The sequence below is a fragment of the Streptomyces sp. CB02980 genome (assembly GCF_014451325.2).
Lineage (GTDB): Bacteria > Actinomycetota > Actinomycetes > Streptomycetales > Streptomycetaceae > Streptomyces.
In genome coordinates this window covers 1-100,896 of sequence record NZ_JACSCH020000027.1, presented here as the reverse complement: position 1 = coordinate 100,896, position 100,896 = coordinate 1, and the positions used below count along the sequence as shown (strand labels likewise).

General features: G+C 72.7%; 89 protein-coding genes and 2 pseudogenes. 55 read left to right on the top strand and 36 right to left on the bottom strand.

Going from position 1 to position 100,896, the window contains the following annotated elements; genetic code table 11:
* Positions 1-397 precede the first annotated feature (397 nt).
* Complete coding sequence (locus tag E0F75_RS37145) at positions 398-1,327, top strand: hypothetical protein (protein WP_229315385.1); 930 nt, start codon at positions 398-400, stop codon at positions 1,325-1,327.
* A 14-nt stretch (positions 1,328-1,341) separates the two neighbouring features.
* Here the strand turns inward: E0F75_RS37145 and E0F75_RS37140 are convergent, their stop codons facing one another.
* Complete coding sequence (locus tag E0F75_RS37140; protein WP_229315384.1) at positions 1,342-3,750, bottom strand: cation-translocating P-type ATPase; 2,409 nt, start codon at positions 3,748-3,750, stop codon at positions 1,342-1,344.
* A 136-nt stretch (positions 3,751-3,886) separates the two neighbouring features.
* On the bottom strand, positions 3,887-4,234 hold the full coding sequence (locus E0F75_RS37135) for a DUF2530 domain-containing protein (protein WP_229315383.1): 348 nt from the start codon (positions 4,232-4,234) through the stop codon (positions 3,887-3,889).
* Between the two features lie 147 nt (positions 4,235-4,381).
* On the opposite strand from E0F75_RS37135, the gene E0F75_RS37130 reads away from it, so the two are divergent.
* On the top strand, positions 4,382-5,833 hold the full coding sequence (locus E0F75_RS37130) for an NCS2 family permease (protein ID WP_229315382.1): 1,452 nt from the start codon (positions 4,382-4,384) through the stop codon (positions 5,831-5,833).
* On the opposite strand, the gene E0F75_RS37125 is transcribed toward E0F75_RS37130, so the two are convergent.
* Positions 5,803-6,057 (bottom strand): BrnA antitoxin family protein, encoded by a 255-nt coding sequence (locus tag E0F75_RS37125; protein ID WP_229315381.1) that lies wholly within the window; start codon positions 6,055-6,057, stop codon positions 5,803-5,805. The genes E0F75_RS37130 and E0F75_RS37125 overlap by 31 nt on opposite strands.
* A gap of 210 nt (positions 6,058-6,267) precedes the next feature.
* On the opposite strand from E0F75_RS37125, the gene E0F75_RS37120 reads away from it, so the two are divergent.
* The 3 genes from E0F75_RS37120 to E0F75_RS37110 all read left to right on the top strand — a co-directional run bounded on the left by E0F75_RS37120 (position 6,268) and on the right by E0F75_RS37110 (position 10,660).
* On the top strand, positions 6,268-6,711 hold the full coding sequence (locus tag E0F75_RS37120; protein WP_055600160.1) for a MarR family winged helix-turn-helix transcriptional regulator: 444 nt from the start codon (positions 6,268-6,270) through the stop codon (positions 6,709-6,711).
* Between the two features lie 26 nt (positions 6,712-6,737).
* A complete protein-coding gene (locus E0F75_RS37115; protein ID WP_229315380.1) occupies positions 6,738-8,075 on the top strand; it encodes an MFS transporter in 1,338 nt (445 codons plus the stop codon).
* A 314-nt stretch (positions 8,076-8,389) separates the two neighbouring features.
* Positions 8,390-10,660, top strand: a complete 2,271-nt coding sequence (locus tag E0F75_RS37110) for a VCBS repeat-containing protein (protein ID WP_229315379.1) — start codon at positions 8,390-8,392, stop codon at positions 10,658-10,660.
* A 118-nt stretch (positions 10,661-10,778) separates the two neighbouring features.
* On the opposite strand, the gene E0F75_RS37105 is transcribed toward E0F75_RS37110, so the two are convergent.
* Complete coding sequence (locus E0F75_RS37105; RefSeq protein WP_229315378.1) at positions 10,779-11,285, bottom strand: GNAT family N-acetyltransferase; 507 nt, start codon at positions 11,283-11,285, stop codon at positions 10,779-10,781.
* Between the two features lie 81 nt (positions 11,286-11,366).
* Between E0F75_RS37105 and E0F75_RS37100 the strand changes: the two genes are divergently transcribed.
* From E0F75_RS37100 to E0F75_RS37090, 3 genes are all read left to right on the top strand, one after another.
* Positions 11,367-13,661, top strand: a complete 2,295-nt coding sequence (locus E0F75_RS37100; RefSeq protein ID WP_229315377.1) for a VCBS repeat-containing protein — start codon at positions 11,367-11,369, stop codon at positions 13,659-13,661.
* A 108-nt stretch (positions 13,662-13,769) separates the two neighbouring features.
* A complete protein-coding gene (thpR, locus tag E0F75_RS37095) occupies positions 13,770-14,342 on the top strand; it encodes an RNA 2',3'-cyclic phosphodiesterase (RefSeq protein ID WP_229315376.1) in 573 nt (190 codons plus the stop codon).
* Positions 14,343-14,579: 237 nt separating this feature from the next.
* Positions 14,580-15,569, top strand: a complete 990-nt coding sequence (locus tag E0F75_RS37090) for an aldo/keto reductase (RefSeq protein ID WP_229315375.1) — start codon at positions 14,580-14,582, stop codon at positions 15,567-15,569.
* Positions 15,570-15,632: 63 nt separating this feature from the next.
* Here the strand turns inward: E0F75_RS37090 and E0F75_RS37085 are convergent, their stop codons facing one another.
* Complete coding sequence (locus E0F75_RS37085; protein WP_229315374.1) at positions 15,633-16,172, bottom strand: MarR family winged helix-turn-helix transcriptional regulator; 540 nt, start codon at positions 16,170-16,172, stop codon at positions 15,633-15,635.
* A gap of 56 nt (positions 16,173-16,228) precedes the next feature.
* On the opposite strand from E0F75_RS37085, the gene E0F75_RS37080 reads away from it, so the two are divergent.
* A complete protein-coding gene (locus E0F75_RS37080) occupies positions 16,229-16,630 on the top strand; it encodes a carboxymuconolactone decarboxylase family protein (protein WP_229315393.1) in 402 nt (133 codons plus the stop codon).
* A gap of 10 nt (positions 16,631-16,640) precedes the next feature.
* Here the strand turns inward: E0F75_RS37080 and E0F75_RS37075 are convergent, their stop codons facing one another.
* Both E0F75_RS37075 and E0F75_RS37070 read right to left on the bottom strand, forming a co-directional pair.
* The gene (locus tag E0F75_RS37075; RefSeq protein WP_229315373.1) at positions 16,641-17,321 is read right to left on the bottom strand and encodes a GDSL-type esterase/lipase family protein; all 681 of its coding nucleotides are present in this window, start codon (positions 17,319-17,321) and stop codon (positions 16,641-16,643) included.
* A gap of 139 nt (positions 17,322-17,460) precedes the next feature.
* Entirely contained in the window at positions 17,461-18,309 is an 849-nt protein-coding gene (locus E0F75_RS37070; RefSeq protein WP_229315372.1) for an alpha/beta fold hydrolase, read from the bottom strand.
* Positions 18,310-18,449: 140 nt separating this feature from the next.
* Between E0F75_RS37070 and E0F75_RS37065 the strand changes: the two genes are divergently transcribed.
* Positions 18,450-19,445, top strand: a complete 996-nt coding sequence (locus E0F75_RS37065; RefSeq protein WP_229315371.1) for a WD40 repeat domain-containing protein — start codon at positions 18,450-18,452, stop codon at positions 19,443-19,445.
* A gap of 94 nt (positions 19,446-19,539) precedes the next feature.
* Here E0F75_RS37065 and serC read toward each other — a convergent pair whose 3' ends face one another.
* Positions 19,540-20,658 (bottom strand): phosphoserine transaminase, encoded by a 1,119-nt coding sequence (gene serC, locus E0F75_RS37060; protein WP_229315370.1) that lies wholly within the window; start codon positions 20,656-20,658, stop codon positions 19,540-19,542.
* Positions 20,659-20,709: 51 nt separating this feature from the next.
* On the opposite strand from serC, the gene E0F75_RS37055 reads away from it, so the two are divergent.
* The 3 genes from E0F75_RS37055 (at position 20,710) to E0F75_RS37045 (ending at position 25,702) form a co-directional block, all read left to right on the top strand.
* Positions 20,710-23,538, top strand: coding sequence for an FAD-binding and (Fe-S)-binding domain-containing protein (locus E0F75_RS37055; protein ID WP_229315369.1), 2,829 nt, complete (start codon positions 20,710-20,712; stop codon positions 23,536-23,538).
* Between the two features lie 1,080 nt (positions 23,539-24,618).
* Positions 24,619-25,467 (top strand): helix-turn-helix transcriptional regulator, encoded by an 849-nt coding sequence (locus tag E0F75_RS37050; RefSeq protein WP_229315368.1) that lies wholly within the window; start codon positions 24,619-24,621, stop codon positions 25,465-25,467.
* Complete coding sequence (locus tag E0F75_RS37045; RefSeq protein ID WP_229315367.1) at positions 25,445-25,702, top strand: DUF397 domain-containing protein; 258 nt, start codon at positions 25,445-25,447, stop codon at positions 25,700-25,702. Before E0F75_RS37050 ends, E0F75_RS37045 begins: the two co-directional genes overlap by 23 nt.
* Positions 25,703-25,751: 49 nt before the next feature.
* Here E0F75_RS37045 and E0F75_RS37040 read toward each other — a convergent pair whose 3' ends face one another.
* The gene (locus E0F75_RS37040) at positions 25,752-26,609 is read right to left on the bottom strand and encodes a LysR family transcriptional regulator (RefSeq protein ID WP_229315366.1); all 858 of its coding nucleotides are present in this window, start codon (positions 26,607-26,609) and stop codon (positions 25,752-25,754) included.
* 180 nt (positions 26,610-26,789) lie between these two features.
* On the opposite strand from E0F75_RS37040, the gene E0F75_RS37035 reads away from it, so the two are divergent.
* Positions 26,790-27,752, top strand: a complete 963-nt coding sequence (locus E0F75_RS37035) for a DMT family transporter (RefSeq protein ID WP_374115504.1) — start codon at positions 26,790-26,792, stop codon at positions 27,750-27,752.
* Positions 27,753-27,824: 72 nt separating this feature from the next.
* Here the strand turns inward: E0F75_RS37035 and E0F75_RS37030 are convergent, their stop codons facing one another.
* Both E0F75_RS37030 and E0F75_RS37025 read right to left on the bottom strand, forming a co-directional pair.
* Complete coding sequence (locus E0F75_RS37030; RefSeq protein ID WP_229315364.1) at positions 27,825-28,706, bottom strand: hypothetical protein; 882 nt, start codon at positions 28,704-28,706, stop codon at positions 27,825-27,827.
* An 89-nt stretch (positions 28,707-28,795) separates the two neighbouring features.
* Positions 28,796-29,194 (bottom strand): hypothetical protein, encoded by a 399-nt coding sequence (locus E0F75_RS37025; RefSeq protein WP_229315363.1) that lies wholly within the window; start codon positions 29,192-29,194, stop codon positions 28,796-28,798.
* A gap of 213 nt (positions 29,195-29,407) precedes the next feature.
* On the opposite strand from E0F75_RS37025, the gene E0F75_RS37020 reads away from it, so the two are divergent.
* The 7 genes from E0F75_RS37020 to E0F75_RS36990 all read left to right on the top strand — a co-directional run bounded on the left by E0F75_RS37020 (position 29,408) and on the right by E0F75_RS36990 (position 37,431).
* The gene (locus tag E0F75_RS37020) at positions 29,408-29,785 is read left to right on the top strand and encodes a VOC family protein (protein WP_229315362.1); all 378 of its coding nucleotides are present in this window, start codon (positions 29,408-29,410) and stop codon (positions 29,783-29,785) included.
* Between the two features lie 137 nt (positions 29,786-29,922).
* Entirely contained in the window at positions 29,923-30,105 is a 183-nt protein-coding gene (locus tag E0F75_RS37015) for a DUF1272 domain-containing protein (RefSeq protein ID WP_229315361.1), read from the top strand.
* Between the two features lie 154 nt (positions 30,106-30,259).
* Complete coding sequence (locus tag E0F75_RS37010; RefSeq protein WP_229315360.1) at positions 30,260-31,051, top strand: TIGR03084 family metal-binding protein; 792 nt, start codon at positions 30,260-30,262, stop codon at positions 31,049-31,051.
* Positions 31,051-32,742 (top strand): acyclic terpene utilization AtuA family protein, encoded by a 1,692-nt coding sequence (locus E0F75_RS37005; protein WP_229315359.1) that lies wholly within the window; start codon positions 31,051-31,053, stop codon positions 32,740-32,742. The genes E0F75_RS37010 and E0F75_RS37005 overlap by 1 nt, the downstream gene beginning before the upstream one ends.
* Positions 32,739-34,337, top strand: a complete 1,599-nt coding sequence (locus E0F75_RS37000; RefSeq protein ID WP_229315358.1) for a carboxyl transferase domain-containing protein — start codon at positions 32,739-32,741, stop codon at positions 34,335-34,337. Before E0F75_RS37005 ends, E0F75_RS37000 begins: the two co-directional genes overlap by 4 nt.
* A gap of 26 nt (positions 34,338-34,363) precedes the next feature.
* On the top strand, positions 34,364-36,301 hold the full coding sequence (locus E0F75_RS36995; protein WP_229315392.1) for a biotin carboxylase N-terminal domain-containing protein: 1,938 nt from the start codon (positions 34,364-34,366) through the stop codon (positions 36,299-36,301).
* A complete protein-coding gene (locus tag E0F75_RS36990) occupies positions 36,298-37,431 on the top strand; it encodes an acyl-CoA dehydrogenase family protein (protein ID WP_229315357.1) in 1,134 nt (377 codons plus the stop codon). The genes E0F75_RS36995 and E0F75_RS36990 overlap by 4 nt, the downstream gene beginning before the upstream one ends.
* Positions 37,432-37,489: 58 nt before the next feature.
* On the opposite strand, the gene E0F75_RS36985 is transcribed toward E0F75_RS36990, so the two are convergent.
* Positions 37,490-38,293: a sporulation protein gene (locus tag E0F75_RS36985; RefSeq protein WP_229315356.1), complete on the bottom strand. Its 804-nt coding sequence runs from the start codon at positions 38,291-38,293 to the stop codon at positions 37,490-37,492.
* A gap of 186 nt (positions 38,294-38,479) precedes the next feature.
* Here E0F75_RS36985 and E0F75_RS40830 point away from each other — a divergent pair, with 186 nt between their 5' ends.
* The 5 genes from E0F75_RS40830 to E0F75_RS36960 all read left to right on the top strand — a co-directional run bounded on the left by E0F75_RS40830 (position 38,480) and on the right by E0F75_RS36960 (position 43,769).
* Positions 38,480-39,298, top strand: a complete 819-nt coding sequence (locus E0F75_RS40830; protein WP_374115503.1) for an excalibur calcium-binding domain-containing protein — start codon at positions 38,480-38,482, stop codon at positions 39,296-39,298.
* A gap of 132 nt (positions 39,299-39,430) precedes the next feature.
* Positions 39,431-41,071 (top strand): AMP-binding protein, encoded by a 1,641-nt coding sequence (locus E0F75_RS36975; RefSeq protein WP_229315355.1) that lies wholly within the window; start codon positions 39,431-39,433, stop codon positions 41,069-41,071.
* Positions 41,068-41,796 carry an enoyl-CoA hydratase family protein gene (locus E0F75_RS36970; protein WP_229315354.1) on the top strand — a complete coding sequence of 243 codons (729 nt, stop codon included), beginning with the start codon at positions 41,068-41,070 and terminating at the stop codon, positions 41,794-41,796. The genes E0F75_RS36975 and E0F75_RS36970 overlap by 4 nt, the downstream gene beginning before the upstream one ends.
* Complete coding sequence (locus E0F75_RS36965; protein WP_229315353.1) at positions 41,784-42,362, top strand: TetR/AcrR family transcriptional regulator; 579 nt, start codon at positions 41,784-41,786, stop codon at positions 42,360-42,362. The genes E0F75_RS36970 and E0F75_RS36965 overlap by 13 nt, the downstream gene beginning before the upstream one ends.
* Before the next feature lie 363 nt (positions 42,363-42,725).
* Complete coding sequence (locus tag E0F75_RS36960; protein WP_229315352.1) at positions 42,726-43,769, top strand: isopenicillin N synthase family oxygenase; 1,044 nt, start codon at positions 42,726-42,728, stop codon at positions 43,767-43,769.
* Positions 43,770-43,875: 106 nt separating this feature from the next.
* On the opposite strand, the gene E0F75_RS36955 is transcribed toward E0F75_RS36960, so the two are convergent.
* The gene (locus E0F75_RS36955) at positions 43,876-44,976 is read right to left on the bottom strand and encodes a citrate synthase 2 (RefSeq protein WP_229315351.1); all 1,101 of its coding nucleotides are present in this window, start codon (positions 44,974-44,976) and stop codon (positions 43,876-43,878) included.
* Between the two features lie 236 nt (positions 44,977-45,212).
* Here E0F75_RS36955 and pdxH point away from each other — a divergent pair, with 236 nt between their 5' ends.
* The 3 genes from pdxH to E0F75_RS36940 all read left to right on the top strand — a co-directional run bounded on the left by pdxH (position 45,213) and on the right by E0F75_RS36940 (position 48,337).
* Positions 45,213-45,896 (top strand): pyridoxamine 5'-phosphate oxidase, encoded by a 684-nt coding sequence (gene pdxH / locus E0F75_RS36950; RefSeq protein ID WP_229315391.1) that lies wholly within the window; start codon positions 45,213-45,215, stop codon positions 45,894-45,896.
* A 147-nt stretch (positions 45,897-46,043) separates the two neighbouring features.
* Positions 46,044-47,378: a PAS domain-containing protein gene (locus tag E0F75_RS36945; protein WP_229315350.1), complete on the top strand. Its 1,335-nt coding sequence runs from the start codon at positions 46,044-46,046 to the stop codon at positions 47,376-47,378.
* A gap of 38 nt (positions 47,379-47,416) precedes the next feature.
* A complete protein-coding gene (locus tag E0F75_RS36940) occupies positions 47,417-48,337 on the top strand; it encodes an isocitrate lyase/phosphoenolpyruvate mutase family protein (protein ID WP_229315349.1) in 921 nt (306 codons plus the stop codon).
* A 67-nt stretch (positions 48,338-48,404) separates the two neighbouring features.
* Here the strand turns inward: E0F75_RS36940 and E0F75_RS36935 are convergent, their stop codons facing one another.
* The gene (locus E0F75_RS36935) at positions 48,405-49,172 is read right to left on the bottom strand and encodes an SIS domain-containing protein (protein ID WP_055602727.1); all 768 of its coding nucleotides are present in this window, start codon (positions 49,170-49,172) and stop codon (positions 48,405-48,407) included.
* Between the two features lie 196 nt (positions 49,173-49,368).
* Between E0F75_RS36935 and E0F75_RS36930 the strand changes: the two genes are divergently transcribed.
* A complete protein-coding gene (locus E0F75_RS36930) occupies positions 49,369-50,058 on the top strand; it encodes a metal-dependent transcriptional regulator (protein WP_229315348.1) in 690 nt (229 codons plus the stop codon).
* A gap of 687 nt (positions 50,059-50,745) precedes the next feature.
* Positions 50,746-51,636 carry an alpha/beta fold hydrolase gene (locus E0F75_RS36925; RefSeq protein WP_229315347.1) on the top strand — a complete coding sequence of 297 codons (891 nt, stop codon included), beginning with the start codon at positions 50,746-50,748 and terminating at the stop codon, positions 51,634-51,636.
* Between the two features lie 155 nt (positions 51,637-51,791).
* On the opposite strand, the gene E0F75_RS36920 is transcribed toward E0F75_RS36925, so the two are convergent.
* The gene (locus E0F75_RS36920; RefSeq protein WP_229315346.1) at positions 51,792-52,322 is read right to left on the bottom strand and encodes a carboxymuconolactone decarboxylase family protein; all 531 of its coding nucleotides are present in this window, start codon (positions 52,320-52,322) and stop codon (positions 51,792-51,794) included.
* Between the two features lie 115 nt (positions 52,323-52,437).
* On the opposite strand from E0F75_RS36920, the pseudogene E0F75_RS36915 reads away from it, so the two are divergent.
* Positions 52,438-52,917, top strand: a pseudogene (locus tag E0F75_RS36915) (class I SAM-dependent methyltransferase); the annotation flags it as partial.
* 11 nt (positions 52,918-52,928) lie between these two features.
* Here the strand turns inward: E0F75_RS36915 and E0F75_RS36910 are convergent.
* Positions 52,929-53,351 (bottom strand): MarR family winged helix-turn-helix transcriptional regulator, encoded by a 423-nt coding sequence (locus tag E0F75_RS36910; RefSeq protein WP_229315345.1) that lies wholly within the window; start codon positions 53,349-53,351, stop codon positions 52,929-52,931.
* Positions 53,352-53,533: 182 nt separating this feature from the next.
* Between E0F75_RS36910 and eno the strand changes: the two genes are divergently transcribed.
* Both eno and E0F75_RS36900 read left to right on the top strand, forming a co-directional pair.
* Positions 53,534-54,835, top strand: a complete 1,302-nt coding sequence (gene eno, locus E0F75_RS36905) for a phosphopyruvate hydratase (protein WP_229315344.1) — start codon at positions 53,534-53,536, stop codon at positions 54,833-54,835.
* Between the two features lie 144 nt (positions 54,836-54,979).
* Complete coding sequence (locus E0F75_RS36900) at positions 54,980-55,525, top strand: GNAT family N-acetyltransferase (RefSeq protein ID WP_229315343.1); 546 nt, start codon at positions 54,980-54,982, stop codon at positions 55,523-55,525.
* A 94-nt stretch (positions 55,526-55,619) separates the two neighbouring features.
* On the opposite strand, the gene E0F75_RS36895 is transcribed toward E0F75_RS36900, so the two are convergent.
* Positions 55,620-56,087: a GNAT family N-acetyltransferase gene (locus tag E0F75_RS36895; protein WP_229315342.1), complete on the bottom strand. Its 468-nt coding sequence runs from the start codon at positions 56,085-56,087 to the stop codon at positions 55,620-55,622.
* Between the two features lie 73 nt (positions 56,088-56,160).
* Positions 56,161-56,607 carry an Lrp/AsnC family transcriptional regulator gene (locus tag E0F75_RS36890; protein ID WP_229315341.1) on the bottom strand — a complete coding sequence of 149 codons (447 nt, stop codon included), beginning with the start codon at positions 56,605-56,607 and terminating at the stop codon, positions 56,161-56,163.
* 93 nt (positions 56,608-56,700) lie between these two features.
* Between E0F75_RS36890 and E0F75_RS36885 the strand changes: the two genes are divergently transcribed.
* Together E0F75_RS36885 and E0F75_RS36880 are read left to right on the top strand one after the other, a co-directional pair.
* Positions 56,701-57,540 (top strand): TIGR03619 family F420-dependent LLM class oxidoreductase, encoded by an 840-nt coding sequence (locus E0F75_RS36885; protein WP_229315340.1) that lies wholly within the window; start codon positions 56,701-56,703, stop codon positions 57,538-57,540.
* Positions 57,537-57,971: a nucleoside deaminase gene (locus E0F75_RS36880; protein ID WP_229315339.1), complete on the top strand. Its 435-nt coding sequence runs from the start codon at positions 57,537-57,539 to the stop codon at positions 57,969-57,971. The genes E0F75_RS36885 and E0F75_RS36880 overlap by 4 nt, the downstream gene beginning before the upstream one ends.
* Before the next feature lie 18 nt (positions 57,972-57,989).
* Here E0F75_RS36880 and E0F75_RS36875 read toward each other — a convergent pair whose 3' ends face one another.
* Entirely contained in the window at positions 57,990-58,865 is an 876-nt protein-coding gene (locus E0F75_RS36875; RefSeq protein WP_229315390.1) for an NAD(P)-dependent oxidoreductase, read from the bottom strand.
* A 110-nt stretch (positions 58,866-58,975) separates the two neighbouring features.
* On the opposite strand from E0F75_RS36875, the gene E0F75_RS36870 reads away from it, so the two are divergent.
* Both E0F75_RS36870 and E0F75_RS36865 read left to right on the top strand, forming a co-directional pair.
* Positions 58,976-59,572: a TetR/AcrR family transcriptional regulator gene (locus E0F75_RS36870; protein WP_229315338.1), complete on the top strand. Its 597-nt coding sequence runs from the start codon at positions 58,976-58,978 to the stop codon at positions 59,570-59,572.
* 69 nt (positions 59,573-59,641) lie between these two features.
* Positions 59,642-59,914: pseudogene (locus E0F75_RS36865) on the top strand (carboxymuconolactone decarboxylase family protein); the annotation flags it as partial.
* A 174-nt stretch (positions 59,915-60,088) separates the two neighbouring features.
* Here E0F75_RS36865 and E0F75_RS36860 read toward each other — a convergent pair.
* The 3 genes from E0F75_RS36860 to E0F75_RS36850 form a co-directional block, all read right to left on the bottom strand.
* Positions 60,089-61,741, bottom strand: a complete 1,653-nt coding sequence (locus tag E0F75_RS36860) for a transporter (RefSeq protein WP_229315337.1) — start codon at positions 61,739-61,741, stop codon at positions 60,089-60,091.
* A complete protein-coding gene (locus E0F75_RS36855; RefSeq protein ID WP_229315336.1) occupies positions 61,738-62,682 on the bottom strand; it encodes an ABC transporter ATP-binding protein in 945 nt (314 codons plus the stop codon). Before E0F75_RS36855 ends, E0F75_RS36860 begins: the two co-directional genes overlap by 4 nt.
* Positions 62,683-62,758: 76 nt before the next feature.
* Positions 62,759-63,445, bottom strand: coding sequence for a bifunctional DNA primase/polymerase (locus E0F75_RS36850; protein WP_229315335.1), 687 nt, complete (start codon positions 63,443-63,445; stop codon positions 62,759-62,761).
* Between the two features lie 258 nt (positions 63,446-63,703).
* Between E0F75_RS36850 and E0F75_RS36845 the strand changes: the two genes are divergently transcribed.
* Complete coding sequence (locus E0F75_RS36845; RefSeq protein WP_229315334.1) at positions 63,704-65,086, top strand: transcriptional regulator; 1,383 nt, start codon at positions 63,704-63,706, stop codon at positions 65,084-65,086.
* 123 nt (positions 65,087-65,209) lie between these two features.
* Positions 65,210-66,751, top strand: coding sequence for a hypothetical protein (locus tag E0F75_RS36840; RefSeq protein ID WP_229315333.1), 1,542 nt, complete (start codon positions 65,210-65,212; stop codon positions 66,749-66,751).
* 142 nt (positions 66,752-66,893) lie between these two features.
* Here E0F75_RS36840 and E0F75_RS36835 read toward each other — a convergent pair whose 3' ends face one another.
* Complete coding sequence (locus E0F75_RS36835; protein ID WP_374115502.1) at positions 66,894-68,240, bottom strand: ABC transporter substrate-binding protein; 1,347 nt, start codon at positions 68,238-68,240, stop codon at positions 66,894-66,896.
* 192 nt (positions 68,241-68,432) lie between these two features.
* Here E0F75_RS36835 and E0F75_RS36830 point away from each other — a divergent pair, with 192 nt between their 5' ends.
* Together E0F75_RS36830 and purU are read left to right on the top strand one after the other, a co-directional pair.
* Positions 68,433-68,879 (top strand): hypothetical protein, encoded by a 447-nt coding sequence (locus E0F75_RS36830; protein ID WP_229315389.1) that lies wholly within the window; start codon positions 68,433-68,435, stop codon positions 68,877-68,879.
* 46 nt (positions 68,880-68,925) lie between these two features.
* The gene (gene purU, locus E0F75_RS36825; RefSeq protein WP_229315331.1) at positions 68,926-69,777 is read left to right on the top strand and encodes a formyltetrahydrofolate deformylase; all 852 of its coding nucleotides are present in this window, start codon (positions 68,926-68,928) and stop codon (positions 69,775-69,777) included.
* Between the two features lie 180 nt (positions 69,778-69,957).
* On the opposite strand, the gene E0F75_RS36820 is transcribed toward purU, so the two are convergent.
* Together E0F75_RS36820 and E0F75_RS36815 are read right to left on the bottom strand one after the other, a co-directional pair.
* Positions 69,958-71,220, bottom strand: coding sequence for a maleylpyruvate isomerase N-terminal domain-containing protein (locus E0F75_RS36820; RefSeq protein WP_229315330.1), 1,263 nt, complete (start codon positions 71,218-71,220; stop codon positions 69,958-69,960).
* Positions 71,217-71,798, bottom strand: a complete 582-nt coding sequence (locus E0F75_RS36815) for a sigma-70 family RNA polymerase sigma factor (RefSeq protein ID WP_030322256.1) — start codon at positions 71,796-71,798, stop codon at positions 71,217-71,219. Before E0F75_RS36815 ends, E0F75_RS36820 begins: the two co-directional genes overlap by 4 nt.
* A gap of 179 nt (positions 71,799-71,977) precedes the next feature.
* On the opposite strand from E0F75_RS36815, the gene E0F75_RS36810 reads away from it, so the two are divergent.
* Positions 71,978-72,385, top strand: a complete 408-nt coding sequence (locus E0F75_RS36810) for an STAS domain-containing protein (RefSeq protein ID WP_229315329.1) — start codon at positions 71,978-71,980, stop codon at positions 72,383-72,385.
* Here E0F75_RS36810 and E0F75_RS36805 read toward each other — a convergent pair.
* A complete protein-coding gene (locus E0F75_RS36805) occupies positions 72,363-73,871 on the bottom strand; it encodes a class I adenylate-forming enzyme family protein (protein WP_229315328.1) in 1,509 nt (502 codons plus the stop codon). The two genes, E0F75_RS36810 and E0F75_RS36805, sit on opposite strands and share 23 nt — an antisense overlap.
* Before the next feature lie 133 nt (positions 73,872-74,004).
* Here E0F75_RS36805 and E0F75_RS36800 point away from each other — a divergent pair, with 133 nt between their 5' ends.
* The 4 genes from E0F75_RS36800 (at position 74,005) to E0F75_RS36785 (ending at position 78,197) form a co-directional block, all read left to right on the top strand.
* Positions 74,005-75,243 carry an amidohydrolase family protein gene (locus E0F75_RS36800; RefSeq protein WP_229315327.1) on the top strand — a complete coding sequence of 413 codons (1,239 nt, stop codon included), beginning with the start codon at positions 74,005-74,007 and terminating at the stop codon, positions 75,241-75,243.
* The gene (locus tag E0F75_RS36795) at positions 75,243-76,394 is read left to right on the top strand and encodes an acyl-CoA dehydrogenase family protein (protein WP_229315326.1); all 1,152 of its coding nucleotides are present in this window, start codon (positions 75,243-75,245) and stop codon (positions 76,392-76,394) included. The genes E0F75_RS36800 and E0F75_RS36795 overlap by 1 nt, the downstream gene beginning before the upstream one ends.
* Before the next feature lie 8 nt (positions 76,395-76,402).
* Complete coding sequence (locus E0F75_RS36790) at positions 76,403-77,278, top strand: acyl-CoA dehydrogenase family protein (protein ID WP_229315325.1); 876 nt, start codon at positions 76,403-76,405, stop codon at positions 77,276-77,278.
* Positions 77,279-77,690: 412 nt separating this feature from the next.
* The gene (locus E0F75_RS36785) at positions 77,691-78,197 is read left to right on the top strand and encodes an ATP-binding protein (RefSeq protein ID WP_229315324.1); all 507 of its coding nucleotides are present in this window, start codon (positions 77,691-77,693) and stop codon (positions 78,195-78,197) included.
* A gap of 95 nt (positions 78,198-78,292) precedes the next feature.
* On the opposite strand, the gene E0F75_RS36780 is transcribed toward E0F75_RS36785, so the two are convergent.
* Positions 78,293-79,219: a cyclase family protein gene (locus E0F75_RS36780; RefSeq protein WP_229315323.1), complete on the bottom strand. Its 927-nt coding sequence runs from the start codon at positions 79,217-79,219 to the stop codon at positions 78,293-78,295.
* Between the two features lie 100 nt (positions 79,220-79,319).
* Here E0F75_RS36780 and E0F75_RS36775 point away from each other — a divergent pair, with 100 nt between their 5' ends.
* Together E0F75_RS36775 and E0F75_RS36770 are read left to right on the top strand one after the other, a co-directional pair.
* A complete protein-coding gene (locus tag E0F75_RS36775; RefSeq protein WP_229315322.1) occupies positions 79,320-80,354 on the top strand; it encodes an SDR family NAD(P)-dependent oxidoreductase in 1,035 nt (344 codons plus the stop codon).
* Positions 80,351-81,400 (top strand): Zn-dependent alcohol dehydrogenase, encoded by a 1,050-nt coding sequence (locus E0F75_RS36770; RefSeq protein WP_229315321.1) that lies wholly within the window; start codon positions 80,351-80,353, stop codon positions 81,398-81,400. The genes E0F75_RS36775 and E0F75_RS36770 overlap by 4 nt, the downstream gene beginning before the upstream one ends.
* Here E0F75_RS36770 and E0F75_RS36765 read toward each other — a convergent pair.
* Together E0F75_RS36765 and E0F75_RS36760 are read right to left on the bottom strand one after the other, a co-directional pair.
* Positions 81,390-82,349: an NAD-dependent epimerase/dehydratase family protein gene (locus tag E0F75_RS36765; RefSeq protein WP_229315320.1), complete on the bottom strand. Its 960-nt coding sequence runs from the start codon at positions 82,347-82,349 to the stop codon at positions 81,390-81,392. The two genes, E0F75_RS36770 and E0F75_RS36765, sit on opposite strands and share 11 nt — an antisense overlap.
* Positions 82,346-82,519 carry a hypothetical protein gene (locus E0F75_RS36760; protein ID WP_229315319.1) on the bottom strand — a complete coding sequence of 58 codons (174 nt, stop codon included), beginning with the start codon at positions 82,517-82,519 and terminating at the stop codon, positions 82,346-82,348. Before E0F75_RS36760 ends, E0F75_RS36765 begins: the two co-directional genes overlap by 4 nt.
* Here E0F75_RS36760 and E0F75_RS36755 point away from each other — a divergent pair.
* Positions 82,518-83,774: an MFS transporter gene (locus tag E0F75_RS36755; RefSeq protein ID WP_229315318.1), complete on the top strand. Its 1,257-nt coding sequence runs from the start codon at positions 82,518-82,520 to the stop codon at positions 83,772-83,774. The genes E0F75_RS36760 and E0F75_RS36755 overlap by 2 nt on opposite strands.
* On the opposite strand, the gene E0F75_RS36750 is transcribed toward E0F75_RS36755, so the two are convergent.
* Positions 83,711-84,730: a GlxA family transcriptional regulator gene (locus E0F75_RS36750; RefSeq protein ID WP_229315317.1), complete on the bottom strand. Its 1,020-nt coding sequence runs from the start codon at positions 84,728-84,730 to the stop codon at positions 83,711-83,713. The genes E0F75_RS36755 and E0F75_RS36750 overlap by 64 nt on opposite strands.
* Positions 84,731-84,804: 74 nt before the next feature.
* On the opposite strand from E0F75_RS36750, the gene E0F75_RS36745 reads away from it, so the two are divergent.
* From E0F75_RS36745 to E0F75_RS36735, 3 genes are all read left to right on the top strand, one after another.
* Positions 84,805-86,052, top strand: a complete 1,248-nt coding sequence (locus E0F75_RS36745; RefSeq protein WP_374115500.1) for an MFS transporter — start codon at positions 84,805-84,807, stop codon at positions 86,050-86,052.
* 180 nt (positions 86,053-86,232) lie between these two features.
* On the top strand, positions 86,233-87,582 hold the full coding sequence (locus tag E0F75_RS36740; RefSeq protein WP_229315316.1) for an MFS transporter: 1,350 nt from the start codon (positions 86,233-86,235) through the stop codon (positions 87,580-87,582).
* A 23-nt stretch (positions 87,583-87,605) separates the two neighbouring features.
* The gene (locus tag E0F75_RS36735; protein ID WP_229315315.1) at positions 87,606-88,127 is read left to right on the top strand and encodes a hypothetical protein; all 522 of its coding nucleotides are present in this window, start codon (positions 87,606-87,608) and stop codon (positions 88,125-88,127) included.
* Between the two features lie 93 nt (positions 88,128-88,220).
* Here E0F75_RS36735 and E0F75_RS36730 read toward each other — a convergent pair whose 3' ends face one another.
* The 5 genes from E0F75_RS36730 to E0F75_RS36710 form a co-directional block, all read right to left on the bottom strand.
* Positions 88,221-88,829, bottom strand: coding sequence for a flavin reductase family protein (locus tag E0F75_RS36730; protein ID WP_229315314.1), 609 nt, complete (start codon positions 88,827-88,829; stop codon positions 88,221-88,223).
* Positions 88,830-88,960: 131 nt separating this feature from the next.
* Positions 88,961-92,260 carry a hypothetical protein gene (locus tag E0F75_RS36725; protein ID WP_229315313.1) on the bottom strand — a complete coding sequence of 1,100 codons (3,300 nt, stop codon included), beginning with the start codon at positions 92,258-92,260 and terminating at the stop codon, positions 88,961-88,963.
* Between the two features lie 158 nt (positions 92,261-92,418).
* Complete coding sequence (locus E0F75_RS36720) at positions 92,419-93,243, bottom strand: enoyl-CoA hydratase/isomerase family protein (RefSeq protein WP_374115499.1); 825 nt, start codon at positions 93,241-93,243, stop codon at positions 92,419-92,421.
* 22 nt (positions 93,244-93,265) lie between these two features.
* Positions 93,266-95,488 (bottom strand): acetate--CoA ligase family protein, encoded by a 2,223-nt coding sequence (locus tag E0F75_RS36715; protein ID WP_229315312.1) that lies wholly within the window; start codon positions 95,486-95,488, stop codon positions 93,266-93,268.
* A gap of 242 nt (positions 95,489-95,730) precedes the next feature.
* Positions 95,731-96,882 carry an NAD(P)/FAD-dependent oxidoreductase gene (locus tag E0F75_RS36710; protein ID WP_229315311.1) on the bottom strand — a complete coding sequence of 384 codons (1,152 nt, stop codon included), beginning with the start codon at positions 96,880-96,882 and terminating at the stop codon, positions 95,731-95,733.
* Between the two features lie 193 nt (positions 96,883-97,075).
* Between E0F75_RS36710 and E0F75_RS36705 the strand changes: the two genes are divergently transcribed.
* Together E0F75_RS36705 and E0F75_RS36700 are read left to right on the top strand one after the other, a co-directional pair.
* Positions 97,076-97,525 carry a DoxX family membrane protein gene (locus E0F75_RS36705; protein ID WP_229315310.1) on the top strand — a complete coding sequence of 150 codons (450 nt, stop codon included), beginning with the start codon at positions 97,076-97,078 and terminating at the stop codon, positions 97,523-97,525.
* On the top strand, positions 97,525-97,941 hold the full coding sequence (locus E0F75_RS36700; RefSeq protein ID WP_229315309.1) for a Zn-ribbon domain-containing OB-fold protein: 417 nt from the start codon (positions 97,525-97,527) through the stop codon (positions 97,939-97,941). The genes E0F75_RS36705 and E0F75_RS36700 overlap by 1 nt, the downstream gene beginning before the upstream one ends.
* A 74-nt stretch (positions 97,942-98,015) precedes the next feature.
* Here the strand turns inward: E0F75_RS36700 and E0F75_RS40205 are convergent, their stop codons facing one another.
* The gene (locus tag E0F75_RS40205) at positions 98,016-100,022 is read right to left on the bottom strand and encodes a protein kinase (RefSeq protein ID WP_267499990.1); all 2,007 of its coding nucleotides are present in this window, start codon (positions 100,020-100,022) and stop codon (positions 98,016-98,018) included.
* Between the last annotated feature and the right edge of the window lie 874 nt (positions 100,023-100,896).

Below are 100,896 nucleotides of genomic sequence, written 5' to 3'. Positions count from 1 at the left end.
CCCTTGACGCACCACCGGAAGGAGCGACTCTCGGAAAGAGGGCGGTCCCACCCGACACTCACGCACCCGGCCCACCCTGAGGGCCTGGTCCTTGAAGTCGCAGGCCGTCTCGTTCCCTTGCCGCCTCCCGGCCGGCGGGCGCTCTGGCCGGGGCGTGGCACGCCGCGTCCCGGTTCTGCTCGACCCCCTGTAATTAACGGGAGAGAACTCACCAACCCACCCCTCCCGCTCCCCAACTCCCCAGGCCACACGATCGGGTGAAGGTCCGTCCGGAACGCGGACAGGTGGGGTTGGGGGTGCGGTACGGTCAGCGCCAATAGCGGCATATGACAAGTCGGCCCCCGTCAGAACTCAGAATCCTGACGAGGGCCTAGTAACCAGGAAGTAGCGCTTCCCAATGACTTACCCGCAGTCTAACGCGGCCCTGTCCGCGCGCCCCGTTCCGTTCGAGATCCCCCTTGACGCGCCTCGCTCCGGGGTCATCCACGTACGGCACTGGCACACCGACCGGTTCACCGTCGTCGGCAACCACCTCGCCCAGCACCCGTGCCTCTCGGCCGCAGCGATCGGGCTCGGTGTCTACATCCAGTCGCTGGCCGACGGCACCGACGTCACGGTCAAGACGCTCACCCTGCGGTTCCGGGAGGGCGAGATCACCATCCGACGCGCGCTCAACGAGCTTGTCGTGGCGGGGTACGTGGAGCGGCGGCGCGTTGCGCTCGGCGGGGGCCGGTTCGCCACGCGGACGCTGTCCTACGACAAGCCCGGGTGCGGGGCAGGCAGTCGGCGGGACACAGCCGTCCCCGAGGCCGCCGCCGCACAGGCCGAGGCGGTCGAGGCGGTCGAGGCGGTCGACTCGGGCGAGTCGGACGCGGGCCCCGTGCCGGTCGGCGCGCCCGAGGCCGAGTGCCTCCCCGTACCGGAGCCCGAGGCCCGTCCCGTACCGCCGCAGGCGTCCGTCCTCCACGGGCCCGCCGCCGACATCCTCGCTCGGCTTCGGACCGTCGACTCCCGGTTGTTGCTCTCCTGGCGGGACGTCCTCCGGCTCGCCCCCGGTGTCGAGGAGTGGCTGGCCAGGGCGGCGAGCCCCGCGCAGGTGCTCCGTACGCTCACGGCCGCCCTTCCGCCCGCGCACGTACCCATCCACCACCCCGGCTGCTTCGTCGAGTTCCGGCTCTCCGCGCTCCTGCCGCCTCCGCTGGCCGCCGTACCGCCGCCGTCGGTGACCGACGGGCCCCCGCCGCTCGTGAACTGCGACGGGTGCGACCGTGCCTTCCGCAGTCACGACCCGGACGCCGGCTGTGCCGACTGTCGCGTCGCCGCCTGACCGGGGCGGCAGGGTTACGCCGGGAACCTTCGGTCCACCCAGCGCCATGCGACCTCAAGGAGCAGGCCGCCCGCCGCTGCGATCGCCACCGCTGCCCATGGCAGCGTCGTGCCCACCAGCTTCAGGGCGAAGAAGTCCTGGAGCCAGGGGACGACGAGAACCAGGAGGAACGCGCCTCCCATCGTGGCGACCAGGGTGAGGCGCCACCAGGTGTACGGGCGGGCGATGATCGCCAGGACCCACATCGAGACCAGGAAGAGGGTCAGGGTGGCCGCGCTCGTCTCCGCCTCCAGGGCGCCTTCGCCGCTGTAGTGGTGGCGGGCCAGGAGGTACGTCGTGAACGTGGCCGCCGCCGCGATGACGCCGCCCGGGATCGCGTACCGCATCACCCGGCGTACGAAGTTCGGCTTCGCCCGTTCCTTGTTGGGGGCGAGCGCCAGGAAGAAGGCCGGGACGCCGATCGTCAGGGTGGAGAGCAGGGTCAGGTGGCGGGGGAGGAAGGGGTACTCCACCTGCGAGCACACCACCAGGACCGCCAGGAGGACCGAGTAGACCGTCTTCGTCAGGAAGAGGGTGGCCACTCGGGTGATGTTGCCGATGACCCTCCGGCCCTCCGCCACCACCGACGGGAGTGTCGCGAAGCTGTTGTTCAGGAGCACGATCTGGGCCACCGCTCGCGTCGCCTCCGAGCCCGAGCCCATCGAGACGCCGATGTCCGCGTCCTTCAGGGCCAGGACGTCGTTCACGCCGTCGCCCGTCATCGCGACCGTGTGTCCGTGGGACTGCAGCGCCGCCACCATGTCCCGCTTCTGCTGCGGTGTGACCCGGCCGAAGACGGCGTTCTCGTCGAGGGCCTTCGCCATCTCCTCCCGGTCGGTGGGGAGGGTGCGGGCGTCCACCGTGTTCGCCGCGCCCGGCATGTCGAGCTTTCCGGCCACCGCGCCCACCGAGACCGCGTTGTCGCCGGAGATGATCTTCGTGGCGACGTTCTGGTCGGCGAAGTACGCGAGCGTGTCCCCGGCGTCCGGCCGCAGTCGCTGTTCCAGGACGACCAGGGCCGTCGGGTGCGCGCCGGTCGCGACCTCGGGGGAGTCGAGTTCGTTCGCCGTCCGCGCGAGGAGCAGGACCCGCAGGCCCTGTTCGTTGAGGTGGTCGATCTCCGTGAGCGTCGGGTCCCCGGCGGGCAGGAGGACGTCCGGGGCGCCCAGCAGCCATGTCGAGTTCTCGCCGTTGCCCTCGCTGAACGCCGCCCCGCTGTACTTCCGCGCCGACGAGAACGGCAGCGCCTCCGTGCACCGCCACTCCACCGTGTCCGGGTAGGCGTCGATGATGGCCTGGAGGGAGGCGTTGGGGCGGGGGTCCGACTCGCCGAGTGCGCCGAGGACCTTTCGTACGTATGCCTCGTCCGCGCCGTCGAGGGGACGGAGCATCGAGACGTCCATGCCGCCCTCGGTCAGCGTGCCCGTCTTGTCCAGGCACACGACGTCCACGCGCGCGAGGCCCTCGATCGCCGGCAGTTCCTGGACGAGACACTGCTTGCGCCCGAGTCGTACGACTCCGATCGCGAAGGCGACCGAGGTGAGCAGGACGAGTCCCTCGGGGATCATCGGGACGATGCCGCCGACCGTACGGGCGACCGCGTCCTTGAAGTTGTTGTCCTTGACGACGAGCTGGCTGATGACGAGCCCGATCGCGGTCGGGACCATCATCCAGGTCACGTACTTGAGGATCGTGGAGATGCCCGTACGCAGTTCGGAGTGGACGAGCGTGAAGCGGGAGGCCTCTTCGGCGAGCTGCGCCGCGTAGGCCTCGCGGCCGACCTTGGTGGCGGTGAACGCGCCGCCGCCGGCGACGACGAACGAGCCCGACATCATCCGGTCGCCGGGCTTCTTGACGACCGGGTCGGCCTCGCCGGTGAGCAGGGATTCGTCGATCTCCAGGCTGTCGGCCTCCGCGACCTCGCCGTCGACGACGACCTTGTCCCCGGGGCCGAGTTCGATGAGGTCGCCGAGGACGATCTCGGAGGTGGAGAGTTCGGCGGCGACGCCGTCGCGCCGGACGGTGGGTTTCGCCTCGCCGATCACGGCGAGTCCGTCGAGGGTCTTCTTGGCGCGGAGTTCCTGGATGATGCCGATGCCGGTGTTCGCGATGATCACGAAGCCGAAGAGGCTGTCCTGGATCGGCGCCACGAAGAACATGATCACCCAGAGCACGCCGATGATCGCGTTGAAGCGGGTGAAGACGTTGGCGCGGACGATGTCCGTGGTCGAGCGGGAGCTCCGTACGGGGACGTCGTTGACCTCGCCGCGGGCGACGCGTTCGGCGACCTCGGCGGAGGTGAGTCCGGCGGGACGGTGGACAACGGGCGGCCCCACCGCCTCGGCCTCGCTGCCGCCCGTGTCGATCTTCGCCCGCTGAGTCATGTTTTCGACGGTACGACCGGAATCGACCGTTCACATGCCGAGAAGGGCGAATCTCAGACCGGGGGAGGAGGGGAATAGTTCTCCGGTGCTACGGCGACGGCTACAGGTGCGGCGACGGCGACGGCTGCGGCGACGGCTACGGCTGCGGGTGCGACTCGGGACCCTCGGGCGACTCCGTCCCGTCAGGGTTCCCGGCAGAGGTTCCGGCAGAGGCCCCGGCTTCGGCCTCCGCCGCGCGCGCCGCCTCGTGCCGCTTGATCGCCGCGTCCCGCTTCCGTACGTACCAGATGCCGATCAGGCCGAGTCCCGCGCCGGCGAGGCAGGTCCACACCCACCAGGTCAGGTCCCGGTCGTCGAACCAGCCGTAGAACGGGACCTGGACGAGGAAGAGGACGAACCACAGGATCGTTCCGCCGGTGATGGTGGCGACGACGGGCCCTTCGAGGGGCTCGGGTGCCTCGTGCTTCGGTGTCCACTTCGCCATGAGGGTCAGTCTAGGTGGCGGGAAATCGTATCTACGCGCGGAGATAGACGCTCGCTCGTTCATGTGTTCATACTGAAACGGTTTGCCTCTGGCGGGTTTCCTTCGTATGAACCGCCAAACGGACGTCTCCCGAAGAGGAACCCCCCCATGAGCACCACGGCCACCGCCAAGGCCATGCCCCCCGAGCCCTCCGCTCCCCAGGAGCCGGCCTCGGGTATCGACCGCTACTTCAAGATCTCGGAGCGCGGCTCGACCGTCGCGCGTGAGATCCGTGGCGGTTTCGCCACCTTCTTCGCGATGGCCTACATCATCGTGCTGAACCCGATCATCCTCGGCAGCGCCAAGGACATGTACGGGCACCAGCTCGACAGCGGCCAGCTCGTCACCGCCACCGTCCTCACGGCGGCGTTCTCGACGCTCCTCATGGGCGTCATCGGCAACGTCCCGATCGCCCTCGCCGCCGGCCTCGGCGTCAACACGGTCGTGGCGCTCCAGCTCGCGCCGAAGATGTCCTGGCCGGACGCCATGGGCATGGTCGTCCTCGCCGGTGTCGTCGTGATGCTGCTCGTCGCGACCGGTCTGCGCGAGCGCGTGATGAACGCGGTCCCGGTCGGCCTGCGCAAGGGCATCGCGATCGGTATCGGCCTCTTCATCATGCTGATCGGCCTCGTCGACTCGGGCTTCGTCTCCCGCATCCCCGACGCCGCGCACACCACCGTCCCGCTCCAGCTCGGTGGCGACGGTCACCTCACCGGCTGGCCGGTGCTCGTCTTCATCCTGGGCACGCTCCTCACCCTCGCGCTGATCATCCGCAAGGTGCCGGGCGCGATCCTCATCTCGATCGTCGTCATGACGATCGTGGCGATGGTGGTCAACGCGGTCGCGACCGTCCCGTCCTGGGGTCTGACCACTCCGGAGTGGCCGGGCAACCCGGTCGCCTCGCCCGACTTCGGTCTGGTCGGTGAGGTCAGCCTCTTCGGCGGCTTCGAGAAGGTCGGCTACCTGACCGGCGTCCTCTTCGTCTTCACGGTGCTGCTGTCCTGCTTCTTCGACGCCATGGGCACGATCCTCGGTGTCGGCGACGAGGCCAAGCTGATCGACAAGGACGGCAACTTCCCCGGCATCAACAAGGTCCTGCTGGTGGACGGCCTGGCCGTCGCCTCCGGCGGTGCGACCTCCTCCTCGGCCACCACCTGCTTCGTGGAGTCCACGGCGGGCGTCGGCGAGGGCGCGCGCACGGGTCTCGCCTCGGTGGTGACCGGCGGTCTGTTCTCGGTGGCGCTGTTCCTCACGCCGCTGGCCACGATGGTCCCGTCCCAGGCGGCCACGCCCGCGCTGCTCGCGGTCGGCTTCCTGATCCTGGCCGGTTCGGTCAAGGACATCGACTGGAGCGACTACACCATCGCGGTGCCGGCGTTCCTGGCCATGGTGATGATGCCGTTCACGTACTCGATCACGAACGGCATCGGCATCGGCTTCATCGCGTTCAGCGTGCTGCGGCTCGCGGCCGGCCGGGGCCGTGAGGTCCCGGTGGCCATGTACATCGTGTCGGCGGTCTTCGTCTTCTACTACGCGATGCCGGCGCTCGGCCTCACGTGATCGCGGGGGGTGTCGGTCGCCGTGTCGGCCGCCGACTCCCCGTCCGCCTCCCCGTAGAACTTCTCCGTCTCGTCGACGGCGGTCTTGAACCGCTCGTCGAAATCCTCGCGAATGAGCGTCCGGACGACATAGTCCTGGACGCTCATTCCTCTTTTCGCGGCGTGACTCCTGAGCCGGTCGAGCAGCTCACCGTCGATGCGCAGGCTGAGCACTGTCGATCCCATGTCGTTCAGGGTCGGGGCAGCCGGGGCTCCTTTGCGTCACTTTCTGGATCCGACTCACTCGTTTGGGTGATACATGGATGCGGAAGCGTGATCTGCGTGCGTGCGGTTCACGCGTGGGTGCAGGCGTGCGGGTGTCGACGGGTGTGATCCGTGCGACGTGAGCGTGTCCCCGTTGGTATTTAGGAAGAGTAATGAGTTAGGCTAACAAACATGCCTGACCTGTCCCACGGCACAGCCGACGACGCCGCGGCCGTGAACGCGCTCCGCTCCTCCGTCATGCGACTGGGCCGACGCCTCAAGCACCAGCGCGTCGACGAGTCGCTGAGCCCCACCGAGATGTCGGTGCTCGGCACCCTCGCGCTCTGCGGCTCCGCCACACCCGGCGAGCTGGCCCGCAAGGAGCACGTCCAGCCGCCGTCGATGACCCGCATCGTCGCGCTGCTCGAAGCCAAGGGACTGGTCCGGCTGGAGCCGCACCCCGACGACCGCCGGCAGAAGGTGGTCAGCCAGACCGAGCAGGCCGAAGCCATGCTCGAAGAGTCCCGCCGCAAGCGGAACGCCTGGCTGGCCTCCCTCGCCGAGGGCCTGGACGAGGACGAGTGGGCCAAGCTGCGCGCGGCCGCTCCCGTCCTGGAGAAGCTCGCCCACCTGTAGTCCACGCGCCAAGGAGGCGACGCACTTTGAGTACGGGACCCGGAGCAGACTCCGCACCCGTCCACAAACCCACCCTCGACACCCGCGGGCGGGGGGAAACCTTCTCCTCGCTCAGGATCCGTAACTACCGGCTGTTCTTCACCGGCGCGATCGTCTCCAACACCGGTACCTGGATGGCCCGCATCACCCAGGACTGGCTGGTCCTGAGCCTCACCGGCTCGGCCGCCGCCGTCGGCATCACCACGGCCCTGCAGTTCCTGCCGATGCTGCTCTTCGGCCTCTACGGCGGAGTCATCGCCGACCGCTACCCGAAGCGGCGCCTGCTGCTCGTCAGCCAGGCAGCCCTCGGCCTCTGCGGCATCGCGCTCGCCGTCCTCACGCTCTCCGGCAACATCCAGGTCTGGCACGTCTACCTGATCGCCTTCCTCCTCGGCATGGTGACCGTCGTCGACAACCCGGCCCGGCAGGCCTTCGTCTCCGAGATGGTCGGCCCCGACCAGCTGCGCAACGCCGTCTCCCTGAACTCGGCGAACTTCCAGTCCGCGCGGCTCGTCGGCCCCGCCGTCGCCGGTGTCCTCATCGCCGGAGTCGGCAGCGGCTGGGCCTTCCTCCTCAACGGCCTGTTCTTCCTCGCGCCCCTCACGAGCCTCCTGCTCATGCGGACGAGCGAGCTCCACAAGGTGGAGCGCGCCCCGCGCGGCAAGGGCCAGCTGCGGGAGGGCCTGCGCTACGTGGCCGCGCGACCGGACCTGATCTGGCCGATCGTCCTCGTCGGCTTCATCGGCACCTTCGGATTCAACTTCCCGATCTGGCTCATCGCCTTCTCCGGCGACGTCTTCCATGTCGGCGCAGGCGCGTACGGCTTCCTCAACACCCTCATGGCGGCCGGCTCGCTCGTGGGCGCCCTCGCGGCGGCCCGGCGCGGCTCGACCCGGCTGCGGATGCTGGTGATCGCGGCGGCGGTCTTCGGCGTACTGGAGATCGCGGCGGCCCTGTCGCCGACGTTCTGGCTGTTCGCGCTGCTGCTCGTCCCGATCGGCATGATCGGCCTCACGGTCAACATCACCGCGAACTCCGCCGTCCAGATGGCGACGGACCCGGCCATGCGGGGCCGGGTGATGAGCCTCTACATGATGGTCTTCGCCGGTGGTACGCCGATCGGCGCGCCGCTCCTCGGCTGGGTCACCGACACGTACGGCGCCCGCGTCGGCTTCGCGACGGGCGGCGTGATCTCCCTGACGGCGGCGGTCGTCGTGGGCCTGGTCCTGGCCCGGGTGGGCGGCCTCAAGGTCGCCTGGGCCTGGCGCCACGGGCACCCACAGGTGCGGTTCGTGGCGCGGGAACGGCTGGCGACGGCTGCGTGACGGCCAGGGCCTGTCCGACCCTGATCCGCTGGACAGGCCCTAGGGGAGCGCGATACCGCCAGGTCCGAGTTCCGCCGTACCTGCAGATCACGTACAACCCTCGCCGTCCCTCGAAAGTCTGAACGGTTGTCGCGTGCGCCGACGTGCGCGTGACGACCGGTCCACCGGGGGGGACGGCGCGGTGCACTCCGCGCGCCCCCCGCCGACATCGTCGGCGGGGGCGCCGTCGGTCGCACGCGAGGCCTTCCGGCCGTGCTCGGGGCCCCCGTCTCCCCTTCCGACTGCAGAAACGGACAGCAGTGCACTCTTCCCGCATGACAGGTCGCCGGCTGGCCGCCGCGACCCTCGTCCTGGCCACCGTCACCGGCACTCTGGCCGCCGCCCCGGCGTTCGCGGCTCCGGCGACGGGCGCCCTCTCCTCGGGCACCCTCGCCACGGAGACCGGGACGCAGCAGCAGGACCCCTTCGACCTGCCCGACGACTCCTCCTTCCGCGGCAGCGGCCCGTCGGGGTTCCTCACGTCTCATTGGGCCTCCGGCGTGGCCGTGTACCGCTGGACGCGGTACGAGGACGGCTCCGTGACCGCGCTGCCCGCGGGCACCGACACGAGCAGGACGTACTACGAGGCCGGCGCCCGGTCGGACGTGGTCGTCGGAATCAGCTCCACGCCCACCGGGCGCGTCTACAGCTTGTACGACATGGGTTCCGGGGGCACCGACCCCGTCGTGATCGACGCGAGCCACCTGGGCGACACCAGCAGTTTCAGCCTCCTGGCCGGCTCCACCGTCGTCGTGACCGCCCGGGAGTCCGACGGCGGCACCGCCGTCCACCTCCTCAGCAGCAAGGACGGCCAGACCGTCGACAGGACGGTGCAGGGGCTGCCCGGCACCATCGGAGCCGTCCACATGAGCACGCCCGACACCGTGGTGGTCCAGTACTCGCCGACCACGGACACGACCGTCCGGCGCGCCGCCCTGGTGGACGTCGCCACGGCCACCGTCGTGGAGGACCGGCCCCTGGCCGGAGCGGGCTCCGACACACAGGACGTCGCCGCGTCCGCCACCCACCTCGCCTGGGCCGAGACCACCGCCACCGGTGACGCGGTCCTGCGGGTGGCGCGGCGCGGGCAGGACGCCTCGGAGCGCATCCCGCTCGGGAAGGGCAAGCGGCTCGGCGCCGAGTTCCTGGGCGACTGGGTCGCGTACGGCCTCACCGGTAGCTTCTACGCCCCGACGGTCAACCCGCTGAACGCCCTCACGGCCCGCTCGCTCAAGGACGGCCGGACGGTCAAGCTCCTCGACCTGGTGAGCGGCATGGTCAGCGACGGCGACGACGGGATCCTCGTGGACGGCGCGACCGTCAAGCACGGCCGAGGTCTCTTCCGCATCACCGCAGGCCCCGAGGGCGACCCGGTCGTCACGCCGGTGGCGCTGACCGGTCAGCCGATCGTCCTGCAGCTGACCGGCCAGTCCGTCCCCACCACCGCCGACTTCAGCAAGGGCATCTTCGATCCGACCTGGCAGTTCGCCGCGTACGTCAGTACGGCCACGGTGCGGGTCGAGGTGAAGCACACGGCCTCGGGGAGGCAGTGGACCCAGGACACGTATCAGGACCTGGACGGGCGCGCCCAGGCGAGGTGGTACGGCAGGTTCGACAACGGCAGAGCCGTCCCGCACGGCTCCTACACGTGGCGGATGACGGCCCGGACCCGAAACGGCATCGGCCCCGTCTACGAGCGGAGCGGCACCTTCACCGTGGGCGGCCGGCTCGCCCCGCACGGCTTCACCAACAGCAGCCGGCCCGACCTGCTCTTCAAGGGGGGCAACTCCCTGGCCGCCTTCGACGTCGGCGAGATCTACGCCACCCATCTCCCCGAGCCACCCATGGACTGGCCGTCCGCGGAGTGGAGCACCGCCGGATGGGGCGTGTACGACCACCTCGTCACACCCGGCGACATCGGTGGCGCGGCGCACGCGGACGTGCTGGGCCGTGACCGGTACGGCGTGCTGTGGCAGCACCTGGGCACCGGCGATGTCAGGAAGCCGTTCGCCCCCCGCACCCGCGTCGGCACCGGCTGGCAGGCGTACCGGCTGCTCACCGGAGGCTCCGACCTGACCGGTGACGGCCGCCCGGATCTGGTGGGCGTCGACAACGCCGGTGTCCAGTGGCTGCACAAGGGAACCGGCAACTGGAGCAAGCCCTTCGCCGGCCGCGTGAAGGTGGGCGGGGGCTGGGGTGTCTACAACCTCGTCACCGCCACCGGCAACCTCGCCGGCGGCCCCGCCGGTGACCACGTCGCCCGCGACAAGGACGGCGTCCTCTGGCTCCACCTCGGCAAGGGCGACGGGACGTTCGCGCCGCGCACCCGCATCGGCGGGGGCTGGAACCGGTACGCCACGATCACCGCTGTGGGCGACATCGACGGTGACGGCCGGCCGGACCTCTTCGCGGCGGGCGGCGCGGGCGCCGAGGACGACGCGCTTGCCGTCTACCAGGGCACAGGTCGATGGGCGACGCCGTTCGCGGACCCCAGGAAGATCTACAACGTGCACTACCTCTGGGGGGCGACGACGGACCTGTACTGACGCCGGGTGTCCGGAGCCCTCGCGAGGGCTCCGGACAGGGAGAGCGAACGGGCCCCGGTCCCGGGCTCCGGGTCCTGTGCCGTCACCCGCCCCGGTCTCGGTCCGCGCCCCGGTGCCGTCACACCCGCCGCTCCAGCACCTGCCCCTCCCAGTCGCCCACCAGGAACGTCTCGGTGCGTGTGAAGCCCTGCCCCTCGTAGTACGCGACCAGCCGGCCCTCGCTGCCCGCGAAGCAGTCCACCCGTAGCAGCGACACCCCCTGCCGCCGGGTCTCCTCCACCGCGTGGGCGAGGAGCGCCGCCCCGACCCCGTGCCCGTGGAAGCGCGCGTCGGTCGCGAGGAGACGGACGTACACCTCCGGCTCGTCCGCCCGCGGCACGTGCTTGCCCGGGTGCGGGGTCAGCGTCATCGTGCCCGCCGGTACGCCGCCGATCTCGACGATCCACGGATCGCCCTCGGCCATCGTGTCCTCGACCTGCTTCACCGCCTTGGGCCGCCCGGAGAACGACTCGGTGCCCCACTGCGCGGTGATGCCCTTGCCGTTGAGCCACACCACGGCGCTGTCCAACACCGCGAGTATCGCGGGGAGGTCCTCCGCCGCGCCCTTCCTGATGCCGATCTTCATTCGACGGAGCCTAGCCGTACAACCATTCGACGGGCTGGGGGGTCGTGAAGGTCGTATCCATCAAATTGGGGAGGATTACACGTGCGTTTCACCCTGGGGCGCCGGCGTCTGGCGATCTCCGTCGGCGTCGTGCTCACCGCCGTGACGGCCGCATCGCTGACCGTCCCGGCCGCGTCCGCCGCCGCCACGCTCGCCCCGGCCGGGCCGGCGTCCGCCTCCCCGGCCGCCGCGCCGGTCCCGGTGCCGTTCCTGGCCTCGGGCGGCAAGCTGCTCGGCGCCGGGAAGACCGGCTTCCTCTCGCAGGACCACGCGGGCACGGCGCGCTGGACCCGCTACGCGGACGGGGTGTCGAAGGTCGTCGCGAAGAGCGAGAGCGAGTACGTCGTCGGCTCCGGCGCGGGCTCGGACCTCGTCGTGGTCGCGCACGAGGTGGCGCATGCGGGGGCCGAGGAGATCTACACCTCGACCGTGAAGGTGTACGACATGGCGACGGGTGCCGCGCCCGTCACCCTCGACCTGTCGGCGAGCCCGGAGACGCACGGGTTCCTCGACCGCGCCGTGGGCTCGACCCTCCTGGTGAGCGACCGTCGGCAGCAGAAGCTGAAGCTGATCGACATCAGCGGCGTGAAGCCGACCGTCCGCACGGTGCCCGGCACGTACTTCGAGCCCGAGTGGATGTCCGACACCCTGCCCGACGCGGCGGTCGCGCGGAACTACCGTGAGGACCTGGTCGTCGACCTGAAGACCGGGCAGGAGGTCGGCAGGTACCAGCTGGCCGCGGAGCCCGGCTGGCCGAAGCCGTACATCGCGCCGTCCTCCTTCCTCTCGCCGACCCACGTGGCCTGGACGGAGCGGACCGACGACAAGCTGGTCCTCGCCACGGCCGTACGGGGACAGAGCGAGGTCGTGCGTACCCCGCTCGGCCCCGACGACTCGACGGAGATCACCGGCAGTCTGCTGGGCGACTGGTTCCTGTGGGGAGCCACCGACGGGAACGCCACCCCGTGGCACGCGTTCTCGGCCCGCTCGCTGACGGACGGGTCGACGGTCAAGCTCCTCGACCACGCCACGCACGCCGCCAAGGGCCCCGACGGCACCCTCCTCGTCCTCGGCGTCACCGCCAAGGACGGCACGGGGGTCTACCGGGTGTCGGCCGGCGCGGACGGGCGGCCGGCGGCCGAGCTGATCGCCTCCACCGGCGAACCGAACGACGGCGCCACCCCCCTGGCGTACGTCGGAGGTGCCCCGGCCACCGTCAACCTGGACGGCGTCGCCAGGGCCCGGCTGTCCTGGAAGTTCTCCACGACGCGGGCGGACCTCACCGTCGAGCTGAAGAGCAAGGTGACGGGGCAGAAGTTCCGGACGGTCGTCCGACCCGCCTCCGGCACCGGGGCGTACCCGGACGGATCCCTCGGGTTGGCCTGGGCCGGCGAGGTGGCGGACTCCCCCTGGGAGCCGAAGTCCGCCCCCAACGGCGCGTACGAGTGGACGGTGACGGCCAGGCCGTGGAACGGCATGCCGTCGGCCACGACCACCGGCACCCTCACCGTGGTCCGCACCCCCAGGGCGCACGACTACGACCACAACGGGGCGCCGGACCTGATCGCACGGGACAAGGGCGGCTACCTCCATCAGCTCAGCACGCGCTGGGACGACGCGACGGGGCGGCTCGTCAGCCTGCGGAGCGGCTTCTCCGGTATGTCCGGCTGGAACGTCTACGACCGGATCGAGTCCGTCGGCGACGTCGCCGGCGCGAACTCCGCCGACCTGGTCGCCCGCGACCGGACCGGCGTCCTCTGGCTCCACCGCGGTCGCCCCGCCGACAGCCCGTACATCAGCGGCTTCGAGCCCCGGGTGCGGATCGGCGGCGGGTGGAACACGTACGCGCAGCTGACCGGTGGCAGTGACCTGACCGGTGACGGGCGGGCCGACCTGGTCGGCCTCGACAAGGCGGGGGACCTCTACCTCCACAAGGCGACCGGCTCCCCCGACGTTCCCTTCGCCGCGCGCAAGAAGATCGGCTACGGCTGGGGGATCTACAACCAGATCACCGCCACGGGCGACATCGGCGGCGCCGCGACCGGAGACCTCGTCGCCCGCGACAAGGACGGCGTCCTCTGGACGTACCTCGGCAAGGGCGACGGCACGTTCGCCGCGCGGACGAGGATCGGGGGCGGCTGGAACGCGTACGCCGACATCGTCGGCATCGGCGACGGCAACAAGGACGGCCGCCCCGACGTGTACGCGCGGACGCCGGCGGGCACCGCGTTCTTCCACCCCGGTACGGGGAACTACAAGGTCCCGTTCGCGCCGCGCTCGTCGACCCAGGTCGGCACCGGGCAGAGCGCGGGGCAGCCGTACGACCAGGTCTCCTGACCCGGGGCCACTCCGGCCCGGGGCGAGGCCCGCCCGGGTCGGAGCAGCGGCGGTGAGACCCGGCCCCGGGTCTCACCGACCGGGCCGGGGGCCTGCCAGACTCTCCCCATGAGGCTTTTCGCCGCCGTCCTGCCGCCGCCCGAGCAGCTGGACGAGCTCGGGCACGTCGCCGACCGTCTGCACCGGCTGCCCGGGGCCGACGGGCTCCGCTGGACCTCACGGCCCGGCTGGCACCTCACGCTCGCCTTCATGGGGGAGGTCGACGAAGAGCTGCTGCCCGAGCTGAGGGTCCGGCTCGCCCGGGCCGCGCACCGCACACCGCCGTTCCCGCTGCGGCTCCACGGCGGCGGGCACTTCGGGCGGCGCGCGCTGTGGGCCGGGATCGCCGGGGACCTGGACGAGCTGCGGCTGCTCGCCGAGCGCGCCGACGCCGCCGCGCGCAGGGCCGGGGTCGCCATGGACGAGCACCGCCGCTATCAGGCGCATCTGACGGTGGCCCGCGCGCGGGGCGACGAGGTGGACCTGCATCCCTTCCTCGACGGGCTCGGCGGCTTCGAGGGGACTCGCTGGGAGGTGGGTGAGCTGGCCCTGGTGCGTTCGAACCTGCCGGTGAGCGGGGTGCGGGGCGAGCAGCCGCGGTACGAGAAGGTCGACGGCTGGCCCCTTGAGGGCTCGGGGTGAGGGAGCCGGCTCAGGGAGCCGGGGTGAAGGTCGTGGTGAACGGCCGGGTAACCTCGAAGGGTGGATCCCAAGACCCGTAACCGCATCATGGCCGGCGTACTCGTACTGATGTTCGCGATCATCGCGGTGGCGTCGGTGACCGGCCTGTAGCCCGTATCCCCCTCGCGGGAGACCCCTTACCCATCCCATGGGAACCCCCTTGCTTCGAGCGCACTCGAAGCAGTTGGCTTGGCGCCCATGGAGTACACGCAGCTCGGACGCACCGGACTCAAGGTCAGCCGACTCGTCCTCGGGACGATGAACTTCGGACCCCAGACGGACGAAGCCACCAGCCACGCCATCATGGACACGGCGCTGGACACGGGGCTCAACTTCTTCGACACCGCCAACGTGTACGGCTGGGGCGAGAACAAGGGCCGGACCGAGGAGATCCTCGGTTCCTGGTTCGCGAAGGGCGACGGCCGCCGCGACCGTACGGTTCTCGCCACCAAGGTGTACGGGAACATGGGCGCCGACGGCGAGGCCTGGCCCAACCACGACAAGCTCTCGGCGGTGAACATCCGCCGCGCGGTCGAGGGCAGCCTCAAGCGCCTCGGCACGGACTACATCGACCTCTACCAGTTCCACCACATCGACCGCTCGACCCCCTTCGAGGAGATCTGGCAGGCGGTCGACGTCCTCATCCAGCAGGGCAAGATCCTCTACGCCGGCTCCTCCAACTTCCCCGGCTACAAGATCGCCCAGGCCAACGAGACCGCCGCCCGGCGCGGCTCGGTCGGCCTCGTCAGCGAGCAGTGCCTCTACAACCTCTTCGAGCGGCGCGCGGAGATGGAGGTCATCCCGGCGGCGCAGGAGTACGGCCTCGGGGTCATCCCCTGGTCGCCGCTGCACGGCGGTCTGCTCGGCGGCGTCCTGAAGAAGGAGGCCGAGGGCAAGCGGCGTACGGAGGGCCGCGCGGCGGCCACCCTCGCCGACCCGGCGTCCCGTGCGCAGCTCCAGGCCTACGAGGACCTGCTCGACAAGCACGGCCTGGAGCCGGGCGAGACGGCCCTGGCGTGGCTGCTCACCCGGCCGGGCGTGACGGGCCCGATCGTCGGCCCGCGGACGCCCGAGCAGCTGGCGAGCGCGCTGCGCGCCCTGGAGCTCAAGCTCGGCGAGGAGGTCCTGGCGGGCCTCGACGAGATCTTCCCGGGCCCGGGCCCGTCGCCGGAGGCCTTCGCCTGGTAGGCCGGCCGCCCCGGCGTCCGGGGTTCTTCGTCCGGTGATCTCCCTGACCGGTGGTCGTGCCGGTCAGGGAGCGCCCAGCCAGCTGGTGGCGTCCAGGCGGAACGCCGTCTCCGCGGGGACGACGTTCCGCAGGGCCGCCTCCAGGTCCCGGACGCGGTCCGCGCCGAGGGTCGCCGCCCACTCCGCCCGCAGTTCGTCGAAGATCGCGGCGGAGCGGGCGAGGGCCGCGTACCCCCGTGGGGTGAGGTGGACGAGTTTGCGGCGGGCGTCGGTGGGGTCGTCGGCGCGTTCGGCGTAGCCGAGGGCGAGGAGGCGGTCGACGGTCTTGCCGGCGGCCTGCTTGGAGACGCCGAGGCGGCGTCCGATCTCGCTGGCGGTGGCGCCCCGCGCGCCGATGGCCTGCATGGCGAAGCCGTGGGCGGGGCGCAGGTCGGGGTGGCCCTCGGTGGCGAGGCGGGCGTGGAGGCGGTCGATGAGGGTGCGGAAGCCGCCGAAGAGGAGCAGAGGGAGTTCGTAGCCCCTGCCGCCACCCTCGGGTCCGCTTTCCCCCTTGCCGTTATCGACAACCTGGTTTACGTTTTCCTTCGCCGCATGGTCAACCATGTTGTCGATTCTACTCGTTCTGCCCGCCCGAGCCTGGAGACGCCTTGTCCGTGGACATGTCCGCCCGTACCGCCAACGCCGTCGCCCTCCTCAAGGAGTCGCCCGAGACCCTCGACGGCTTCCTGAAGCTCAGTCAGACCTTCGAGTCCACCACCCTCGACCCGCACTCCCGCGAGACGGTCATCCTGACTGTCGCCGAACGCAACCAGTGCCACCTCTGCGTCGACATGCACGAGACCAAGATGGCAGCCCTCGGACCCGCGCCCGACGCCGAACGCCTCGCCGCCGTCCGCCTGTTCACCCTCCGGGTCCTCGCCTCCGCGGGTGCGGTGAGCGACGAGGAACTGGCCGCGTTCGAAGCCGCCGGATACACCCGCCGCAACGCCCTGGAAGTCGTCCTCGGCATCGGCGCGTACACGCTCTCGACCTTCGCGAACCGTCTCACCCGGGCCGCTTGAGCCCCGGCCGCTACCCGGCGTACGGGCCGCCCAGGCCCCACGCCTGGTGCATCGCGTCCGCGAAGGCGGCCGCCAGCTTGTGCTCGCCCGAGGGGCCCGGGTGGGTGCCGTCGTAGGTGTCCGCGTCGAGGTCGTACGACTCCGACACCGACGCCAGGAGGAGGGGCGAGGCCGCTGTGTCCAGGTCGGCGACCGCCTTCGCGAGCAGCTCGTTGAAGCGGGCGCACTCGACGGCGAAGGGTGCGTCGTACCCGGCGCGCACGTTGGGGATGACCGGCAGGAGGACGGCCCGGACGTGCGGGTTGGCGGCGCGTGCCGCGGCGACGAACGCCCGGACGTTCTCCTCGGTCTGCTCGCTGTTGGTGTAGAAGCCGAGGTCGATCAGGCCGAGCGAGATCAGCAGCACGTCGGCTTCGGTCGCCGCGACCGTGTCGCCGATCACGGGCGCCATGTGCAGCCAGCCCTCGCCCCAGCCGGCCAGATGGCGCCGGGCGGGGGCGGGGAAGGCCGGGTCGGCATACGTCTCGGAGGCCGGGGCGTCGGCGGCGGGGTCGTACAGCGCGGTGCGGGGGCCGACGATCTCGTACCCGCCGGGCAGCGTGGACTCCAGATGCCGCCACATGCGGTACCGCCAGGTCCAGTCGCCGGCGCGTCCGATGGTCATGCTGTCGCCGACGAACAGAAAACGCATGGTCATATCATCGCGGACGGCGTCCCGGACCTGCGACGTGATCCGGGACACGGGCCCCCGGGGTGAGCCGCCCACCGCAGGAAGCCGGCTACGGCAGGAACCGGAACGCCTACCGCAGGAACGCCTACCGCAGGAACGCCTACCGCAGGAAGTCGCCGACCGCCCCCGTGAACCGCTCCGCGTCGTCGTGCCACGGGAAGTGCCCCGCCCCGTCCAGGACGACGAAGTCCGCCTTCGGGAACAGCTCCGCGTACGCGGCCGCCGTCGGGACCGGGGTGTTCACGTCCCCCTCGCCGGCCACCACGAGCACCGGCCGCGCGAACTCCGCGAACACCGCACGCGTCGCCTCCGGGTCGAAGGCCCCCTCGCTCGCGAAGACACCCGCGCCCTCACGGTTCCGCTGCCCCTCCCCGGCTGCGTGCCGCTCCCGCGCGGCCTCGTCCCAGGTCCCGTGGAAGAACGGCGTCACCGCCTGGAAGCTCTCGCCCGTCCCGCGCCCCGCCGTGACCTCCTCAAGGGCCGCGTACGCCGGACCGAACCACGGCTCGTCCCGCCGCAGCCGCGCCGCCGCGAGCCGCTCCTCCGGCGCCGTGTCGAGCCCGACGGCCGCCGTGCCCGGGGTGACGAGCACGAGCCGGCCGACCCGCTCGGCGTACCGGGTCACGTACAGGGCGGCGAGGTTCGCGCCCGCCGAGTGCCCGAGGACGTCGACGGTGTCGAGCCCGAGGTGCGCGCGCAGCGCCTCCACGTCCTCGACGAGCCGGTCGCAGCGGTACGAGGAGGCGTCGTCCGGCACGGCCGACGCACCCGTCCCCCGGAGGTCGAGCCGGATCAGCTGCCGGTGCGCGGTCAGTCCTCCGAGGTCGCCGAGATAGGCGGAGTCCTGGAGCGGACCGCCGGGGAGACAGAGGAGCGGGGCGCCGGTGCCGGACACATGGAAGGCGAGTGTCGTGCCGTCGGGCGCGGAGAAGGTCTGCGGGGTGGGCATGAGCGCGACCCTGACAGCGGCCGGGATACCGGTCAAGCGGGTTTCGCCCCGGGGCGGGCGGGGGCCTCCGGGCGACGGCGGATGCGGCGGACGATCTTCCCGTCCGGTGTCGGCGGCCGCGTCGTGGCAGGCTGGGGGACATGCGATCTGCTCTGTGCGCCCTCGGCGCGGCGGCGGCCCTGGTGCTGCTCCCGGCTGGTCATGCCCGTGCCGAAGGCCAGGAGCCGGACCGGGACTTCACCATCGAGGACTCCCGTGTCACCGAGTCCAGCGGCCTCGCCGCGAGCCGGGCCCACCCCGGGATCTACTGGACGCACAACGACCAGGACGCCCCCCTGATCTACGGCGTCGACTCCCGCACGGGCAAGACGGTCGCGACCCTGACCATGCAGGGCGTCGGCACCCCCCGTGACATGGAGGCGATCGCGGTCGGCCCGGACGGCGACATCTACGTCGGCGACATCGGCGACAACCTCGACGGCTCCTGGGACCACGTCTGGGTCTACCGCTTCCCCGAGCCGAAGGTCCTCAAGGACCAGAAGGTGGCGGCGAAGCAGTACGTCGTGAAGTACGCCGACGGCGCGCGCAACGCCGAGGCGCTGATGGTCCACCCGAAGACCGGCCGGGTGTACATCGCGAGCAAGAACGAGGACGGCGGCGGCCTGTACGCGGGCCCCGAGCGGCTCTCGTCGTCCGGGACGAACGTCTTCCGGCGCATCGGCGAGGTCCCGTGGGTCACCGACGGCGCCTTCTCGCCGGACGGTGACCGGCTGGTCCTGCGCGGCTATCTCATGGCGCGCGAGTACGCGTGGAAGGACGGCCGGCTCGGCGACGAGGGCACGTCGATCGGAGCCCCGTTCCAGGGCCAGGCGGAGTCGGTGACGTACACGACGGACGGCTCGGCGTTCATGCTCGGCTCCGAGGGGCAGAAGAGCCGGGTGGTGCGGCTGGAGCGGCAGGACGCCGGACGCTCCCCGGAGAAGCCGGGCGGCAGCCCGGACGCCCCGGGCGCACCGCAGGCGCCGCAGTCCCCGGCGGCCGACGGCGAGAAGGGGAACGTCACGGTCGGCTTCCTGGTCCTCGCGGGCGCGTTCGTCGTCGTCTTCGGCATCAAGCGACTGCTGCGGCGGGGCTGAACGCCGGACATGCCGAAGGGCCCGGCGCCGGATGTCTCCGGTGCCGGGCCCTTCGTCCGTACGCCTCGCACGTACAGAGGTCACACGGTGAACGTCAGAGCTTCTCGATGACGTAGTCGATGCAGGCCGTCAGGGCGCGCACGTCCGCCGGGTCGATCGCCGGGAACATCGCGACCCGCAGCTGGTTGCGGCCCAGCTTGCGGTACGGCTCCGTGTCGACGATGCCGTTGGCGCGCAGCGCCTTCGCGACCGCCGCCGCGTCGATGTCGTCCGCGAAGTCGATCGTGCCGATGACCTGCGAGCGCTTCGCCGCGTCCGCGACGAACGGCGTCGCGTACTTGGACTCCTCGGCCCAGCCGTACAGCGCCTCCGAGGACTCCTTCGTCCGGGCCACGGCCCAGTCCAGACCGCCCTGGCCGTTGATCCACTTCAGCTGCTCGTTGAGCAGGAAGAGGGTCGAGAGCGCCGGGGTGTTGTACGTCTGGTTCTTCAGCGAGTTGTCGATCGCCGTCGTCAGCGAGAAGAACTCCGGGATGTGCCGGCCGGAGTCGTGGATCGCCTGCGCCCGCTCCAGGGCGGCCGGGGAGAAGGCCGCCAGCCACAGGCCGCCCTCGGCGGCGAAGGACTTCTGCGGGGCGAAGTAGTAGACGTCCGTCTCGGTGATGTCGACCGGGAGACCGCCCGCGCCGGAGGTCGCGTCCACGAGGACGAGCGCGCCCGGGTCGGCACCGGCGACACGCTTGATCGGGGCGGCGACACCGGTGGAGGTCTCGTTGTGCGTGTACGCGTAGACGTCCACGCCCGCCTCCGCCACCGGCTCCGGGTGGGTGCCCGGGTCGGAGGAGATCACGGTCGGCTCGGCCAGCCACGGGGCCAGCTTGGCGGCCTTCGCGAACTTGGAGGAGAACTCGCCGAAGGTGAGGTGCTGCGACTTGCGCTCGATCAGACCGTGGGTCGCGACGTCCCAGAAGGCGGTGGAGCCGCCGTTGCCCAGGATCACCTCGTAGCCCTCGGGGAGCGAGAAGAGGTCACGGATGCCGGTACGTACCTCGCCGACCAGGTTCTTGACCGGAGCCTGGCGGTGGGACGTGCCGAGGAGAGAGGTGCCGGTGGCGGCCAGGGCGTCCAGCGCCTCCGTACGCACCTTGGAGGGGCCCGCGCCGAAACGGCCGTCGGCGGGCTTGATGTCAGCGGGAATCTGGATATCAGCCACGAGGCGGAGAGTATCGGGTCGGGAAGGGGCCGGTCGCCGGATGTCCGCCCGATGAGACGAGCTCTGAGACATCCTGGGCTTGTGGGAACACACGAGGAACACGCGTCCGGGCTGGCCTCCGACCTGCGCGCCGCGGTCGCGGGAGAGGTCGACTTCTCCGTCACCGCCAGGGCACTGGCGACCATGGACGCCTCCAACTACCGCCGGATTCCGGCGGGTACGGTCGCGCCGCGCGACGCCGACGACCTGGCGGCCGTCCTGGAGGTGTGCCGGGCGCACGGCACCACGCCGGTCGTCGCGCGGGGCGCCGGGACCTCGATCGGCGGCCAGGCGACCGGCACGGGCGTCGTGCTCGACCTCACACGGCACATGGGCGGGATCGTCTCCCTGGACCCGGAGGCGCGGACGGCCGTGGTCCGGCCGGGGCTCGTCCTCGACCGGCTGCGGGAGGCGGCACGCCCGTACGGTCTGACCTTCGGCCCCGATCCGTCCACGCACAGCCGCTGCACCCTCGGCGGCATGATCGGCAACAACGCGTGCGGGGCGCACTCGGTCGCCTGGGGGACCACGGCGGACAACGTGCGCTCGCTGGACGTGATGACGTACGGAGGCGCGGCGTTGACGCTGGGGCGGGGTGGGCAGGGCGCCCCCGCCGGACTCCTCGACCTCGTCGACCGTCATCTCGCCGTCCTGCGGACCGGCTACCCGGCCGGTCTGCCGCGCCGGATCTCCGGGTACGCGCTGGACGCGCTGCTCCCGGAGCGGGGCGTGGACGTGGCCCGCTCGTTCTGCGGCAGCGAGGGGACGCTGGGCGTGGTGACGGAGGCGACGGTGGCGCTCGTCCCGCTGCCGACCGAGCCGGTGCTGGTGGTGCTCGGGTACGCGGACGAGAGCGCGGCGGCGGAGGCGGCGGCGGGGCTCCTGCCGTTCGGGCCGCTGACCGTGGAGGGGATGGCGGCGGATCTCGTACGGGGCGCCGCCGGGCTCCCTCGGGGTGGGGCGTGGCTGTTCTGCGAGATGGACGGGGAGGGGGAGGCGCGGCGGCTCGTGCGGGCGGCCGACGCGATCGACTCCGCCGTGGTGCGGGACCCGGCCGGACAGCGGGCGCTGTGGCGGATCAGGGAGGACGCGGCGGGCACGGCGACACGGATCCCCGGGGGCACTTCCCGGACGGAGTCCGGGGGAGGCGGGGAGGCATGGCCGGGATGGGAGGACTGCGCGGTGCCGCCGGCGAGGCTCGGCGCGTACCTGCGCGAATTCCGGGCACTGCTTGCGGACTTCGGCCTCCGGGGAGTGCCGTACGGGCACTTCGGTGACGGCTGTGTCCACGTCCGGATCGACTTCGACCTGTGGACGGAGAAGGGGGTACGGGACTTCCGCCGGTTCTCGGAGGCGGTGGCCGACCTGGTGGTCGCCCACGGCGGCTCGCTCTCCGGGGAGCACGGCGACGGGCAGGCGCGGGCCGAGCTGCTGCCGAGGATGTACGGGGAGGAGCTCGTCGCCCTGTTCGGCGCGGTCAAGGACGTGTGGGACCCGGACGGCGGCCTCAACCCGGGGATGCTGGTCCGCCCGCGCCCGCTCGACGAGGGGCTGAGGTTCGCCGGACTGCCGCTGGTGGGGGTGGGGAGGGAGGCGGCCCGGTGCGTGGGGGTGGCCAAGTGCCGGGTGGAAGGGCCGAGTTCGGGGCCGGGAGTGATGTGTCCGTCCTACCGGGCGACGGGGGAGGAGAAGCACTCGACGCGGGGGCGGGCGCGGCTGCTCCACGAGATGGCGCTCGGCGAGGTGATCACCGACGGTTGGCGCTCCGAGGAGGTCCGGGAGGCGCTGGACCTGTGTCTGTCGTGCAAGGGGTGCCGCAGCGACTGCCCGGTGGGCGTCGACATGGCCGCGTACAAGGCGGAGTTCCTGGACCGCCACTACGCGGGACCGCTCGGGTTCCTGCGCAGGCCGCGCTCGCACTGGACGATGGGCAGGCTGCCGCACTGGCTGGACCTGTTCGGGCGGGGCCTGAACGCGGGCATGAGACTGCCGTTCGCGGCGCGCCTCGCGGGGGTGACGCCGGAGCGGACGATGCCGAGGGTGGCGGAGGGGACGTTCACGGCGTGGTTCGCCGAACGCGCCTCGTCCCGCCCGCCGGAGGTGACGCTGTGGCCGGACACGTTCACGGACCACTTGGCGCCGGAGGTGGGCAGGGCGGCGGTCCGGGTCCTGGAGGCGGCGGGGCTGGGGGTCGCGCTGCCGCAGGGGAGGGTGTGCTGCGGGCTGACGTATGTGTCGACGGGGCAGCTGGGGGCGGCGCGGAGGGTGATGCGGAGGACGTTGGACGTGATGGAGGGGGGTGGGGAGCGGCCCGTCGGCCCCACGGGGCTCGTCGTGGTGCTGGAACCCTCCTGCGCGGCGACCCTCCGCACCGACCTGCCGGAACTGCTGCCGGACGACCCGAGGGCGGCTCGCCTGGCGGCGTCGGTACGGACGTTCGCGGAGGCTCTGGAGACGCTGGCGCCGGACTGGGAGCCGCCGCGCCTGGACCGCCCGGTGACGGGCCAGACGCACTGCCACCAGCACGCGGTGCTGGGCGACGCGGCGGACCGCCGCCTGCGCGAACGCGCGGGCCTGACGGGGGACCTGGCGGGCGGGTGCTGCGGACTCGCGGGCAACTTCGGCTTCGAGCCGGGCCATTACGAGGTCTCGGTGAAGTGCGCGGAGGACCAGCTGCTGCCGGCGCTGAGGGACGCGGCCCCGGAAGCCGCGGTCCTGGCGGACGGCTTCTCGTGCAGGACGCAGATGGGGGACCTGGCGGGGGTGCGGGGCCGGCATCTGGCGGAGGTGCTGGCGGAGGGGGTGGACGAGGGGGTGGACGAGGCGGAGACGGGCTCTTGAGGTCCTGGGGTGAGCCGGCTTTGCGGGGCTCGGGTGCGGCCGCCCTCTTTCCGAGTGTGGCGGCCTCCGCCACCGCGTCAAGGGCGCTCCCTGCGGTCGCGTCGCTGCGCGATGGCCTTCGGCCACCCTTGACCCGGCGGCGGAGGCCGCCTTTTCACACTCGGAGGGCGGCCGAGGGCCGGGGCCTGCGCGGATGCCTGGGGGGTGGCTGGGGTCGGCTTGCGTCCGTCGGCCGGTGGTCGGGTGCGAGGCCGGGCATCGGTCGCGGTTGGTGTGGCTGTGTGCCTGGGTGGGTGGGGGCTTGGTTTGTTGTGTGGGCCGGTGGGCGCAGTCCCGGTGGGTTGGGGGTGCGCGGTCGTTGGATGGGGCGGCCGGACTTCGGCTGAGCGGGTTGCGGTAGCCGGTTGGCTGGGCTTCAGGCCCCGCTGGTCTGTGTTGGTGGGTGGTGGGGGCTGTCGGCGTGAGTTTCTTGCAGTTTCATCGCCCGATAAGGGTGATTCGCCCCCAATGGGGCTTATTCCGGGACTTGTTACTCGGAGTAGTGCGCGGTTGTCCACGCCTGCCACCCACCGGGAGTGACCAGCGGGGCCTGAAGCCCCACCCCGACCCGCCTTCCGTCGCTGAGCCGGAGCCTGACCGCCCCATCCAACAACCGCGCACCCCGAACCCACCGGAACTGCGCCCACCCCGCTCGGCCGCAAACCAAGCCCCCACCCACCGGGCGGCAGACGCACGCGGCGAGCACTACTGCCCGGGGCCCGGCGGTGACCCCGCCCCCTGGACCGCCCTCCGAGAGGTCTTTCGCTTCTGGAGGTGGTGGGTCAAGGGTGGCCGAAGGCCATCGCGCAGCGACGCGACCGCAGGGAGCGCCCTTGACGCGCCGCCGGAAGGAGCGACTCTCGGAAAGAGGGCGGTCCCACCAGAAGCCCACTTGTCGGTCGCGCCGTTGGCGCCCGGCTTGCGTTCATGCGCCCGCAGATCCAAGTTCCTTCGAAAGAAGGCCGGTTGCCTGATTCGGGCCTCCGAGGCGAGGTGCCCCGTTACTGTCGGCGATGAGCCGACATTGGGGGTGACCTCCTCGTGGTCAACATCCGCAGCCTTGATCCGTCCGCCTCGCCCCTGGACTACTACGGATCCGAACTCCGCCGCCTGCGGGAGGCCGCCGGACTCGGGCAGAGCCAGCTCGGCGGCATCGTCTTCTGTACGGGGTCCCTGATCGGCCAGATCGAGAACGCGAAGAAGGTCCCGACGCGGGACTTCTCTGAGCGGATCGACGCGGCCCTGATGACGGGCGGGGTGTTCACGCGTCTGGTCGGCCTGGTGCTGCGGAGCCAGCTGCCGACCTGGTTCCAGCCGTACGCCGAGATGGAGGCGAAGGCGGCGTACATCTCGACGTACCAGTCACAGATGGTCTACGGCCTGCTCCAGACGGAGAAGTACGCCCGGGCGGTGCTGGCGACGGGGTTGCCGGACAAGCTCGAAGAGCTGGTGGCGGCGCGACTGGAGCGTCAGCGGATCCTGACCCGCGACCGTCCGCCGATGGTGTGGGTGATTCTCGACGAGGCCGCCCTGCGTCGTCCCATCGGCTCGCCCCAGATCATGCGTGCGCAACTGGCCCACCTGCTCAGCTTCCGTGAAGAACGCTGGGTGCGGATCCAGGTACTGCCGTTCGCGGCAGGGGAGCACGCGAGTCTGATCGGCTCCTTCAATGCGCTGCGGTTCGACGACGATCCGGACGTTGTCTACACCGAGGACCTCATCTCCGGGCACATGACGGCAGACTTGGACACGCTGAGAGAAGCCGCCCTTCGTTACGCTCACTTGCAGGCGTCCGCCCTGTCCGTGGAGGATTCGGCGGAACTGATCATGCGCGTCATGGAGGAGCACTATGGGGACCGGATCGGGCATGACCAGCGTGGAGTGGCGTAAGTCCTCGTTCAGCGGCAACACCGGCGGTGACTGCATCGAGTGCGCCCCCCTAGGCCCCGCCACCTGGCTCAAGTCCTCCTACAGCGGACCCACCGGCGGCGAGTGCATCGAAGTAGCCGACCTAGCCCCCCACATCGCCGTCCGCGATTCCAAGAACCCCGCCGGGCCCCACTTCCGTGCCACCCCCGCCGCCTTCGCCGTCTTCGTCGCCGCCGCCGCGCAGGGGCGGCTCTGACCTCGTCCGACTACATGGGCCCGTTCTGACCCGTCCCGAATGCGGGGCCTCACCCCCCGCTGACGATCTCCCGCGCCATCGCCACCAGCGCCCCCGTCGCCGGGTGCGGGAACGCGTCCCGCCAGGCCAGTACCACCGGTAGCGGTGGGGCATCCGGCAGGGGGCGGTACGTGACGCCCGGGTGCGGGTGCAGTGACGCCGTCGACGCGGACGAGACGCCGACGCCCCTGCCCGCCGCGATCGCCGTCAGCCAGTCGTCGGTGTTCGCCACCGTGACCGTCGCCGCCGGGCGCGCTGCCGCCGGCCAGAGCGTGAGCGTCGTCGTGCCGGAGACCGTGTTCAGCACGACGGTTCCGCCCGCCAGGTCGTCCAGGGTGAGTCGCGACCGTTCCGCCAGCGGGCTGTCGGCCGGTACGGCCGCGACGCGTTCCTCCGTCGTGAGCTCCTCCGTGACCAGGCCCGGCGCGTCGACCGGTCCCCGCAGCAGCGCCGCGTCCACCTCTCCCCGGGTCAGGCCGGCCGTGCGGTCGTCGATGCGGAGGAGTTCGAGCGGGGTCTCGGGGTGTGCGCGCTGCCAGCGGCGGAGCAGGGGCGTGGTGTACGGGCCGAAGGCCGACCACGCGTGTCCGAGGCGGAGCGGCCGGTGGCGCAGTCTCGCCGGGTCGACGGCCGCCTCGAACGCCGCGAGGGCCGCCGCGGCCCGGTCCTGGAAGGCGCGGCCCTCGGCCGTGAGGGCGAGGTGGTGGGTGGAGCGGTCCACGAGCCGGGCCCCGAGGTGCTGTTCGAGGGCGGCGAGCGTGCGGGACACGGCGGGTTGGGTGAGGTGGAGCCGGGCTGCCGCCCTGGTGAGGCTGGATTCCTCGGCGATGGCGAGGAAGCAGCGGAGGTGGCGTAGCTCGATGCTCATGCGTCCGGAGCATAACCGCAGCGCAATCGGCATTTCCGGCGCCGCGCGGGGGCTCGTAGCGTGAGAGGGGAACTCCGGTGACAGTGCGCCGATGGTGCATTATTCTGGACTGGTAGTTCAATGCAATGAACACTTGAGGAGTAGTCGGTGGACATCAGTCCGGTCAAGGAGGCGGGCCCGGTGGGGACCGCGGTCGGCCCCGAGTCGCCGGCTGCCCCCGCCGGCGGAGCCCAGGGCGGCCGCGGGCCCCAGGGGCTCGCGGGTCACCGCTTCGGGCCCGTCGCGCTCGTCGTCACGGGCGGGCTCTCCGTGCAGTTCGGCTCGGCTCTCGCCGTCCTCCTCATGCCCCGGGCCGGCGCCCTCGGCGTCGTCACCCTGCGGCTCGTGCTCGCCGCCGCCGTCCTGCTGATCGTCTGCCGTCCGAAGGTCCGCGGCTACGGCCGGGCGGACTGGGGCACGATCGTCGCCTTCGGCGCGGCGATGGCGGGCATGAACATCCTCTTCTACCAGGCGGCCGACCGGATCCCGCTGGGCGCCGCGGTGACCCTGGAGGTCCTCGGCCCGCTGATCCTCTCGGTGGTCGCCTCCCGACGGCTGATGAACCTGCTCTGGGCGGGACTCGCCCTCGGCGGCGTCGTCCTGCTCAGCGGCGGCGGCTTCGACCGTCTCGACCCGCTGGGTGCGGCCTTCGCGCTCGCGGCGGGCGCGATGTGGGCCACGTACATCGTCTTCAGCGCGCGCACGGGCCGCCGCTTCCCGCAGGCGGACGGGCTCGCGCTCGCGATGGCCTTCGGCGCCGTCCTCAGTCTGCCGCTGGGCATCGCGGAGGCGGGCGACAAGCTCCTCGTGCCCTCGACGATCGGCCTCGGCCTCGCGGTCGCGCTGATGTCGTCCGTCCTGCCGTACACCCTCGAACTCCTCGCCCTGCGGCGTCTGCCCGCCCCCACCTTCGCCATCCTGATGAGCCTGGAACCGGCCATCGCGGCGACGGCCGGCTTCCTCATCCTCAGCCAGGCCCTGTCCCTGACCGACGCGCTCGCGATCGCCCTCGTCATCGCGGCGAGCATGGGAGCGGTACGGACGCAGGTACGGGCGGCCGCGCGGGAGCGGGACAGGGCCGGGGCAGGCGTAGGGGCGGGGTAGCGGGCTAGGGCCGGTGTCCGGCCTCCGGTCGACGGTTCCCCGCCCTCGGTTCCGGCCGGCCGGGGCGTTCGGTCAGAGCACCGGGAAGGAGATCCGGACGCCGTAGCGGCGCTCGAACTCGCGGATCTTGGCCGGCAGCGCGGTGTTCAGCGCGTCGATCTCCTGGCGGTGGTCGGCGCGGAAGCGTGTCCCGAGCGCCTTCCGCAGCTCGGAGCGGACGTCTTCGGCCGGCTTCATGCAGGCGGAGTACGCGCGGGCCAGGGTGCGTTCCCCGGTGGTGTCGCCGGCTTGCATGCGCTGGTCGACGAGGGCGAAGAAGGCGTTCTCGTCCGGTGCCTCGATCTGGCGGTCGGCCATGCACGGGCCGAAGCTCCTGAGCGCGGCGAGGACCCGGGGGTGCGCGCGCAGCGACGACTCCTCCCGGAACCAGCTGCCCTGCACGTCGACGTACAGGGTGCGCAGGCTCTGCTCCACGGAGGTGCCGGTCTTCATGCAGCGGTCCTGGATGCCGCGTCCCGCGCCCTCGGCGGGGCGGTCGCCCGTGGCGTCGGCGGCTCCCGGGACGATCACGCCGTTGAAGCCGTTGCGGTCGATGAACGGCAGGTCGGGGATGTCGGAGAAGCGGACGAAGGCCGGTGGTTCGTGCGGTGGGGCGGGTGTCCGGTGTTCGGCCAGGCACGTGCGGAGGGCCTTGTCCGCGGCCAGCCGCCCGAAGGCGTCGAGGCCCTGCGAGAGGCGGGTCTGCTCGCCCGTCGTGGGGACCACCATGTCGGCGATGTCCGCGGGCATCGCGGACGTGACGGCGACAGTGGCGGCGGGGTGCGGCGGCGGGGCCGGCGCTGCGGCCTGCTCGGGCGGGGCCGAGCACGCGGTGAGGCCGGCCAGGACGCCGGCCGCGACGAGGAGCGTCGCCGGCCTGGCGGCAGGGCGCGAGAACGGGGTGCGGCGGGGCATCGTGCCCGTACCTCCATGGTGCGTGGTGAGTCGCGCCTGCCCGGCCGCCTCGCGGGGCGGCCGGGCCGACGACGGGGTGGGGCAGGGGGTCAGTGAGCGACCTGCACGGCACCGCCGATGTTGTTGTACGCCGCCACGCCGAACTCACGGCCGGTGGTCAGGTCGGAGATCAGGACGTACCGGCTCACGGGGTAGCTGCCGTTGTATATCCACTGGTACGGCCGGGAGGCCCAGGTCCAGGCACCGGAGGCGTTGCGGTACAGGGCGCGGTACGAGTCGCCGCTGTCGCCGCCGGGCGCCGCGGCCTCGACGACCTGCACGTCGTGGCAACCGCTGCCGGACTTGTTGACGGTGGTCCAGGTGCTGTTCTTGCCGGTGGTGAGCCAGTCTCGCTGGCAGCCGTCGGCCGCCGAAGCGGTCGGGGCGAGCGTCATCAGCGAGGTCGCGACGGCACCGGCGAGGGCCAGCCCGGCAGTCGTCTTCTTCATGAGGAGATCCCTTCCATACAGCGAGCGCCGCTCCGGCGGGGGCGGCGGCAGCTCTCACCTTCCTCCCGGGGGCGACCCCCCGTATTGGACAAAAGCGAGGTCGAGGGCCGTTCCCCCAGCCGTCCCCCCAGGGCCGTTTCCCCCAGGTCGGGCCGCCCCTCACGGGTCGGTGCCGCGAGCTTCCGCGGTGTGCCGGGGTTCTAGGATCCGCGCATGATCGCTGAACTGCAGTGCCTCGTCATCGACTGCCCGGTCCCCGCCGAACTCGCCGAGTTCTACCGCTCGGTTCTGGGCGGCGAGGTCGACCGGCCGGACGGCCGGTGGTCGCTCGGGGAGGCGTGGTCCACGCTGCACGCCCCCGGCGGCCTCGTCCTCTGCTTCCAGGGCGTCACGGACTACCGGCCCCCGACATGGCCGACCCCCGAACGCCCCCAGCAGTCCCATCTCGACTTCGCCGTACGGGACTTGGATGAGGCCGGAGAGCAGGTCCTCGCCCGGGGCGCGACGCTCCTGGACGCGGGCGAGGGCAACCGTAGCTGGCGCGTGTACGCGGACCCGGCGGGCCATCCGTTCTGCCTGGTCCGCCACTGAGAGTCCGACGGCGCCGACGGTAGGGCTGTTTGTCGTGGCCCGATCCTGTCGGCCCTTGGCCATCGGGCTGTTTCGGGGGTGCCGGGGCGCCTCGGACGATGGAGCTGTTGTCCGAGGTGCGAGGAGGGGAGGGCGTCATGGCCCTGGAGATGCGTGAGCGGTGCGAGCGGTGTGAGGTGGCGGTGCTGGTGGTGGACGGGCCCGCGCGGATCTGTTCGTACGAGTGCAGCTTCTGTGTGCCGTGCGCCGACGCGATGAGTGACGTCTGCCCCAACTGCGGGGGCGAGCTCGTGGCGCGGCCCCGGCGGGTGGCCGGGTAGCGGCGGGTCGGCCCGGCGGTCCTTGCGGGGCCGGCCGGCCGGGTCCTGCCGTGGGCGGTGGGTGTCTGCGCCAATCAAAGCAAGCATGCTTGATTGTTTTAGGGTTCGCTGTCATGCTCCGGGGCACGCCGCCGTGTCCCGAGGGGAGCGCACCGTGTCCGATCCCGCCGTCGTCCTCGATGATCTGCGCGAGGAGAGCGAAGCACTCGACGTCCTTGTCGGCGAGTCGAGCGAGGAGCGGTGGGCCGCCCCCACCCCCGCGCCCGGCTGGACCGTCGCCCATCAGGTCGCGCACCTCGCCTGGACCGACCGGGCCGCGCTCCTCGCCGTCACCGACCCCGACGGCTTCGCCGCCGAGGCCGCCAAGGCCCTCGCCGCCCCCGAGCGCTTCGTCGACGAGGGTGCCGAGGAGGGGGCGAAGCTGCCGCCCGGTGAGTTGCTCGCCCATTGGCGCGAGGGGCGCGAGCTGCTCCAGGAGGCCCTTCGGGCGGTTCCGGCCGGTGTGCGGTTTCCCTGGTACGGGCCGCCCATGAGCGCCACCGCCATGGCCACCGCCCGGCTCATGGAGACCTGGGCGCACGGGCAGGACGTCGCCGACGCCCTCGGGGTGGTCCGGGCGCCGACCGACCGCATCCGGCACGTCGCCTGGATCGGGCACCGGGCCCGGGGCTACGCCTATCTGGTGCGGGGCCTGCCCGTTCCCGCCGAGCCCGTCCGGGTGGAACTCGTAGCTCCGAGCGGGGAGTTGTGGGTCTACGGGCCCGAGGAGGCCGCTCAGACCGTGACCGGGCAGGCCCTGGAGTTCTGTCTGCTCGTCACCCAGCGCGTGCACCGGGACGACACCTCCCTGGTCGCCGTCGGACCGGACGCCGCGCAGTGGCTCACCATCGCCCAGGCCTTCGCCGGACCGGCGGGTCCCGGCCGGCCCGCCGAAGGGGCCCGGTGATGGTGCTCCGTATCGGCAACGCCTCCGGTTTCTACGGCGACCGGTTCGACGCCGTCCGCGAGATGCTCACCGGCGGCGGACCCGAGGGCGCGATCGACGTCCTCACCGGTGACTACCTCGCCGAGCTCACCATGCTCATCCTCGGCCGCGACCAGCTCAAGGACCCGGCCTCCGGGTACGCCAAGACCTTCCTGCGCCAGATGGAGGAGGGCCTCGGCCTCGCCCACGACCGCGGGATCCGGATCGTCACCAACGCCGGCGGCCTCAACCCCGCCGGTCTCGCCGAGGCCCTGCGCGTCCTCGCCGCCAAGCTCGGGCTGCCCACGCGTGTCGCGCACGTGGAGGGCGACCGGCTCCCGGCCGTCGGCGGCGCACTGGCCGCCAACGCCTATCTCGGCGGCGCCGGGATCGCCGCCTGCCTCGCCGCCGGTGCCGATGTCGTCGTCACCGGCCGGGTCACCGACGCCGCCCTCGTCACCGGGCCCGCGCAGTGGCACTTCGGCTGGGGGCCCGAGGAGTACGACAGGCTCGCGGGCGCGGTCGTCGCCGGGCACGTCCTCGAATGCGGCACCCAGGCCACCGGCGGGAACTACGCCTTCTTCCGCGAGCACGACCCGGCGCTCTTCCGCCGCCCCGGCTTCCCGCTCGCCGAGCTCCACGAGGACGGCAGCGCCGTCATCACCAAGCACCCCGGCACCGGCGGCCTCGTCGACGTCGGTACGGTCACGGCGCAGCTCCTGTACGAGACGGCCGGCGCCCGCTACCCCGGGCCCGACGTCACCGCCCGCCTCGACAGCGTCCGGCTCACTCAGGAGGGCCCCGACCGGGTCCGGATCGACGGGGTGCGGGGCGAGGCGCCGCCCCCGACGCTCAAGGTCGGGCTCAGTAGGCTCGGCGGCTTCCGCAACGAGGTCGTGTTCGTCCTGACCGGCCTCGACATCGAGGAGAAGGCCGCACTGGTGCGGGGGCAGGTCGAGGACGCCCTCGCCGGCAGTCGCCCCCGCGAGGTCCGTTGGGAGCTCGTTCGTACCGACCGGTCCGACGCCGACACCGAGGAGACGGCCAGCGCCCTCCTGCGGCTCGTCGTCCGGGATCCCGCCCCCGAGGCCGTCGGCCGTGCCCTCACCGGCGCCGCCATCGAACTCGCCCTCGCCAGCTACCCCGGCTTCCATGTCACCGCGCCGCCCGGGAAGGGCGCCCCCTACGGGGTCTTCGAGAGCGCGTACGTACCGGCCGCCGACGTTCCCCACGCGGCCGTGCTCGCGGACGGGACCCGCGTCCCCGTCCCCGTACCGCGGCGGACCCGGGAGCCGGCGCCCGTCCCCGAGCCGGCCCTTCCCGAGCCGCTCCCGCCGGGGCCCACCCGGCGCGTGCCCCTCGGCCGGATCGTCGGCGCCCGCAGCGGCGACAAGGGCGGCGACGCCAATGTCGGCGTCTGGGTGCGCACGGAGGAGGAGTGGCGGTGGCTCGCACACGCCCTCACGGTCGAGCGGGTGCGCGAACTCCTTCCGGAGACCGCCGACCTGGACGTCACCCGGCACGTTCTCCCGCGACTCCGCGCGCTCAACTTCACCTTCGCCGGGATCCTCGGCGAGGGCGTCGCCTCCCAGGCCCGTTTCGACCCCCAGGCCAAGGCCCTCGGCGAGTGGCTCCGCTCCCGCGCAACAGACATCCCGGAGGGACTCCTGTGACCGTCCTCGCCTCCGCCCTCGACACCGGCGGATCCGACTACCGGGCCCACCGCGCCGCCATGCTCGACAAGCTCACCGCCCTGGAGGCCGAGCACGCCAAGGCGCTCGCGGGCGGCGGCGAGAAGTACATCGCGCGGCATCGCGAGCGCGGCAAGATGCTCGCCCGCGAGCGGATCGAGCTGCTCGTCGACCCGGACACCCCCTTCCTGGAGCTGTCGCCGCTCGCGGCCTGGGGCAGTGACTACGCGGTCGGCGCCTCCCTGATCACCGGCATCGGGATCGTCGAGGGCGTCGAGTGCCTGATCACCGCCAACGACCCGACCGTGCGCGGCGGCGCCTCCAACCCCTGGACGCTGAAGAAGGCCCTCCGGGCCAACGAGATCGCGTTCGCCAACCGGCTGCCCGTGATCTCGCTCGTCGAGTCCGGCGGCGCCGATCTCCCCTCCCAGAAGGAGATCTTCATCCCCGGCGGGGCGCTCTTCCGCGACCTCACCCGGCTGTCCGCCGCCGGCATCCCCACGATCGCGGTCGTCTTCGGCAACTCGACGGCCGGTGGCGCGTACGTCCCCGGCATGTCCGACCACGCCGTGATGATCAAGGAGCGGTCGAAGGTGTTCCTCGGCGGCCCGCCGCTGGTGAAGATGGCGACGGGGGAGGAGAGCGACGACGAGTCCCTCGGCGGCGCCGAGATGCACGCGCGGACGTCCGGGCTCGCCGACCACTACGCCGTCGACGAGGCCGACGCGCTCCGCCAGGCCCGCCGCATCGTGGCCCGGCTGAACCACCGCAAGGCCCAGCCCGACCCGGGCCTCGCGGAACCCCCGGCGTACGACGAGGACGAACTCCTCGGGATCGTGCCCGGGGACCTCAAGACGCCCTTCGACCCGCGCGAGGTGATCGCCCGGATCGTCGACGGCTCCGATTTCGACGAGTTCAAGCCGCTGTACGGGCCGTCGCTCGTCACCGGTTGGGCGAGCCTGCACGGCTATCCGGTCGGTGTCCTCGCCAACGCGCAGGGCGTCCTGTTCGGCCCGGAGTCGCAGAAGGCCGCGCAGTTCATCCAGCTCGCCAACCAGCGCGACGTCCCTCTCGTCTTCCTCCACAACACCACCGGCTACATGGTCGGCAAGGAGTACGAGCAGGGCGGCATCATCAAGCACGGCGCGATGATGATCAACGCCGTGTCGAACTCCCGCGTGCCCCACCTGTCCGTCCTCATGGGGGCGAGTTACGGCGCCGGGCACTACGGCATGTGCGGCCGGGCGTACGACCCGCGCTTCCTCTTCGCCTGGCCCAGCGCCAAGTCCGCCGTCATGGGCCCGCAGCAGCTCGCCGGTGTCCTCTCCATCGTGGCGCGGGCGAGCGCCGTCGCGAAGGGGCAGCCGTACGACGAGGAGGCCGACGCCGGTCTCCGGGCGCTCGTCGAGGCGCAGATCGAGTCCGAGTCCCTGCCGATGTTCCTCTCCGGCCGGCTCTACGACGACGGGGTCATCGACCCCCGCGACACCCGCACGGTCCTCGGGCTGTGCCTCTCCGCGATCCACACGGCACCGGTCGAGGGCGCGCGCGGCGGCTTCGGCGTCTTCCGAATGTGAGGCCCCTCCACATGACCGAGCCCTCGATGATCACCTCCGTCCTCGTCGCGAACCGGGGCGAGATCGCCTGCCGGGTCTTCCGCACCTGCCGTGAGCTGGGCATGTCGACGGTCGCCGTGTACTCCGACGCGGACGCCGACGCCTTGCACGTACGAGAGGCGGACACGGCGGTACGGCTGCCGGGGGCGGCGCCCTCGGAGACGTATCTGCGCGGCGACCTGGTGGTGAAGGCGGCGCTCGCCGCGGGCGCGGACGCCGTCCACCCCGGCTACGGCTTCCTCTCCGAGAACGCCGACTTCGCCCGGCAGGTGATCGACGCCGGCCTGGTGTGGATCGGTCCGCCGCCCGAGGCGATCGAGGCGATGGCGTCCAAGACCCGCGCCAAGGAGCTCCTCGGCATCGCGCCGCTGACGGACGTGACCGAGGCCGACCTGCCCGTCCTGGTGAAGGCGGCGGCGGGCGGCGGCGGCCGCGGCATGCGGATCGTACGGGAACTCGACGACCTCGCAGGGGAGTCGGCCGCCGCCTCGGCCGAGGCGCTCGGTGCCTTCGGCGACGGCGAGGTGTTCGTCGAGCCCTACGTCGAGAACGGGCGGCACGTCGAGGTCCAGCTCCTCTGCGACACCCACGGCACCGTCTGGGCGCTCGGCACCCGTGACTGCTCCCTCCAGCGGCGCCACCAGAAGGTCGTCGAGGAGGCGCCGGCGCCCGGTCTGCCCGCCGCGCTCGAAGCGTCCCTCCTGGACACGGCCGTCCGGGCGGCGAAGGCCGTCGGCTACGTCGGCGCGGGCACGGTCGAGTTCCTGGTGGCGGACGTCCCCCAGGCTCTCGGCTTCGCTCGAGCAGGGGGGACCCCCAGGGCGCACTTCCTGGAGATGAACACCCGCCTCCAGGTCGAACACCCGGTGACGGAGGAGGTGTTCGGGGTCGATCTCGTCGCCCTCCAGCTCGCCGTCGCCGAGGGTCGCGCCCTGCCGTCGGAGCCCCCGGCCCCGCGCGGGCACGCGATCGAGGCGCGCCTGTACGCGGAGGACCCGGCGCGCGCGTGGGCCCCGCAGACGGGCGTCCTGCACGCCTTCGAGGTGCCCGGGGCGGGGCGGACCCGCCTCGACACCGGGTACGTCTCCGGGGACACGATCGGAGTCCACTACGACCCGATGCTCGCCAAGGTGATCGTCCACGCCCCCACCCGCGCGGAGGCGATCCGCAAGCTGGCCCATGCCCTGGACCGGGCCCGGATCCACGGCCCGGTCACCAACCGGGACCTCCTGGTCGCCTCCCTCCGGCACCCCGAGTTCGGGGACCCCGGACTCCTTGACACCGGTTTCTACGACCGGAACCTCGACGCGCTGACGGAGACCCGGACCGGCGAGGCGTACGCGGCCGTCGCCGCCGCCCTCGCCGAGGCCGCCGCCGGCAGGGGCCGCTTCGGCGGCGGTTGGCGCAACCTCCGTTCCCAGGACGAGACGCGGACGTACGGCGATCACGAGGTCCGCTACCGGCCGACGCGGGACGGCGGGTTCGAGGTAACGGCTCCCGAGGGCGTCCGGGCGGTCTCGGCGGAATCCGACCGCGTGCGGCTCGAAGTCGGCGGTGTCGTACGGGACTTCGGCGTCGCGGCGTACGGGGACGGCATCGTGCACGCCGGACCGCACCGGCTCGCCGTCCGCCCCCGCTTCACCGACCCGCGTGAGCAGACGGCCCCCGGCTCCCTGCTCGCGCCCATGCCCGGCACCGTCGTCCGGGTCGCGGACGGCCTCGCCGTCGGCGACCGCGTCACCGCCGGGCAGCCGCTCCTCTGGCTGGAGGCCATGAAGATGGAGCACCGCGTCATCGCCCCCGCCTCCGGCACGCTCACCGCGCTCCACGCCGCCCCCGGCCGTCAGGTCGAGGTAGGTGCCCTGCTCGCCGTCGTCTCGGACGACGCCGCGACCGAAGCAGCACAGGAGGACCAGACCGTATGAGCACCATGATCGAAAGCGAAGAGCTCACCGCGCTCCGCGCCGCCGTCTCCGCGCTCGGCCACCGGCACGGCCCCGGCTTCGACCGGGCCACCCTGTGGGCGGAGGCCGGCAAGCTCGGCTATCTGGGGGTCAACCTGCCCGAGGAGTACGGCGGCGGGGGCGGCGGCATGGCCGAGCTGTCCATCGTCCTCGAGGAGGCCGGAGCGGCCGGCGCGCCGCTCCTGATGATGGTGGTCTCGCCCGCGATCTGCGGCACGGTCATCGCCCGCTTCGGCACGGAGGAGCAGAAGCGGGCCTGGCTGCCGGGCCTGGCGGACGGCTCGCGGACGATGGCGTTCGGCATCACGGAGCCCGACGCGGGCTCGAACTCGCACCGGATCACGACGACCGCGACCCGTACGGAGGAGGGCTGGGTCCTCAACGGGCGGAAGGTGTTCGTGTCGGGTGTCGACATCGCCGACGCGACGCTGATCGTGGGCCGGACGTCGGATGCCCGCACGGGCAGCCTCAAGCCCTGCCTCTTCATCGTCCCGCGCGACGCCCCCGGCTTCCAGCGGCGGCACATCGAGATGGAACTCGACGCCAACGAGAAGCAGTTCGAGCTGACGCTCGACGGGGTGCACCTGCCGGCCGACGCGCTCGTCGGCGACGAGGACGCGGGTCTGCTCCAGCTCTTCGCGGGCCTCAACCCGGAGCGGATCATGACGGCCGCGTTCGCGATCGGCATGGGCCGGTACGCGCTCGCGCAGGCCGTGAAGTACGCGAAGGAGCGCCAGGTCTGGAAGGCCCCGATCGGCGCCCACCAGGCCGTCGCGCACCCGCTCGCCCAGGCGCACATCGAGCTGGAACTGGCCCGGCTGATGATGGCGAAGGCCGCGCACCTCTACGACGCGGGTGACGACATGGGTGCGGGCGAGGCCGCCAACATGGCGAAGTACGCGGCGGCGGAGGCCTGTGTGAAGGCCGTCGACCAGGCGGTCCACACCCTCGGCGGCAACGGGCTGACCAAGGAGTTCGGCCTGGCCAGGCTGGTCACGGCGGCACGGGTGGCCCGGATCGCCCCGGTCAGCCGGGAGATGATCCTCAACTACGTGTCGCACCAGACGCTCGGGCTGCCCAAGTCGTACTGATCGGCGGCGGGTCGCGGTCGGCCGGTGGCGACCCGCCACCGGCCGGTCGGACCGGCGCTCAGTCCTCGGAGTAGCTGGTCGGGTGGCTGCCGTCCACGAGGCCGACCTCGCCGATCCAGCGGCGGACCGCCTCGCCGAAGTCCACCTGGCCGACCTCGTGGTGGGCGGCCACGAAGCGGCGGGCCGGCGGCTTGTTCTGCCAGTACTGCTCGCCGAGGTCCGCCTTGCGGAGGAAGATCTCGCAGCCGACCGCGTTGGCGTGGAAGTGCAGTTCCAGCTCCTCCGGGCGGTCCTGCCCGGAGCGCTCGTCGACGAGCAGGAACCCCTGCGCCCGGTAGACGTGGTACTCGGTGCGGGGGATGTTCCCGCTGTGGATGCGGGAGGTCCGGAGGGCGTATCCCTCGGCGGCGAAGGCGTCGAGGACGGCCTCGTGCAGCGGCAGCGCGCTGATGTACACGGGGTCGTCGTCCGTCTGGGCCTTGACGCCCTCGGCCTCGACCTCGGTGTGGATGCCCAGGTGGACCCCGAGCTTCTGCCCCTTCACCTCGGTCAGCGGGGTCTCCCACTTGAGCCGGTGACGGATGGGGAGCCGCTTCTCCTCGCCCTTCTCCAGGGTGAAGTGGCCGCTCACCGTGGGGTAGTCGAAGGTGTCACCGCTGTATCCGTCGCCGTCGCCCTTGTGGGCCACCGGCGCGTCGGTCACGAGCCTCAGCCAGATCGACTTCACCTCGATGCGGCGGTCGGGTGCGCGCAGGATCAGTTCCCCGCTCAGGATGCCGCCCGGCAGCGCAGGCTCGGACTGCACGATGGTGTCGATTTCGAGCGGTATGCCGCCCCTACCCAGAAGACGCTTGAAGACCATACGCGCAGGCTAACCGGCTGATGACCTTGGAGGGAGCGGAAGTTCGGACTCCGGAAAGGCCCCGGTTCCGGCACGGGGTGCCGATGTCGATCGCGTCCCGTATTCCGCACGAAGGGCTACCGGTTGTGAACATCCTGTGTACGATCCGTGCACCTCGCACCCGCTCACAGTCCCCGGGAGCCGCACGTGTACCCGCCTCCGCCGCCGTTCCAGCCCGCTCCCGCCCCGCTGCCCGTGCGGCGCTGGTGGCAGCACCCCGCGCTGATCATCTGTCTGCTCGTCTTCCTCCCGCCGGCGGGCATAGCCCTGACCTGGACGAGCCGTTGGAACCAGAACAAGAAGGTCGTCGCGACCGTCCTCGGCGCCCTGTGGTTCCTGTTGCTGATCTTCAGCGACCCGCCGGAGGAGGAGAAGGGCGACGCGAAGGGCGCGGCGCAGCCGACGGTGACGGCCACCGCGACGCCCACCGACGCGACCGCCCCGACTCCCACTCCGTCGCAGACGGAGGAGACTCCGGCGATGCCCTCGCTCGTCGGCGGGACGTACGCGGACTCCGAGCAACTCCTCACCGCCAATCTGGGCCGGGCCTACGCCGCCTACAAGGACGTCGAGCTGCCCGCCGACTACGCCGGCTGGACCGTCTGCTTCCAGCGCCCGGACGCCGGCGCGCCGGTCTCGTCGGCGGTGCCGGTGGTGTACCTGACGGCGCCGGGCGTCCCGTGCCCGAAGTCGCCCAACGAGGTGCTCCGCAAGCCCACCCCGACGCCCAAGCCCAAGCCGACCACCCCGAAGCCGACGCGCACCCAGGCGCCCGTACCCACACAGGAGCCGACGCCCACGCCCACCGAGGACGCCGGTGACGACTCGTCCTCCGGTGGCGGCAGCGTCTACTACCGCAACTGCACGGCCGTCCGCGCCGCCGGCGCCGCCCCCATCCACGCGGGCGAACCGGGCTACGGCCGTCACCTCGACCGCGACGGTGACGGGGTGGCCTGCGAGGGCTGACACCCCGGGCAGGAATCATGCATGCGTGCTTGATTGTTTCCCCGGAGTGCTGACAAGGTCTCCCCAAGTCGTACCCACACGCGCGATCCTGGCGACCACCTTCCACCACTCCCACCTCTCCAGGGGGCTTGCATGGTGTTCCACAGCGAGTACGAGGCCGTTCCCACCGTCTCCCTGCCGATCCACGACGCGGTGCTCGGCCACGCGGCCGAGCGGGGCGACACCCCCGCCATGGTCGACGGGGCGGGGGAGTTCACCCTCACGTACGGACAGGTCGACGCCTTCCATCGGCGGGTCGCGGCCGGACTCGCCGAGGCCGGGGTGCGGAAGGGGGACGTGCTCGCGCTGCACAGCCCCAACACCGTGCTCTTCCCCGTCGCCTTCTACGCCGCCACGCGCGCGGGCGCCTCCGTCACCACCGTGCATCCGCTGGCCACCCCCGAGGAGTTCGCCAAGCAGCTCCGCGACTCCTCCGCCCGCTGGATCGTCACCGTCTCCCCGCTGCTCCCCTCCGCCCGCGCGGCGGCCGAACTCGCCGGCGGGGTACGGGAGATCTTCGTCTGCGACCAGCCGCCGCAAGGCCCCGAGGGCGAGGGCGTGCGCTCGCTCCAGGCCTTCCTCGGGTCCACCGGGCCCGTGCCCGAGATCGACCTCGACCCCGACGAGGACGTCGCCGCGCTCCCGTACTCCTCCGGTACGACCGGCGTCCCCAAGGGCGTGATGCTCACCCACGCCTCGATCGCGACGAACCTCGCCCAGCTGGAGCCGGTCATCCCGATGGGGCCCGGCGACCGGATCCTGGCGATCCTCCCCTTCTTCCACATCTACGGGCTCACCGCCCTCATGAACGCGCCCCTCCGCCAGGGCGCCACCGTCGTCGTGCTGCCCCGCTTCGAGCTCGACACCTTCCTCGGCGCCATCCAGAAGCACCGCATCAACGGCCTCTACGTCGCCCCGCCGATCGTGCTCGCCCTCGCCAAGCACCCGGCCGTCGCCGACTACGACCTGTCCTCCCTGGAGTACATCGTCAGCGCCGCCGCCCCGCTCGACGCGGCCCTCGCCCAGGCCTGTTCGGCGCGGCTCGGACTGCCGCCGGTCCTCCAGGCGTACGGCATGACGGAGCTGTCCCCGGGCACCCACGTCGTCCCGCTCGCCGCCCAGGACCCTCCGCCCGGCACCGTCGGCAAGCTGCTGCCCTCCACCGAGATGCGGATCCTGTCCCTCGACGACCCGTCGAAGGACGCGGCGCCCGGCGAGGAGGGCGAGGTCGCCATCCGGGGGCCCCAGGTCATGAAGGGCTACCTCGGCCGGCCCGACGCCACCGCCGACATGATCGACGCCGACGGCTGGGTGCACACCGGCGACATCGGCCGGGTCGACGACGACGGCTGGCTGTACGTCGTCGACCGCGTCAAGGAACTCATCAAGTACAAGGGCTTCCAGGTCGCCCCCGCCGAACTCGAGGCGCTGCTCCTCACCCACGAGGGCGTCGCCGACGCCGCCGTCATCGGCGTCACGGACGCGGACGGCACCGAGATCCCCAAGGCCTACGTCGTACGCCAGGCCGCCGCGCCCGGCCTCACCGCCGAGGACGTCATGGCGCACGTCGCCGCCCGGGTCTCCCCGTACAAGAAGGTCCGCGACGTCGAGTTCATCGAGGCGGTGCCCCGGGCAGCGTCCGGGAAGATCCTCCGCCGAGAGCTCCGGGACCGGGCGGACCGTGACCTCCGTGACCGAGAGCTCCGAGACCGAGAGTCGAGGGACCGCACATGACCCTGGTCGTCGTCACCGAGGAGCGGGGGATCACCACCCTCGCCCTCGACTCCCCGGCCACCCGCAACGCGCTCTCCGCGGCGCTCGTCACCGAGCTCGCCGACGCGCTCACCGCCTGCGGCAAGGACCCCGCTGTCCGGGCCGTGGTGCTCACCCACAGCGGCAGCACGTTCAGCGCGGGCGCCGACCTCAAGGCGCCACCGAGCCCGTACGCCTTCGTGGACCTGCTCCGGCAGATCGTCGAGCTCCCGAAACCGGTCGTCGCCCACGTCACCGCGGGCAGCCACACCCGGGCCGGCGGCCTCGGCCTGCTCGGTGCCGCCGACATCGTCGTGGCGGGGGAGGGGGCCGACTTCGCGCTCACGGAGGTACGGATCGGGGTCGCCCCGGCCGTCGTCTCCCTCACTCTGCTCCCGAGACTGGAGCCCCGCGCGGCGGCCCGCCACTACCTGACGGGCGAGCGGTTCGGGGTGCCGGAGGCGATCGCCATGGGGCTCGTGACGGACCGCGAGGACGCCCTGCCCGGCCTCCTCGACTCGCTCCGCGCCGCCTCCCCGCAGGGCCTGCGCGAGGCGAAGAGGCTGGTCACCGCTAGAGTCCTGGAGACCTTCGAACGTGACGCGGAGGACCTGGTGCAGAGGTCGGCCACGCTCTTCGCCTCCGCCGAGGCGCGCGAGGGGATGACGGCCTTCCTCGAACGACGGGACCCCGCATGGCGGCTGTGACCGCACCCAAGCAGGACAGGAGCCGCGCCACCCGGCAGCGGCTCCTGGAGGCGGCCGTGTCCTGCCTGGCCGAACGAGGCTGGGCGGGCTCCACGGTCGCCGTCGTCGCGGAACGGGCCGGCGTCTCCCGGGGCGCCGCCCAGCACCACTTCCCGACCCGCGAGGACCTGTTCACGGCCGCTGTCGAGTACGTCGCCGAGGAGCGTTCCCAGGCGCTGCGGACCCTGCCCTCCCGCGACCGCCACGAGGCCGTCGCCGCGCTCGTCGACCTCTTCACCGGGCCCCTCTTCCGGGCCGCCCTCCACCTGTGGGTCGCCGCCTCGGGCGAGGACCAGCTCCGCTCGCGCGTGACCGAGCTGGAGGCCCGCGTGGGCCGCGAGTCCCACCGCATCGCCGTCGAGGTGCTGGGCGCCGACGAGTCCCGGCCCGGCGTCCGCGAAACCGTCCAGGGCCTCCTGGACATGGCCCGCGGGCTCGGCCTCGCGACCCTCCTCACGGACGACCGCGCCCGCCGCGAACGCGTGGTCGCCCAGTGGGCCCTGCTGCTGGACGAGGCGCTCGCGTAGGAGGGATTCGGGCCCACCCGAAACGCCGGCGTAAAGATTAGGGCCCACCCGAGGTTCCCACCTGGGGATTTTCCTCCCGAAGCCCGTCATGGCCGCAAGTCCTCCCGTGCGACGTGACCCGCGCCACAGTCCAACCACCCCCACCGCAGTACTCTGGTCGCATGCCTACGCTCGTACGCCGTCGCCACGTGGACTTCCTCCGCGTCACGTCCATGAGCTGTCGCCGCTCCGCCTGACCCCAAGGGGCACCACCAGCGCCCCCCACCGGGTCCCTCGTTCAGAGCCCAAGCCGACCGGCACCCGTGGCCCCCGCCCCACCCTCGGCGGCCGCCCCGGGCACCCGTAGACCCCGCGGACGCACACATGACTCGCAGCTCGTACTCCTCGCAGCTCCCCATCGTCGACCTCTCCGCCGCAGACCGCGACCCCCAGGCCAGGCGTCTGCTCCACGCCCAGCTCCACTCGGCCGCGCACGACGTCGGGTTCTTCCAGCTGATCGGGCACGGGGTGACCGAGGCCGAGACGCGGGCCCTGACCTCCGCGATGCACGCCTTCTTCGCCCTGCCCGAGGCCGACCGGCTCGCCCTCGACAACATCAACTCGCCGCACTTCCGCGGCTACACCCGCATCGGCGACGAGCGCACCGCCGGCGCGCGCGACTGGCGCGACCAGCTCGACATCGGCGCCGAGCGCCCCGCGCGGACCCCCGCGCCCTGGGAAGCCCCGTACTGGTGGCTCGAAGGCCCCAACCAGTGGCCCGAGGCCCTCCCCGAGCTGCGGACCGCCGCCCTGCACTGGATCGAGCGGCTCAGCGGGGTCGCCGAGCGGCTGCTGCACGAGCTGCTCGCCTCGATCGGCGCACCCGAGGACTTCTACGACGACATCTTCGGGCCGCGCGCCCACCCGCACCTCAAGCTGGTGCGCTACCCGGGCAGCAGCGGCGAGGGCGACGACCAGGGCGTCGGCGCGCACAAGGACTACGGCTTCCTCACCCTGCTCCTCCAGGACCAGGTGGGCGGGCTCCAAGTCCAGCGCGAGGACGGGAACTTCCACGACGTGCCGCCGCTGCCGGGCGCGTTCGTCGTGAACCTCGGCGAGCTCCTCGAAGTGGCGACCAACGGCTACCTGATCGCCACCAACCACCGGGTGGTCTCGCCGCCCGCGGCGACGGAGCGCTACTCGGTGCCGTTCTTCTACAACCCGCGGCTCGACGCCCGGATCACCCCGCTGGCCTTCCCGTACGCGGAGACCGCGCCCGGCGTCACGGCCGACCCGGCGAACCCGCTGTTCGCCGAGTACGGCCGCAACGAGCTGAAGGGCAAGCTGCGGGCGCACCCGCTGACGACGGCCCGCCACCACGCGGACCTGCTGCTGCACCCGGAGGCGCAGCCGGCCCTGTCGTCCTAGCCGGGTACGGCGTTGCGTCGTCCGCGGCGACGTCCAGAGTGACGTCCGCGGTGACGGCCCTGACTGTGCGGGTCGGGCCGTCGCCGTACGGACGGGACTCGGCTGCTCAGCCCGCGATGTCCGCGTAACCCTCGATCTCGCGCGGGTTCCGCTGCCCCGGCCCGGTGTAGCGGGCCGACGGACGCACGAGCCGGCCCGTGCGCTTCTGCTCCAGGATGTGCGCCGACCAGCCGGCCGTACGCGCGCACGTGAACATCGACGTGAACATGTGCGCCGGGACCTCGGCGAAGTCCAGGACGATGGCCGCCCAGAACTCGACGTTCGTCGCCAGGACACGGTCGGGACGGCGGTTGTGCAGCTCGTCCAGGGCGGCCCTCTCCAGCGCGGCGGCCACCTCGTAGCGCGGGGCGTCCAGCTCCTTGGCCGTCCGGCGCAGCACGCGCGCGCGGGGGTCCTCGGCGCGGTAGACGCGGTGGCCGAAGCCCATGAGGCGCTCGCCCTTGTCGAGGGCCTGCTTCACGTACGCGGTGGCGTCGCCGGTCCGCTCGATCTCCTCGATCATGCCGAGGACGCGGGAGGGCGCGCCGCCGTGCAGCGGGCCCGACATGGCGCCGACGGCGCCGGAGAGCGAGGCGGCCACGTCGGCGCCGGTGGAGGCGATGACGCGCGCGGTGAACGTCGAGGCGTTCATGCCGTGCTCGGCGGCGGAGGTCCAGTAGGCGTCGACGGCCTTGACGTGCTTCGGGTCGGGCTCGCCGCGCCAGCGGATCATGAAGCGCTCGACGACGGAATCGGCCTTGTCGATCTCGCTCTGCGGGACCATCGGGAGACCCTGGCCGCGGGCGGACTGGGCGACGTACGAGAGCGCCATGACGGCGGCGCGGGCGAGGTCGTCGCGGGCCTGCTCGGCGGAGATGTCGAGGAGCGGTTTGAGGCCCCACACGGGCGCGAGCATCGCGAGGGCGGACTGCACGTCGACGCGGATGTCGCCGGAGTGCACGGGGATGGGGAAGGGCTCGGCGGCCGGCAGGCCGGGGTTGAAGGCGCCGTCGACGAGCAGACCCCAGACGTTGCCGAACGAGACGTGACCGACCAGGTCCTCGATGTCGACGCCGCGGTACCGGAGGGCGCCGCCTTCCTTGTCGGGTTCGGCGATCTCCGTCTCGAACGCGACGACTCCCTCGAGCCCGGGTACGAAGTCGGACATCAGGCGGCTCCTCTATCGATGATCGATCAACCGAATGCTGGTCGATGGTGGGGATTCAACAGTCGTCCAGCCCAAGAGTCTGTACGGTTCCGATGATGCGGGGAAGCGTGACATCCGGCACACTCCGCCGATCCGGCGAGTAAGGATTGGCGGCACGCGGTGCCGGGCAAACTGAGGCGCTGCGGCAGGATGGCACCGTGACCGATCCTGTGAACGACGCCCTGGATCCCGCGGACATGCGCGAGCAGTACCGCACCACAGAGCTGTCGGCCGCCGACCTCGCGCCCGAACCGATCGCGCAGTTCACCCGCTGGTTCAAGGAGACCGCCGAGAATCCGGCGATCCACGAGCCGAACGCGATGATCGTCTCCACGGCCACCCCCGACGGCCGCCCGTCCTCGCGCACGGTGCTCCTGAAGCACTACGACCAGGCCGGCTTCGTCTTCTTCACCAACTACGACTCCCGCAAGGGCGCGGAGCTGGCGGCCAACCCGTACGCCTCGCTGCTCTTCCCCTGGCACCCGCTGGCCCGCCAGGTCATCGTCACGGGCCGCGCCGAGCACATCGGCCGCGACGAGACGGTCGCCTACTTCCGCACCCGCCCGCACGGCTCCCAGCTGGGCGCCTGGGCGAGCCGGCAGTCCTCGGTGATCGCATCCCGCGCGGAACTCCTCGCCCGGTACGGGGAGCTCGCCGCCCGCTACCCCGGCGACACGCAGGTGCCCGTCCCGCCGGAGTGGGGCGGCATCCGGGTCGTGCCGGACGCGGTCGAGTTCTGGCAGGGGCACGAGAACCGGCTCCACGACCGGCTGCGGTACGTCCGCGAGGGCGGCCCGGAGGATCCGGACGGCGCGGACGGCCCGGCGGGTTCGGACGGCCCGGCGGGAGAGACGTGGCGGGTGGAGCGCCTGGCGCCCTGACCGGCGCACATGCCGCTGGCGTACCCGCTCCCGCAGCCGCTCGCGGCCCCGTATCGGAATGCGTTTCCGCGATGCAACGATTTCGGTGAAGGTGATGTGCTCTGCGTCACGTTCCAGTTGAATGGCGGCAGCATGGGGGGTGCCGGGATGAGTACTTTCACGGGGTCCGCGAGCGCGACCGCTTCCGTTCCCGGAGCGGGGGCCGATCTGCTGGCCGCGCTGCTCGACGGGATGGACGCGGCGCTCTGCGCGTTCGACGCCGACGGGACGGTCACGCACTGGAACCGCGAGGCCGAGCGGATCCTCGGCTGGTCCGCCGCCGAGGCGGTCGGGCGGCGCGGGTTCGAGGGCTGGGCGGCGCGCAGCGCCGACGCCGAGGAGACCCTGCAGCGGCTGATGGGGGCCATGAAGGGCCCCGGCCGGCAGGTCCACGAGCTGGCGCTGCTCCGCAAGGACGGCGGCCGGGTGCTCGTACGCAGCCAGGCCGCCGGCGTACGAGGGGCGGACGGCAGTCCGGCGGGGGTGTACTGCGCGTTCAGCGAGGTCCACGTCCAGCTCGACCTGGAGCGGTCGGTGGCGCTCAGCGAGGCGCTGTTCGAGGACGCGTCCTGGGGCGTCGTCCTCGTGGACGCCGACCTGCGCCCCGCCATGGTCAACGGCCACGCCGCCCGCGCCTTCGGAACCGGGCGTACGGCCCTGCTCGGGCGTCCGCTGGGCGATGTCGTCGTGCACGGCGCGGAGGAGCTGGAGGCCGCCCTCCAGCACGTCCTGGCGGAGGGCACCCCGCCGTCGCCCGCCGAGGTGTGGGTGACGCTGCGGACGTCCACCGGGGAGCGGCGCCGCTGCTGGCGCAGCGGCTTCCTGCTGCTGTCCTCGCCGATGGCGGAGGAGCCGGTGCCGCTGGGTGTTGCCTGGCTGTTCCAGGACGTGACGGAGGAGCGGCTCGCGGCGCGCGAGGCGGACCGGCTGCGGTTCCGGTGGAGCCAGCTGCACCGGGCGGGTGCGGCGGCCGCGGAGTGCGAGGACCCGGCGGAGGCGGCGGCGGTGCTGCTCGACTTCGCGCTCGCCGGGTTCGCGGACCACGCCCTGGTCGACCGGGTCGCGGGCGAGCGGCGCCTGACCCGGGCCCTGGCGACCCCGGCGGGCGCGCCCGGCCCGGCGTCGCCGGTGGTGGGCGGCGGCATCCCGCTGCGGTACGGCCCGAGGCACCCGGCGCTGCAGGCCTGGGACCGGGTGGGCACGGTCCGCGCGAGCGCGGGCCGCACGGCCGAGGTGTGGGCGGAGGCCCACCAGTGGCCCGCCGACGCGGCCCACGCCGTCTGCGTGACGCTGCGCTCCCGGGGCCGCACGCTGGGCGTGGTGACGTTCCTGCGGGCCGCGTGCCGCCGGCCGTTCGAGCGCGAGGACGTGGTGTTCGCGGAGGCGGTGGCGTCGAGGGTGGCGGCGGCGCTGGACCTGGGGGAGCGGGCGGACGCGCTCTAGGAGCACCGCCCTTCCGGCGCGTGTGATCTGATCCGGCCATGACGACACAGACGGCTCAGGCGACGCAGACGGCACAGGCGGCTCAGACGGCTCCGGCGGCTCAGACGGCTCCGGCGGCTCTTCTCGACAAGGCCCGGCTCTTCCGTGCGCTGCATGTGCCGGGTCGCCCGGTGGTCCTGCCCAACGCGTGGGACGTCGCCTCGGCGCGGGTCGTCGCGGACGCGGGGGCCCGGGCGGTCGCGACGACGAGTGCGGGCGTCGCGTGGTCGCTCGGCCGCGGCGACGGCGGTCACCTGGGCCGGGACGAGGCGCTGGCCGCCGTCGCCCGCGTCGCGGCGGCCGTCGACGTCCCGGTCACCGCCGACGTCGAGCGCGGCTACGCGGACGACCCGGCCGGGGTCGCGGAGACCGTACGGGGTGTCCTCGCGGCGGGTGCCGTCGGCGTCAACCTGGAGGACACCCTCCGCCCGGACGCCCTGCGCCCCGCCGCCGAGCAGGCCGCCCGCATCGCGGCGGCGCGCGCGGCGGCCGACGAGGCCGGGGTCCCGCTGTTCGTCAACGCCCGGATCGACACGCACCGGCTCCCGCCGGGGGACCGCGAGGCGTGGCTGGAGGAGACGCTGTCCCGGGCCGCGGCCTACGCGGCGGCCGGGGCGGACGGGATCTTCGTCCTCGGCGCGCTGGACGCCGGGACGGTGGAGCGCCTGGTCGCCGGGTCGCCGCTGCCCGTGAACGTCGCGGTGGGCCCGGGAACGCTGTCGGTGGCCGAGCTCGCGGCGGCGGGGGCGGCCCGGGTGAGCGCGGGCTCGTCGATCGCGGAGGCGGCGTACGGGCTCGCGGGGCGGGCGGCCCGCGAACTCCTTGAGCGGGGCACGGCGAAGGAACTGGAGGGCGGCACCGACTACGCCACCCTCGACACCCTGCTCCTGGCCGCGGCCGACAAGGCCCAGCGCCGGTAGTCGGCAGGGCCCAGCGCCGTAGCCGGTAGCCGGTGGCCCAGCGCCGGTAGCCGGTAGCTGGCAAGGCCTAGTGCCGGTAGAAGATCCGGTCGCCGTACTCCGTCATCACGCGGCCGTTCCACTCGTGGCCGCCGTCGACGTTCCCGGAGCGCAGCAGCGGCGGCTCGATGCCGCGGCGGACGAGGTCCTCGGCGGCGGCGGCGAGCGTGGCCTGCATGAGGGCGCTGGTGACGACGGTGGAGGCGGGCGCGAAGGGGGCCTCGATGCCCTCGTGGGTGAGCTCGGCGTCGCCGACGGCGATCCGGGAGTCGAGGACGATGTCGCAGTGGTCCTTGAGATAGGTCCCCGAGACGTGCCGGGACCTGGTCTCCGTCGCGTACGCCACCGAGGTCACGCCGATGACGGTGAGGCCGAGCGCGCGGGCGTTCATGGCCATCTCCACGGGCAGGGCGTTGCGCCCGGAGAGGGAGATGATGATCAGGACGTCCCCCGCGGTGGCGGGGGAGGAGTCCAGGACCGCCCCGGCGAGGCCGTCGACGCGTTCGAGGGCGGAGCCGAGCGTGGCCGGCATGACGTCGACGCCGACGACACCGGGGACGACGAGCAGGTTCATGAGGGCGAGTCCACCGGCCCGGTAGACGACGTCCTGGGCGGCGAGCGAGGAGTGGCCCGCGCCGAAGGCGAAGAGCCGGTTGCCGTTGGCGACGGCCTCGGCGATCGCGGCGCCGGCCGCGGCGATCTCGGCCGAGTCGCCGTCGCGCACCTGCTGGAGCAGGCCGATCGCGGCGTCGAAGAACTGTCCGGCCAGCTTGCTCTCGCCCGCGCTGTCGCCCATTCCAGAAGCTCCTTCTCGTCGCCGTCGCGTCGTCGCGTCATGTCGTGGTCGTGCCCTGGTCCTGCCCCGGTCGCCGATCACGGTGCGGTCTGGACCATTGCTCTGTCAATACCGCCTTGGGCCGGTGAGGCCCGGTTGTCGGCGCGATGCGTCAGAATTGGTGCAGGGCCAGCGCACGACTCATCGAGGGGCACGTATGTCCGGACTGATCGACACAACGGAGATGTATCTCCGCACCATCCTCGAGCTTGAGGAGGAAGGTGTGGTCCCCATGCGTGCCCGGATCGCCGAGCGGCTCGACCAGAGCGGCCCAACGGTGAGCCAGACGGTGGCCCGGATGGAGCGCGACGGACTGGTGGCCGTCGCCAGCGACCGGCACCTGGAGCTGACCGAGGAGGGCCGCCGCCTCGCCACCCGGGTCATGCGCAAGCACCGCCTCGCGGAGTGCCTGCTCGTCGACGTGATCGGCCTGGAGTGGGAGCAGGTGCACGCCGAGGCCTGCCGCTGGGAGCACGTGATGAGCGAGGCCGTGGAGCGGCGCGTCCTGGAGCTGCTGCGTCACCCGACGGAGTCGCCGTACGGGAACCCGATCCCCGGTCTCGAAGAGCTCGGGGAGAAGGCGGAGGCCGAGGCCTTCCTCGACGACTCGATGGTGTCGCTCGCCGAGCTGGACGCGAGCGAGGGCAAGACGGTGGTCGTCCGCCGGATCGGCGAGCCGATCCAGACGGACGCCCAGCTGATGTACACGCTGCGGCGCGCGGGCGTGCAGCCCGGCTCCGTGGTGTCGGTGACGGAGTCCGCGGGCGGCATCCTCGTCGGCAGCAGCGGCGAGGCGGCCGAACTGAACGCGGACGTCGCGGCCCACGTGTTCGTGGCGAAGCGCTGACGCGCTGACACCGCACCCCGGCCGACACCGCATCTCGCGGGAAGGGTGCCCCACCGGTCGTCGTACGCGACGACCGGTGGGGCACCCTTCGGCGTCTCCGCCCGGGAACCGGCGTCTGGTTGCGCCGGAATAGGACACGTTCGAGTGTCGCTTCCGGGCCAACGGCCCTTGTGCGCCCCGGTTTACGCCGGAATGGCTACGCCCGCGCCCTCGCCGTGCCACGCTGGGGCGACATGGTGCGATACGAGGGGCGGGGCGGTGCGAGACCGGGGAGGGGTGGGGGCCGTGCAGCAAGCGGAATCCGTACGTCGGACGCCGCCCGCGCCGGCGACCCGCGCGCTCCGGACGGCAGCGGGTTCGCCCCTGCCGCGTACGGAAACGGGCTCCTGTCTGCCCAGGACAGCAGCGGGTTCCCGCCCGCCCCGGACAGCAGAGGGCCCCGGCGCCTCGCGGCGCCGGGGCCTGTCCTCCCCTGTGCTGACCTGGAGCCCCGAGCTCTCAAGGTCAATCCCCTCGGACCGTTTTCCCCGAGCGGTCCGCCTCCCGTTCAAGATCTCCCCTCGGCAGCGGCCGTCAATCCTTGAGGCCTGTCACTCGAACGAGGGGTGTTGCGCGGCAGGAGCGCATTTTCGAATGCGAGTTCGATAGTCTGGCGTGGTTCGACGGCAAGAAGAGGGGGTGCCAGGGATGGCGCGACGACTCGACGTCACCGGGGCCGACGGCGTACGGCTGGCGGCCTGGGACTTCACGCCCGGGACCGCCCCGCAGGCCGGCCCCGGCGTCTTACTCCTCCACGGCCTGATGGGCCACGCGGCCCACTGGTCCCCGGCGATCAGCCGCCTCGCGGAGGCGGCGACCCGCCCCGACGCGACCCCCCACCCCCACGGCCACCCCCGCACCGTCGCCCTCGACCAGCGAGGCCACGGCCACAGCGACAAGCCCCCCGCCGCCTCCTTCACCCGCGAGGCGTACGTGGCGGACGCGGCTGCCGCCGTCGAGCAGCTCGGCCTCGGCCCGGTCACCCTCATCGGCCACTCCATGGGCGCCCTCACCGCCTGGCAACTGGCCGCCGAGCGTCCCGACCTCGTCCACGCCCTCGTCATCTGCGACATGCGCGCCTCGGCGCTCGGCGCGGCCTCGCAGCGCGAGTGGCGGGACTGGTTCCGCCGCTGGCCGGCCCCGTTCCCTTCGCTCGACGCCGCCCGCCGCTGGTTCGGCGAGGAGGACCCGTGGGTCGAGCGACCCAACCCCGCCCGGGGCGCCTTCTTCGCCGAGGTGATGGCCGAGCACCCGGACGGCTGGCGTCCGGTCTTCGACCCGGAGCAGATGCTGACCTCCCGGGAGACCTGGGTGCACGACGCCCACTGGGAGTCCCTGGCCCAGGTCCGCTGCCCCACGCTGGTGGTCCGCGGCCTGGACGGCGAGCTGGGCAGAGCCGAGGCCCAGGAGATGGTCCGCGTCCTGCCGCACGGCGCGTACGCGGAGATCCCCGACGCCGGGCATCTCCTCCACTACGAGCACCCGGACGCCTGGCGCGAGGCGGTCGGCCCCTTCCTGAACGGCGTCCTGACCTCGTAGGAAAGGGTTCGACGGGCCGTTCACGGCGGGCGGTCATCCTCCTGGCGGACGCGCGGGCGACCTGAACGGCGACGGCAAGGCCGACCTGCTCCCCCACTCCCGGATCACCCGGGGTGGGGGCATTCGCTGTGCGCGCTTCCGGGCTCGGGGACCGGTCAGTCCCACTGCTCGTCCGCGAGGGAGCTGACCGGCTGCGGCTTGCCGATGACGGCCAGGGCGATGAAGAAGTTGATCTGGCCGATCGCGATGGTCAGGGTGGCCAGGGCCTTCTCGTCGTAGTGCTTCGCGACCTCGGCGTACAGCTCGTCGGAGACGCGCTCCCGGCCGTGCGGGGCGGGCTGCAGGGTGGCCTCCACCAGGGCGAGGGCGGCGCGCTCGGCGTCGGTGAAGTAGGGGGCGTCCTGCCAGGAGGAGACGGCGGTGATGCGCTCCTCGGACTGGCCGGCCTTGCGGAGGAAACCGGTGTTCAGGATCGTCAGGTAGGTGTTGCCGACGATCTGGCCGGCCCGCAGGTGGACGAGGCTCATCGTGGCGCGCGGCACCGAGCGGTTGCCGGTGGCCCGGAACAGGGCGGCGCTGATGTCGTTCAACTCGGGCACGAACTCACCGGGGTTGGGCATCCGGGAGATGGAGGTCCTGGGGGTGGTGGCGGTCGTGGTGCCCGTGGTGGAGTTCGTGTGCGTCATCGCTGTTCTCCTTCGGTGTGCCCTTGTCGGCGTCTTCACAGCACTGACGGAGCGCCCCGCGAAGTTGTGACAGGACTCCGGAATCTTTTTCCGGCACGGAACCAGGCTGCGGGGGTTGGAACGCGTCACCGATGTGCCCGAGAGTCCCGTCCGTCCTCGATCAACCGTGGAGGGAGGGCGGTTGAACGACTACGACACCTTCGCCGCGGCGTACGCGGCGGAGAACGGGAACAACCTCGTGAACGCCTACTACGAGCGGCCCGCGATGCTCGCCCTCGCCGGAGACGTGGCCGGCCGGAGGGTCCTGGACGCCGGCTGTGGTGCGGGCTCCCTCTCCGCCGCGCTGCGCGAGCGCGGCGCGGTCGTCACCGGCGTCGACGTCAGCGCCGCGATGCTGGCGCTTGCCAGGCGGCGGCTCGGGGACGACACGGCACTGCACGTGGTCGACCTGCGCGACCCCCTGCCGTTCGCCGAGGGGGCGTTCGGCGACGTGGCCGCGTCGCTGGTGCTGCACTACCTGGAGGACTGGGAGCCGACGCTCGCCGAACTGCGGCGCGTGCTCCGGCCCGGTGGCCGGCTGATCGCGTCGGTGGACCAGACGTCCTCCTAGCGCGCGGCGAGCCGCTCCATCAGGGCGGCGCTGCGCGCCAGCACCTCGCGCTCCTCGCCGGTGAGCTCCAGCTCGATCGCCTGGGCGAGCCAGCCCACCCTGCGCCCGCGCTCCGCGTCGAGGGCGGCCCGTCCCGCGGGGGAGAGCTCCACCAGGGACTTGCGGCCGTCCGTGGGGTGCGCCCGGCGGACGACGAGCCCCTGATCCATGAGCAGCCCGACCGAGCGGGCCATGGACTGGGGCCGTACGCGCTGGTCCGCCGCCAGATCGCTGGTCGTCATGGCGCCGTCGCGATCCAGGGTGCCGAGCACGGAGACGTGGCCGAGCGGGATCTGGTCCTCGTGCTTCACGCGCCGCGTGAGCTTGCCCATCGCGGTACGCAGTTCGGTGGCGACGGCGGCGGGTTCCGGGGTGGGCATAGGCCACTTTAACCGGTGGCACGACTCCGCAGCCGAACCCCGCAGCCGAACTGTGCAGCTGAACTGCACAGCACAACTGAACAGCAAAACTGCACAGCATTGCTGTAGAGTCGGCGCTGTCGCGGCACGCGCCAGCGTTGTCGCAGCAGGGCCGCGGCGCGCATCCACACGAAGGACCTCCCATGGCTTCCACGGCAGTTGAGACCACCGTCATCACGTCCGTCACCGCCCGCAGGGTCATCGACAGCCGGGGCAACCCCACGGTCGAGGCCGATGTCCTCCTCGCCGACGGATCCCTCGGCCGCGCCGCCGTCCCCTCCGGCGCCTCCACCGGCGCACGCGAAGCCGTCGAGCTGCGCGACGGGGACCCCGGGCGCTGGCACGGCAAGGGCGTCGACCGCGCCGTCGCCCACGTCAACGGCGACATCGCGGCAGCGGTCGTCGGACGCGACGCCGACGACCAGGCCGGCCTCGACGCCGCGCTCATCGCGCTCGACGGCACCGCCGACAAGTCCCGGCTCGGCGCCAACGCCCTCCTCGGCGTCTCCCTCGCCGTCGCGAAGGCCGCCGCGGCGGCCCACCGCCAGCCGCTCTACCGCTACCTCGGCGGCGCCGACGCCCACCTTCTCCCGCTCCCGATGATGAACATCGTCAACGGTGGCGCGCACGCCGACAATCCGCTGGACTTCCAGGAGTTCATGATCGCCCCGATCGGCGCGGAGACCTTCGCGGAAGCCGTACGCATGGGCTCCGAGATCTTCCACACCCTCCGCCGCGACCTGCTGTCCGCCGGGCACGCCACCGGCGTCGGCGACGAGGGCGGCTTCGCGCCCGCGCTCCGTACCGCCGAGGAGGCACTCGACTTCGTCATGGCGGCCGTCGAGCGCACCGGCTACCGGCCCGGCACGGACATCGGCCTGGTCATGGACCCGGCCTCGTCGGAGTTCTTCCGGGACGGCGCGTACGTGTACGAGGGCGAGGGCGTCCGCCGTACGCCCACCGAGCACGCCGACTACCTGGCCAAGCTGATCGACGCGTACCCGATCGTCTCCATCGAGGACCCGATGGCCGAGAACGACCTGGACGGCTGGCGGGAGCTCACCGCCCGCGTCGGCGACCGCTGCCAGCTCACCGGCGACGACGTGTTCTGCACCGACGAGAACCTGCTGCGCGAGGGCATCCGGACCGGTGTCGGCAACTCGGTCCTGGTCAAGGTCAACCAGATCGGCACCCTGACCGAAGCCCTCGCCACGGTCGCCACCGCGCACCGCGCCGGCTGGACCGTCATCATGTCGCACCGCTCCGGCGAGACGGAGGACACCACCATCGCGGACCTGGCGGTGGCGACCGGCTGCGGACAGATCAAGACCGGCTCGCTGTCCCGGTCCGACCGCACCGCGAAGTACAACCAGCTCATCAGGATCGAGGAGGAGCTCGGCGCCTCCGCGCGGTACGCGGGCGGGGCGGTCCTCGACCGCTCCTGACCCGGCGGCCTCGGCGCGGCGGCCTCGGCGCGGCATCCCTCGGCGCGGCATCCCTCGGCCCGGCGGAACTGGCACCTCGTCGGAGCGCGTCTCGACAAGGACGACGTCGTGCGACGTTGCACGCCGAGGACCAGGAGCCGTTCCGTGTCGGACGAGATCACACTGCGCCCCGTCACCGTCGAGGATCTCGACCTGTTCGAACGGGAGTTGAGCGGACCGGAGGGCAGCGGCCCCCACGCGTGGTCCGGCTTCCGGTCGACCGCCGACCTCCGCCGCCGCTTCGCGGAGAACGGCCTCCTCGGCCACGACGGCGGGACCCTCTCGGTCGCCGAGGGCGGTGTGACGGTGGGCCGGGTCAAGTGGTACCCCGGCAGCTGGGGCCCCGACACGGCCAACTGGAGCCTGGCGATCCAGCTGGTGCCCGGCGCGCGCGGCCGGGGGACGGGCACCCAGGCCCAGCGTCTCGTGGCGGAGTACCTCTTCGACCACACGAGGGCCGAACGGATCCAGGCCTGGACCGACACCGGCAACATCGCCGAGCAGCGCGCGCTGGAGAAGGCGGGCTTCGCCAGGGAGGGCGTGCTGCGCTCCGCGGTGTGGCTCGCCGGACAGTGGCGCGACTCGGTGCTCTACTCCCTGATCCGCGCGGAGCGGTCCGGCGGCCCCGTCCCTGCGGTCCCCACGCCGTAGCCGCCCCGCCGGCCGCCGGCCGCACGGTCCGAGCGCCGGCCGCACGGTCCGAGCGCCGGCCGCACGGACCGAGCGCCGGCCGCACTGCCCTGGATCAGTCCTTCACCGGCCGCCACACATAGCGGATGTCCGGCTCGCGTTCCTCGTTGCGCTGCCCGTCCGTCCGTTCCGCCTCGACGAAGCCGTGCCGCTCGTAGAACCTCTGCGCCGGGGCGTTGACCTGGAACGTCCACAGGTCCAGGCCCTCCGGCCGCTGCCGCTTGGCCAGTTCCACGAAGCGGTCGCCCAGGCCGCGGCCGCGCCACGACGGGTCGAGGTAGAGCTGCTCCAGGTCCCCGCCGTCGAGCACGAGGAGCCCCACCACACCGGCCTCCCCGGCGTCCGCGACCCAGGTCTCGTGCTCCGGCACGACGACATGGGTGAACCAGCCCCGCACCGCGTCGTCGTCGTGCGCGCGGCGTACGGTCGGCAGCGCGGCGTTGAAGGAACGCAGCCACACATCGGCTGTCGCGGTCGCGTCGGAGTCGCCGGCACGCCGAATCTCAAGGTCATCAAAGGTCACAAGGCGCGAGGTTCGCACACGTCAGGGCTCCACGCATCCGAATTGCGGCACCGCCCGGCACGGGGGCGGGTGTTCAGGGGCGGCCGGGGCCGCGCTGGGGGAGCGTCCGGCTGTAGACGACGCTGGTGGTCGTGCTGCCGAAGCCCGCCAGCTCGTCCACCAGGGTCTCCAGGTGCTCCATGGACGTCGCGGCCACCTTCAGCGTGTAGCAGTCGTCGCCGGTGGTCCGCAGGCACTCGAGGATCTCCCGCCGCTCGGCGAGCAGCCGGCGCAGCGGCTGGTGCTGGTTGCCCGGGTACTTCAGCCGTACGACGGCGAGGACGGGGTAACCGGCCTTGGCCAGGTCCACCACGGCGTGGTAGCCGGTGATGACGCCCCGCGACTCCAGATTCCGGACCCGCTCCGTGGTCGCCGACGAGCTGAGGTTCACGCGCCGGCCCAGCTCGCTGAGGGAGATGCGGGCCTCCTGCTGCAGCTGCTCGATGATCGCCCAGTCGAGTTCGTCGAGATTCACGGCCATACGACGATTCTACCGGCAGAAGCGCGGGAGAAAGTCGGTTCCACCGGGAGAGTTCGGTTCCGTATCCGCTGATCACGGGGATAGCCTCGAAGCATGCAACTTGGCGTCAACGTCCCGAACTTCGGGCCGGGAACCGACCCCGGCGTGCTGCGCGAGTGGGCGCGGACGGTGGAGGGTCTCGGCTTCGACCTGCTCATGGTGTCGGATCACGTGGCCGTCACCCCGGACGTCGCCGAGCGGTACCCGGAGCCGTTCTACGAGCCGTTCACCACGCTGTCCTGGCTGGCCGGCATCACGACACGGCTGCGGCTCGGCACCACCGTCCTCGTGCTGCCGTACCGGCATCCGCTCCTCGTGGCGCGCATGGCGACCAACCTCCACCTGCTCAGCGGCGGCCGGTTCGTCCTCGGGGTCGGCGTCGGCTGGTCGCGCCGGGAATTCGACGCGCTCGACGTGCCGTTCACCGCGCGCGGCAGGCTGACCGACGAGTACCTGGTCACGCTGAGGGAGGCATGGCGCGCCACGCGGGGCGAGGAGGCAGCCGCCGCCGTCCCGTCCCCCGCCCCCATTCCCGTCTGGGTCGGCGGCAACAGCGAGGCGGGGATCCGCCGGGCCGTCAGATTCGGCGACGCCTGGCACCCGCTGCGGCTCCCCATGGCCCGGATGCGCGCGGTGCTGGCGGACCACACGCTGCCGGGGTTCGCGCCCCGGATCGCCCTGCGGCTGACCGCCACTCCCGTCGACGACCCCGAACGGCCCGCCGGGGTCGGCACCGTCGAGCAGATCCTCGACGACCTCGACCGGCTCCGCCTGCTCGGCGCCGACACCGTCGTACTCGACCCGTACCACGGAGATCCGGAGGAGACCCGCAGGCCGCACGAGGCCTGGCGGGCGCTCACCACCGTGGCCACCCACTGGAGGACCACCTCATGATCACCACCGCCGACGAGACGCTCCTGCGGCGCGCCATCGGCCTCGCCGCCCACGCCGTCACCCTCGGGGACGCGCCGTACGGCTCGCTGCTCGTCGGCCCGAACGGCGAGGTCCTCGCCGAGGCCCACAACACGGTGCGGCGCGACGACGACATCACCGCCCACCCGGAACTGAAGCTCGCCCGCTGGGCAGCCCGCGAACTCGACCCGGACACCGCCGCGCGCACCACCATGTACACCAGCTGCCAGCCGTGCGGGATGTGCGCGGGCGGCATCGTGCGCTCGGGTCTCGGCCGGGTCGTCTACGCGCTCGCCACCGAGCAGCTGGTCGAGCTCAACCCGCAGTCGGGCGACTGGCCGACGGTGGCGCAGGACGGCCCGGCACTGTTCGACGAGGCGCGCGCACCGATCGACGCGTACTACCGGTCGTAACGGATACGGCTCTCGGCATCAGGGCCGTCGGCCGAACACCTCGAACAGCCGGGTCAGGCTGTCGTCCTGGTAGCCCGCGGCCGCCGCCCGCCGGAACGTCTCGAGGACGGTGGCGGGCAGCGCCGGATCCACGCCCGAGTCCCGTGTCGTGTGGACGACGTGGTCGAGGCTCGCCACGGCCATCGAGATCCGGTCGACGTCGCCGCTGTGGTCCCCCGCCTCGATCCGCGGCGTGTAGAAGTCGAGGAACTGGCCCATCCCGGTCAGCGTCCGGGTCGCGTACGGCTTGATCTCGGAGAGGCCGATGCCGTTCGCGTCCGCCACCGCGGCCATGTGCAGCCAGGCGGTCAGGGTGGTCCAGAAGAGGTCCATCTGGAGCTGGTAGTAGAGCGCGGCGAGCCCCGGGTCCTCGCCCCGGTGGTCCGTGTCCGTCAGCACCTTCAGCAGGCCCTCGTACTCCTCGAAGAGGTCGCGGGGGCCGCTGTAGTAGGTGCTGAACTCCGTGGTGCCGATGCCGGACGGCGGCGTCTGGACCCCGCCGGTGAGGTGCCGCGCCCCGTGCTTCGCCGCCCAGACGGCCCCCTTGCGGGTCTCTTCCGGGGTGTCCGAGCTGAGGTTGACCAGGACGCGGCCCTCCAGCGCGGAGGCGGCGGGCTCGAGGATCGCGTACATGGCGGCGTAGTCGGTGAGGCTCAGCACCACCGCCTCGTTGGCCCGCAGCGCCTCCTCGACGGTGGCGGCGCGGACGGCGCCCCTGGCGACCAGGTCGTCGGCGCGGCTCGCGGTGCGGTTCCAGACGGTGACGCGGTAGCCGGCGTCGAGGTAGGCGCCGGCCATGGCGCGGCCCATGGGGCCGAGGCCGATGACGGTCACGGACGCGGGCGGGTTGTTCATGGTGGACGTGCTCACAGAGATCTCCCCGAAATCGCTAGAACGAACGCTCTATCTAGCGAGGAACGTAGCACGGGACTAGAGCGATCGCTCTAGTTCGGTACTCTGGTGGCGTGAAGACCAAGGCCCCGCACGATCCCGAGACCGCCGGAACCCGCGAGCGGATCGTCCGCACGACCTCACGCCTGATGCAGCGCCAGGGCTACGAGGGCACCGGCATCAAGCAGATCTCCGTCGAGGCCGGGGCCACCCTCGGCTCCGTGTACCACTTCTTCCCCGGCGGCAAGCAGGAGCTCGGCACGGCGGCGGTGAGGCTCGGCGGCGAGGAGTTCGCCGAGCTCCTGGCCGAGGCGCTGGACGCGGAACCGGAGCCCGAGAAGGCGCTCGTCGCGCTCACCGTCTCCCTCGCCGAAGGACTGCGCGCATCGGACTGGCTCGACGGCTGCCCGGTCACGTCCACGGTCGTCGGTACGGCGAACAGCGCGCCCGGCGTCCAGGAGGCGGCGGCCGAGGCGTTCGCCCGCTGGCGGGCGGTTGTCGCCCGGAAGCTGGCCGCGTCGGGCTTCACGGAGACGGACGCGGAGGAGCTGGCGCACACGGTGATCGCCACCCTGGAGGGCGCGGAACTCTCGGCCCAGGTCGCCCGCAGCGCGACCCCCCTGGAGGTGGCGGGCCGACATCTGGCCCGACTGGTCGCCTCGTACCGCTGACGCGAATGACGCGAATGACGCGAATGACGTGAACGCCAAGGCCCCCCCGACGAGCGCCGCGCGCCCGGGGCCTCGGTACGGCTCCACATGGTCGCCGCCTGGCGCGAGGCCACCGTCTTCACCGACGCCGAGCGCGCCGCCCTGGAGCCGACGGAGCAGGGCACCCGCCTCGCCGACGGGTCCGGGGTCACGGACGAGGCCTGGGCCGAGGCCGTCAAGCACTTCGACGACGAGCAGCTCGCCGCCCTGGTGTCCCAGATCGCGATCATCAACGCCTTCAACCGCGGCAACGCCATCACCCGGCAGCCCGCCGGCGACTACCGGCCCGGCCGGTACGCGTAGCAGGTGCGGGGCCGCCTCGGCCCCGAGGCCATCAGCGGCCGACCGGGTTCGACGCCCGGCCGGCCGTCCCGCGCTCGTCTGCCACGCGCCTCCCCCGGTGGAGTACGGCCGAGGCCGCGGCGCAGAGCAGGGCGAGCGTGTCCTGAAGGGCCGGTCACCGGCGACCGGCGGCGACTACCCCTTGCTGACCGCCGCCAGGATCTCCGGCAGCCGCCTCGCCGTCCGCGGCGCCGCCACCTTCAGGCCCGCCCAGATCAGCAGCGCGCCGTAGAGCGCGCCGGCCGGGAGCAGCAGCCAGAGCAGGGACTGCTGGTCGGAGACGTGGAGGTAGATCGTCGCGCCGATCAGCGGCGCGCACAGCAGCGGGGCCGTGAGCATGCCCCCGAGGATCGAGATCCACGCCAGGGCGCCCTGCCCCGGCGCCACGTTCTTGTAGCCGCTGTCCTGCGGGATCGAGTACGGGAAGGCGGCCGAGGCCACCGAGCCCGTCGCCAGCATCGCGCCGAGCAGGCCGAGCGCCAGGCCGACGGCGTCCGGGAGCCGTGCCCAGTCGCCGAGGACGCCGACCGTGAGGACCGTGACGAAGACCGCGTACGGGAGGGTGACCATGAGCAGGGCCAGGGCCCGCGCGCGGAGTTCGGCGTACGCGTCGGCCGTCGTCGAGATGGTCTGGGCGACCATCCAGAACGCCGAGGTGTCCTGTCCGAACTGGTTGTACATCAGCATGCCGAGCATGCCGGAGGCGAAGCACGCCCAGTAGATCGAGCCCGTGCCCTGGAGTGCGTTGACGAGCGGGACGATCAGGCCGAGGGCGAGCGAGGTCACGGCCCCGGCCTTCGTCTTCGGGTCGCGCCACAGGTAGCGCAGGCTGCGCTCCATGACCGCGCCCGTGCGCCCGTCCGGCAGGATCCGGGCGAGCCGCCCCGTTCCGTCGGCCTTGTCACGGCCGCCCGCGTCGGAGGCCGCGCCGATCGTGGAGCCGTCGGGCTCGACCATCAGCCGTACGAGGCTCCGCTGCCACCAGTAGAGGAGCGCCGCGAGCGTGGCCGCCGTGAGCAGCAGCCGGACCGCCGCCACCGCGTAGTCGCCCTGGCCGGCGGAGTCGACCGCGGCGATCGCGGCGGCCGGCGGCAGCCAGCTGACGACGGCCGCCGCCGGTTCGAGCGACTCCAGACCGCCGGCCTGGCCCAGGCGCTGGGCGCCGAAGTTCACGACCTGCATGCCGACGGCGATGAGCAGGCCGCTGAGCAGCGCCAGGTCCCGGCCCTTGCGGGAGGTGAGGAGCCGGACGTTGGCGGCGGCCACGGCCCGGGACAGTGCCACGCACGTCACGGCCGTCAGCGGTACGGCGAGGACGGCGGCGACGGCGCCGGCCGCGCCGTGCGCGACGGACAGCGCGGCGCCCAGGGCCAGGACGAAGGTGAGGACGGGTCCGACACCCACGAGGGAGGCCACGAGCAGCGCGCGGACCAGCGGCCGCGGCTGCAGCGGCAGCATGACGAGCCGCGACGGGTCGAGGGTCTCGTCACCGCTCGGGATGAACAGCGGCATCACCGTCCAGGAGAGCGCGAGCGCTCCCGTGAGGAGGATCGCGACGCTGCCGGCGTCGGCGTTGCCCCGCATGAGGACGAAGGCCAGCACGAGGGCCGCGGCGAAGACCGCTCCGAAGACGATGGACAGGATGTACGCGGCGGTCCGTCCGCCCGACTGCCGCAGCCCGTTGCGCAGCAGGCTCAGCTTGAGCCGTACGAAGACGGAGGTGAGGGAGGGGACGGGGCCGGCCGGGGTCGCGGTGCCGGTGGTGGTCGTGGTCGGGAAGGCACTCATCGCTGCGCCCCGCCCGAAGCACCGGCGCCGCCCGAAGCACCGGCCTCATCCGGAGCAGCGGCCTTACCAGTCCCACCAGCGCCGCCAGTCCCACCGGCAGCCCCCGTCCCGCCGCCCAGCCAGTCCAGCGAGTCGCCCGCCGCCTCGCGCCCGTTCGCGCCGACGAGCTCCAGGAACGCCGCCTGCAGCGAGGGCGCGTCGCCCCGTACCTCCGCGAGGGTGCCCTGGGCGCGGATCCGGCCCGCCGCCATCACGGCGACCCAGTCGCAGAGCGATTCGACGAGCTCCATGACGTGGCTGGAGAAGACGACGGTGGCGCCCGAGGAGGTGTACCGCTCCAGGACGCCGCGGATGGTCTGCGCGGAGACCGGGTCGACGCCCTCGAAGGGCTCGTCGAGGAAGAGCACCTCGGGGTTGTGGAGGAGCGCCGCCGCGAGCCCGATCTTCTTCCGCATACCGGTCGAGTAGTCGACGACCAGCTTGTTCTGCGAGCCGGTGAGGTCGAGGACGTCGAGGAGCTGCGCGGCCCGCTTGTCGACCTCGGCGCCGGGCAGCCCCCGCAGCCGGCCGCTGTACGCGAGGAGTTCGCGGCCGGAGAGCCGCTCGAAGAGCCGCAGGCCCTCGGGCAGGATGCCGATCCGGGCCTTGACCTGCGCGACCGACTCGGGGTCGGCCCATACGTCGTGCCCGGCGACCTGGATGCGCCCCTGGTCGGGACGGAGCAGGCCGGTGATCATCGAGAGGGTGGTGGTCTTGCCGGCGCCGTTGGGCCCCACGAGCCCGATGAACTTGCCCGCGGGCAGCACCAGGTCGATGCCGTTCACCGCGATCTGCTGGCCGAATCGCTTCCACAGGCCCTCGATGCGCACGGCGGGTGCAGCACCGTCCCCCGGTGCGGCGCCCGCCGTGTCGAACGCTCCGTCAAATGCCTGGTCAGGCATGGTCTGTCTGCCCCTCGTCGGTCCCCGTGTGTCTTACGGGCCCCACCTTAAGGGTGGGGCCCGCGGGGACCCAGGGTCACGACGTGCGGCTCCTCGCCTCCGCCGCTTCCCGGCCGCACGCGTACGCGAGGGCGCTGATCAGTTCCTCGGCGTCGGGGAGCCAGCGGTTCGCCGGGGTGGGGCGCCGGGCCCACTGGACCGCGCCGCTGCCGCCGATGCGGGTGGGCGGGGCCGCCACGTAGTGGCCCTCGCCGCGGGTGGTGAGGTCGATGGAGGCCGGGACCCAGCCGAGCTTGCGGACGAGGTCGGGCACCTTGGTCGCGGCGCCCGGCAGGACGAAGAAGAACATCCGGCGGTCCGGGGTGCAGGTGACCGGGCCGAGCGTCAGCTCCATCCGCTCCATCCGGGCGAGCGCCAGGAACCCGGCCGACTCGGGCACCTCGATGGCGTCGAACGTACGGCCCGTCGGCAGCAGGATCGACGATTTCGGTTGCTTCGACCACATCCGCCGGGCCCCGACCCCGCTGCCGGTCGCCTGGGTCGACCAGTCGGGCCTGACCGCGTGGGCGCCGGGCACGGCGCACGCGTCTGCCCCGCAGGAGCAGCGCTCCCGGCCCTCGACGGCCTCCAACCAGGTCCCGGGAAACACGTCCCAGTGCCGCTCTTCCGCGTACCGCACGGCACTGTCCAGCAGCTGCTCACCGCGCTGCTTGGGGATCTGTGCGGCTTCCGTGACTCCGATGGTCTCTTCCACGTGGAACACAACTTCCCCCGCCACCTGGGGTTACGGCCAGGGCGTCGAGCGGTGTGAGGCATCGATCCTGCACGCGGGGCGCATCGGTGCACGGGCGGGGGCGCGCGGGGGGCCGGGGAGCTGGGGTGGGTACGGACAGGTGGGGGCGCCGGCGGCGAAGTCGCAACCGACGTGTCCGGTTTCGCGTGTTCACATCGGCATTGACCGGATATCCACCGGGCAGTGATCCCTTCTCCGGTGATCACCGCACGGCCTCAGGGGGTACTCATGGCAGCCAGGCCACTCGTTCCGCGCCAGCTCAACGAACGGCTCCAGGCGCTCATCCAGGAGGCGGGCTGCTCCAACGCCGGCCTCGCCCGCAGGGTCAACATGGTCGGCGCGGAGCGCGGCCTCGACCTGCGGTACGACAAGACGTCGGTGGCGCGCTGGCTGCGTGGGCAGCAGCCGCGGGGGCGCGCGCCGGGGATCATCGCCGAGGCGCTCGGCCGCAAGCTGGGCCGTACGGTCACGATCGACGAGGTCGGCATGGCCAACGGCCGGAACCTCGCCGCCGGCGTCGGGCTCCAGTTCGCGCCGACCGTGCCCGGCGCGATCGAGCAGGTCTGCGAGCTGTGGCGCAGTGACGTGGGCCGCCGCGACTTCCTCTCCGGCTCCACGGTCGCGGCCTCCGCGCTCGTCGAGCCCAGCCGGGACTGGCTGATCACGGGCCCGGACCCACACGTGGCCCGGATGGCGGGGGCGCGCGTCGGGGTCGCGGACGTGGCGGCCGTACGGGAGATGACGGCGGCGCTCGTCGACCTCGACCGGCGGTTCGGCAGCGGGCACGTGCGCCCGGTGGTCGTCCACTACCTGAACAGCGTGGTGTCGGGGATGCTGTCCGGCTCGTACCGGGAGGCGGTCGGCCGGCAGCTGTTCGCGGCGGTCGCCCGACTGACCGAACTCGCCGGGTACATGGCGGTGGACACGGGCGAACCGGGCCTCGCCCAGCGGTACTACATCCAGGCGCTGCGGCTCGCGCAGGCCGCCGGCGACCGGGGCTACGGCGGCTATGTCCTCGCCGCCTCCATGAGCCACCTCGCCGCGCAGCTCGGAAACCCCCGGGAGATCGCCCAGTTGGCGCGGGCCGCGCAGGAGGGGGCGCGCGGGAAGGTGCCGCCGCGCGCGGAGGCGATGTTCCACGCGGCCGAGGCGCGCGGGCACGCCCTGCTCGGGGACCTCAGCGCCTTCGAGACGGCGGCGGGCCGTGCCGTACGGGCCCTGGAGCAGGCCGATCCGGAGTCGGGCGACGACCCGGCGTGGATCGCGCACTTCGACCAGGCGTACCTGGCGGACGAACTGGCGCACTGCTACCGGGATCTGGGGCAGGCGGAGGCCGCGGCGCGGGCGGCGCGGGAGTCGATCGCCGGACACCCGGAGACGCGCGCGCGGCGCCGGGCGATCGGGCTCGCCCTGCTCGCCTCGGCACAGGTCCAGCAGCGCGAGGTCGAGCAGGCCTGCCGCACGGGCACGCGCGCGCTCGAACTGCTCGGCACGCTGCGGTCGTCGAGGGGCGCGGAGTACCTGGAGGACCTGCGGGAGCGGCTGGAGCCGTACGCGGGCGAGGCGGTGGTACGGGAGTTCGGGGCGCGCATGGAGCTCTATGCCGCCTAGGGCCTGTCCGGCGCGGTGCCGTTCAAGAAGGTTGTGTAACCGGGCTCACACGTGTGTGCGGAGCCCCGGGCGCACCCGGTAGCGTGAGCCGACGATTCCGTAGGTCCATCAGTAGGAGTCCCGGTGACGCAGAACGGACAGGGTCCGGAGCCGCAGTACCCGGCGGTGCCCCCCGCGCAGAACGCCCAAGGGGGAGCACAGCCGTACGGTGGCGCCTGGGGTCCCGCCGGCGCGCCGCCGGGCGGGCAGCCCCTGCCGCCCGCGCAGCCCCTGCCTCCGGAGGCGGCGCCGGGCGGCGCCGCCGACATGCAGTCCACCCAGTACCTGCCGCCGGTCCCGCCGCCGCAGCCCGGCTACGGCTACCCGGGGCCGGGTGCCCCGGGCGGCGCCGACATGCAGGCGACCCAGCACATAGCGCCGGTCCCGGGCGGGATGCCTCCGGTGTCTCCGGTCCAGGGCGGGATGCCCCCCGTGCCGGGCGGAATGCCGCAGGCACCGGGGCAGCAGCCGGGCCCGCAGCCGGGCTACGGGTACCCGCAGCAGGCGCCCGGCGGGATGCCGCAGGCCGGTCAGCACCCCGGGTACGGCTATCCGCCGCCGGCCGGGGACATGCAGGCCACCCAGCACATCGCCCCCGTGCCACCGCAGCCGGGCGGGGGTGCCCAGACCCAGTTCCTGGGCACCGGGCCGCTCCAGGCGCAGGGCCCCGGGCCCGCGGGCGCCTCCGACGCGACCCAGTACATCGCCCCCGTACCGGCACAGGAGCCCGGTGAGCGGCAGCCGCCCGCCGAGTTCGACAACCTCTTCCGTACGGAGGCCCCGCGGGCGCCGCAGGCCCCGCAGCAGCCGCACGCGCAGGCGTACCAGCAGCCGGCCCCGGCCCCGTACCAGCAGCATCAGCCGCCGCAGCACCAGCAGCCGCCGCAGTACCAGCAGCACCAGCAGCCGCCGGCGCCCCCGCAGCAGTACGGGTACGAGGGTGCCTACTACGACGACGGTGCCGACCCCGAGCCCCCGCGCCGCAAGTCCCCGGTCGCGCTGATCGCCGCCGTCGTCGTCGGCTGCGCGGTCGTCGGCCTCGGTGCGGGCGCGCTGCTCAGCGGTGGCGACGAGGACAAGGACCCCAAGAAGGGCCCCCAGAACGTGGCGGAGAGCTCCGCCGCCCCGTCCGGCGAGCCGACGGCCGCGCCCACCGAGAAGCCGGCCGACCCGGCGGAGCCGCAGGCGCAGGAGCTGAGCAAGCTCCTCGCGACCAGCAGCAACAGCCGAGACACGGTGATCAGCTCGGTCGAGTCCATCAAGCAGTGCAAGAACCTGGACAAGGCCGCGAGCGACCTGCGGGGCGCCGCCGAGCAGCGCCGGAGCCTGGTCACCAAGCTCCAGTCGCTGTCGGTGGACAAGATCCCGGACAACCCGGCCCTGACGGCCGCGCTCACCAAGGCCTGGCAGGCCTCGGCGGCCGCGGACGACCACTACGCGGCCTGGGGCGACCAGATGAAGGCCAAGAAGGCCTGCAAGGGCGGCAAGTCGCGCTCGACCCCGCAGCTGGCCGCGGCGAGCAACAAGAGCGGCGAGGCGACCGCCGCCAAGAAGCAGGCGGCCTCGCTGTGGAACCCGACGGCCGCGAAGTACGGCCTGGAGAAGCGGACGTACACCCAGCTGTAGCCCCGGCCCAGCTGTAGCCCCGGCCCAGCTGTAGCCCCGGCCCGGCCGTAGCCCCGGCCGCGGCCCGGCCGTATCCCTCGCTGTGGCCCAGCCGTAGCCCCCCGCTGTGGCCATCGCCACAGCGAGGGGGGCGGGCAGGGACTCAGGGGGCGCTCAGGACGGTCTCGCCGACGTCGACGAAACCGGGCTGCTGCGCCACCAGCTGCCCCTTGCGGACCACCTGGAACGTCACCTCGTGGTTGATGATCCGGGGGAAGCCCGGGGCGCCGAGCAGGTCCTCGTACTTCCAGCGCAGGATCGGGGTCAGGCCGCCGGTGTCGATCCGCGCGCCCCGGTCGAGGGCGTACGCGATCTGGGTGGCGGTGATCTTGTCGGAGTCGAGGGACTCGACGACCTCCTTGAGGACCGTGTAGGCGATCCAGGTGGTCTGGACGCCCGCGTCGGCCGGGTCGACCCGGTTGTCGGCGAAGGCGTGCTCCTGGATGACCTTCCGCATCGGCGCCCAGCTCTTGTCGGACGCCTCCGGGTACCAGCCGGTGACGAACGCGCCCTCGAAGGGGCTGTGGGCGCCGCCGGTGCGGTCGATCACGGGCTGGCCCACGCTGCCGAGGACGGACGAGATCCGCACGCCGTCCTTCTTCTTGCCGGAGCCGTCGTCCGAGCCGTCGCCCGATCCGCCACCTGAACCGTCGCCCGATCCGTCGCCGTTCCCGCCGTTGCCGCCGTCGCTCTCCTGCTGCGGGAGGCGGCGGAAGGAGTCGAAGAAGGTCTGGGTGCGCTCGCCGAGCACGGCGGTGACGCAGCCGTCCTCGTCACCGGCCTTCTCGCGGGCCTTGCTGGCGGACTCGGTGTACTCGGCGGCGTCCTCGACGGCGGGGATGTCGATGGCGCTGCGGTGGCTCGCCTTGCGCAGACCCGAGTTGAGGAGCTCGGGGAACTTGTCGCCGGCGAGGGTGTCGGGACGGACGAGGGAGACCTTGCGGCAGGACGCGGCGAGCTGCATGCCGTGACCGGCGATGAGCGAGGCCTGGCCGCCGTTGACGGGGTAGGACAGCGGGCTGGTGAACTCGTCCTCGGAGATGCCGTAGCCGCCGATGTACGGGATGCCGGCGGCCTCCAGGGGGGCCATGAAGGCGCGCCCGTTCTGGCTGTACGAGCCGACGACGGCGACCGCCTTCTCACGGACGGCGCGGCGGGCGCAGGCGGCGGCGCCGGTGGTGGTGTTGTGCTCGTTGCAGGTGAGGATGCGCAGCTCGTGGCCGTTGATGCCGCCCTGTGAGTTGACCCACCGGGCGTAGGTCTGCGCCATGGCGGGCATTCCGGGCATATTGGTGGCGCGGGTCTGGTCGGGAGCCCACGTCATGACGGTGACGGGCTCCCTGGAACCCCCCGTGGTTCCAGGGAGCACGCCACAACCGGTGAGCAACGAGGCTCCGGCCGTCGCGGTCGTGACGTACGCGAGGAGTGAGGTCAGTCGCCGTCCGGTCATGGACACGCACATTTCCGCCTCATGGGTAACGCTGGAGTGAGCACGGTTCAACGCGGGGTGACGTGAAGGTGAATTACGGGGGCTGCGAGGGGGCGGCTCCGGTTACCGGACAAGGGAACGTACGATCGAAACGTGTCCAGTCCAGTCTCCGGTTCGGTTAACTCTTCCCGTCGCGGCCGTCGCTCCTCCACCATGGGCGGCATGCCGCTCAACGACATGCCGTGGTGGCGCTGGCGCAGCAACGTGCGCTCGGCGCTGCACATGCTCTCCGATCCCGGGTTCCACGAGACCACCTGGCTGGCCGGCCTCGACGGGTACGGCGACGTCACCGACGCCGTCTACCGCCTCGTCGAGGACACCTGGCTCGACAACTGGTCCGCCGAGAAGTACGTCGGCTCGATCTTCCGCGACACCGGCGAGGCAGCCCTCGTCGACGTCGCCGTCCTCCGGGTGCTGCGCATCATGCACCAGGTGGGCCCCGACGCCCCCGTCTCGGCCTACCTTCAGCACCCCGGGTGGCCCGAGGCCGTACGGGCCGCCCGCGAGGCCCACGTACGCCTCGCGCAGGCGGACGGGGAGGACCCGGACACGCCGCCGTGCTCCCTCGACGTGCTGCACATCATGACGGGGTCCGCCTGACGGACGGCGGGTCACCGCGCACCTCCGGATATGGCAGGCTGACGGGATGACCGACCAGTACGTCCTCACCCTCTCGTGCCCGGACAAGCAGGGCATCGTGCACGCCGTGTCGAGCTACCTCTTCATCACCGGGTGCAACATCGAGGACAGTCAGCAGTTCGGAGACCGCGACACCGGGCTCTTCTTCATGCGGGTCCACTTCTCGGCCGAGGCCACCGTGAACGTCGACAAGCTGCGCGCCAGCTTCGCCGCCGTCGGCGACTCCTTCGAGATGGACTGGCAGATCCACCGCGCCGACCAGCGCATGCGGGTCGTCCTCATGGTGTCGAAGTTCGGCCACTGCCTGAACGATCTGCTGTTCCGCTCGCGGATCGGCGCGCTGCCGGTGGAGATCGTGGCCGTCGTCTCCAACCACACCGACTTCGAGGCGCTCGTCGGCTCGTACGGGCTGCCCTTCCGGCACATCCCCGTCACCAAGGACACCAAGGCGGAGGCCGAGGCCGAGCTCCTGGACCTGGTCCGCGAGGAGAACGTCGAACTGGTCGTCCTCGCCCGCTACATGCAGGTCCTCTCCGACGACCTCTGCAAGCAGCTCTCCGGGCGGATCATCAACATCCACCACTCCTTCCTCCCGAGCTTCAAGGGCGCCAAGCCCTACCACCAGGCGCACACGCGCGGCGTGAAGCTGATCGGCGCGACCGCGCACTACGTGACGGCCGACCTCGACGAGGGCCCGATCATCGAGCAGGAGGTCGAGCGCGTCGCCCACGACGTGACCCCGGACCAGCTGGTCGCGATCGGCCGCGACGTGGAGTGCCAGGCGCTGGCCCGCGCGGTGAAGTGGCACGCGGAACACCGCATCCTGCTGAACGGCCGCCGCACGGTGGTCTTCGCGTAACACCCGTAACACCCGCCACACCGCGGGCCGGCAGCGACCGCGCACCCGGCAGCGACCGCGCGCCAGCCGGCCACCGCGCGCCGGCCGCCACCGCGCACCGGCCAGCCACCGCGCGTCGGCCGGGGGCGGCGCGCTGAAGCCACTTCCGGCACTCTCCGTCGCGGAGTCCGGCGGCGCGACCTACAGCCGGCTCAACGACGCCGCCGCCGACAGGACGTCCCTGATCGCCTCGCGGTCGCCGTCCTGGCCCGCCGCCGCCTCCTCCGGGGAGATGTGGCCCGCCACCAGCTGGCAGAACTCCACCCCGTCCATCGCCACCTGCGCCACCACCCGCTCCGGCGAGCCGAGCGCCGCCGGGGAGTCCAGCGCGATGTACCAGTGGCCGCCGCCCGCGCCCTCCACCTCCAGGTGCAGCGAGCGGCCCGGTGTGCCCGCCGCGACCAGATGGCGGGCCGGCGACGCGAGGCCCGTGCGGCGCCGGCCCGCCAGGGCGCCCGGAAGCAGTCGCGCCGCCAGGTCGATCATGCTGTGCAGATGCGCCCCGCTCGGCGCCGCGTACGGGTACGCCACCGCGTTCGCGATGTCGTCCGCGTGCACCCAGCACTCGAACGCCCGCTCAAGCAGCGAGTCCCGCAGCGGCAGAGCGAAGTCCTTGTACGTGACCGTCAGGTCCGCCACGCCACGCCCCGCGAACGACACCGTCCGGATCAGCGCGTGGCTCTGGTCCCGCCACGGGCCGCGGATCGAACGGTTCGGCGGCCGGTCCAGGCCCGACCAGAACGCCTCCGTCCGCTCCGACGGCGACAGCTCCGGAGTCCCCGCGCCCAGCGGGTCCGCCAGGCCGAGCGCCGCCGACACGAGCCCGTCCACCGCGAGGAGATGCCCCATGACCCCGGCGACCGTGGCCTTCCGGCGCACGATCCGGCCCTCCTCGTACCACTTCAGCCGGACCGGCGCGTGCCACTCCGACTCGCCGATGTCCCGGAGCAGGGCGTCGAGCCGCGCGGTCTCCGCGTCGTACGGCGTGACCCACTCCGGCACCGGGATGCGCGCCGGCCGCCGGCCCAGGCAGTTTTCGAGCACCCGGGACCGCAGCAGCGGGTCGAGGTCCAGATCGCGGTCCTCGTGCAGCAGCGCCACCGCGTCCCGCAGCCGCAGCGCCTCGTCCGCGCACGGCGCGCAGGCCGTCAGGTGGTCCTCGACGGCCTGCGTCTCCCCGGGCGAACACGCCGAAAGCGCCCAGGCCCCGAGAAGGGACTTGAGCACCCCGTGCGTCAGGACGGGTACGTCGGGCTCGGGTTCCACCACCCCGGGCTTCTCCTCTTCCGGCGCTCCACTCGGGTCGGCCGTCAGGTCCGCGTGGTCGTCCGCCGCCCGACGCGGTCCCGGTATCCACGGGGCGCGTGCGACGTCGTCCCCGTCGTCGCCGTTCGCCCGGGTCACCGTGCCCGTCCGTAGCCGGGCGGACCGCCGCCCTCGGAGAAGGGCCGGTTCGCCGAGGAGAGCAACTGGAGCCCGAGGCGCAGGCGCCGCCGCGCCTCGTCCTCGGTGACGCCGAGGTCGGCGGCGGTCTGCCGGTAGTCCCGCCGCTGGAAGTAGGCCAGTTCGAGCGCGGCCCGGAGCGGCGTCGGCATGGACGTCACGATGTAGTCGGCGCGGGCCGCGACCGACGCCCGCCGGACCTTCTGCTCCAGCTCCTCCGCCGAACCCCGGCCCGTCTCCGCGTACGCCGTCGTCTCGGCCTGCCGCAGCCGGTGGACGGCCTGCCGCTGCGTCAGCTTGGCCACCCAGGAGCGCAGGTTCCCCTGCTTGGGGTCGTACGCGTCCGGGTTCTCCCAGATGTAGCCGAAGACCTCGCGGGTGATCTGGTCGGCCGCGTCGTCGTCGTCGAGGACCCGGTGGGCGAGGCTGTGCACCAGGGCGGCGAACCGGTCGTACAGCTCGCCGAGCGCGGCCGCCTCGCCACGCGCCAGCCGCTGCTGCATCCTGCGGTCCCAGCGCGGTGGTGTGTCCATCGCCATCCGACCCTCGCCCCTCCCGGCTCCGGCGGCTCTCCGTCTCTACTCCAAAGTAGTGTGCCGTCCCGAGAACGCACGCATGTTTGCCGCAAGTGCGCCCTTGACGCGGGCCCGGATGGTAAGGAAAGCGTCATCCCCGCGTCCGGGGGTTTCGGACGGCGCCGGTGGGGCAGGCGGCGACCGTGACGACGATCGAGGTCGACGAGAACGAGTACGGCTCCTGGACGGTGTTCCGTGTACGGGGCGAAATGGACCTGGTCACCTCGCCCCGGATACGCCGCCGCGTCCACGACGCCGTGGCGGGCGGCCGCCACGACCTGGTGATCGACCTGTCCGCGGTGCGGTTCTGCGACTCCAGCGGGGTGGGCGTGCTGATCGCGGCCCGCCGGCTGCTCCGCTCCTGCGGCGGCCGGCTGCGCCTGATCCTCCCCGAGGACCGGGACGGCCATGTCGGCCGGGTCCTCGCCGCGCTCGGCGTCCGGCGCCTCTTCGAGGTGTACGAGGACGTGCCGGGCGCGCTGACGGGGACGGCGGAGCTCGCCGACGTGTCCGTGCCCAGACAGCAGGTCACCGACCGAATCGCTCCCTGAGCCGGTACTTCAGCACCTTCCGCAGCGTCTCGTTGCGGGGGAGTCCGTCCACCACCTCCAGCTGCTCCGGCAGCTTGTGGACCGACAGGCCCGCCTCCCGCAGGAAGGCCGTCACCACCGGGAGGGTCAGCGGGGCGGCTCCCGGGGGCTGTTCGACGACGGCGCAGACGCGCTCGCCGCGCTCGGCGTCCGGGAGGCCTATGACGGCGGCGTCGCCGACGTCCGGGTGCCGGTGGAGGAGGTCCTCGATCTCCTTGGCCGAGATGTTCTCTCCCTTTCGGATGATGATGTCCTTGATGCGGCCGGTCAGGACCAGGTGCCCGCTCGGGGTGAGGTGTCCGACGTCGCCGGTGATGAGGAAGCCGTCCTCGTCGAAGGCGGCGGCCGTCTGCGCCGGGTCCAGATAGCCCCGGCAGACGGCCTCCCCGCGGAGTCGCACCTCGCCGGAGCCGGTGATCCGGATCTCCATGCCGGCCGGCGGGCGGCCCTCCGTGGTGGCGAGGTTCTCGGTGGTGTCGCCGGGCGCGCCCATGGTGATCATGGGGACCTCGGTCATGCCGTACCCGTGGGTGAGCTGGCAGCCCAGCTCCTTCCGTACCGCGTGGTAGATCTCCGGCGGCTTCGGCGCCCCGCCGCCCGCGAGCAGCCGCAGGGTGGGGATGACCGGCTCGCCGGGCTGTTTGCGCTGCTCGGCGAGGAACATCGAGTAGAAGGCGGTGGAGCCGCCGGCGACCGTCACCCCGTGCCGCCGGTACTCGTCGAGGGCGTCGGGCAGCGCGAACTGTTCGAACATGACGGCCGGGAATCCGTACAGCAGCAGCATCACCGTGTAGTCGGGCCCGGCGATGTGCGCGTACGGGAAGGCCATCGAGCCGACGTCGGACCCGGTGAGCTCGAGCGCGTGGGCGAGGCAGGAGCCGCCCGCGAGGAGCGAGCGGTCGGTGTGCAGGACGCCCTTGGGGTCGGAGGTCGTGCCCGAGGTCCAGTAGATCCAGCGGACGTCGGTCCCGGAGGAGGGCGGCGGGGGAAGCACCGCCGGGTCGCCGTCGGGCAGGGAATCGGGTTCGTACGCCTCGAAGATCCCGTGCGCGCCGAGCCGTCGGGCCATCTCCGTATGGTCGAATCCACGCCAGATTCCGGGGACGGCGAAGAACTCGGCCTTGGACTCGCGCAGCGCGAAGCCGACCTCCTTGTCCCGGTAGAAGGGGATCACGGGCGTCTGTACGGCTCCGATGCGGGCGAGCGCGAAGGAGAGCACCGCGGTCTCGATGCGGGTGGGCAGCTGCCAGGCGACGACCGTGCCCGGACGCACCCCCATGGCGTGGAGCCCCGCGGCGCAGCGCTCGGCGCGCTCGCGCAGCCCGCCGAAGGTGAGGACCCGGTCGCCCTGGAGGAGGACGGGCCGGTCGGGGGTGAGGGCGGCGCGGCGCTCGACGAGCTCCCAGAGCGTGCGGGCCGCGCCCAGGGCGTGTGCGGTCTGATCCATGACCGGACTCCTCTTGGCTGACGTTCCGTCAGATCGTCCGGTGAGCGTAGAGGCCGGGCGCTTGTCGGTCCAGGGGCGCGGGGCTAGCCTGATGCCGTCAGATCTGACGGTCCATCAGAAACATGGAGGGGTCATGACGGAACTGCCCCGCATCATCAGCGTCGACGACCACGTGATCGAGCCCGCCCACCTCTTCGAGACCTGGCTCCCGAAGAAGTACCGCGACCGCGGGCCCCAGCCCCTCACGGCCGGCATCGGGGAGCTCGCCTACGTCGCAGGCAAGTACCAGATCACGATGGACCCGGACGGCCCGCCGACCGACTGGTGGATCTACGAGGACCTCAAGTTCCCGTACAAGCGCAACATCGCCGCCGTCGGCTTCGACCGCGACGACATGACCCTGGAAGGCATCACCCGCGCCGAGATGCGGCGCGGCTGCTGGGACCCCAGGGCGCGCCTCGCCGACATGGACCTCAACCACGTCGAGGCCTCCCTCTGCTTCCCGACCTTCCCCCGCTTCTGCGGCCAGACCTTCGCCGAGGCCCACGACAAGGAGGTCGCCCTCGCCTGCGTGCGCGCCTACAACGACTGGATGGTCGAGGAGTGGTGCGGCGACAGCGGCGGCCGGCTCATCCCGCTCTGCATCATCCCGCTCTGGGACATCGACCTCGCCGTCGCCGAGATCCGGCGCAACGCCGCCCGCGGCGTCAAGGCCGTCACCTTCTCCGAGATCCCCACCCACCTCGGCCTGCCGTCGATCCACTCCGGCCACTGGGACCCCTTCTTCGCCGTCTGCCAGGAGACGGGCACGGTGGTCAACATGCACATCGGCTCCAGCAGCCAGATGCCCGCCGCCTCACCCGACGCCCCGCCCGCCGTCCAGGCCTCGCTCAGCTTCAACAACGCGATGGCCTCGATGATGGACTTCCTCTTCAGCGGGGTCCTCGTGAAGTTCCCCCGGCTCAAGCTCGCCTACAGCGAGGGCCAGATGGGGTGGATCCCGTACGCCCTGGAGCGCGCCGACGACGTCTGGGAGGAGCACCGCGCCTGGGGCGGCGTCCGCGACCTCATCCCCGAGCCGCCGTCCACGTACTACTACCGGCAGATCTTCTGCTGCTTCTTCCGCGACAAGCACGGGATCGCCTCCCTGGACGTGGTGGGGCGGGACAACGCCACCTTCGAGACCGACTACCCGCACGTCGACTCGACCTTCCCGCACACCAAGGAGGTCGCCCTCGACCACGTCCAGGGCCTCGACGACGAGACGATCTACAAGCTCATGCGGGGCAACGCCATCCGCATGCTCGACCTCGACTTCGACCGGGGCCTCGGCTTCGGGCGGGCTGCCGACCTCGGGCGGGGCATCGCCTGATGGACCTCTCCTGCACCGACGAGGAGGAGGAGTTCCGCGCCCGGCTCCGGGAATGGCTCACCGCGACCCTGCCCGGACTCCCGCCGAGACCCGACCCGATGGACTGGCCGGCCCGCCGGGCGTACGACTGCGGCTGGCAGCGCCGGCTGTACGACGCCGGGTACGCCGACGTGCACTGGGACGCCTCCCCGACACAGCGGCTGATCTTCCTGGAGGAGACCGAACTCGCCGGGGCGCCCTACGTCGGCGCCAACTTCGTCGGCCTCCTCCACGCGGGCCCGACGATCGCCGCCGAGGGCACGGCCGAACAGCGCGCCCGCTGGCTGCCGCCGGTCCTGCGCGGCGACGAGGTCTGGTGCCAGGGCTTCAGCGAGCCCGGCGCCGGCTCCGACCTCGCCTCGCTGCGGACCCGGGCGGTACGGGACGGGGACGCGTACGTCGTCACCGGCCAGAAGATCTGGACCTCGCACGCGGAGGTCGCCGACTGGTGCGAACTGCTCGTACGGACGGGCCCCGAGACGGGACAGGGGAACGCGCCCTCCAAACACCGGGGAATCACCTGGCTCGCGATGCCCATGGACGCCCCCGGCATCACCGTACGACCGCTGCGGACGCTCGCCGGATCCACGGAGTTCGCCGAGGTCTTCCTCGACGAGGTACGGGTGCCCGTCGAGAACCGGATCGGCGAGGAGAACGACGGCTGGCGGGTCACCATGGTCACCCTCTCCTTCGAACGCGGCACCGCGTTCGTCGGCGAGGTCGTCGCCTGCCGCCGCCTCCTCGGCGAACTCGCCCGCACCGCCCGGAAGAACGGCACCTGGGACGACGCCGTCCTGCGCCGCCGCCTCGGCAGGCTGTCCGCCGAGTTCCGGGCCCTGTGGCGGATCGTCCAGGCCAACGTCAGCGAGGCGCAGGCGACCGGCGGGGTGCCCGGCGCGGGCGGCTCCGTCTTCAAGCTGCACTACTCGCACGCCCGCCAGGAGCTGTACGAGGCCGCAGCCGCCGTCCTCGGCCCCGACGCGCTCGACCTCGGCCGCGACTGGACCCTCGACCGGCTGTCCTCGCTCTCGTACACGATCGCGGCCGGCACCTCCCAGATCCAGCGCAACATCGTCGCCGAGCGCATCCTCGGCCTGCCGAAGGGCCGGTGACTCCCGCCATGGACTTCCGACTCACCGAGGACCAGACGGCCCTGCGGCGCGGCGTACGGGACCTCCTCGAAGGCCGCTTCGACCGGGAGGCACTGCGGGCGGCGGTCGACTCCGGCGGGACGCTGGACCGCGACCTGTGGCGGGAGCTCGGCGCGGCAGGGTTCTTCGCGCTGCGCGTCCCGGAGGAGGAGGGGGGTGTGGGCCTCGGCCTTCCGGAGGCGGTCCTCGTGTTCGAGGAGGCGGGGCGGGTGCTGCTGCCGGGGCCGTTGGTCGCCACGCACATGGCGGCGGGGGTCGTGCCGGGGGCGGCGGAGGGGGACGTGGTGGTGACCGAGGTGTCCGAGGGGCTGGTTCCTTGGCTGGACGAGGCGGATGTGGTGCTGGGGGACACCACCGGGGCCGTACCGATGAGGTCGGTGGATCCGCTGACACCGCTGCACCGGGTGCCCGTGCCCGCCCCCGGCGGCGGGGGAGAGCCGAGTCTCGAGGCCGTCCTGCTCACCGCCGCCGAGCAGGTGGGCAGCGCGGAGGCCACTGCCGGGTCGGCGGTCTCCTACGCCCGCAGGCGGGAGCAGTTCGGGCAGGTCATCGGGGGGTTCCAGGCCGTCAAGCATCTCTGCGCCGGGATGCTCGTCCGTGCCGAGCTCGCCCGCGCCGCCGTCCGCGCCGCCTCCCTCACCGCCGACCCCGTCGAGATCGCCGGCGCCAAGCTCCTCGCCGACGAGGCCGCGACCGCCAACGCCCGCGACTGCCTCCAGATCCACGGCGGCATGGGCTTCACCTGGGAGGCCGACGTCCATCTGCATCTCAAGCGCGCCTGGGTGCGGGCCGAGCTGCGCCTGCCCGCCGCGCGCGCCGAGGAGGCGGTGGCCGCCGGACTGTGACTCCCGGCATCGCTCTCCGCGCCCGCCGGGTCACGGAATGTTGATATCTGGTTGTGTCCTTCGGCGGGGCCGTCACGGCCCGGAGTCGGCCTCCGGCTCCGGTACGCTCCGTGGGATGCGAGTGCTCGTTGGCCCGGATCGTCCCGGTGTCGCCCCTGAGGTGACTCCGGGCCCGGGAATGCGCGCCGCTCGCGCCCCGAGGAGGCGCTCCGCGCGCTCCTGTTCGACTCCCCGCAGCGTGCGTCGCACAGTATGGACTACGCGTACTCCTTCGCGCTGGAATATGCCCGAAGCGCTTGTTGCGGTGACTGTACGTCAACCATGCTGTCTCACAAGGGAATCACGTTCCGTAAGGGCGTCGATGGCTGTGAGGCGCGAGGCGATGTGTCCGCCGGTTCGGATGGTGTGAGCGGTGCAGGTGCTTCAGGTTCAGTTGGAGGTCGGGCCGGACCCGGCGGAGGTGGGGCGAGCCCGGAGGTGGGCCCGGTCACGGCTCGCCGGTTCGGGCATAGGCGATGACGAGCCGCTGGCCGAGACGCTGGTGCTGATCATCTCCGAGCTCGTGACCAACGCGGTGGTGCACACCGGCTGTCCGGCCGTCCTGCGGATGCTGTTCGCGGCGGAGGGCGGTGTGCGGGTCGAGGTGGCGGACGCGAGCGACCGCCCGCCGCGACCCCGGCACGCGGAGGGCGAAGACACCAATGGGCGCGGCCTGGAGCTGGTCGACGGCCTCGCGGACCGGTGGGGCTGGCAGCCCGAGGGCGCCGGCAAGAGCATCTGGTGCGAGGTGGACCCGGCTCCGGCCGCGCCTTCGCCGGGTCTGGGGCCGGGCTCGGGGCGTGGTTCGGGGCACGGTCCGGGCGTCGGTCCCGGTTCGGGCCCGGGGGTGTCGGTGGCGCCCGGCCGGGTGCACTGCTGACGGTTCGCGGCCGGGTGCACCACTGACCTTCGCGGCCGGGTGGCGGGTGACGGCTGCCGAGCCGAGCGCGCCGCCACCCGTCGAGGTGCCGGTACTCAGAGGATGGCGACCGGTGCCACCGGTGTGCCCGTACCGCCCACGAAGGGCTCGGGCATCGCGGAGAGCAGGAAGGCGTAGCGCCGCTCTTGTGCACAGGCTGTGGACAGAGCTTCCAGATTCCAGTTCTGCCCCTGGAGCATGCCCATCTCGACCAGGTCGAGGGCGTGCACGGGCAGCCACAGGTCCTCGATCTCCGGTGGGAAGATCTCGAAGGTGAGGGTGTCGTTGGCGACGGCCGCGACGTCCCGGGCGTGGAACCACTCCGGCGTACGGATCGAGAGTCCGGGTGACGGGAAGGCGTATCCGTGCCGGTCGCCGGCCAGGTACGACTGCATCTGACCCGTCCGTACGAGCACGATGTCGCCGGACCGTACGGTCACCCCGGCGAAGTCGGCGGCCTCGTCCAGGTCCTCGGGCGTGACGGCGTGGTCGCCCGGCAGGCGGTCCAGGCCCTTGGCCGCGGCCACGTCGAGCAGGACCCCGCGGCTCACGAGGTGGCGGGCCGTGTGGATGCCGCTGAACTCGGAGCGGCCGTGCGGGGTGATGGTGGCGGCGGGGCGGCCGTTGTACAGGTGGCCCGAGTGGGAGACATGGGTCAGCGCGTCCCAGTGGGTGCCGGCCTGGAGGCCGAGGGTCACGGCGTCGTCGCTGGTCGCGACCGTGCCGGGGCCGAAGAGCTCCTGGTTGATCTGGACCATGACGTGGAGCGGATTGACCCGGCCGGGGATCATGCCGGTCTGGACGCCGTCCTGCTTGAGGTCGACGGCGAGGGGGACGCGGTGGCCGGTGCGGACGGTGGCGACGGCCTCCCGTACGACCTCGTCGGTGACAAGGTTGAGGGTGCCGATCTCGTCGTCCTGGCCCCAACGGCCCCAGTTGTTGACGCGCTTGGCGATCTCGTGGAATGCGGCGGGCAGAGACATCGGGGCCTCCGGGGTCTTGTTTTCCGGTATCTGACGGACCGTAGAATCCTGACGACGAATGAATCTAACGGACCGTCAGAAACTGCGGGAGGGGCCGGGCGTGGGGAACTTCTTGGCTGGCAAGGTCGTCGCCGTGACGGGCGCGGGGCGGGGCATCGGCCGCGCCGTTGCCCTCGCGTGCGCGGCGGAGGGCGCGAAGGTCGTCGTCAACGACTACGGGGTGTCGATCGAGGGCGGTGAACCGACCTCGGAGATCGCGCTTTCGGTGGTGAAGGAGATCGAGGCGGGGGGTGGCACGGCGGTCGCGGTGGCGGACGACATCTCGACGATGGCGGGCGGGCAGCGGGTCGTCGACGTCGCCCTCGCCGAGTACGGGCGCCTGGACGGGGTCGTGTGCGTGGCGGGCATCCTGCGCGAGCGGATGCTCTTCAACATGTCCGAGGAGGAGTGGGACCCGGTCGTCGCGACGCATCTGAAGGGCACGTTCACGGTCTTCCGGGCGGCCTCGGCGATCATGCGGCGCCAGGGGACCGGGACGCTGATCGGCTTCACGAGCGGCAACCACCAGGGCTCGGTGGCGCAGGCCAACTACTCGGCCGCGAAGGGCGGGATCATCTCCCTCGTACGGTCGGCCGCGCTCGGCCTCCACAAGTACGGGGTGACGGCGAACGCGGTGGCGCCGGTGGCGCGGACCCGGATGTCGGCGAACGTCCCGATGGAGCTGAAGGAGATCGGGGAGCCGGAGGACGTGGCCGCCCTCGTGGTCTACCTGCTCTCCGAGCGGGCCCGCGAGGAGAGGATCACCGGCCAGGTCTACACGATCGCCGGCCCGAAGATCGCGGTCTGGGCGCAGCCCAGGGAGCTGCGGGCGGGATACGCGGAGGGCGGCGCCTGGACCCCGGAGCGGATCGCGGACTTCCTGCCGGGGACGGTGGGGGTGGACCCGATGCCGATGCTGGCGCGCCTGGAGGAGATGGCCCGGGCCGCGGCGGCGGGCGACCGCCCCAACACGGGCGCGGGCACGGGAACCGGCCCGGGCGCGGGCGGCGCCGCGGGCGCGGGCCCGGGCGCGGGCGGCGCCGCGGGCCCCGGCGCGGGCGCCCGTACCGACGCGAGCGAGGGGAACGGCTCATGAGGGGTGTGGTGTTCGACGGGAAGCAGGTCCAGGTCGTCGACGACCTGGAGGTACGCGACCCCGGACCGGGCGAGGTGCTGGTGGGGATCGCGGCGGCCGGACTGTGTCACAGCGATCTGTCGGTCGTCGACGGCACCATCCCCTTCCCCCCTCCCGTCGTCCTCGGGCACGAGGGCGCCGGGGTCGTCGAGGCGGTCGGACCAGGGGTCACGCACGTCGTCCCGGGCGACCACGTGGCCCTGTCGACCCTCGCCAACTGCGGGGCCTGCGCGGACTGCGACCGCGGACGGCCCACCATGTGCCGGAAGGCCATCGGGATGCCGGGACAGCCGTTCTCACGGGGCGGGCGGCCGCTCTACCAGTTCGCGTCGAACTCGTCGTTCGCCGAGCGGACCGTCGTGAAGGCGGTCCAGGCCGTGAGGATCCCGCAGGACATCCCGCTGACCTCGGCGGCCCTGATGGGCTGCGGTGTCCTCACCGGCGTCGGGGCCGTACTGAACCGGGCGAGGGTCGGACGGGGCGAGACCGTCGTCGTCATCGGCACGGGCGGGATCGGGCTCAACGTCCTCCAGGGCGCGAGGATCGCGGGCGCGCTGACGATCGTGGCCGTGGACACGAACCCGGCGAAGGAGGAGGTGGCCCGGCAGTTCGGGGCGAGCCACTTCCTGACCTCCACCGACGGGGTACGGGAGATCCTCCCCACCGGCGCCGACCACGTCTTCGAGTGCGTCGGGCACACCGGGCTCGTCCGGACCGCGATCGACCTCCTCGACCGGCACGGCCAGGCGATCCTCCTCGGCATGACCGCGCCGAAGGCGGAGGCGAGCTTCCTGCCCGCCGCGATGTTCCTGGACAAGTCGATCCTGGGCTGCCGGTACGGCTCCTCCCGCCCGCAGCGCGACATCCCGCTCTACGCCGAGCTGTACCGCTCGGGCCGCCTCCTCCTCGACGAACTCGTCACCGCCACGTACCCGGTGGAGGAGTTCGCGAGGGCGGTGGAGGACGCGGAGGCGGGCAAGGTGGCCCGGGGAGTCCTCACTTTCTGAGGGCGCGGTACGCCGCCACGGTCCGGTCCATGGCCTCCTCGACCGGGGTGGCGACGGCGCCGAGCCGCTCCTTGACGAGCGCGGAGTCGACGACGAACGGCTCCGCGAACTCGTACCGCATCTCGATCAGTTCGCGCACGGTCCGGTTGACCGCGCCCATCACGTACAGCGCCGCCGTCGGCATCCGGCGCAGGCGGGCGGAGCCGGGGCGGCCGGTGGCGCGGTGGGCCAGGTCGACGAGTTCCCGGGTCGTGCGGGTGTGCGGGTCGTTGGGGAGGTGCCAGACGCGGCCCGGGGCGTCGGGGTGCCGGCCGAGGAGGGCGAGTGCCTCCCCGATGTCGGGGATGTAGGTGTAGGTGTGCGGCTGGTCCGGATCGCCCAGGACGGTGGCGGTGCGCCCGGCGAGAAGAGCCGGGAAGACCAGGTCGCCGAGGTTGGACTGGGCGCCGCCGCGCGGCCCGAAGTAGTCGGAGGCGCGCCCGATCGCCACCTCCACGCGCCCGGCCCCGTGGGCGGCGAGCAGGTCCTGGGCCATCCGGCCCCGGAGTCTCCCCTTGCGGGTGGTCGCGGCGTCGGGGGTCTCCTCGGTGAACGGGCGGCCCCCGGGCGACCCGTAGCTGTAGACGTTGTCCATCGAGACCATCCGGGCGCCGCTCGCCTCGGCCGCGGCGAGCACGCCGGCCTGGAGGGCGGGGAACTCCTGCTGCCAGCGGTGGTACGGCGGGTTGAGGGCCTGGTAGACGACGGCCGCGCCGGCCGCGACGGCCGTGGTGAACGCGGGATCGGCCGCGTCACCGGCCGTCACCTCGACACCGTCGGGGACGTCCGCCCGGCCGGACCGGTTGACGATGCGTACGGACTCCCCCTGACGGACCAGCGCCTCGGCGACGGCCGTGCCGACGGCACCGGAGCCGAAGATCACGTGACGGGGGTTGGTGGTGTGCTTCATGCGTCGACCTCGCGTCGGGAGCCCGGTCCGGTGGTCCGGCCGGGGGTGGTGGCGGGCAGGAGTCCGTGGAACAGGACGCCGGGGAGGGCGGAGAGGGTGCGCGCCCCGGAGGACGAGGCGGGGAAAACGAGGTGGGCCTCACGGGTGTCCGTCGTTACGGTCCTGAGCATGTCCTATCGCGAGCTCGCCACCCGTCCCGTTCTCGCCTGGTCCGCCGTCACCGTCGCCGGTCGGCTCCCCGTCGCCATGGCCCCCCTCGCCCTCGTGTTCCTCGTCCGGGAGCGCCCCGGCGGGTACTCGCTCGGAGCCGTGCTCGCCGCCGCGTACGTCATCGGGGAGATCGTCGCCGCGCCCGTCCTCGGCCTGCGGCTGAACGCCGAGCGCGCCCGGCCGCAGCTCGTCGCCGGACTCGCCGTCGGGGCCGCCGGGTTCGCGGGTCTCGGGCTCGTGCCGGGGGCGCACCCCGTCGTGCTCGCCGCCCTCGCCCTGCTCGGCGGCGCCGGGCCCGCCGCCGTGCCCGGCGGGCTGCGCGCGCTCCTCACCAGCCTCGTCCCCGAGCGGGCCGTGACCCAGGCGATGAGCATGGAGTCGGTGCTGACCTTCGGCATCTGGGCCGCCGCTCCCGCCCTCGTCACCGGCCTGGCGCTCGGCGTCGACCCCGCCGTACCCCTGCTGCTCATGGGGGCCCTGATGGGTCTGTCCGTCGCCGGGCTGTGGGCGCTCCCGCCCGGCTGGCAGCAGGCGGCCAAGGGGGACGGCGCGTCGACGCGGCGGGCGCTGCTCCGGGCCTGGCCGGTGTACGTCCTGGGGGCGGCCGGTCTGACGCTGCTCGCGCTCGCCGAGCTGATCCTGCCCGCCCTTCTCGAACAGCGGGGGATCGGCATCGGCTGGGCGGGTCTGCTGCTCGCCGGGTTCTCGATCGGCTCGGCGGTCGGCGCGTTCGCCTACGGCCTCCGGGCCGGCTGGCCCGGCACGCTGACCGTCCAGTCGCTCGTCCTGGTCCTCGCGGTGGCCTCGGGCGTCGCCCTGGTCGCCGTACTGCCCTCGGCGGCGGGGATGGCGGTTGCCCTGGTCGCGGCCGGGCTCCTCCAGGCCCCGGCGAGCCTGGCCCGGAACCTGGCCCTCAGAGAGCTCCTGCCGCCGTCGGCGCTCGCCGCCGGGTACTCGGTCATGTACGCGGCGGTGGGCGCCGGTTACGCGGCCAGCGGCACCCTTGCGGGCGGTCTGCTCAAGGTCGTGGCGCCGTCCACGGCCATCCTCTGGGGGGTCGGCCTGACCGGCCTGCTCATCCTGATCGGCGCGGCGGGGGAGCGGCGGCTCGTCCGGGAGCGAGAGGACGGCGATCGGCCTCGGCCCCGGCCTCAGGAAGAGGCGTCCGAGGTGTCCGAGGCGGCGGACGCGGCCGTCCGGAACGTCCGCCGGTAGGACGTCGGCGTCACCCCGATCGCGCTCATCAGGTGCACCCGCAGCGACTGCGCCGTGCCGAACCCCGCGTCCTGCGCGACCCGGTCGACGGGCAGGCCGGTGGACTCCAGGAGATGGCGGGCGCGTTCGACCCGCTGCTGGGTGAGCCACTGGCCGGGGCTGATGCCCACCTCGTCACGGAAGCGGCGGGTGAACGTCCGTATGCTCATCGCCTCCTTCTCGGCCAGGTCCCGCAGCTGGATCGGCTCGTGCAGGTGGGCGAGGGCCCAGGCCCGCGCGGTGGTCGTGGTGTGGGTCCCGGCCTCCGGCAGGGGTCGCTCGATGTACTGGGCCTGACCGCCGTCCCGGTGCGGCGGTACGACGGTCCTGCGGGCGACGTCGTTGGCGACGGCCGTGCCGTGGTCGCGGCGCACGATGTGCAGGCACAGGTCGATCCCGGCGGCCACGCCCGCCGAGGTGAGGACGTCGCCGTCGTCGACGAACAGCACGTCGGCGTCGACCCGTACGCGCGGGAAGAGCCGCTGGAAGTGCTCGGCCGAGGACCAGTGGGTGGTGGCCGGGCGTCCGTCCAGGTACCCGGCCGCGGCGAGCACGTATCCGCCGGTGCAGATGGAGACGAGCCGGGTGCCGGGCCGGATGTGGGCGAGCGCGGCGGCCAGTTCGCCGGTGAGCCGTCCCTCGTCGTAGACCGGGCCGAGCTCGTACGAGGCGGGTACGACGACGGTGTCGGCGGTGGCGAGCGCCTCCGGGCCGTGCTCGACGTGGATCGAGAAGTCGGCGTCGGTGGGGACGGGGCCCGCGACCGGGGCGCAGGTCACGATCTCGTACAGCGGACGTCCCCCGGCGTCCTTCGCGCGGCCGAAGATGCGGTGCGGGATGCCCAGCTCGAAGGGGAGGAGGCCGGGCAGCGCGAGCACGGCGACGCGGTGCGGGGGCGGTTCGGACGACGGCGGCACGGGCGGTGCTCCCTCCGGAGATCGGTCGAAATTCAGTGGTGGTGTAGACCACGTGGTGATAGGTCTACCTCTCCGTGACGGACAACACGTACAAGTCTGAGGCCGCCGAGCGGATTCCCGCCCCGGCCGAGCCGCCCGCACTGTGGAACCGCAACTTCCGGCTCTTCTTCGTCGCCCGGGGAGTCGCCGTCTTCGGCGAGGGCATGGTCCCGGTCGCCTTCGCCGCCGGACTCCTCGGCGCCGGCCACTCCGGCGCCACCGTCGGCTACGCGCTCGGCGGCTGGACCGCCGCCTTCGCGCTCTTCGTCCTCTTCGGCGGCGTCCTCGCCGACCGCTTCACCGCCCGCCGCATGATGATCCTCGCGGATCTGCTGCGGCTGCCCGGAGCGGCCGTCCTCGCCGTCGCCTTCACGCTCGGCGGCCCGCCCCTCTGGGCGGTCTACATCCTCTCCGTGCTCAGTGGCGTCGGAGCCGCCCTCTTCCAGCCGGGCGTCGCCTCGACCATCCCGCGCATCGCCCCCGACGTGCAGCGCGCCAACGCCGTCCTCCGCGTCGTCGAGGCCCTCATGATCATGGCGGGCCCGGCGGCGGCGGGCGTGCTCGTCGCCGTGTGGAACGCGGGCGCCGCCTTCGCCGTCAACGGCGCGACGTTCGCGGTCAGCGCCCTCTGCCTCACCCTGATGCGGATCGCACCGATCCCCTCCGACTCCCTGCGGCGCGATTCCCTCGGCGCCGAACTCATCGGTGGCTGGCGGGAGTTCAGGGCACGGAACTGGCTCTGGGGCGTCATCGCCATCTGGACCGTGTACGGGCTCACCGTGGCCGGCCCCATGGTGCCGCTGACCGCGAGCCTGGTCACCGAGGACCACGGCTCGGCCACGTACGGCGTGCTCATGGCCGTCAACGGTGCGGGCAGCGCCGTCGGCGGCCTGCTCGCCCTCCGGCTGCGCCCGCGCACCCCCCTCGCGGCGGGCGCGGTCGCACTCCTCGGCCTCCCCGTGAACCTCGCGCTGCTCGGACTCGGCGCGCCCGTGGCGCTGCTCGGCGCGGGCCAGTTCATCGGTGGCGCGGCCTTCGCCTTCTGGCTGGTGATGTGGTCGACGGCCGTGCAGACACACGTGCCGCAGGAGGCCCTGAACCGGATGCACGCGTACGACGTGGCCGGCTCGCTCCTGATGATGGGCGTCGGCCGCACCCTGTCGGGGCCGGTGGCGGCGGCGGTCGGCACCGAGGAGGTGCTGCTGGTGGGGGCGGGGATCGCGGTGCTCGTGGTGGGGGCGCTGCTTGCGGTACGCCCGATCAGGACGCTGCCGAGGGTGTGAGCGACGGCGTGGGTCTCCAGGTCGGCGGCCGAACCTGCGTCGGGCCGGTGCACCGGCCCGTGCCCCGACCTGTGCCCCGACGTGTGCCCCGACGTGTGCCCCGACGTGTGTCCCGATCCGTGTCCCGATCCATTCGAAAGCTGTCGTTCGGGCCAGTGGTCGGGCGCGGGCCGGGCCGGGATGCTCGGTGGCATGGCCCAGACAACCGAGACACCGCCCGCCGATACGCCCGACGGGCGGGCTGCCCCCAGCCCCGGCATCCCCGGCACCCCCCGCACGCCCCGGATCCATCGCGCCTGGTTCGTCGCGGCGGTCACCTTCGTCACGATCATCGGCGCGGCGGCGTTCGCTTCGCTCCCGGGCCTGCTGATCGAGCCGCTGCACGAGGACTTCGACTGGTCGCGGGGCACGATCGGCTTCGCCGTCTCGGTGAACCTCGCCCTCTACGGCCTCACGGCCCCCTTCGCCGCCGCCCTCATGGACCGCTTCGGCATCCGCCGGATCGTGGCGGTGGCACTGTCGGTCATCGCGCTCGGCTCGGTGCTCACGGTGTGGATGACGGCGGCCTGGCAGCTCGTCCTCTTCTGGGGCGTACTCGTCGGGCTCGGCAGCGGCTCGATGGCCCTCGCGTTCGCGGCGACGGTCACCAACCGCTGGTTCGTGGCCCGCCGGGGCCTGGTGACGGGCATCCTCACGGCGGCCGGCGCGTCCGGGCAGCTGGTGTTCCTGCCGCTGCTGTCCTGGCTGGTCGAGCACCACGGCTGGCGCCCGGCGGCCGTGACCGTGGCGCTCGCCGCGCTCGCTGTGGTCCCGTTCGTGTGGCTGCTGCTCCGGGACCATCCGGCGGACGTCGGGCTCGCCCCGTACGGCGGGGAGTACGCCGAGAAGCCGGCGCCCGTCACGGGCGCGGCCCGGCGCGCCGTCACGGTCCTGTTCAAGGCGGCCCGCACCGGCCCGTTCTGGCTCCTGGCGGGCACGTTCGCCATCTGCGGAGCGTCGACGAACGGCCTGGTGAAGACCCACTTCGTACCGGCGGCCCACGACCACGGGATGCCGGTGACGGCGGCGGCCGGACTGCTCGCGGTCATCGGCGTCTTCGACGTCGTCGGCACGATCGCCTCGGGCTGGTTCACCGACCGCTTCGAGGCCCGCCGGCTCCTCGCGGTCTACTACGCGCTCCGCGGCATCTCGCTCCTCTTCCTGCCGATGCTGCTCGCGCCGTCCGTGCACCCGCCGATGCTGTTCTTCATCGTGTTCTACGGCCTGGACTGGGTGGCCACGGTCCCGCCGACGATCGCCCTGTGCCGCGAGCACTACGGCGAGGACTCGGCGATCGTCTTCGGCTGGGTCCTCGCCTCCCATCAGGTGGGCGCGGCGGTCGTCGCGTTCGCGGGCGGAGTGGCCCGCGACGTCCTCGGCTCGTACGACGTCGTCTGGTACGCCTCGGGCGCGCTGTGCGCGGCGGCCGCGTTGATGGCCCTGGTGATCCGCCGCCCCCGGACGGAGACGGTGTCCCTGGCGGGAGCATGATGGCTGCCAGGGGGTGATCGCGCATGAGCGAGCGTGGCACGGCCAAGCGGGACGAGGGGCGCACGTACAGCCGGATGCTGTGGGCCTCGGTGCTCGCACTGGCCCTGGAGGGGGCCGTCGCCCTGATCCTGCTGGTGGTGTTCGGGGACGCCCGGCAGCCGGAGCCGGGTGAGGAGCGCCTCAGCGCGCTGACCCTCCTCGCGCTCCCGCTCCTCACGGTGGTCGGGCTGCTTCCGGCGTTCGCGGTCTCCGCCGCGCTCGTGCTGCCGGTCGTGCTCCTGGGCGAGGCCCTGACGCGCCGGCTGGGCGGGCGTCCGACCGGCTGGCAGCTGCTCCTGTCGACCGCCGCGGGGGCCCTGCTGTGGCCGGTCGCGGGCGGGCCGGGCTGGCTGGTGGCCACGGTGTGCCTGGCCGCGGCGGTGCTCGTCACGCGTCACGCGCGGCGGGGTTACTTCGTGGCGTTGCTGGTGTGGGGGACGGTCGCGGTGCTGACCGTGTTCCTGCTCGGCAGCGTGGGTCAGTCCACGGGCGGGATCGAGGCCTGAGGCGCTTCAGCGCGTGGGCGCTTTCGCGCTGAGCCGCTGTCGTGCCCGGGCGCCGTCGTGCTGAGCCGCTGTCGTGCCTGGCCGCTGTCGCGTCTAGGCGCTGAAGCGCCCGAACCTCCCCCGGTGGAACAGCAGTGGATCGCCGTCCTCCGCGGCACCGAGCGACTCCACCCGCCCCACCACGATCAGATGGTCGCCCCCGGTGTGCACGGCGGTGATCGCGCAGTCGATCCAGGCGGGCGCGCCGGCGAGCCGGGGGGAGCCCGTGCCCGGCGCCGGGGTCCAGTCGACGCCCGCGAACTTGTCCGCCCCGCTGACCGCGAACGACCGGCACAGCGGGCCCTGGTCGGCCCCGAGGATGTTGACGCAGAAGGTGCCGGCGCCCGCGATCCGGGGCCAGGTCGTCGACGTACGGGCGACCATGAAGGCGACCAGGGGCGGGTCGAGGGAGAGGGAGGCGAAGGACTGGCAGGCGAATCCGGCCGGTCCTTCCGCGCCGAGCGCGGTCACGATCGTGACCCCGCTCGCGAAGTGGCCGAGGACGCGGCGGAATTCGGCCGGGTCGACGGGCGGTCGCTCGTCCTCCCGTACCGCGCGCAGTACCGGCCGGGGCAGTGGTTCCACGGCCGTCGGCGAACCGGCCGCTCTCAGGTGTCGGACGACGGTGGCCGCCATCCCCGCGTGTCCCATCACGTCGTCCATTGAACCTGACGGTTCGTCAGATGAGAAGGGTGGAGACGGTGGAGACCCGGCGGGAAGCCCCGCACGCGAAAGCCCCCCGGGCGACGGCAGGACCGCCGCCCGGGGGGCTCTTCACCCGTCCGACCGAGGGATCAGCCGGCGACGGCGCCCGTCGCCCGGGTCCAGGCGACACCCGAGATGTGCCCGGTGCGGTGGGCGGTCACCCTGACGGTGATCCGGGTCCCGCGCTGGGCCTTGGTGAGCGTGAACGTGGCACGGGTGGCCCCGCTGATCGCCCGCCCGTTCGCGTACCACTGGTACGCGTACGAGGTCGGCGCCGGAGTCCACGTACCCCGGTTCAGAGTGAGCGTCCGCCCGACCTTGACCGTGCCGGTGAGGGCCGGGGCCTTGGTCGCCTTCGGTGCGGCGCCCTTCACCGCGAGGGATCCGCTGACCGCGGTGAGCGTCGGGTGCCCGGTCTTCCGTGCGATCACGGCCACCGACAGCTGCTTGCCCTGGATCGTGGAGGGAATCGTGTACGTGGAGGCCGTGGCCCCCGCGATCGCGACCCCGTTGGCCCGCCACTGGTACGCGAGCGAGTTCACCGGCAGCGACCACGACCCGGGCTTCGCCGTCACCTTCCCGCCGACGACCGCCGTACCGGAGATACCGGGGGCGGCGGTGTTGCGGAGCGCGGCGACGACGGTCACCGACGCCTTCATGAACTGCGCGCCGAACGCGTAGACGCTGGTGCTCAGGGAGCCGAGCGGCGCGTTCGTGAGGTCCAGCGCGACCGTCATGCTGCGCCGGTCCGGCGCGACGGAGAGGGTGGTGGACTCGGCCCGGAAGGACCCGTTCGTCACGACGACCTTGGCCGAGGCGGGCAGCGCCGAGCCGGTGACGGTCATCGAGATCCTGCCCCGGCCGACCGCGGCCGGGCCGACGGTGCCGACGGAGCGCTCGTCGGGGCCGCAGACGACGCCGGTGCAGGAGAACTGCGCCTTGACCGGCGTGGAGGCCTGCGCCGGCTTCTCCGGCAGGCCGATCACGAGCGTGGTCGGCTTGGCCGTCTTCGGGTACCCGCCCGACAGCCCGCAGCTGTAGATCTCGCCCCGACTCGTGTACGAGCCGCCGCAGAAGTTCACCCGGCTGCTCCGGTCGTACATCCGGGGCCGCGGCATGGTCGCGAAGGTGCCGGCCGGGCTGAACGCCGCTTCGTAGTAGTCGCCCGCGGCGGTCGGGAGCGCCCAGCACAGCGTGGCGCGCTGCTCGCTGAGGGTGCCGGTGAGCGGACCGAAGCCGTAGCTCACGTTCGCCACCTTGGCGCACTCCGGGGCGGGCCCGGTCGGCGTGCCGATACGGGCGGCGTCGAGCCGGTAGGCGGCGGGTGCGGTGCCGCCCGCCGGGACCTGGATCAGCACCTGGTAGGCGGCGGAACCGGTGGCGGCGCAGCCCCTGGCGAAGTAGTCGCAGACCGCATTGCCCTTGGCGTCCATGGCCATGAGCCGGACGGAGTCGTTCGCGTCCCGCGCGTCCAGGTGCAGGGTGTCCCCGGCGGCGGACGTCGTGACCCGGTGGCACCGGAAGGTGCCGGGCGCGGCCGGGACGCCCCCGGTGGACGGGCCGCCTGCGGCGACGGCCGGGGTGGTGACGCAGCCGCGCGCGGTGGCGGTGACGTCCTGACGGGTCAGCAGCGTCTCGGCGGTCACGTCACGGCCCTGGACGAGGACCGTGTGGGCAAGGCCCGGGGTCAGGTCGCAGACCGAGAAGGTGCCGTAGTAGTTGCGGATCTCGCAGCTGACCCTGCCCTTCGCGTCCACCACCACGGCTTCGGCGGACGAGCCGCCGGCGCCCTTCGCGATCTGGAACAGCTCGTTCGCGGAGTGGGCGGTGGCGGGGATCGTCAGGCAGCCGGCGAAGACGCCGTTGCCGGTCTTCACGACCGACCGGGCCGGGGCCGCGCTGAACTCGGCGGCGGTGAAGGTCGGGCAGGTGGAGGGCGCGTCGGTCCGGTGGACGACGAGACCGTAGCCGTCGCCGCCCTCGGTCGCGTCCTCGTCGACGACGATCAGCCGGTAGGGGGCGGTACCGCCGAGCGTGCAGGTGGCGTCCCACAGGTTCGTGGCGTAGAGGCACTGCTCGGCGCCGGTCGCGTCGTACACCGTGATGTCGGTGGCGAGGTCCGACTGGACGGCGAGGTGCGCGCCCTGCGGCAGCGGCAGGTTCAGGCAGTCGACCTCGCCGGGCGCGGAGAACGCGCCCCGGTAGGCGGCGGTGAGCGCGACCCCGTCCACGCAGCCCTCGGTGGAGCCGCGGCCGAAGAACTGGACGGCGTCGTCGGTGAGGACGGTGTACGCCGTGCCCGCCGTGAGCGTGCAGAGCCCCTCGTAGCTCCGGCAGGCGTAGGTGCCGTCCTGCTTGTACACGGAGACGTTGCTGCGGTTGCCCTCCTCGGACACGGCCCGTACGTCGTACCGGCCGGACACGGTGGGCGTGAACGTCTTGCAGCCGGTCGCGGGCCCTGACCGGTCCGGCGCGGTGCCGTAGACGGACGGGGCGACGGTGACGCAGCCCGCGGGGTCGGACAGGCGGCGGACCTTCAGCGCGTAGGGGGCGTTGAGGCTCCCGTCCTCCTGGTTGCCGACGACCGCGTAGACGCGGTGGCCGTCGGTGCCCTCGGGCAGGACGCAGCCCTCGGAGCCGTCCTGGTTGCGCTCCACGCAGAGGCGCTTGCCGGTGGCGTCGGAGATCCACGCGAAGGAGTCGCCGTAGGTGACGCGCCGCAGCTCCGTCGTGATCCGCTCACCCGGGGCGGCGGTGAAGGAGTGGCAGACGACGCCCAGCGGGCCGGCGCCGGTGCCGGTCACCGGGGCCGTGGCGTACCCGGTGCCGGGAACGGCGGGGCAGTCACCCTGGGCGGTGGCCATCAGCGGGACGAGAGCGACCCGGTTCTTGGCGGCCTCCCATCCGTTGTTGGTGAGCTTGAGCGTGTACCGGCCGACGGCCAGGTCGCACCAGGCGTCCTTGTAGACCCAGTCCTGGCACGTGACCTTGTCCTCACCCGCGTACAGCCCCGGGTAGGTGTCGTGGCCGCCGTCGATGAGGATGCGGTACGTGCCGGGCTGCTCCACGGTGACGGTGAAGCAGGTGGTGCCCTTCGACTCGACGGTGACCTGCTGGACCGCGTCGCCGGGGTCGCCGATCGGCGCGAGCGGCATCGCGGGACACGGGTCGGTGGTCGGTGTCGGGTCGGGCGTCGGCTCCGTGGTCGGAGTCGGCTCGGGCGCCGGCTCGGTCGTGGCCGACGGCTCCGGCACGGTCGGCTCGGGTGCGGTCGGCTCGGGCGCCGGGTCCGTCGTCGAGGGCTCCGGCTCCGGCGCGGGCGCCGAGCTCGCGGCCGGCGGTGCCGGCGTCGCCGCCAGGGCCGTGCCCGTCGGGAGCAGCGGGCCCACGAGGGCCGTCAGCAGGGCCGGGATCAGCAGAAGTGATCTTCCGGATCTTCGGGATCTTTTGCGCGAGCGCGCGGAGTTGGGCATTCCGTTCCCCCCGGAGCGGCGGTGTGTCATATGCGCGACACACGATACGGCCCAGGTCCGCCACGGTCGCGCGACTATCTCCCCTCGTACCGCGCCTCCCGCCGCTCCACGAAGCTCGCCACGCCCTCCTTCGCGTCCCGCGTCGTCATGTTGATCTCCTGCGCCGCCGCCTCCGCCGCGAAGGCCGCCGCACGGTCCACGTCCAGGGACGCGTTCACCAGCTGCTTCGTCAGCGCGAGCGCCCGCGTCGGGCCCTGGGCCAGACGTTCCGCCCATTCCCGGGCCGCCTTCGGCAGCTCCTCCGCCGGGACGACCCGGTTCACCAGGCCCATGCCGTACGCCTCCGTCGCCGACACCGCGTCCCCGAAGAACATCAGCTCCTTCGCCCGCTGCGGCCCGATCAGCCGCGGCAGCAGATACGCCCCGCCGCCGTCCGGGACGAGCCCCCGCCGTACGAACACCTCGATGAAGCGCGCGGAGTCCGCCGCCAGGACCAGGTCGCACGCGAACGCCAGATGCGCCCCGATCCCCGCCGCCGTCCCGTTCACCGCCGCGATCACCGGCTTCTCGCAGTCCATGACGGCCCCGATGAACCGCTGCGCCCCGCGCCGGATCGTGCGCGCCACGTCCCCGGGGACGGTCTCCGAGACCGCCGGCGCGCCCCGCAGGTCCGCCCCCGCGCAGAAGCCGCGGCCCGTCGCCGTCACCACCACCGCCCGGACGTCCGGGTCGGCGGAAGCCCCGTCGAGCAGGGCCATGATGCGTTCCCGCTGGTCCCAGGTGACCGCGTTCATCGCCTCGGGGCGGTTGAGGGTGATCCACAAGACGCCGTTCTCGACGGTGTGGAGGACATCGGCGTGGAGGGCATCGGCGTGGAGGGCATCCGGCACGTCGGTCACAAGAGCTCCCAGAAGGTGTTGGCTAACGACAGACCGCGAGTGCGTCCAGGGCCACCGCACCCTGCCCCCGCGGCAGCACCATCAGCGGGTTGATGTCGAGCTCGGCGAGGTCGCCGTCGAGTTCCAGAGCCATCCGCTGCACCCGCAGCACCACCTCGACGAGCGCGTCCACGTCGGCCGGCGGCGCACCCCGTACCCCGTCGAGAAGGGCCCGGCCGCGCAGTTCGCCGAGCATCGAGCGCGCCTCGGACTCCCCGAACGGCGGGACCCGTACGGCCGTGTCGTTGAGGACCTCCACCAGGACCCCGCCGAGCCCGACCGTCACCGTCGGGCCGAACAGGTCGTCGCGGGTCACGCCCACCACCATCTCCACACCGCGCCCGACCATCTGGCAGACGAGGATCCCGTCGAGGTCGATCGACTCGAAGCGGGCGATGTCGGTGAGTTCGCGGTACGCGTCCCTGACCTGGCTCGCGGAGGTCAGTCCGACCTTCACCAGGCCCAGTTCGGTCTTGTGGGCGAGCTGCGCGCCCGAGGCCTTCATCACGACCGGGTAGCCGACGAGCCCGGCCGCCCGGACGGCCGCCGCCGCGCTGGTGACGAGCTGCTCGCGCGGCACCCGTATCCCGTACGCCCGCAGGAGCTGCTTCGCCGCGTGCTCGCTGAGCCGCCGGCCGGGCCGCATGAGGGCCTGGGCCTTGCGGAAGGAGGGGGAGGGGGTGCGGGGTGCCTCGTCGAAGGGGGAGCGGTAGGCGGTGGTGAAGCGGTGGTGGTCGAGATGGGCCTTCACGGCCCCGATGCAGTTGCCGAACGTACGGAAGGTGGCGACGCGCGAGGAGCCGAGCAGAGTCGTGCGGTACGCGTCCTCCGTACCGACCGGCGACCCCCACACCACGCACACCAGCTTGTCCGTCGCCTCGGCGGCGTCGACGAGGTCCTGGGCGAGCTTGTCGCTCATGGGAGGGAACGGCCCGGTGATCGGACAGATCAGCACGCCCACCGACGGGTCGGCGAGGATCGCGTCGATGATCTTCCGGCCGCGCCAGTCGCCCACCGGGTGCCCGCCGTTGTCGACGGGGTTGGAGACGGAGAGGTACTCCGGGATCCACTCGTGCAGTTCGTCCTGCTTGGCCTGCGGGAGGGTGGGCAGCTGGAGCCCCGCCTCGGTGGCCAGGTCGGCGAAGTGGGCACCCGTACCGCCGGATATGGAGTAGACGACGACGCCGTCGGCCTGCGGGCGGCGGGCGCGGGCGAGCAGGGTCGCGGTGTCCTGGAGCTGGTCGAGGCCGTCGACCCGGATCACCCCGAACTGGCGCATGGCCGCGTCGACGACCTGGTCGGCGCCGGTGAGCTTGCCGGTGTGGGAGGCGGCCGTACGGGCCCCGGTCTCGGTGCGGCCGACCTTCACGGCGACGACCGGGACGCCATGGCGGGCGGCCCGGTCGGCGGCGAGGAGGAAGGAACGGCCGTCCTTGAGGCCCTCGACGTAACAGGCGATGGCGCCGACCTCGGGCCGTCCGGCGAAGTACGAGATGAAGTCGGAGGTCTCCAGGTCGGCCTCGTTGCCGGTGGGCGCCCAGTGGGAGAGGCGGACGCCGAGCTCCTGGAGGGTGAAGACGGGCCGCCCCTGGTGGCCGGACTGGGTGATGAGGGCGACGGCGGGGCCTTCGAGGTCCTCACGGAAGCGCTCGAAGGCGTTGAGGTTGGTGTTGGGGCCGAGGAGGCGGAGTCCGGAGCGGCGTACGGCGGCGGCGAGACGTTCCTGCGCGGCGGCCCCGGCCGCGCCGGTCTCGGCGAAGCCGGAGGCGAAGGCGACCGCGAACTTCACCTTGGTCTCGGCGAGTTGCTCGATGACGGGGAGCGGGTCGGCGACGAGGAGGACGGCGAGGTCGACGGGCTCGGTGAGTGCGCCGACGGAGGGTACGCAGGCGATCCCGAACACGCTGGTGCGGGTCGGGTGCACGGGCACGAGCCGGGCCCCGACCCGCTCGGCCCAGGCGAGCAGTTGCCGGGTGATCCCGGTGTTGGGCCGGCCCTCGGTGTCGGATGCGCCGACGACGGCGACGGACTCGGGCCGGAAGAAACGGTCGAGGTCGGGCACGGCCGCGTGCAGCGGACGCCCGCTGACGTCCTGGTCGCCGGGGGCGGCGGTGACGCCGTGCACGGTGGTGCGGGGCGACTCCCCGCAGGCGTCCACGCGGGCGCGGAGATCGGTGGTGAAGGTGCCGTGAGTCGATCCAAGCATGTGTTCCGCCCGCCCTTCACCCATCCGTATACACCTGACGCTCAGTCAGATTACAGAACTGACGGCCAGTCAGGAATAGGTGTGAGGCGGCCGGTGTGCGGCGTCCGGTGTGAGGCGGCCGGTGTGAGGCGGCGGTCGCGTGAGGCGACGGCCGCCGGGGGCATCGGTCGCGTGGCTCTCGGGGGCGTCGGTCGCGTGGGGCGACGGCTCTCGGGGTGGCGCCTGGAGGGGCCCGGCCCGGACTACCGAGCGATCCGCCGCGCGATCTTCTCCGCGTCGATCGCCAGCTCCCGGAACATCCCGCTGATCGGGTTCGTGAACCCCGTGAAGTACAGGCCGGGCGCCTCGCGCGGGCAGCGCGCCCCGTGCACCACCGGGTGCCCGCGCTCGTCGAGCACGTCCAGATGCCCGACGAGCGGCTCCAGGGCGCGCCGGTAGCCGGTCGCCGCGATCACCGCGTCCGGGGCGATCCGGGTGCCGTCCGCGAGGACCACCTCGCCGTCCTCGAAGGCCTCCACGGCCGCGACGACCTCGACCTTCCCCGCCCGCACCGCGTCGATCAGGCCCACGTCCTGCACCGGGATCGCGCCCTCGCGCTGGCGCGTCGCGAGGCCCTTGTCGGGCCGGGGCAGCCCGTACGCCGAGAGGTCCGGCGTCCCGACCCGGGCCGCGAGGGTGCCCAGCCGGTCGACGAGGGCCGTCGGCAGGCGGCGGACGAGGATGCCGGAGCGCTGCGCCGGCCAGCCGGCGGTGGTGCGCTTCACGATGTGCGGGACGGTCCGCACCGCGAGCCGCACCCGGGCGGCGCCGCCGTCGGCGAGGTCGGCGGCGATCTCGGCGCCGGTGTTGCCGATGCCGACGACGAGGACGTCCTTCCCGGCGTACGGCTCCGGGTTGCGATAGGTCCGGGCGTGGTCGAGGCGCCCCTTGTACGCGTCGCGGCCGGGCCAGTCGGGCAGGCGCGGGGTGTGGTTGTAGCCGGTGGCCACGACGACCGCCCGCCCGGTGAGCCGGCGCCCGCCGGTCGCGTGCAGGACCCAGTCGGCCCCGGCCCGCTCGACACGGAAGACCTCGACGCCCGTCACGATCTCCAGCTCGTGCTTCTCGGTGTACCTCTCCAGGTAGCGCACCACGTCCGCGCGGGCGACCCAGCGTCCGAAGGAGCGGGGCATCTTGAGCCCGGGAAGGGCGGAGAGCCGCCGGGTGGTGTGCAGCCGCAGCCGGTCGTAGTGGGCACGCCAGGAGGCGCCGACGGCGTCGGACTTCTCCAGGACGACGGCCCGGACGCCCCGCGCGCGCAGGGCGGCGGCGACCGCGAGCCCGCCGGGGCCCGCGCCGATGACGTACACGGGGTGGTCAGCCTGTGGAGAGAGTGCAAGGGGGGTGGTGGACATGAGTGCTGAGCGTAATGACGTGTACACGCTGTGGGTCTCGGTCAAGAGGGATTTCGGTTGCGAATCGGTCACGCCGACCGCCCGGTTCGACCGCTCGCTCCGGTCGCCCGGCACCCCCTCTTGCGCGGGAGGCGGGGCTGCGCTGAACTGACGTACCGTCAGATTGAGTGGTGTCCCACGAGGGGGAGCGCGCATGCAGACCGTCTGGCTCACCGGCGCCGAATGGCTCGCCGTCCTCCGCATCGGCCTCGGCCTGTGGTGGCTGGAGAGCTGGCGCCACAAGGACAAGAAGGGCTGGTTCGAGCGCGGCACCGGCATGGCCTGGGCCGCCGACGTGGCCGGCAAGCACAAGTGGCCGCCGGTCAAGAAGGGCTTCGAGACGATCGTCGCCCCGCGCCCCAAGCTCATGGCGTACGTCGTCGTCTACGCCGAACTGGCCCTCGGGCTCGGCCTGGTGGTCGGCTTCCTGACCCCGGTCGCCCTGATCGGCGGCCTCCTCCTGAACCTTCTCTACCTCGTCCTCATGATCCACGACTGGGCCGAGCAGGGGCAGAACGCGATGATGGCGCTCATCTCGCTCGTCGCCCTCCTCGCCATGTCCTGGCAGACCTGGTCCCTCGACCACGCGATCGGACTCTTCTGATGACGGCTGCCGACCCCGACATCGACACCTTCACCCGCCCGTACTGGGACGCCGCTGCCGAGGGACACCTCCTCCTGCGCCGCTGCACGGCCTGCGGCCGCGTCCACCACTACCCGCGCGAGTTCTGCCCGCACTGCTGGAGCGAGGACGTGACCTGGGAACGCGCGAGCGGCCGCGCGACCCTCTACACCTGGTCGGTCGTCCACCGGAACGACCTCCCGCCCTTCGGCGAGCGGGTCCCGTACGTGGCGGCGGTCGTCGACCTCGCCGAGGGTCCGCGCATGATGACGGAGGTCGTGGAGGTGGCGGAGGGCGACCTCCGGATCGGGATGGAACTGGAGGTCGCCTTCCGGCGGGAGGGGGATGTGACGGTCCCGGTCTTCACGGGAGCCGCCGCCGTCGGTCGCTTGACGTAGGGGCGAGGAGCTCGGCGCGAGGAGCTCGGCGGTGGACACCGAGCCGTGGGCACCGGGCGGCAGGCCGTGTCCGGTCAGACGGGGGAGACGTTCCTCCAGAGCTGGGTGGCGCTGCTCGGGTCGCAGGTGTACGACATCATGAACGGCGGCCCGGCGACCATGCACTGGCCGCTGTTCATGTTCTTGACGGTCATGCCGGCGGACGTCTTGGTGTTGATCTTCCACGACTGGGTGCTGGAGCCGTTGCACGCCTTGGCGGTGAAGCCCGGTGTCCCGCCCGGCTGGAGGCAGTGGCCGGACGCCTTGTTGATCAGCCGGAAGGTGCCGTTCGCGCCGGGCGAGTAGATCCAGGTGTAGGAGATCGTGCCGCTGTTGGGCGGGGTACCGCACGGCACGGTGTTGACCAGGATGGCGTAGCCGGGGTTGGACTCGGCCAGGCACTCGCCGTTGGAGACGCTCTCGATGGAGTACGTCCCCGAGGGTGCCGAGCCGCCGGTGGCCGGCGGCGGCGCGGGCTTCGTGGTCCGCGGCGGCTGCGTGGCCGGAGGGCGGGTCGTGGTGCCGCCGCCGCCGGGGGTCGTGGGGTTGGAGCCGCCGCCGGAAGGATCGGAGGGTTCGGCCGCGCCGCCGGAGCCGCTGCCGGAGCCGTTCCCGCCACCGCCCCCGGGCTGGGTGCCGGTGCCGCCCACGACTGCGCCACCGCCACCGACGGCGCCACCGCCGTCGGCGGGCGGGGGCGCGCCGGGGGAAGTGACCGGCGGCTTGGACGACGGCGGCTTGGATCCGGGCGGGGTCTTGGCGGAAGGCGAGCCGGGCGGGGTCGACGGGAGCTGTACGTTCGCCGGCTGCGAGGCCACGGCGGACGGCGGCGAAGAGGGCCCGGAGCCCGCGCCGAGCTGACCGATCTGGTACGGGCCGAGGGCCACGGTCAGGGTGGTGCCGGTCGCCACGACGACGGGCACGGCGAACATGACGAACCGGTTCCGCTTCTCGCGCGGCCCGCGGGCGGCGGAACCGGTGACGGCGAGCGGATCGGGAGAGGCGGTGGCGGGCTCCTTCGAGCCGGCCTGCGGGGTGAGGGAGGCGGTGGCGACGTCCTCGGCGGGCTCGGCCTTGGCGAGCTCCGCCAGATGCTCGGCGGTGGGCGGCTCGGCGGCGAAGGCGGCCCGCTCGGCTATGCGCTCACCGACGGAGGAGGGCCAGAGGGCGCCCGCGGCGCGCTCGGAGGTGCGCTTGACGAGCTCGGCGGCCGTGGGGCGGTCGGCCGGGTCCTTGGCGAGGCAGGTGCGGATGAGATCGGCGAGCTCGGGCTCGGTCTCGGTGAGCCGGCCGAACTCGGGCTCGGCGTGGACGACGCGGTAGAGCAGGTCGGGGCCGGAGCCGTCGCCGAAGGGAGGGCGGCCGTTCGCCGCGTAGAGGAGGAGGCTGCCGAGGGCGAAGACATCGGCGGCGCCGGTGAGCCGGCGGTCGGCGACGGCCTGCTCGGGGGCCATGTAGGCGGGGGTGCCGATGACCATGCCGGTCTTGGTGAGCCGGCTCTGGTCGGCGGCGCGGGCGACGCCGAAGTCGATGAGGGAGAGGCCGGAGGAGGTGAGCATGACGTTGGAGGGCTTGAGGTCGCGGTGCACCATGTCGGCGCCGTGGACGACCCCGAGCCCGGTGGCGGCGTGGTGGAGGAGTCGCCAGAGGGCGGGGCCGAGGAGGGGGCCGCCGTGCAGCCGGATGGCCTCGTTGAGGGTGATGCCCGGGATGTACTCGGTGGCGAACCACGGTGGCTTGGCCGTGCGGTCGCTGGCGAGCAGCTTGGTGTTGGCGCCGGCGGGGAGCCGGGCGAGGTTGTCGAGCTCGTGGCCGAAGTGGCTGAGGAAGTCGGCGTCTTCGGCGAGCACGGGAAGAACCCGCTTCACCGCGGCGAACTTCCCGGGCACGGCGCCGAGATAGACCCGCCCCATCCCACCGGACCCGAGGACACCGAGCAGCCTGAAAGCGCCGATCTGCCGGGGATCACCCGGTTCCAGCGGCATGGCCCCGCTGCCGTCCAGACTGCCCAAATTAGAGTTGTTTTCCAGTTCCCCCTGCATGGGCCACACAGTAGCGGAGGGGGTTTGCGATCTGAATCGAAGCCAAGTGCTTGTTTCTGGACTGTAGTTGAACGAAGGGTGGCGCCTTCGCGGGGGCTGGGTCCTGGGGGCGGGGGTTTCGGGTGGGGTGCGGGTGCGGCCGCCCTCTTTCCGAGTGTGGCGTCCTCCGCCACCGGGTCAAGGGCGCTCCTGCGTCGCGTCGGCTTCGCCGATGGCCTTCGGCCACCCTTGACCCGGCGGCGGAGGCCGCCTTTTCACACTCGGAGGGCGGCCGAGGGCCGGGGCCTGCGCGGATGCCTGGGGTGTGGCTGGGGTCGGTGTGCGTCCGCCGGCTGGTGGTCGGGTGCGAGGCCGGGCATCGGTCGCGGTGGGTGTGGCTGTGCCGGTGAGTGGGTGGGGGCTTGGTTCGTTGTGCGGGCCGGTGGGCTTCCGTCGGCCGGTTCGGGGTGCGCGGTTGTTGAATGGGGCGGCCCGGCTTCGGCTTAGCGGCGGACCGGCGTCCCCGGGCGGGGCTTCAGGCCCCGCCGGTCTGTCTTGGTGGGCGGTGGGGGCTGTCGGCGTGAGTTTCTTGCAGTTTCATCGCCCGATAAGGGTGATTCACCCCCAATGGGGCTTATTCCGGGGCCTGTTACTCGGAGTAGTGCGCAGTTGTCCACGCCTGCTACCCACCGGGAGTGACCAGCGGGGCCTGAAGCTCCACTCCGAACGAGCTTCCGTCGCTGAGCCGAGCCTGACCGCCCCATCCAACAACCGCGCACCCCGAACCGACGGAACAACGCCCACCGGCCCCCGCAACAAACCAAGCCCCCACCCACCGGCCCGCACGCGCCCTCCCGCCCCGACCGCTGCCCGGGCCGTACGCGGTGACCCCGCC

Coding starts and splice junctions, on each gene's coding strand:
- E0F75_RS36710 (WP_229315311.1), bottom strand. CDS start 96,882: ATGTCCACCACCCCCCTTGCACTCTCTCCACAGGCTGACCACCCCGTG.
- E0F75_RS37015 (WP_229315361.1), top strand. CDS start 29,923: ATGGCCCTGGAGATGCGTGAGCGGTGCGAGCGGTGTGAGGTGGCGGTG.
- E0F75_RS37030 (WP_229315364.1), bottom strand. CDS start 28,706: ATGCCCCGCCGCACCCCGTTCTCGCGCCCTGCCGCCAGGCCGGCGACG.
- E0F75_RS36730 (WP_229315314.1), bottom strand. CDS start 88,829: ATGGACGACGTGATGGGACACGCGGGGATGGCGGCCACCGTCGTCCGA.
- E0F75_RS36805 (WP_229315328.1), bottom strand. CDS start 73,871: ATGGATCAGACCGCACACGCCCTGGGCGCGGCCCGCACGCTCTGGGAG.
- E0F75_RS37110 (WP_229315379.1), top strand. CDS start 8,390: ATGACAGGTCGCCGGCTGGCCGCCGCGACCCTCGTCCTGGCCACCGTC.
- E0F75_RS37080 (WP_229315393.1), top strand. CDS start 16,229: ATGTCCGCCCGTACCGCCAACGCCGTCGCCCTCCTCAAGGAGTCGCCC.
- E0F75_RS37020 (WP_229315362.1), top strand. CDS start 29,408: ATGATCGCTGAACTGCAGTGCCTCGTCATCGACTGCCCGGTCCCCGCC.
- E0F75_RS37130 (WP_229315382.1), top strand. CDS start 4,382: ATGAGCACCACGGCCACCGCCAAGGCCATGCCCCCCGAGCCCTCCGCT.
- E0F75_RS36975 (WP_229315355.1), top strand. CDS start 39,431: ATGGTGTTCCACAGCGAGTACGAGGCCGTTCCCACCGTCTCCCTGCCG.
- E0F75_RS36765 (WP_229315320.1), bottom strand. CDS start 82,349: ATGAAGCACACCACCAACCCCCGTCACGTGATCTTCGGCTCCGGTGCC.
- E0F75_RS36990 (WP_229315357.1), top strand. CDS start 36,298: ATGAGCACCATGATCGAAAGCGAAGAGCTCACCGCGCTCCGCGCCGCC.
- E0F75_RS36955 (WP_229315351.1), bottom strand. CDS start 44,976: ATGTCCGACTTCGTACCCGGGCTCGAGGGAGTCGTCGCGTTCGAGACG.
- E0F75_RS37085 (WP_229315374.1), bottom strand. CDS start 16,172: ATGGTTGACCATGCGGCGAAGGAAAACGTAAACCAGGTTGTCGATAAC.
- E0F75_RS36925 (WP_229315347.1), top strand. CDS start 50,746: ATGGCGCGACGACTCGACGTCACCGGGGCCGACGGCGTACGGCTGGCG.
- E0F75_RS36755 (WP_229315318.1), top strand. CDS start 82,518: ATGTCCTATCGCGAGCTCGCCACCCGTCCCGTTCTCGCCTGGTCCGCC.
- purU (WP_229315331.1), top strand. CDS start 68,926: ATGACCGACCAGTACGTCCTCACCCTCTCGTGCCCGGACAAGCAGGGC.
- E0F75_RS36705 (WP_229315310.1), top strand. CDS start 97,076: ATGCAGACCGTCTGGCTCACCGGCGCCGAATGGCTCGCCGTCCTCCGC.
- E0F75_RS36910 (WP_229315345.1), bottom strand. CDS start 53,351: ATGCCCACCCCGGAACCCGCCGCCGTCGCCACCGAACTGCGTACCGCG.
- E0F75_RS36995 (WP_229315392.1), top strand. CDS start 34,364: ATGATCACCTCCGTCCTCGTCGCGAACCGGGGCGAGATCGCCTGCCGG.
- E0F75_RS37105 (WP_229315378.1), bottom strand. CDS start 11,285: ATGAAGATCGGCATCAGGAAGGGCGCGGCGGAGGACCTCCCCGCGATA.
- eno (WP_229315344.1), top strand. CDS start 53,534: ATGGCTTCCACGGCAGTTGAGACCACCGTCATCACGTCCGTCACCGCC.
- E0F75_RS40205 (WP_267499990.1), bottom strand. CDS start 100,022: ATGCAGGGGGAACTGGAAAACAACTCTAATTTGGGCAGTCTGGACGGC.
- E0F75_RS36845 (WP_229315334.1), top strand. CDS start 63,704: ATGGCAGCCAGGCCACTCGTTCCGCGCCAGCTCAACGAACGGCTCCAG.
- E0F75_RS36700 (WP_229315309.1), top strand. CDS start 97,525: ATGACGGCTGCCGACCCCGACATCGACACCTTCACCCGCCCGTACTGG.
- E0F75_RS37075 (WP_229315373.1), bottom strand. CDS start 17,321: ATGCGTTTTCTGTTCGTCGGCGACAGCATGACCATCGGACGCGCCGGC.
- E0F75_RS36935 (WP_055602727.1), bottom strand. CDS start 49,172: ATGGGCGACAGCGCGGGCGAGAGCAAGCTGGCCGGACAGTTCTTCGAC.
- E0F75_RS36880 (WP_229315339.1), top strand. CDS start 57,537: ATGATCACCACCGCCGACGAGACGCTCCTGCGGCGCGCCATCGGCCTC.
- E0F75_RS36830 (WP_229315389.1), top strand. CDS start 68,433: ATGGGCGGCATGCCGCTCAACGACATGCCGTGGTGGCGCTGGCGCAGC.
- E0F75_RS36760 (WP_229315319.1), bottom strand. CDS start 82,519: ATGCTCAGGACCGTAACGACGGACACCCGTGAGGCCCACCTCGTTTTC.
- E0F75_RS36965 (WP_229315353.1), top strand. CDS start 41,784: ATGGCGGCTGTGACCGCACCCAAGCAGGACAGGAGCCGCGCCACCCGG.
- E0F75_RS36715 (WP_229315312.1), bottom strand. CDS start 95,488: ATGCTTGGATCGACTCACGGCACCTTCACCACCGATCTCCGCGCCCGC.
- E0F75_RS37070 (WP_229315372.1), bottom strand. CDS start 18,309: ATGCCCACCCCGCAGACCTTCTCCGCGCCCGACGGCACGACACTCGCC.
- E0F75_RS37120 (WP_055600160.1), top strand. CDS start 6,268: ATGCCTGACCTGTCCCACGGCACAGCCGACGACGCCGCGGCCGTGAAC.
- E0F75_RS36795 (WP_229315326.1), top strand. CDS start 75,243: ATGGACCTCTCCTGCACCGACGAGGAGGAGGAGTTCCGCGCCCGGCTC.
- E0F75_RS37045 (WP_229315367.1), top strand. CDS start 25,445: ATGACCAGCGTGGAGTGGCGTAAGTCCTCGTTCAGCGGCAACACCGGC.
- E0F75_RS36875 (WP_229315390.1), bottom strand. CDS start 58,865: ATGAACAACCCGCCCGCGTCCGTGACCGTCATCGGCCTCGGCCCCATG.
- E0F75_RS37065 (WP_229315371.1), top strand. CDS start 18,450: ATGCGATCTGCTCTGTGCGCCCTCGGCGCGGCGGCGGCCCTGGTGCTG.
- E0F75_RS36985 (WP_229315356.1), bottom strand. CDS start 38,293: ATGGTCTTCAAGCGTCTTCTGGGTAGGGGCGGCATACCGCTCGAAATC.
- E0F75_RS36800 (WP_229315327.1), top strand. CDS start 74,005: ATGACGGAACTGCCCCGCATCATCAGCGTCGACGACCACGTGATCGAG.
- E0F75_RS37145 (WP_229315385.1), top strand. CDS start 398: ATGACTTACCCGCAGTCTAACGCGGCCCTGTCCGCGCGCCCCGTTCCG.
- E0F75_RS37005 (WP_229315359.1), top strand. CDS start 31,051: ATGGTGCTCCGTATCGGCAACGCCTCCGGTTTCTACGGCGACCGGTTC.
- thpR (WP_229315376.1), top strand. CDS start 13,770: ATGAGGCTTTTCGCCGCCGTCCTGCCGCCGCCCGAGCAGCTGGACGAG.
- E0F75_RS37135 (WP_229315383.1), bottom strand. CDS start 4,234: ATGGCGAAGTGGACACCGAAGCACGAGGCACCCGAGCCCCTCGAAGGG.
- E0F75_RS37040 (WP_229315366.1), bottom strand. CDS start 26,609: ATGAGCATCGAGCTACGCCACCTCCGCTGCTTCCTCGCCATCGCCGAG.
- E0F75_RS36890 (WP_229315341.1), bottom strand. CDS start 56,607: ATGGCCGTGAATCTCGACGAACTCGACTGGGCGATCATCGAGCAGCTG.
- E0F75_RS36735 (WP_229315315.1), top strand. CDS start 87,606: ATGAGCGAGCGTGGCACGGCCAAGCGGGACGAGGGGCGCACGTACAGC.
- E0F75_RS36940 (WP_229315349.1), top strand. CDS start 47,417: ATGACGACACAGACGGCTCAGGCGACGCAGACGGCACAGGCGGCTCAG.
- E0F75_RS36740 (WP_229315316.1), top strand. CDS start 86,233: ATGCTCGGTGGCATGGCCCAGACAACCGAGACACCGCCCGCCGATACG.
- E0F75_RS36970 (WP_229315354.1), top strand. CDS start 41,068: ATGACCCTGGTCGTCGTCACCGAGGAGCGGGGGATCACCACCCTCGCC.
- E0F75_RS36920 (WP_229315346.1), bottom strand. CDS start 52,322: ATGACGCACACGAACTCCACCACGGGCACCACGACCGCCACCACCCCC.
- E0F75_RS36835 (WP_374115502.1), bottom strand. CDS start 68,240: ATGACCGGACGGCGACTGACCTCACTCCTCGCGTACGTCACGACCGCG.
- E0F75_RS36930 (WP_229315348.1), top strand. CDS start 49,369: ATGTCCGGACTGATCGACACAACGGAGATGTATCTCCGCACCATCCTC.
- pdxH (WP_229315391.1), top strand. CDS start 45,213: ATGCGCGAGCAGTACCGCACCACAGAGCTGTCGGCCGCCGACCTCGCG.
- E0F75_RS36885 (WP_229315340.1), top strand. CDS start 56,701: ATGCAACTTGGCGTCAACGTCCCGAACTTCGGGCCGGGAACCGACCCC.
- E0F75_RS36960 (WP_229315352.1), top strand. CDS start 42,726: ATGACTCGCAGCTCGTACTCCTCGCAGCTCCCCATCGTCGACCTCTCC.
- E0F75_RS36780 (WP_229315323.1), bottom strand. CDS start 79,219: ATGTCTCTGCCCGCCGCATTCCACGAGATCGCCAAGCGCGTCAACAAC.
- E0F75_RS37090 (WP_229315375.1), top strand. CDS start 14,580: ATGGAGTACACGCAGCTCGGACGCACCGGACTCAAGGTCAGCCGACTC.
- E0F75_RS37025 (WP_229315363.1), bottom strand. CDS start 29,194: ATGAAGAAGACGACTGCCGGGCTGGCCCTCGCCGGTGCCGTCGCGACC.
- E0F75_RS36860 (WP_229315337.1), bottom strand. CDS start 61,741: ATGAGTGCCTTCCCGACCACGACCACCACCGGCACCGCGACCCCGGCC.
- E0F75_RS37055 (WP_229315369.1), top strand. CDS start 20,710: ATGAGACGAGCTCTGAGACATCCTGGGCTTGTGGGAACACACGAGGAA.
- E0F75_RS37125 (WP_229315381.1), bottom strand. CDS start 6,057: ATGGGATCGACAGTGCTCAGCCTGCGCATCGACGGTGAGCTGCTCGAC.
- E0F75_RS36855 (WP_229315336.1), bottom strand. CDS start 62,682: ATGCCTGACCAGGCATTTGACGGAGCGTTCGACACGGCGGGCGCCGCA.
- E0F75_RS36945 (WP_229315350.1), top strand. CDS start 46,044: ATGAGTACTTTCACGGGGTCCGCGAGCGCGACCGCTTCCGTTCCCGGA.
- E0F75_RS36770 (WP_229315321.1), top strand. CDS start 80,351: ATGAGGGGTGTGGTGTTCGACGGGAAGCAGGTCCAGGTCGTCGACGAC.
- E0F75_RS37140 (WP_229315384.1), bottom strand. CDS start 3,750: ATGACTCAGCGGGCGAAGATCGACACGGGCGGCAGCGAGGCCGAGGCG.
- E0F75_RS36815 (WP_030322256.1), bottom strand. CDS start 71,798: ATGGCGATGGACACACCACCGCGCTGGGACCGCAGGATGCAGCAGCGG.
- E0F75_RS36790 (WP_229315325.1), top strand. CDS start 76,403: ATGGACTTCCGACTCACCGAGGACCAGACGGCCCTGCGGCGCGGCGTA.